This window comes from Rhizobium rosettiformans, assembly GCF_016806065.1.
GTDB lineage: Bacteria > Pseudomonadota > Alphaproteobacteria > Rhizobiales > Rhizobiaceae > Allorhizobium.
Window position 1 is genome coordinate 2,118,053 of the sequence record NZ_CP032405.1, and the last position, 113,660, is coordinate 2,231,712.

A 113,660-nucleotide genomic window follows, 5' to 3' on the forward strand; every position below is an offset into this window, starting at 1 on the left:
CGCACTTCTGGCGCATATCGAGACTTCGACGCTGCCGGTGCTCTGGAGCGCGGAAGAGAAGACGAGCTTCCTGGATGCGTCGGACTTCACGCCCTTTGCGGTCCAGTTGCCAGAGCGCCTGCTACCCTATTCCGGTATCGCTTTTCCGGTGCGTCTCGGTGCTGTCGGGAACGGCTATGTCGTGTTTCCGACGATCGGCGGAGCCGACTTGCCTGGCGAGCTGATCCTTGCTGTGCATAGCCACTGCTACAAGGTGATGACCGATATCCTCTCGCTGGACGAGCGCCGGGCGGCACCATCCGAAACCTTGAGCGAGCGTGAGATCGCCTGCCTGCAGCTTGCAGGCGATGGGCGCATCAGCGAAGAAATCGCAGAACGTCTCGGCCTGTCGGTGCATACCGTCAATGCCTATCTGGGTTCGGCAACCATCAAGCTTGATTCGGTCAACCGCATTCAGGCGATCGCCAAGGCGATCCGCCTCGGCTACATCACCTGAGCCTGTCTCATCCGTAGAGCGGGGACGCTTGCCCCTTGACGAAGCGCGCCTCTTCCAGGCGTTCTTCCAGCATCCGCGTATTGGCGTCCGGATCTCCGGAGGTGTCGTGAAACGCGATATGCTTGATGTCGAGGCCGGCATGCTCGTTGGTCAGCGTGAGCTGCGAATAGATGGTGACGCCGCGCGGCTTGATCTCAAGATCGAGCACGACTTCCGGCGGACCACCCCATTCGAGTCGATAATCGCCACCGGCGCCGAAGACGACGGTACCCGGATGGAAATAGAGTTCGGCTGCGGACGAAACGAGGTCCGAGAGATTTCCGTAAAGTTCAAAGCGCAGAAGTGAAATGAGGTCGGCAGCGTCCAGAAGGCGCAATTCGCTCGCGACAGGGCTGATGGCCTCCGCCACGATGCGTTCACGCTGGTTGGTATAGGAGCACTTCTTCATCGGGCCTAGCGTATCCGTTTCTTGGGGGCCTTGGACGCATAGACCCGGTGCACGAGCTCTGCGACTGCCTTGTAAAATACTGACGGAATGACGCTATCCACCGAGACTTGCGCAAACATGGAGCGGGCGAGCGGCGGATCTTCAAAAATGGGGATGTCGTTTTCACGGGCGATTTCTCGAATCTTCAGCGCCACCAGGTCCTGTCCCTTGGCAACCACCACTGGCGCCTCGTTTTCCTCGCGTACATAGCGCAAGGCGACCGCAAAGTGGGTCGGATTGGTGATCACCAGCGTCGCGCGGGGAACGCTCGCAATCATGCGCTTGCGGGCCCGATCCCGTGCAATGGAGCGCTGGCGGGCCTTGACGATCGGGTCGCCCTGAGCCTGTTTGTACTCTTCCTTCACCTCATGCTTGGTCATGCGCAACTGTTCGTACCAGTGATACCGCGTCCAGAAGATATCGACTGTTGCCAGCAGCGCCGTCGCCATGACGACGATGATCATCATCTTGTTCAGGATCTCGGACATCTTGACGAAAATGACCTGAGGGTCGGAGAACATCGTGTCGATGACGGCGAAGTAGTCGCTGCGCAGCGCAAACACCATGATCGCCGAGAGAACTATGATCTTGAAGATCGATTTGGCGAATTCGACCATGCCCTGAGAGCTGAAGATGCGATTCCAGCCTTTGACGATCGAGATGCGGTTCGCTTGGGGCCTGATTCGTTCCAGGACGAAATAGGGCATGTTCTGGGCGACATTGGCGGTGACCCCGAACAGGATCAGCATGATCAGCATGGGCGCGAGAAAGGCGCCAATCTCCCAACCGAGATGGGTGAAGAGCGAGACGACATCGACGGCCGTTCCGAGATACCACTGGTCTGGGCGCTCGAAGATGTCCTTCAGCGACTGAGCCAGCCGCGTGACCGCGCCGGGGAGAAAGAACACGGCAAAGACATAGAAGCCGAGTGCTGTCGCAAAGATCGGTGCCTCGCGGGAGCTCGGCACGTTTCCCTTCTCCATCGCATCCCGAAGCTTTTTCTCGGTCGGGTCTTCGGTTTTGCTGTCTTTGTCGTCATCTTCGGCCATGGCCGCTGCCATCCTCGGAGGCTGCACCGGGCGGGATTGATGATGCCCCGGTCAATTGCGCCGTTTGCGCCTTGCGCCCACAGCCACCGGAAAGGTGCCGGTATCTGGAACGTAGACACCCGCCGATTGGGGTTCAATCGGCGGGTGATCAAAAGGACCGGGTTTTCAACAGAGGTGACCGCTCACGCCGCCTGCGTATCGCCGCCTTCGGTATCTTTCAGCTGAATCTGACCTGCATTGGCGAGGCGGATGGCTTCCTGCGCCACGGCGCGGCGTGCGATCGCGATCTCCCGCGGGTTGATTCCGGCGGTTCCGGCCTGCAGGTCTGATTCGATCATGCGGCGCGAGCGCGGGCTGATCGAGGCCAGCACGCATTCCTTGATCTCGGCGCTGGCGCCGCGCAGCGCCATTGTCAAGATATCGCCGGAGATGTCGTTCAGCAGCAGCACTCGGCTGCGTTGCGGCATGGCCAGCAAGTCCTCGAAGAGGAAGATCTTCGGACGAACCTTATTGACCGATTCCTTGCTGATCGATTCGAGCGACTGGAGCAGGGTATCGACTTCGGGCTTCTCCAGTTCGTTCATCAGTTCCGCCACCTTGGCCGAGCCGGTGGAGTTCTTCTCGGCTTCGATTTCGGCGATCAGGTCGTGAACGCGGTTTTCGATGATCTGAGCCGCCTTTGGGCTGACGTTCTTGAGGTTCACCGTGCGGTTCATAATGTCTGCGCGACGGCTTTCCGGCAGCTTCAGGAGCACCTTGGCGCCGAACGAAGAGGGCAGCATCGAAAGGATGTAGGCGACAGTCTGGGGATGCTCGCGCATCAGGAAGCGCGCGATGAAATCAGGATCAGCATCCTGCAGACGGTCCCAGATGGACGCTTCATAGGCCTGGAACGCGGTGCGACGTCCGAGAAGTCCATCGACTTCCTCGGGCGTCAGGCCTTCCTCGAGAATGCTCTCGATGGCCTTGGCATTGTCCATGAGGCCCGCGCCTTCGGTGAACAGGTCTTCGAACTCGTTGACGAGCTCGGTCAGTTCATCCGGTGGAATGGTGCGTAGGGTCTGTGCCGATGCGATGATCGTCTGCAGCTCCGCCTGCGTGAAGTATTTGAGCAGCTTGCCGGCAACGCCCTTTCCCATGGCCAGCAGCACGGCGGCTGCCTTATCGGCCTGGGAAAGCGGTTTTCCGGTTAAGGGGCCGCCAAAATCGTCGAAGTCCATCATGGTCTTGTCCTCTCTGGCCCGTCATGGGTCAGGATGTCTTGGTCGCCATCACTTCAATCAGCTTGACACCAAATCGTGTATCGTCGTTCTCGAGAACGGTGATCTCGCCGCGCGCAATGCGACGACCATTCACCATGATCTCGACGGGTTCGCCGATCTTCTTGTCCAGCGCGATAATGGCGCCTTCTTCGAGGTTCATCAGGCCGGAGACCTGCATACGGCTGGAGCCGAGCACGATCTGGACCTCGATCGGGATGTCCATGATCAGGTCGAGATTGGCGGTCAGGCCGCTACCCGGTTCCTGCTGCGTGCCGCTGGCTCCACCGAAGTCGGCGCCGCCGCCAAAATCGCTGCCGCCGCCGAAATCGCTGGAACCGCCAAAGTCGCTCGTTCCGCCAAAATCGCTGCTGCCACCGAGATCGCTGGAGCCACCGAAATCGCCGAGCCCGAAGTCATCGCTCGGGGCCGCTGCAGCGCCGCCGCCGAAATCCGACTCGAACGCCGCGAGCGGGTCGTCCTTGAGGCCAAGGTCCGAACCGAAGTCGCCGAGCCCGCCGTCTGCATCCGCCTTGAGGACGCCGCGCAGGTCATCTACGGCCTGGTCGAAATCGGTGTCGCTCGCGCCCGGCATCGCCAGCGCGTCGTCATCCTTCGGTGGTGTCTTCTTCGTTGCCATGGATTGATTATTCCTCTTGAAACTTGCCTCAAGCTGCCGTGGGGCGAGCCCCGGTAAATTGCTAGTTCATCAAATGCTTTAGAATCTCATCTTCGCTGCTCACATTGTCCTTTACGCGCACGGTGTACCGGTCGCCGGCGCGGCCGAACTCGCAGCGGTAGAGATTCTTGCCGTTGGCGCTGACATCGACCATAACGTCGCCCTTGTCGTGGAACGGAATGACGTCGCCGGCAACGAGGCGCGACACGGTGGCGAGGGTCAGCGAATCGAGCCGGACCCGGGCTTCCAGAGTGACCTGGGAGCGACGAACCTGTTCCGAGATCTGTTCCTGCCATTCCTTCTTTGACTTGCCGGCCTGATTTTTCGATTTCGGTATTGTAACGACAGTCTTGAGCAGCGCCTTCTGCGGAATGATCAGGTAGAACTCCGAGGTGACCGTGCCAAGCGTGATGCCGAGCTTCACCGTCACCGCATATTCGTCAACGTGGTCTTCTTCTAGCTTCTGACGGTCTTCGGCATTGTGAGCCTTTTCGAGCAGCGGCTCGAACCCGCCGGGCGCATTGACGCCGGAGCGCAGAACGTTTGCGATCTTGTCGAAAACCATGACGGCCAGATCAAGTTCGATCAGCGACAGGGGGCGCTCGATCGGCTCCTGGATTGTCTCCGGCAGGGCACCGAGAAGATTCTCCATCAGCGTGATGACGAAGCTGTTGCCGCATGCCAGCACGAAGTTCGGTGACCAATTGCGCAATTGCCCGTCGGCCAGTGAGACATTGTCGCCGAGGTCGGCAATCAGGTCGGTCATCAGGCCGGTTTCGTGGCCGTTATAGTGAACCTGCATGGTGAGCCCGGTCTCGCTGTGGAAGACGTCGGGAAGGAACTCGACATAAAGCTGGCCGAAGTCGCTGCACAGGCGCTGCAGGGTCTTGGAATCGCCCAGCCCGCCGGTGAGTTTGGCGAGAAGCGCGCGGTCCATGCTGGGGGCTGTCTCAGTGATGGTCTCGGTCATGATCAAGCTGCCTTGCTTTCACCGCCGCCGCCGCCCGGATTCATCATCTCCTGCTCGACGGCGTCGATCGACGGACGCTCGTGCGAGGAGATTGTCTTTCGGCCGTATTCGAGGGCGACCTGAGGCACCGAGCCGTTCATGTAGGCGAGCAGGCTCTGCTTTACGATGATGAAGAGACGATGCTGTTTGGTGCGGACGACCTTTATCTGTGCGATCAGCGGGCTAACAAGGCAGTAGGACAAGAAGATGCCGAGCATGGTGCCGACCAGTGCGGCGCCGACCAGGCCGCCGATCACCTCGGGCGACTCGTTGATGTATCCCATGGTCTTGATGATCCCGAGCACGGCCGCGATGATACCGATGGCCGGGAAGGCGTCACCGACCGTGTTCAGCGAATAATAGGGTTTCATCTTGTCGTAGAGGATCGTCTCGATCTCTTCGTCCATCAGCGCTTCGATCTCATGGCTGCGGGCATTGCCGATGATGATCAGGCGGACATAGTCGCAGATGAAGGAGGTCAGCTCCTTGTTCTTCAGCAGGTTCGGTGCTGCCGTGAAGATCGAGGATTCTTCCGGGTTGTCGATATGGGCTTCGATCTCGTTGCGCGACTTCGTGCGAAGGTCACGCATCAGAGAATAGAGCACACCCAGCACGTCCAGATAATCGCGTTCCTTGGGTACCTTGTACTTTATGGCTTCGCCAACAGCCTTTCCGGTATCCTTTATGACCTTCATGGAGTTAGCCATGATGAAGCCGCCGACGCCCGCGCCTCCGATGATGAGCAGCTCGAACGGCTGGTTGAGCACGGCGAGTTTGCCACCCATGGCCATGTAGCCGCCGAGCACGCAGCCCAGAGTGATCACGAATCCGATGATTATGTTCATTTTGCCCGTACCCGAACGTTACTATTCACTTTGAGCGATAAGGCACCTGCCTTGCGTGAGGCTGAATCAGGGTTTCCTTTTGGGTATCCCCGCTTCTTAAGGCCTCGTTCCGTCTCGACAGTTTCGCGCAAGCCTTTTGCCGCAAGAAGAGTGGAATGGAGCGTAGGCTATCCTGCGTTAAATAATGATTTACTGATATTATTCACTTGCGGAGGCGAAGCGGTGCAATCCGGTATCTATGTGTCCCTGTCGTCGCAGATGGCCCTTGAGCGTCGTCTCACCACCATCGCCGACAACATGGCCAATGTGAACACGGTGGGCTTTCGCTCGACGGATGTGAAGTTCGACGAGATGCTGAGCCGAACCGGCAATGAGCTTAATGCGAAAATCGCATTTGTGAGCCAGGGCAACGACTATCTGTCGACCAAGAGCGGCGAACTGAGCGAGACCGGCAATGTGCTGGACTTCGCGATCAAGGGTGACGCTTGGTTTGCGATCGATACACCGGTCGGCCAGGTGCTGACACGCGATGGCCGTTTCACCATGACCGACACCGGCGAACTGATCTCGACCCGCGGCTACCCGGTTCTCGATGCAGGCGGTGCGCCGATCCAGCTCAACCGCGTCGGCGGTCCGCCGGAAGTCGGGGCCAGTGGTCAGATTATGCAGGACGGTCGTGTCGTCGCCACGCTCGGCATCTTCACGGCTGATGTGCGCAACGGCTTCCTTCGATATGAGAACAGCGGCGTGACCACCGTCGACAACCCGCAGCCGGTCGTCGACAATCCGGAAGTCTCGATCCTGCAGGGTTATGTCGAAAACTCAAACGTCAACGGCATCGGTGAAATGACCCAGCTCATCCAGGTCAATCGCGCTTTCGAAGCCATCAGTGCCCTGATCAGCTCGAGCGAGAATACCATGAGCGAGGCAATCAAGGTCCTCGGCGGCGGCAACTAAGCCTGAAAGCGGATAATCATGAGCGCGCCGACATCAGACGAATTTCCGCTGTCACCCAAGCTCGGGCAACTGGCGGCATTGGCGCAGCGTTATTCCCGGCCGACCAATTCCGTAACGCAGGGCGGCCATGTTCGCACCATCGCAGCCGGGCACTACACGGTAACGGGCCTCTCGCGCCATGTCCGCCTCGGTGAATTCGTCGCGCACCGTTCGTCGACGGGCGTGCATCTCGGCGAGGTCGTGCGTGTCGAGCCGGATGTCTGTTACGTCTGCCCGATTGAACCCGGCGAACCCATCGGCATCCACGATGTCGTGATCCGCAAGGGTGCTTTCCGCATCGCACCCGACGACAGCTGGTGTGGCCGCACCATCAACGCGCTCGGCGATCCGATCGACAACGGCCCGGCGCTGGCGCCGGGACCCCAAAGGCGTCCAATCTCGACGACCGCTCCACCATCAATGACACGGCGGCGTGTGGAAACCGGCTTCAAGACCGGTGTTCGTGCAATCGACATTTTTTCTCCGCTTTGCCTGGGTCAGCGTCTCGGCATCTTCGCCGGATCGGGCGTCGGCAAGTCGACGCTTCTGTCCATGCTCGCCCGTGCCGATGCCTTCGACAAGGTTGTCATCGCCCTGGTCGGCGAACGTGGTCGCGAAGTGCGCGAATTCATCGAGGACACGCTCGGCGACAACATGGCGAAATCGATCGCTGTGGTGGCGACCAGCGACGAGAGCCCGATGCTCAGAAAGATGGCGCCGCTGACGGCGATCACCATTGCCGAGCACTTCCGCGACAAGGGCCAGAACGTTCTCTTCATCGTCGACAGTGTCACGCGTTTTGCCCACGCGATCCGCGAGGTGGCCACGGCCGCCGGCGAGCCACCGATCGCTCGCGGTTATCCGGCCTCGGTCTTCACGGAGTTGCCACGCCTTCTTGAGCGCGCCGGTCCGGGCGCGGAAGGGGCGGGAACCATCACGGCGATCATCTCGATCCTCGTCGACGGCGACAACCACAACGACCCGATTGCCGACTCGACACGCGGTATTCTCGACGGTCACATCGTGCTTGATCGCGCGCTTGCCGATGAAGGACGTTATCCGCCCATCAATCCCTTGACATCGATATCCCGTCTGGCCCGCAAGGCCTGGACGCCCGAGCAGGAGAAGCTTGTGTCGCGCCTGAAGGCGCTCATTCATCGCTTCGAGGAAACTCGAGATCTGCGACTGATCGGCGGCTACCGCAATGGTTCTGACCCCGATCTCGACATGGCCATCAAGCAGGTGCCAGTCATCTACGACATTCTGAAGCAGACGCCGGGTGAGAAACCGGCACTGGATGCCTATGCCGATCTGGCCAATGCCCTAAAGGCGGCTGCCGGCGGGCAAGGTATGAGACAAAGGGGATGACCATGACCGATTTCGATGCTGACGAGCCCGTGGCTCCGCTGCGACCGGTCTCGGCGAAGCGCCGTGTTCCGACCGTCGACCGTGTTCTGGCCGTCACCGGCATTGCGCTGGCATGCAGTGCCGCGCTGTTTCCCTGGTACGTTTTCTTCAATGAAGGGAAATTCGGGGTCCGGCTTGCGGAGTGGGGGCCTACGCGTGATCTGCCCGAGGGCCCGGGACGCAACGTCTTCAGCGTGTCGCCGCTTGCTCTCGTGGACAATGATGATGATGATGAAGATAATAGCGCGGGCGAGGTGGAGGCGGTTGACCAGATCGTCACCGCGACCGTTCCGACCTTGGGGCGGGAACAGCCCGAAGCTCTCGATGTGCCGAGCGCGCAACCATTTCCGGGAAAAAGCGGCTTCCGTCTCCTGCATGTCGCCAATGGTCGTGCGCTGATCGAAGACAAGTCCGGCATGTTTCTCGTGCGTGTGGGTTCGATTCTGCCGGACAATAGCCGTGTCGCCACGCTCGAGCAGCGGGACGGGAAATGGGTGATTGTCACGTCGACCGGCGAGATTGTTCGAAACAATTGAGAAGGTGTGGGGCGGGCAAGTCCCACGCAAGATTACTCGCCTAGGCTCCGATCAGTTACAGACGGAGTGATGTGAATGAATCCCATCGAGTTGTTCGAGCTGGCATCCCGACAGGCGGAATGGCTTTCGGTGCGCCAGCAGGTCGTGGCAACCAACATCGCCAATGCCAATACCCCGAAATTTCTGGCCAAGGATATCACGCCCTTCAGTGCAGTTCTGGATCGGACAAGCACCGTGCAGGGCATGGCCGTGACCCAGCCGGGCCACATGGCTGCCAACGACTTCAGCGATCGTAACATTGCCGTCGTGGACGAAGATCTCAACAACGAGATCGGCATCCAGGAGTCAGGCAACACGGTCGCGCTCTCGGACGAACTGAGAAAGACGGGCGAGATCAAGCGGAATCACGAGCTCAACACCTCGCTGATGTCCTCCTTCCATCGCATGATGCTTATGACGGTGAAACGCTGATGACTGATCCTTTGCTGGCAACTCTGCGCGTTGCGGGAAGTGGGCTTGAAGCCCAGTCGACCCGCCTTCGCATCGTATCGGAAAACATCGCCAATGCGCGCACCACGGGCGATACGCCCGGTGCCGACCCCTATCGCCGCAAGACGATTACGTTTGGGGCCGAACTGGATCGCGCAACCGGCGCACAGACCGTCGAGGTCAAGAAGCTCGGCGTCGATCTTGCCGACTTCATCGAAGAATACGATCCGGGCAACCCGGCGGCCAACGAGCGCGGCATCGTCAAGATGCCGAACGTCAACATCCTGATCGAGATGGCCGACATGCGTGAGTCCAATCGGACTTACGAAGCCAATCTGCAGACGATCAAGCAGACTCGAGACATCATTTCCCAGACAATCGCGCTTCTGAAGGCATCGCAATGATCGAATCCATCACCAAGACCAGCGCATTGTCGGGCATCGGCGGCCTGGAGTCACTGTCCAGCTCGTTTTCGTCCAAGGGCCTGACTGCCGAGGGCACGACGCCCGGCACGATGACCGGCGAGACCTTCATGGCAGCGCTGAGCAATGTCGCAGCAGACGCGGCCAACAACCTGAAACAGGCCGAGCAGACTTCGTTCGACGGCCTGATGGGCAAGGCGAACACCCGCGAGGTGGTCGATGCCGTGATGCAGGCAGAACAGTCGCTCCAGACGGCGATCGCGTTCCGCGACAAGATCGTCAACGCCTATCTCGAAATCACAAAGATGCAAATCTAGCAGGGGTACCGAACTATGAGAGCGCTTGCCATCGCAGCCACGGGTATGGACGCCCAGCAGACCAACCTCGAAGTCATCGCGAACAACATCGCGAACATCAACACGACGGGCTTCAAGCGCGCGCGTGCTGAGTTCTCCGACCTCCTCTATCAGACGGAACGCGCCCAGGGCGTGCCGAACCGTGCGAACCAGGCGATCGTGCCGGAAGGCGCGAATATCGGTCTTGGCGTGCAGACGGCAGCCGTCCGGAACATTCACACGCAGGGCCAGCTCACTCAGACCGGCAACGAACTGGACCTCGCGCTCATCGGCCGCGGCTGGTTCCAGATCGAAAGCCCTGATGGTGCAACCCTCTACAGCCGCTCCGGTGCATTCAACATGAATGCCGAAGGCCAGCTGGTCACGATCGACGGTTACCTCGTCACGCCGCAGATCACGATCCCGCAGGATGCCAGCGAAGTGGTGATCAGCCGTACCGGCCAGGTTCAGGCTCGCATCGGCAACGATCCCGACTATACCGACCTCGGACAGTTGACGATCGCCAACTTCGTCAATGAAGCCGGTCTGAAGCCGCTCGGCGACAACTTGTTTGCCGAAACCGCAGCCTCGGGTGCCGCAATCGTGGGTGCGCCGGAAGATCCGGGATTCGGCTACATCAAGCAGTCCTACCTGGAAGCCTCGAACGTCGACTCGGTGAAGGAGATCACGGACATGATCTCGGCCCAGCGCGCCTACGAGATGAATTCCAAGGTCATCACCACTGCCGACGAGATGGCTCAGATCGTCAGCAAGAACCTCAAGTAAGACAACTGGAGGCAAACATGAGGTTTCGCCGGAAATTCGGACACGCCTTGCGCGCGATGGCTCTCGCCGTCGCCGCCATGGCTCTCGGCGCCGGCACTGCCCTGGCGCAGAACACGGCCGTGATCCCCAAGCAGGTGATCTATCCCGGCGAAACCATTGCATCCGAGCAGGTCGATGTGGTTGCCGTGACCAATCCCAATCTGGCCGGAGGCTATGCCCGCACCAGGGAAGAGGTGGTCGGCATGGTGGCCAAGCGTACCTTGCTCCCCGGTCGGACCATTCCGGTCCATGGCCTTCGCGAAGCGTTTGCGGTCAAGCGCGGAAGCAGCGTTCGGCTGACGTTCACGATTGGCACCATGCTCATCAGCGCCAGTGGCACGCCGCTGACCGATGCGTCCGTCGGCGAGGTCGTCAAGGTCCGCAACATTGATTCTGGCTCGATCGTGTCTGGCACGGTCATGGCGGATGGCACGGTACAGGTGATGGCAAAATGAGATTGATTGCTCCCATGCGGATCGCGCTCTGCGCGCTGGCGCTGGTCATGGCTCCCCTCGAGCCGGCCATGAGCGCCAATTCGCGCATCAAGGACATCGCCTCGCTCCAGTCCGGACGAGACAACCAGCTCATCGGCTACGGCCTCGTGGTCGGTCTGCAGGGAACCGGCGACAGCCTGCGCTCGTCGCCGTTTACCGACCAGTCGATGCGCGCGATGCTCCAGAACCTCGGCATTTCAACCCAGGGCGGGCAGTCGAACGCCAAGAACGTCGCGGCCGTCATGGTCACCGCCAATCTGCCGCCTTTCGCGAGCCCCGGAAGCCGCATCGACGTGACCGTGAGCTCGCTGGGTGACGCAACGTCTCTGCGCGGTGGCACCCTGGTCATGACGTCGCTGACCGGCGCCGACGGTCAGATCTACGCCGTTGCGCAGGGGTCTGTCGTCGTCTCCGGCTTCAATGCCCAGGGTGACGCTGCCGCCGTGCAGCAAGGCATCACGACGTCCGGCCGCGTGCCGACGGGTGCGATCATCGAGCGCGAACTGCCGTCCAAGTTCAAGGACAGCGTCAATCTCGTGCTGCAGCTCCGCAACGCCGACTTCACCACGTCGCTTCGCATCGCTGACACGATCAACGCCTATGCGGCTGCCAACTATGGCGCGCCGATCGCCGAGGCACGCGACAGCCAGGAAGTGGTTGTCCAGAAACCCCGCACGGCCGACCTCGCGCGCCTGATGGCGGACATCGAAAACCTGGTCGTTGCAACGGATTCACCGGCCCGTGTCGTCATAAACGAGCGTACCGGTACCATCGTCATCGGCGCCGATGTCCGTGTCTCGCGCGTTGCCGTGAGCTATGGAACGCTGACCGTCCAGGTGCAGGAAACCCCGCAGATCATTCAGCCAGAGGCGTTCTCGCGCGGTGAGACGGCTGTCCAGCCGCAGACAGATATCTCGATCCGGCAGGAAGGCGATCAGATCGCAATCGTCGATGGACCTGATCTCAGAACCCTCGTCAGCGGCCTCAACAGCATCGGGATCAAGCCTGACGGCGTCATCGCCATCCTGCAGGGCATCAAGTCCGCCGGTGCGCTGCAAGCGGAGCTCGTGCTGCAATGATCCATCTCGATTGTCTTCGCCCCTCTGCAAAGTCGCTGCGCAAGGTGGCTCTGGTCGTGGCCATCGCCACATTGCCCGCCTTCGCCCAGAACGCGGTCGGCCAGCAACAGCCGCTTGGCAGTGCGACAGAAGCCGAAATCCGCCAATTCTGCACCGGCATCGCGGATGCAGCACGCGACCAGCGTTACCTCCTGCAGAAGCAGGAACTCGACAAGTTGCAGGCCGACGTGGATAGCCGTATCGCAATCCTCGAGCAGCGTCGCGAAGAATACGAGGACTGGCTGACCCGCCGCAACGAATTCATGAAGCAAGCCGAAGGGCAGCTCGTCGAGATTTACCGAAAGATGGCGCCGGATGCCGCAGCCCCTCAGCTGGAGGAGACCAACGTCATGCTCGCAGCTGCCATCATCATGAAACTCCAGCCGCGCCAGGCGAGCCTCATCCTGACCGAGATGAGCCCGGCCAAGGCTGCCCAGGTCGCTTCGATCATGTCGAGCGCCGGAAACCCCAATACCTCGAAGGACCCATCATGATGAAGCGTTTCCCGGCATTGCTGGCCGTTCTCTTCCTCGCCGGCTGCCAGAGCCAGACGGTTAAGGAGATTGGCAACGCACCGTCGATGAGCCCGATCGGGTCCGGATTGCGTTACAGCCAGACCCCGCAGATGGCGATGTACCCCAAGCAGCAAGCCCAGACGGCCAGTGGCTATTCGCTGTGGAGCGACAGCCAGTCCGCGCTCTTCAAGGATGCGCGTGCCCTGAACGTCGGCGACATCCTGACGGTCAATATCGAGATCAATGATCGGGCCTCGTTCGACAACAAGACAGACCGCAGCCGCACCAATGGGACCGGACTGAGCTGGGGTGCGAACGTCTCCAACTTCCTAGGCTTCTCGACAGATACGGGAACGTCCGGCGATCTCTCGACCGATTCCAACACGAGCTCCAAGGGATCTGGCAAGACAGAGCGTTCGGAGCGCTTGAACCTTCTGGTCGCAGCCGTCGTCACGGGTGTGCTTGAAAACGGCAACCTGCTGATCAGCGGTTCGCAGGAAGTGCGGGTGAACCACGAGCTTCGCATCTTGAACGTCGCCGGTATCGTCAGGCCCCAGGATGTCAATGCAGACAACCAGATCTCCTATGACCGAATCGCCGAAGCCCGCATCTCCTATGGTGGCCGTGGCCGTCTGACCGAGGTCCAGCAGCCGCCGATCGGCCAGCAGGTCGTCGACATCTACTCGCCGTTCTGACGCGGGGGAGGCAAGGCACATGGAAGAAGGTCAGGAAGGCGAAGGCAAGAAGAAGTCGGGGCTCATGGCGCTCGTCATCCCGCTGGTGGTCCTGACCGCTGTCGGTGGCGGTGGCGGGTGGGTGATCGGCAATATGCTCGCACCTCAGGTCAAGCAGGCCGAAGACGCTGCCAAGGCGGCGGAAGCGGCATCCGGTGGACATGGCGGTGATGCCAAGAAGGACGAAGAGGGAATTCCCCCCATCTCCACGGAGGCGAACGGCGTGGTCGCACTCGCGCCGATCACCACAAACCTCGCATACCCCTCGGAAAACTGGATCCGTCTCGAAGTGGCCCTGATGTTCAACGGTCCGCCGGACGTTCAGATCGCCGAGGCAGTGCATCAGGACATCATGGCGTATCTGCGCACTGTGTCACTGCAACAGGTCGAAGGTCCGCGCGGCTTTCAATATCTCAAGGATGACCTTCAGGAGCGAGTTGACCTGCGCTCGGAAGGCCGCGTATCCAAGGTGATGTTCAGAACGCTCGTGATCGAATGATTCGGTTTCTACTCCTCGTCGCTGTCATGATGATGGCGCCGCAACTGGCTGTGGCCCAGCAGTTGCCGACGGATATCTTCAACACCCCGATCGATGGATCGGTGGCGGCGTGGATCATTCGTACCTTCGGGCTGCTGACGGTGCTGTCGATCGCACCCGGCATTCTGATCATGGTCACGAGCTTTCCCCGTTTCTTGATCGCCTTCTCCATTCTGCGCTCCGGCATGGGGCTTGCCACCACGCCATCGAACATGATCCTGACCAGCATGGCGCTGTTCATGACCTTCTATGTCATGGCGCCGACCATGGACCGCTCTTGGCGCGAAGGCGTTCAGCCGCTCATCAACAACCAGATCACCGAGGCCGAAGCGGTCGCCCTCATCGCGGAGCCGTTTCGCGCCTTCATGACCGCGAACACGCGTGACCGGGATCTGGCCCTTTTCGTCGATATTGCGAATGAGCGCGGCCAGGCGACCATCGTCGACGGCCAGGTCGACTACCGTGTCCTCATCCCCGCTTTCATGCTTTCGGAAATCCGACGTGGCTTTGAAATCGGCTTCCTGATCATCCTGCCCTTTCTCGTCATCGACATGGTGGTCGCCACCATTACCATGGCCATGGGTATGATGATGTTGCCGCCCACCTCGATCTCCCTGCCGTTCAAGATCCTGTTCTTCGTCTTGATCGACGGCTGGAACCTGCTCGTCGGCAGTCTCGTCAGATCGTTTGCCTAAGTTAACCATCCCCGCTTACGGTTGATTCACCACGCTCCCTTACGGGCGATTTACCACGTCATCAGCGCCCCTTGAGCTACCTTCAAATGTAAAGAAGTTGGCAAGGATTGGCTGCGAGTTTGGACCTCGCACGACGGGTCTGGTAGCAACGAAAAATACCAAAAGGCATGATGCCGAACGTCCGTGACCGGTAAGCTTTTCAGTCCGGTATGTCCCCTCTTGTATCTCGTTTTTAAGGGACAAATCCTATGGCCAGCATTCTGACCAACTCCAGCGCGATGTCCGCGCTTTCTACCCTGCGCTCGATCGCTTCCAGCATGGAATCGACGCAGAACTCCATCTCGACCGGCATGAAGGTCTCCAAGGCGTCGGACAACGCTGCTTACTGGTCGATCTCGACGACCATGAAGTCTGACAACATGGCCCTATCGGCCGTGACCGACGCTCTGGGCGTTGGCGCAGCGAAGGTCGATACCGCCTATGCCGGTATGGAATCGGCTATTGACGTCGTCAAGGAAATCAAGGTCAAGCTCGTCGCCGCACAGGAACAGGGTGTCGACAAGGAAAAGATTCAGGAAGAAATCACTCAGCTGCAGGAGCAGTTGAAGTCGATCGCTGAATCGGCATCGTTCAACGGCCAGAACTGGCTTGCGAACGAAGACGGCGCCTCTGTGAGCGTCATCACTGGCTTCGTGCGCGCCTCTGACAACACTGTCTCGGTCAAGTCCACCACTGTAACGCTTGACGACACGAACATGCTGTTCCAGGCGGACGCCACGACTGGTGCCATCACCACCACCACCGGGATCCTGGGCGCTAACGGCGCTGCAAGCACGCAGAGCATCTATGGTTTCACGATCGACAACGACACTGATGCGACTGCACTTGGCAACCTGCTGACTGACGTTGAAACGGCTCTCACGTCGATGACCAGCGCTGCGGCAAAGCTCGGCTCGATCTCTTCGCGTATCGAACTGCAGACCGCCTTCTCCGATAAGCTGTCTGACGCCATCGAAAAGGGCGTTGGTCGCCTCGTCGACGCTGACATGAACGAAGAGTCGACCCGCCTCAAGGCTCTGCAGACCCAGCAGCAGCTGGCGATCCAGGCGCTCTCGATCGCCAACAGCGACTCGCAGAACATCCTGTCGCTCTTCCGTTAATCGCAACATCAAGTCGGCCCGTGAGGGCCGGCTAGACTGTCCTGACGCCATTATGCCTTGGTGGCTGACCAGAGGCGCGCGAAGGGAAGGCTTAACCATCCGGAGGCTGAACCGGATCGGAAGCAACACGAGGGCCGCGTTCGGAAACGAGCGCGGCCTTTGCGTTTTATTAATCATGATTTGCTACGCGCGCGTACGCGCGAAGGTTGCAAAAAAAATCGAAAATCCGCCAATGTGTCCGTTCGTTTAGGCCTTCATTAACCTTGATGGTTTTATCTAAGCCTATCGAAGCGGCGAGCTAACTTATACATTTCAGCCAGTTAGCAGGCATGATGCTGTGCGCCGTTACCGGTGAGACCGGAATGTCCCTTCTTAGTCAGCCATTCAAGGGGCAACACTACCATGACGAGCATTCTTACCAATATCGCCGCAATGTCGGCACTCCAGACGCTGCGCACGATCGGCAGCAGCATGGAAGACACCCAGGGCCGCGTTTCCTCCGGCCTGCGCGTCGGCGAAGCTTCCGACAACGCTGCTTATTGGTCGATCGCCACCACCATGCGCTCCGACAACATGGCCCTCTCTGCCGTCTCTGACGCTCTGGGCCTGGGCGCTTCGAAGGTCGATACCGCCTATGCCGGTATGGAATCTGCCATCGAAGTCGTGAAGGAAATCAAGGCAAAGCTGGTCACCGCGACCGAAGAAGGCGTTGACAAGGAAAAGGTTCAGGAAGAGATCACCCAGCTGCAGGCGCAGCTGATGTCGATCGCCGAATCCGCGTCCTTCTCGGGCGAAAACTGGATCGCTGGTGACGCCGCAGACGTGACCGTCGTATCGGGCTTTGTGCGCGACGCCAACAATGCCGTTTCGGTTAAGACGACGACTTACTCGCTGACGGACGCTGCTGACGGCACGCTGCTGTTCGGCGGCGACGGTTCCGGCGGCATCAATGACGCGACGGGCATCCTGGGAACCGCTGGCGGTGCGACCATCGGCGTCTCCGTCTACGAACTGGACATCTCCACCTTTGACGGCACCGAGATGGCAGAAGCCCTGACGCTGGTTGATGAAGCCCTGGCCGCAATGACCAGCGCTGGCGCTGAACTCGGTTCGATTTCCATGCGCATCGAATTGCAGGAAGATTTCGCCAACAAGCTGTCTGACTCGCTCGACTCCGGTATCGGCCGCCTCGTCGACGCCGACATGAACGAAGAATCGACCCGCCTCAAGGCACTGCAGACCCAGCAGCAGCTGGCAGTCCAGTCGCTCTCGATCGCCAATTCTTCTTCGGAAGTCATCCTGTCGCTCTTCCGCTAAGACTGAAGAGATCCAGCATCGAAGCCGCCCTCCGGGGCGGCTTTTTGCGTTTTAACGATTTTATCAGATCTCTTTAACCATGCGTTAACCATAAGCCCGTTACATGGGGTCATGTAACGATGAGTTAACCAAGACGAAGAACTGGTTAAGGGCATTAGGCCGCTTCATCGTTCCCGGACAAGACCGGGATGTCCCCAAATCTAGCCATTTAAGGGACACGACCGTGACCAGCATTTTGACGAACAACGCAGCGATGGCTGCACTTCAGACACTCCGCGCGCTCGATTCCAGCATGCAGGACACCCAGGCACGCGTATCTTCCGGCCTGCGCGTCGGCGGAGCAGCAGATAACGCCGCCTACTGGTCGATCGCAACCACGATGCGCTCCGACAACATGGCCCTCTCAGCGGTCCAGGACGCACTCGGCCTCGGCGCCGCCAAGATCGATACCGCCTACGCAGCAATGGAAAGTGCTGTTGAGGTGGTGAAGGAAATCAAGGCTAAGGTTGTTGCCGCCACCGAAGAAGGCGTCGACAAGAACAAGATTCAGGAAGAAATCGATCAATTGAAAGAGCAGCTTCGGTCAATCGCCGAATCCGCCAGCTTCAGTGGTCAGAACTGGGTCGCAGGTGGCACGGACAGCAATGCCGGAGCCGTGGAAGTCACCGTAGTATCCGGCTTCATTCGAAACTCCAACGGACAAGTCTCTGTCTCGACTACGCCTTACAGTCTGGATGGCGCTACTGTCGGCGAGATGACGGTGCTCTTCGGTGGTGACAATGCCGGGGCGATTGATTATGCGTCCGGCATCCTCGGGACCACGGGCACATTTACCGCCGTAGCGGCCCAGTCGGTCGATACGCTCGACATAACCCAGTATGCGGATCCTGATGTCCAAACCAACATGCAGGAAGCACTGGTACTTGTTGAAGATGCACTCCAGGCGATGACCAGCGCGGCGGCTGCCCTCGGTTCCATCTCCATGCGCATCGGCATGCAGGAAGACTTCGTCGCGGCTCTGACCGACTCGATCGACAGCGGTATTGGCCGTCTCGTTGATGCCGACATGAACGAAGAGTCGACCCGCCTCAAGGCGCTGCAGACCCAGCAGCAGCTGGCCATCCAGTCGCTCTCGATCGCCAACACCTCTTCCGAAAGCATCCTGACACTCTTCCGTCAGTAAGCGGCGCTCTGGCTAGGGGCGACTTCGTCCCGCCCTGACAGTGTCGGATGTTATCGGTGTGAATCCGCGCCTCGCAAGAGGCGCGGATTTTCGTTTGAGCCTTGCGCGAAACTTTTGGCAATTTCGTTTGGACTACAAAAGACAAGCCTGTGCCTTGCCATGTCATTGGTCTGTTTGTTAACTGCCGCTGTTAACGATTTGTTAACAGTGACGGGGACCGCGCGTTCGCGCGTTTTGCATGATGCCCTCCCGTCGTGCCGGCAAGTCGCCGGATGCGCAGTCCGACACGCTTAGGGGCACCAAGCATGACCAGTATTATGACCAATGCGGCCGCCATGGCGGCGCTGCAGACACTTCGTTCGATCGATAACAATCTCGAGATGACCCAGCGGCGCGTTTCGTCGGGTTACCGGGTCGAAACGGCAGCCGACAATGCCGGCTATTGGTCCATTGCCACGACGATGCGCTCCGACAATGCTGCGCTCTCGACAGTTTCCGACGCACTCGGCCTCGGTGCGGCAACCGTTGATACCGCTTACACGGCGCTCGACAATGTCGTCGACGTGATGTCCACGATCAAGGCGAAGCTGGTTGCCGCCCGCGAACCGGGCGTCGACAAGAACAAGATCAACGAGGAAATGACGCAGCTGAAAAACCAGCTGATTTCCTCGGCCCAGTCGGCATCTTTCTCGGGTGAAAACTGGCTTTACAACACCAATGCGCTGGAGCTAGGCACCAAGCAGGTTGTTTCCTCCTTCGTCCGCGGAGCAGACGGCAGCGTTCAGGTCACGACCCTCGATTTCGACACCGCTGAATCCGTGCTGATCGACACCCAGGATGCGTCTCGCGGCTTTCTCACCAAGTCGATTGATGCCGATGCCCTGCGCAACACCGGCACCGGCGCGCGCGAATACTACCTCCTAGACATGGGAGGGCCGACGGGCGGCGACGAGATCGCGATAGAGACCGACACCCCCGATGATGTACTCGACGACATGATTGCTGTCGTTGACAACGTCATCCAGCAGCTGACCGATGCCGCCGCCACACTCGGCGCCATCACCAGCCGTATCGAGATGCAGGACAACTTCGTCTCGAACCTCATGGATGTGATCGACAAGGGCATTGGCCGTCTTGTTGATGCCGACATGAACGAAGAATCGACGCGTCTGAAGGCGTTGCAGACCCAGCAGCAGCTTGGCATCCAGGCACTCTCGATCGCCAACAGCAGCGCCGAAAAACTTCTGACGCTCTTCCAACGATAAGCCTTGAACCGCCAGATGCGCAGGCATCTGGCGGTTCCGTGCCGTTTTGAAGCAGGCCGACCGCAAACCTCATTCATCTTCGCGCAAGTTTGAACCCCTAGCTTCAGGAAGCGCACGTGGCATCAGAAGCCAATCCGCGCCGAATGAGCTTTGATCGATCCTGGAAGATGAGAGAACGCGTACGGATATGCTGATGTTTGATCTTCTTCTCCTGCAAGTGCACGTCAGCCGTGTCCAATCTGTCGCCGATGGAGGCGATCGCCCATGAGCATGCCTTTGGCCCGTTATCTCAAGGACTTCTCGACAACGGTGGCGCCACCTGCGCCGCCGGCGCCGACGTTTGATATGCCGTCGGTGGATGCCTTCGATATGGACTTTCCAGCTCTTCCCGAACCAGAGGCAGTCGACGTCGAGGCCATCAAACGCGAGGCCTATGCCGAGGGCCATGAAGCCGGTGAGAAGGCAGCTGCAGAACGTTTCGAGGTGGACCGGCAGGCGATGGAGATCGCCCACGCCCAGGCGCTGGCCGAGCGTGACCAAAAACTGCGTGACGAGTTTGCAGACCTGCTCGCGACAAAGCTGCCGGACGTTATCGAGAGGCTCTCGCTTGCCGTGAGCGAACAGGCGGCGATTGCGCTCGCTCCGGTGATCGGCGAGGCACTTGCCGAGACGGCCGTAAAAGACCTGGCTGATCTCTTGAAGGCAGCCATCACTGCGGGCGAGGCCGGCACGATCGAGGTCAAGGGGCCTCGTCACCTGTTTGAAAAGCTGCAATCGGAAATGCCGGAGCAGACAAGTTTCCTACGCCATGTCGAGGATCCGGACCTCGATCTCTCGGCTGAATTCGGCGATGCCGCGCTTGTCACCCGCATCTCGGCCTTTACGGCGAGCTTGAAGAAAGTGCTGGCATGAGCGACGAGAACCACCACCACGGCAAGAGCCAGATCATCATCGTCAAGCGCCGCAAGGGTGACCACGATGGCGCGCATGGCGGAGCGTGGAAGATTGCCTTTGCCGACTTCATGACGGCAATGATGGCCTTCTTCCTCGTCATGTGGCTGGTCAATGCTGCCAATGAAGAGACCAAGGCCACGGTGGCCAGCTATTTCAACCCGATCAAGCTCTCCGACGAGAAGCCGACCGAAAAGGGCTTGGAAAAGCCAGTCGAAACCAGCGAGGGCCAGGAGAAGAAGGAACGCTCCCAGGTCGATGAAGACCAGGACAAGGTAGGTTCCGCCGCCGCAACCGGCGATGACCAGACGGCCTCCTCGGGCGACGAAGCCAATTATTCGGAGGCCGACTTCTTCGAAAACCCCTACTCGGTTCTGGCTGAAATTGCCCAGGAAGTAGGGCAGCAGGCCAATGTCAGCGCCAAGGGCGAAGGCGGCGCAGCCGAGTCAGGCCCGTCCACCGGCGCTCAGGGCGGTGAGGCTTATCGCGATCCCTTCGATCCGGATTTCTGGACGCAGCAGGTTCAGACAGCCAACGGTCCCCCGGGCGAGCCGACCGACGCGCAGACACCGGCCGAGCAGGCACAGACCGCCCCGCCATCCGACACGGACACGTCTGAACCTTCGACCGAGCCCGAACAGCAGATCGCCCTTGTGGTGCCTGGTCAGAAGCCGGATCCGGCAGCCACGCCATCAGACGCGATGGCCGCGGACAAGCCTGCCGATGCTGAAGCGTCGGAGATCGGCCAGACCGAACAGCCGCTCAAGGGAGTTGCTGAGAAGCCGGAAACCGCCGAGGCTGTGCTCGAGGCTCAGCTTGCTGCGGCGGACACTCTCAAGGCGGAAATCGCAAATGCCATTGGCGGTGCAGCCGGCAAGCTGGCCGAGGGGCTGATCGTCACGCCGACGGAAGGTGGCTTGCTGGTCACGATCAGCGATCAGAGTGATGCCGCCATGTTCAATCTCGGCTCGGCCGTGCCGCGCCGCGAACTGGTGGTCGCCATGGAGAAACTCGGTCAGATCCTGCAGGAAAAGCCTGGCCGCATCGTGATCCGTGGCCATACGGACGCCCGCCCGTTCCGCGGCACGGAAAATGACAACTGGCGGCTTTCCATGGCCCGCGCCCACAGCGCCTATTTCATGCTGGTCCGCGGCGGTCTTGACGAGGATCGTGTCGAACAGGTTTCCGGCTTTGCCGATCGGCGCCTGCAGGTGCCGGAAGATCCGCTTGCGGACGCTAACCGCCGCATCGAGATCCTGATCGAAGCGGAGCAGGGCTGACCATGCTCATCCGCCGTCTCACCCTCCGCCTGCTGCTGTCCGGTCTGACTGTTCTTTCGGTCGGATCGTTCGGCTATGCGCAGTCGACGGACGAGGCGATCGAGCCCTATCGAATGCTGCGATCGCTGCAATTCGTCCAGGATACCGTCGTGCGCGGCGACCATTCTGCGGCCGACATGCAGCGGTTCGTGCTCAATACGATCGACGAGCGTTTGCGCACTGCCGACCCGAAGATCTTCCAGGATCCTCGCAATGTCGATGCGGCACTGATTTACGCGATGAGCGGAGGAAATCCGGCAACCCTGGAATTCCTCGTCGCCCGCGACATCGAGGGCAACTTCGACAACCGGGTCAGTGATGCCTTGCGCAAGTATCTGAGCGGCAAGGGTACTCTCATTGGCAAGACCCTCGGCGACATGGCCGTCGAATACAAGAATGACAAGATCGGCCCTTATCTAGCGCTGGTCGCCGGCAATGTGACCCTGACGCGTGATCCGGCCGGTGCGCTCAAGTTCTACGACTGGGCCCGTCTTACGGCGCCCGGCACCATCGTCGAGGAAGCGGCCCTGCGACGGTCGCTTGCGGTCGCGATCGATGCCAAGATCGTCGACAAGGCCTCGCTCTACGCCAATGGCTATGCCCGTCGCTTCCTCTATTCTCCCTATGCCAGCCAGTTCGCCGATCTGTTCGTCCGCTTCGTCGTGGAGCATTACGACGCGCTGAAGCCCACCGACATCGAAGCCACGCTCGGCTACATGGATGCGGATCGGCGCCGTGAGGTCTACCTCCGTATTGCCCGTGAGGCGGCCATTGCCGGCCGCAAGCAACTGGCGACCATGGCGGCCGAGCAGGCGAAGCTGCTTTCTGGCACCGAGGAAGGTGCCGACGCTTTGGCGAAACTCTATGGCAGCCTCGTGCGTGTCCCCACCGAGAATGTCGACGACGCCATGGCGGCCCTGATGCAGGTCCCGGAAGACATGTTGTCGCCCCGGGATCGTGCCTTGAGGCGCGCGGCTGAAACCATAGCCAAGGAAGTTCTGCGTAAGCCCGAACCGGCTCAGCGTTCCCAGACTCCTTCGGCCGAGGCCGTGAGCATCGAGAACCCGGCGCAGTCCGCAGTATCGGATCCCGACCTGCAGGACCCGTTTGCCCAGCCCGTGCCGACGCCGGTTGCTCAGACTGAACTGGCGCAGCCGGCTGCCAGCGCCGTAGCGACACTTCCTGCCGAGCAGACGGAAATTGACCCGGAATTGCGTAGCTTCGTCGATTCCGGGCGCTCGAAGCTCGACGCAATTGACGATCTTCTCCAGAAAGAAGGCCCGTAACATGATGGACGCAATCTCAGCCCCCAGAATGCCCGCAACGGATGCCTCGGCGGCTCCGGCCGGTTCGGGCCGCGCAGACAAGGCAGCGGACGACAGCAGCTTCTCCAAGGTGCTCTCCAAATCCGGCGAGCAGGAGGCCGGCGCGTCGAGGCAGGATCGTACGCGCGACGAGACGGATGCTTCTGATGCAGACGTCGATCAGCCAATAGCAAAGACGGGGACACGGGCAGGGGAGCGATCCTTCCCGGCCATCGACGAAGCTTTGCTGGCGCAACTCGATGCGCTGCCGGATGACATCTCCACGGGTGATCTGATCCGGGCTCTCGCCAAGGCGCAGGGCAAGGGCAATGGAAATTCTCAAGGTGACAAGGAGCCTCAGGTCGAGATCGAAGGCCTCGATCCGCAACTGAAGGCGCAATTGGCAAAAGCGATGGCGGCCGTCCGGGATCGCAAGGAAACCGGAGAAGGCGAACCGGCCGCGGCCGAACAGGCTGCAGGCGAGGCGACTGCGCCGGAAACTCCCGTGGCGGATCTCGCCGATGTGCTCCAGCTTCTTGCTGGCGGCAAGATCGATCCGACGGACAAAGGCCAGGAGCCCACCAAGGGCGACAAGGCGGCCAAGGACGAGCAGAAGGTTCTCCCCGGCAACCTCGTCGATGCCAAGGCTCGTGATGCGGCTGATAGCACGGCTTCGGATGACGACAGATCTGACGGCGATCGCGATTTCCGCTTCGTCCGGGCAGACGGCAAGGGCCAGCCACTTGTTCTGCGCGGGGAGGCTGCGTCTTCTCCTGAGCAGGCCGAACAGAAGGCCGTTGAAACGGTCACGGTGGTCGACAGCCGCCGCTACATCGCTCCAGTCTCGACGTCCAACGCTGCGTCCATCACCGCAGCGATGCTGGGTGACAATGACTGGCTCGGCGCCATGGCGCCCGGCTCCGAGCTCGCCAATGCCGCCGCCCAGTCCAGCCAGGGCAAGGTCGTGCATACGTTGAAGCTTCAGATGACGCCGATTGACCTCGGCAGCGTCACCGCAACTCTGCGCCTGTCCGGTGAAGAACTGAGCGTACAGTTGACCGTGGACAACGCGGCGGCCTTCCGTCAGCTCTCCAACGATCAGAGCGACATCTTGAAGGCACTCCGGGCGCAGGGTCTCGTCGTCGACCAGGTCCAGGTGACCATGCAGACCTCATCGGCCGATCGGAGCGCGGACGCCGGACAGAATGGTTCCCAGAACCAGCAGACCGGTCAACAGACCTTCCAGCCCGGAAATCAGGGTGGTGAACGACAGCAGCGCGGTGACGCGCCAGGAAATACCGTGAGGATGGCGGATGAGCGTGTGGCTGATACGACGGATGTTCCCGCTTCCGGCAATCGCGGCGCTCGCCCTGATCAGCTTTACGTCTGAGGCAGAGGCAAGTCGCGGCGCCTGTGAGGGCGCCATCGGCGCGGCCGCAGCCAAATACGGCGTTCCCGAAGGCATCCTCTATTCGGTCGGCCTGACAGAGACTGGCCGCAAAGGGAGCCTTGCGCCCTATGCCATGAACGTCGAGGGCAAAGCCTATTATTTCGACGATCTGGATGCGGCTCTCGATGCTTTCGAGCGGGCAAGAATGGGTGGTGCGAAGCTGATCGACGTCGGATGCATGCAGATCAATCAGCACTTCCACGGAGAGCACTTTACCTCAGTCGAGGCGATGTTCGACCCGAAGCGCAACGTGGAGTATGCCGCACGCTTCCTGAGCAACCTGCACAATCGTCACGAAACCTGGACTATGGCGGTCGCCCGCTATCACGCGGGCCCCAACAATGATCCCGCCCAGAAGCGTTACGTGTGCCGTGTGATCTCCAATCTGGTCGCAACGGGATACGGAAACTGGACGCCTAATGCGCGACAATTTTGCGGTGAATAACAATTCTGGGTTGTTTGACAGCCACGATTGTGCCGATTTGCCAATTGTGGCGACACTGCGGTAGTCGGAGGTCCGGCAAGACCTTGTGCGAAACTTGCGTTAACTTTTCCACTGGAAAATAGTGCCTATTTAGTTAAAAACCTACTAGATCTAGTTCAAATCGGCACCAAAAGGTTAATCAATCGTTAATAACTATGGTTAAGTTCTCCTAGTTGTTCATGAATCCCCCGATTCGTACCCATGGTGCATCGAAACACCACACTGATTCGGAGGCGGCTGAATGATCGTCGTGGTAGATGAGCGCGAGCTCGTGAAAGACGGATACACATCACTATTTGGACGCGAGGGGATTCCCTCGACGGGGTTCGACCCCCGCGAGTTCGGGGAATGGGTCAATACGGCGGCCGATTCCGACATCGCGGCGGTTGAAGCATTCGTGCTCGGCCAAGGCGAGATGACCCTCGAATTGCCGCGTGCAATTCGCGACCGGACCCAGGCACCGGTGATCGCGGTCAGCGATCAGCCATCCCTCGAGGCAACTCTGGCACTTTTTGATTGCGGCGTCGATGACGTCGTTCGCAAGCCTGTGCATCCCCGTGAGATCCTGGCGCGTGCTGCGGCAATCCGCAGGCGTCTGCGGGCAATCACCAATTTCACCGAGATCGGCCCGATCAAGGTCTTCTCCGACGGCCGTGATCCCGAGATCGCCGGTGACGTCTTCGCCCTGCCGCGCCGCGAGCGCCGCATCCTCGAATATTTGGTCGCAAATCGCGGCCGGCGCGTATCGAAGACCCAGATCTTCAACGCGATCTACGGGATCTTCGACGAGGAAGTCGAAGAGAACGTCGTTGAAAGCCACATCTCCAAGCTTCGCAAGAAGCTGCGCAAGAAGCTGGGTTTCGATCCTGTCGATTCCAAACGCTTTCTCGGCTACTGCATCGACTGGAGCTGATCTACCTGCGGCCGCCCTTGAGCGGCCGCATTTTTTTCCCTCGACGCGAGGGAAAAATAGCTGGGCGCTCAAGCCAGACAGCTTCACGCAAGGCCCACCTCATACTCTCCAAATCGACTAGCAAACGAGGATTTTGACATGAGCCTTTACGGAACCATGCGGACAGGTGTCTCCGGCATGAATGCCCAGTCGAACCGGCTGAGCACCGTCGCTGACAACATCGCCAATTCCAGCACTGTCGGCTACAAGAAGGCCTCTGTGCAATTTTCGTCGATGATTTTGCCGACCACGAATGGCGCCTACAATTCCGGTGGTGTCGAGACGCAGGTTCGTTACTCGATCTCGAGCCAGGGCACCTTCAGCTACACCACGTCGACGACGGACCTCGCCATCAATGGCGACGGCTTCTTCATCGTGAAGGGCGACGATGGCACCCCCTACATGACCCGCGCGGGCTCCTTCGTTCTCCAGGACGACGGAACCCTGAAGAACACGGCCGGCTACACGTTGCAGGGTTATCCCTACGATTCCGACGTCGATCCGACGATCGTCGTCAATGGCTTCGATGGCTTGCAGCCGGTGGACCTGTCCGGTTCGGGGATTTCGGCAGTCAGATCAATGACAGGCACGTTGAACGTGAACCTGCCCAACTCGGCCGAGATCGGAGTTGCCTCTGACATCAAGAAGACGTCTCTGACCGTCTTTGACAGTCAGGGATCAAGTCGCTTGATCGACTTTACCTATGAAAAGACCGCCGACAATGAGTGGCTGGTCTCTGCGGTTGAAAGGGATGGCGGCACTCAGGTCCTTGCTCCGGTGCAATTGATTTTTGACGCCGACGGCAAGCTTACATCTCCCGATCCGGCCGAATTGGAGCTTGATCCCTACACTGTAGAAGGCGCAGAGGTCGGCGACCCCCTAGCCACCAACGGCATCGTGATCAACATCGGTGCTACGACCCAGCTTGCCTCTGATTTTTCCGTCCAGCTAGGCAAAGTGGATGGCAACGCTGCCTCGAAGGTAAAGGGTTACGAAATCGATGACAAGGGCATCGTTTCGATTGCCTATGACAACGGTGATCTGGTGCCGACCTTCCGTGTCGCTCTGGCCAGTGTTCAGAGCCCGGACAATCTCAATCCGGTGGCCGGCAACATGTACACCCAGTCGAACAATTCCGGTGTCGTCATCCTGGGATATGCCGGCTCTAGCGGCTTTGGCACGATCCTCTCCGGTGCGCTCGAAGACTCCAACGTGGACGTCGCTGAAGAGCTCACGGCCATGATCGAGTCCCAGCGCAACTACACTGCAAACTCCAAGGTATTCCAGACCGGCTCCGAATTGATGGAAGTCCTGGTCAACCTGAAGAGATAATCGAAAGAGTAGGTTAGTCCTATGTCGCTTGCATCGTCACTGAATACGGCCAATTCGATTTTCCGGAATACGTCCCAGCAGACGTCCGTAATCTCGACGAACATCGCCAACACCGGCAACGAAAACTACGTTCGCCGTGACGCGGTGGTCACACAGACCGTTTACGGTTTCTCGACGGTGCAGAACGAGCGGTCGCAGCAGATGGCTCTGCTGCGCCAGATGTCTTCATCGACAGCGCAGCAGAGTGCGCAGTCGACCCTTCTGGACGGTCTGACCACGCTCTCCAACGCGCTTGGCGGCAACGACAAGGAGTTGTCACCCTCCAACTATCTCGCGAACCTGCAGAGCAGCCTGCAGGCTTTCGCTGCGGCTCCAGGGGAATACGCGCTCGCCTCTACGGTCGTGACGGATGCGATAGACGTCGTCAATTCGCTGAACAACACGACGAAGACGACGCAGAAACTGCGTGAAGATACCGATGCGCAGATGTTTCAGCAGGTCGAGTCGCTGAACAAGCTGCTCGCCGAGTTCAAGATCGTCAACGACACGGTCGTGCGTCAGACGGCGACCGGCGGCAATGCCGACGACTATCTCGACCGGCGCGACACGCTCCTCAAGGAGATCTCGAAGATCGTCGGCGTCACCGTGAACATGCGCGATAACAGCGACATGGTTCTTTACACCTACGATGGCACGACGCTGTTCGAGACGGAACCGCGCGAAGTCAGCTTCGCGCGCACCTTTACCTATGACCCGACAGTCTCCGGCAATGCGATCTACATCGACGGCACTGCAGTTCGTGCTGGCGTCGGCGGCAATACCGACGGTCAGGGTTCGCTGGCTTCCCTCGTGCAGATCCGCGACGTCATTGCGCCAACCTTCCAGACCCAGCTCGATGAAATCGCGCGTGGCCTGATCGAAGCCTTCCAGGAAGCCGACATCGGCGGCGGCGGCGAACTGCCTGGCCTGTTTACTTGGCCGACCGGCACCGTTCCCCTGACCGGAACGGTAGAGCCTGGACTGGCTGCCCTCATTCAAGTCAATCCGGCCGTCCGCTCGGATTCCGGCGGCGATCCCATGCTGATACGTGACGGTGGCATCAATGGCGCTGCCTACGTGCAGAACGTTGATGGATCCTCGGGTTTCACCGCTCTGATCAACAGCTATGTCGACGAACTCGCCGCCAATCGCGACTTCTCCTCCGACGCCGACCTGAAGACCAGTGCAAGTGTGCTGTCCTTCGCCAGCAACTCGATCGGCTGGCTCGAAGAACTGCGCTCGAATGCGACGACGGCGAACGAAAACAAGCAGGCGCTCTACGAGCGTACCTTCCAGACTTACTCCTCCAAGACGGCGGTCAGTCTCGACGAAGAACTCTCAATGCTTCTCGATGTCGAACAGTCCTACAAGGCCGCAGCCAAGCTCGTATCGACCGTCGATGAGATGCTGAAGGCAGTCATGGATATGGTGAGGTAATCCCAATGTCGACAGCTAGCGTCTCCAATCTTTCCACCCAAACATCCATGCGACTGACCATTCGGCAGGCGCAAAATGAGCTCTTGAAGTCGCAGCAGGAAGTCAGCACCGGCTTCTACGCCGACATCGGCGCCGAACTGGGCAGCAGAACCTCGACGGTCGTTGATCTGAACCGGGAAAGCCTGCGGCTGAACTCGATGATCAGCAACAATTCGATCGCGACACAGCGTCTGTCCGCTTCCCAGGAAGCGCTGAAACAGATCGCCACGGCCGCGGAAGAGATGAACAACGCGCTGATCACCATCTCCGGTTCGTCGAACAGCGATACGATCAACACGACCGTGATGACGGTATCGAACTCCCTCTCGACAATGACGAGCATGGCCAACCAGTCGGCCAATGGTGAGTTCCTGTTCGCGGGTATCAACACCGATGTGAAGCCGCTCGCCGATTACACGGACACGTCGCCGGCCAAGACGGCTTTCGACAACGCCTTTACGGCTTATTTCGGCTTTGCCCCGACCGATACGGCGAGCGTCTCAACGATCGTCCCGAGTGGCGGGTTCCCGAGCATGGAGGATTTCATCACCTCCACGCTTGAGCCGATGTACACCGGAGCCGACTGGAACACTGATTGGTCGAACGCGACCGACCAGGCGATGACCAGCCGCATCACGCAGTCTGAAACCGTCCAAACATCGGCCTCGGCCAATGAAGACGGCTTCCGCTACTTCGCGCTCGCGGCCATCGTTACCAAGGAACTCATGACGATCGGTGCGCCGGCCGCTGCTGTGACCGTCGCCATCAATAAGGCGATCGATTACACGGGCCGTGCCATCACCGGCATCAACTCGACGCGTTCTGAACTTGGTCTTTCCGAGAACCGAATTGAGAAGGCGGATGCCTCGCTCAAGGTTCAGGTGGATATTATCGAAACCAGCCTGTCGAGCAAAATTGAAGTAGATGCGTACGAAGCGTCGACTCGCGTTAACTCTCTGCTTGCCATGGTGGAAGCATCCTACACGCTGACGGCGAGGATTCAGTCGCTGAGCCTTGTAAACTACCTTTGATGAGCAAAGGGTGAAATGAACCTGAAGGGCAACTGAATGTACCAGTTCTCATATGCCGAGATTATGGAAGATGGCGTCGCTGACGCCAAGGAGCGCGAACGGCAGGCCCTTGACCGTTGCATCCAGCTTCTGAGCGCGGCCCGTGAAAAAAAGGGCTACTCCCGCGAGGCGATCGAAGCTCTGTTCTATACCCGCCGGGTCTGGATCCGGCTGATCGAAGATCTGCAAAACCCCGAGAACCAGCTCGGCGACGAAGTACGCGCCAATCTGATTTCCATCGCCATCTGGATTTTGAAAGAGTGTGACCGGATCCGCAAGCGAGAGTCCGAGAACTTCCAGGGCATCATCGACGTGACAACCATCATCAGGGATGGACTTAAATGAAGAGCACTTTGCGCATCTCGCTCAAGTCGGGCGAACGTATTTTCATCAATGGAGCGGTTCTGCGCGTCGACCGCAAGGTTGCCCTCGAGTTCCTGAACGATGTCACCTTCCTGCTTGAGAACCACGTTCTGCAGCCGGAACAGGCGACCACGCCGCTGCGTCAGCTCTATTTCATCGCCCAGATGATGCTGATCAATCCGGAAGGCAAGGATCAGTCGCTGGCGATGTTCCGCAAGTCGGTCATCATGCTGCTGTCCTGCTTCGAGAACGAAGAGATCCTCGCTGAGCTGAAGCGCATCGATGGCATGGTCTCCTCCGGTCGCGCTTTCGACGCCCTGAAGGCGATCCGCCAGCTCTATCCGATCGAGGACCGCATCCTGAACAACCAGGAAATGGCGCCGGCAACGATTGAGCAGATCCGTAAGGAGATCGCACCATGGCGGTAGACGGTGTAGCCGCCACTACTGCCGCCACGACGACGTCGTCGGCCACCGGCAGCACGGCAGGCAAGGCTGCCGCGAAGGCATCTGTCGACTACGATAGCTTTCTGAAGCTCTTGATCGCCCAGATGAAGAACCAGGATCCGACCGATCCGATGGATGCCAGCGCGCAGATCGCGCAGCTGGCGACCTTCTCCCAGGTCGAACAGTCGATCCAGATGAACTCGAACCTTGAGACCTTGATCACCGGCAACGCCCTGACCAACGCGTCCTCCTATATCGGCAAGACGATCACCAGTGCCGATGAGAAGACCAGCGGCATCGTGGCCTCCGTCCGCGTCTATACGGACACGATGGTCGCAACGACGACGGAAGGTAAGGAAGTTCCGATCGTGGTCGGCGTTCGCGTCGGAACCAAGCCTACGACAGAGACGAGCGACTCCTGATGTGTTAGTCCTTTCGGCGCGGACGGCATGATTCGCCGCCCCGAAAGGATACCGTCTCATGAATGAGGCAGACGCTCTCGACATTCTCCAGGCCGCGATCTGGACAATCATCGTCGCTTCCGGCCCGGCTGTGGCCGCCGGCATGATCGTGGGTGTGACGATTGCCCTGATCCAGGCGCTGACCCAGGTTCAGGAAATGACACTGACCTTCGTGCCGAAGATCCTGGCCATCATGATCACCATCGGCATCTCCGCGCCCTTTGTCGGCGCCCAGATCAACCTGTTCAGCAACCTGGTTTTCTCTCGGATACAGTCAGGCTTCTAGCCGGGTTCGACCTGACACCCTCGCGCAAGCTTCGCCGTCTATCTCTCCTAGGCAGACTGCCGGAAGCATGGTCTTTCGGATGACTTCTCATGAAGAGATGGAATGGACATGGCGCAACCACCTGCACTCGTAATCCCGAAGGCCAGCCCCAGCGGGCGTGACATCGGTTTCGCGTTCGGGATCGTGATGATCCTGTGCATCCTCTTCCTGCCGATCCCACCCTTCCTGATCGACGTCGGCCTGGCATTCTCCATCGCGCTTTCCGTCCTCATCCTGATGGTCGCGCTCTGGATTCAGCGCCCTCTTGATTTCTCGTCCTTCCCGACGATCCTGCTGATCGCCACCATGATCCGCCTCTCGCTCAACATCGCGACGACGCGCGTCATCCTGACCCATGGTCACGAAGGCCACGGGGCCGCGGGCGGGGTGATCGCCGGCTTCTCCAACCTCGTGATGGGCGGCGACTTCGTCATCGGTCTGATCGTCTTCCTGATCCTGATCACCGTCAACTTCATCGTCATCACCAAGGGTGCCACGCGTATCGCGGAAGTCGGCGCCCGCTTTACCCTCGATGCCATCCCCGGCAAGCAGATGTCGATCGACGCCGACCTTTCTGCCGGTATCATCGATGAAAAGGAAGCGCAGCACAGACGCCGGGAACTGGAGCAGGAAAGCTCGTTCTTCGGTGCCATGGACGGTGCGTCCAAATTTGTACGCGGCGACGCCATCGCCGGCCTGATCATCACCGCCATCAACGTCGCGGGCGGCATCATTATCGGCTACTTCCGCCACGGCATGGAGCTCGGCCAGGCGGCCGACGTCTTCGTCAAGCTCTCCGTCGGTGACGGCATTGTTTCGCAGGTTCCCGCCCTGATCGTCTCGCTGGCCGCCGGCCTTCTGGTGTCGCGCGGCGGCACTCCGGGCTCCACCGACCAGGCTGTCGTCAATCAGCTGAGTGGCTATCCGCGCGCCTTGTCTGTGGCCGCCGCAATGATGGGGGCACTGGCACTCGTTCCCGGCCTTCCGTTGATCCCGTTTACCGTCCTTGGCGGTGTCATGGCCTTCGGCGCCTGGTTCATCCCGCGCCAGCTCGCCGCAGAAACCGAGCTCAAGCGCGAACAGGAAGAGAAAAAGGTCATCCAGAACAAGGAGGCCGAGAAGGACTCGGTCAAGTCTGTCCTGAAGACCTCGGAAATCGAGCTCGCGCTGGGCAAGCTTGTCTCGACCCGTCTCCTCGGTGCCCATCAGGAGCTTGCCTTCCGCGTCGGCAAAATGCGCAAGAAATTCGCCAGCCAGTACGGTTTCGTGGTGCCGGAAATCAAGGTCACCGACGATATCGCCATCCCGGAAAAGGCCTATCAGATCCGCATCCACGGCACGACGGTCGCGTCGAACAACCTCCGCGTCGGCGAAGTTCTTGTCGTCACCGGTTCCGGGCGCAAACCGAATGTTCCCGGCGACGAGATCCGCGAACCCGCCTTCGGCATGCCGGCCGTGTCAGTTTTGGAAACCTTCACCGAAGAATTGAAGCGCGAAGGCTTCCATCCGATCGACAACGTCTCTGTTGTCCTCACCCATGTCTCGGAAGTGATCCGCAACAACCTGCCGCAGCTTCTGTCCTACAAGGACGTCAAGGTGCTGATCGATCGCCTCGACCCCGAATACAAGAAGCTCGCCGACGAAATCTGCTCGTCGCACATGTCCTATTCGGGCCTTCAGGCAGTCTTGAAGTTGCTGCTTGCCGAGCGTGTCTCGATCCGCAACCTGCATCTCATTCTTGAAGCGGTCGCTGAACTCGCGCCGCATGTCCGCAAGACCGAGCAGATCGTCGAGCATGTTCGTGTCCGCATGGCGCAGCAGCTCTGCGGCGACCTCACCGACAACGGCGTCCTGCGCGTCTTGCGCCTCGGCTCCAAGTGGGATCTCGTCTTCCACCAGGCGCTCAAGCGTGATGCCAAGGGCGAGATCGTTGAATTCGACATTGATCCGCGCAGCCTGGAGGAATTCTCCGAACAGGCGAGCCAGGTTATCCGTGAATTCATGGACCGGGGCCTGCCCTTCGTCCTTGTCACGTCGCCCGAAACACGGTCCTATGTGCGCATGATCATCGAACGACTCTTTGCCACCTTGCCGGTCCTTTCGCATGTGGAACTCGCCAAGGGCATCGAGATCAAGATTCTGGGCTCAATTTCATGATTTCTGACCCGCAGGGGAGTGTGCTTGTACTGATCGCGATTTTCTGTCGCATCGGCGCCTGCATCATGACCCTGCCGGGCTTTTCTTCAGCCCGCATCTCGATGACGGTGCGGTTCTTCCTCGCCTTCTCCATCTCACTGGCCATGACGCCCTTGCTCTTCGACACGGTTTATCCTCGGGTATCCGGGGGAGGGGCCTCACTTATCGGCGTGATCGTTGCTGAACTCCTGATCGGCATGATGTACGGATTGGTCCCGCGCTTCTACGTGCTCGGACTGCAGTTCACCGGTTCGGCGATTTCGATGGCGATCGGCCTCAACACGCCGGGCTCGTCGGATGTTCTCGAAGACGCCCCTGATAACCAGATGACCAATCTGATCTCCTTCGGCGGCCTTCTCGTTCTCTTCATGCTGGATTTCCACCATGTCGTCTTTCGCGCGCTGTTCGATTCCTATTCGGTGATGCCCATCGGCGGCATGCCGGACAGCCAGAAAATGCTGATTACGCTCACCGACACCCTGACGCAGACCTTCCTGCTGATGCTGCGTCTGGCGAGCCCATTCCTCATTTTCGGTCTGATGTTCAACGTCGCCGTCGGTCTGGTGAACAAGCTCGCACCCCAAGTGCCGGTTTTCTATATCTCCACGCCCTACCTGCTGCTTGGCGGTCTGTTGCTGGTTTATTTCACTATTGCTGCCATGGTCATGCAGTTCGGTCAGTACTTTCCGATGATCTTCAATTTCTGACGAGGCTGCCTTGGGACCGCAAAAGAAATCCGACAAACTCAAGCGTCTCGTCGCCGTACAGCGTCACATGGAGCGGATGGCCGAAAGCGATCTGGGCATCACCGCACAACGCATCGAGGAAAACGCCCGGTCGATGGACACGGTCATGGATGCCATCGGATCGCTCGATCCGTTGCATCGGCTCTTTGCCCAGAACTATGCGGACCGCTTCGATCGGCTGTCCAACACGGACAAGCAGTTGCACGGTCTGCAGCAGGTTCAGGAAATGAAGCTGATGCGCGAGCGCGCCAAGGGCGACCGGCTGGAAGAAAACATGAAGGATGCGCGCGACCACGAAGAGCGCGAACGCGACGATGATGCCATCTACGATCTGATCGACCTGAAATTTGCCACACCAGCCTCCAGCAAGCTTCAGGAGTGATAGTCGCCTCGAACCGAAATCGAGGATGTCACCGTGGCCATTTCTCCTCCAAGCGATCTGGTGCTGGACGTTGTCCGCGCTGCTGATCCGGCACAAGTTGCCGCTGCTCAGGAACAACTGAAAGCCAACCGGGCGAACTTCATGGCGACCAGTCTCGCCGAGAAGGGTGCAGGTTTTGGCGCAACTGTCGACATCTTGACCCGTACGGCCAATGCCGCACGGGTCGAAGCCACGGCGGAAAAGACCGAGGAAGTCGGCAAGCCTCCGAAGATTTATCGCGATTTCGAAGCCGTCTATCTCACCAACTTCGTCCAGAGCATGCTGCCGGACGAAAGTGAGGAAGTGTACGGCAAGGGCAATTCCGGTGAGATGTGGAAGAGCATGATGGCCGAGCAGCTCGGCACTGTGATCTCCGAAGCCGGTGGTGTCGGCATCGCCCAGCAGATGTATGACCAGGCGCTCCAGCGCATGCGCGGACAGGATAACGTCAATGCCGCCACGGATGAGACGGATCGCGGGCTCGCCATGAGCTGGGTGACCGATCTCGAGCGTCGCACCCTGGGTGCCGGCGCTGACACCGATAACAAGAACTGATCTATTTTTTGAAAGACAGGGCAGAATTCATGGAAGTTGTTTCGAGCGAATATCGGGTGAAGACGGTGCTGAGCCGGCTTGAGCGCATCATCGACAATGAGAACGAGCGGATCGGCAAGGACCCGGAATTCGACTTCAAGGTTTCCAATGCCCATAAGAGCCGCTGCCTTTACGAACTGACCATGCTGTTCCGCGACACCGATCCGCGCGAATTCGCCGTCAATTATGTCGAGCAGCTCCATGTTCTGAAGGAAAAGCTGGCCTTGAATGCCCGCCGTGTCGAGGCGCATCTCGCGGCCGTTCGTGCCGTTGCCGACATCCTGAAAAACGCGGTTCGCGACGCCGACGGTGACGGCACCTATTCTCAGGAACAGTTCCAGTTCAGCGAGTTCTGATGGGCAAGATACTCGGAATCGGCCTTTGGGTCTGCATCGTCACGCTGGGGGCCGTCTACGGCTCGATCTACCTGGCGACAGCCCCTGCCGGCCCGAGCGAGGAAGAGACGAAGAAGGCCGCGCTCGAACTCGTTCGCGGCGAGCCGATCACCATTCCGGTCATCGGCGGTGGAGATGTTACAGGATACTTCCTGACCCGCATCTCCTTCATGATGGACAAGGACAAGGTCAAGGGGCAAACCCTGCCGACGACCGAGCTGATGACCGACCAGTTGTTTACGCTGCTGGTCGGAAACAAGATGGTCGACATCGGCAATGTCTCTGCATTTGACGTCAATTCGTTCCGTGACCAGATCAAGACCGAGATGAATGCAAGGCTCGGGGAAGGCATGATCGATCAGGTCCTGATCGAGCAGCTCGACTACGTCTCGAAGGACGCCGCTCGCAAGGCAGCCGATGGTGGTTCCAAACCGATGGAGAGGACTCAGGTCGTCGAAGGGGAGAAGGTCGAGGAAAAGCCGGCATCGTCGGGCCACTGATTGCCGCAGCGTTTCATGGTAAACGCCGCGTCTATCATTTCAGGAGGATTCTAACGTATTGTTTAACCTGAATTTTAGCGACGACTGATAGGTTCCGGGTATCGATCCTCGGGACCCGCTCTATGCCAGCTTCGTCATCTTCTGCAGTGAGACAGCCTGACGACGCCCTTGCTCGGGCTCCGCAGCCGGTGGCCCCGGTACGCCCGATCCTCGACATGCCCGTCCACGATCTCGGCTGGAAGCCGGCGCTTGCCCTGCTAGAGGAAAAGCTGACCGAGAACCGTGGCCTGACGCATATTGCGTTTCTCAATGCCAACAATGCCAATGTGATGATGCGCGATCCCGACTACCGGGAGGTTCTCGGCCGCTGTCTGGTCCTGCCGGATGGTATCGGTGTAGACATCGCCGCAAGGTTCCTGCATGGCGGTCGCTTTTCGGCCAATCTGAACGGGACGGATTTCGTGCCGGCAGCCCTGACCTTCATCACCAAGCCCCTGCGGGTGGGCCTGCTCGGTGCGACATCCGAGGTGCTCCAGGATGCAGCCAGGAACTTCCGGCGTCATTCGCCCTGGCATGACTTCGTGGAAATCTCGGATGGCTATTTCGACCGGGCCGATCCGACATTCATTTTGAAGCGCATCGAGCAGGCCCGCATCGATCTGCTGCTCGTTGCCATGGGCACGCCTTTGCAGGAAAAATGGGTCGACAAGCACCTGACCGGCGATCACGCCCGGGTCGTGATCAGTGTTGGCGCATTGCTCGACTTCGTCTCGGGACGCGTCCCGCGGGCGCCCGACTGGGTTCGCCAACTGAGATCCGAATGGCTGTTTCGCCTTTGGCTGGAGCCTTCGCGCCTTTGGCGGCGCTATGTTCTCGGCATCCCCGTTTTTCTGGCCCACGTCTTGCGCCATCGGTTTCGTCAGCCCTCAACGCTACCCGGCTGACAGCGGAGTCGCGAAATCCTGCACTTGCAATATGCCGCAATTTGACAGCATAGGACGGCAACAGGCAAATGGCGCCTGCATGTTGGCGCTAGCTTGCTGCGAGTTCTAGACGGGGATTGTGCACAGTGACCACGGTAATCGATGGAAAGGCAGCCGCCGCTTCGGTGATCGAAGCGGTAACCTCAGCAGCGACGACACTCAAGACCTCCGGCCATCGCAAGCCGGGCCTGGCCGTGGTCATCGTCGGCGATGACCCGGCAAGCCACGCTTACGTCGGTGCCAAGAGCCGGATGGCCAAGCAGTGTGGCTTCAACTCGATCCAGCACACCTTGCCCGAGAAGACCTCTCAGGAAGAGCTGATGACGCTGGTCGCTTCGCTCAATGCCGATCCCGAGATCGATGGTATCCTCGTCCAGCTCCCGCTTCCCAAGCATCTCGACAGCGAGCCGGTGATCCAGTCGATCCTGCCGGAAAAGGATGTCGATGGCCTGCACATCGTCAATGCCGGAAAGCTTGCGACTGGCGACCTGAAGACCGGCCTTCTCTCCTGCACACCGGCTGGCGCAATGATCCTCGTGCGCCAGATCCATGGTGGCGACCTGTCCGGCCTGAATGCACTGGTCATCGGCCGTTCGAACCTCTTCGGCAAGCCGATGGCGCAACTGCTGCTCAATGCCAATGCCACCGTCACCATCGGCCATTCGCGCAGCCGCGACCTGCCGGAGCTCGCCCGTCAGGCGGACATCCTGGTCGCAGCTGTCGGCCGCGCCGAGATGGTCAAGGCCGACTGGTTGAAGCCCGGTGCAACCGTCATCGATGTCGGCATCAACCGTGTCGCAGCGCCTGAGAAGGGCGAGGGCAAGTTCAAGCTGGTCGGCGATGTCGCCTTTGCCGAATGCAAGCCGGTAGCCAAGGCGATCTCGCCGGTTCCAGGCGGCGTCGGCCCCATGACGATTGCCATGCTGATGGCCAACACCGTGATCGCCGCCCATCGCCGGGCCGGCATGACTGCGCCGCGCTTCTGACGCCTCAGGCCATTGATCGCAGGGTCAGGGGGGTGCCGGCCCGGTCGAGGCCCGGACCACCAGTTCCACCTTCCACAATTCCTGCTCCGGTGGTGCGGGTGTGGTTTGATTGATCATTGCGATCAGCCGTTCTCCGATCCGCTTGCCGGCAGCGCGAAGCGACGAGCGCGTCGTCGTGAGCGGCGTCGAAAAGTTCTCCGGCTTCAGCAATGGCAGCTCGTCGTCATGCGCGATCAGGGAAACGTCCACGCCAAGCTTGAGGCCAAGCTCGTTCATCGCCCTGACGGCCCCGAGTGCCAGCACGGTACTGGCGCATAACACGGCAGTCGGCCGGTCCGGGCCGGACAGGATCTCCTTCATCCCGCGATAGCCCTGTTCGTCGCCCATGAAGCTGTGCCGTGTATGGCGAGGGTCGAGCAGCAATCCCCGGTCGGCCAGCGCCTTCTCCGTCCCCAGCCGTCGTCGATGGGCAAAGTCCAGATCGGCATGGCCGTTCAGCAAGGCGATCCGCTTGTGGCCGAGTTGCAGCAGGAAGCGGGTCGCATCGTAGAACGCCCCTTCATTGTCGACATCCAGAAACGGATAGTCCAGCTCAAGCCCCGAGGAGCGGCCGTGGACGATGAAAGGAAGCGATAGTGTCTTCGCCATCACGATCCTCGGGTCCTTCTCGCGAACATAGGCGAGATAGTAACCGTCCACGCTACCGCTGGCGGCGAGCCATCGGATCGCTTGTTCTTCGTCTTCGGCTTTGGAAGGCATGATGACGAAGTGGAAGTCTTGGAGGATCGCAGCCTCGGCCAGTCCGCTCTGAAACTCGGCGAAGTGCATGTCCGAACTGTGGTCGGGCGAGATTGGCATGATCAGCCCGATGGACCCGGCTTTTCCGGTGGCGAGCCTTTGCGCTGCGCGATTGGGCCGGTAGCCGGTCTCCTTCGCCGCCTGAAGCACGCGCCTGCGCGTCTCTTCGTTCACTTCGGGATAACCGTTGAGCGCGCGGCTGATCGTCGTCTGCGACAGACCGAGCATCTGCGACAATTCTTTGAGATTCACTGCTGGCATTCCTCTCCCGTGCAAGACCGCAGTTGCCTCCACAGGCGGCCAAAGCGCTTCGACTATGGCGCAGACCAGCGGGCTGCGACAAGAGGAAAATGATACAAATCAATGCAGTTGCTTCTTCACGAACGGGGAGTTGCGCCTAAATGTGGCAGTACCAGAAAAGCGCTTGACTCAGTGTGGACCCCAATGTGATGAAATAGGGGCCAAAGCGCTTTGAGGAAAACGCGCTGACCAAGGACGTTTGGCCGTCCGATGTGATGGGAGGTAAATCACATGAAGAAACTGTTTTTGATGACCGTGGCGACTGCCGCGCTCGTAGCCGGCTCGGTCGGCGCACAGGAATTGAAGTTCGCTCCCGGTGAAGATGCCAAGTTCAACTGGGCAAGTTTCGAAGAGCTGAAGAAGACCCAGCTCAATGGCGAGCAGATCACCATTTTCGGCCCCTGGCTCGGTCCTGACCAGGTCCTCGTCGAAAGCGTTCTGGCCTATTTCGCAGCCGCGACCGGCGCGGATGTACGCTATACCGGCTCTGACAGCTTCGAGCAGCAGATCGTCGTCGATCTGGAAGCCGGCTCCGCTCCCAATATCGCCATCTTCCCGCAGCCGGGCCTCGCGTCCGACATGGCAAAGCGTGGCTTCCTGACCGACCTCGGCGCTGAAAATGCCTCCTGGCTCAAGGACAACTACGCCGCTGGCCAGTCCTGGGTCGACCTCGGCACTTATGCTGGCCAGGACGGCAACACGGCTTTCTACGGCTTCCCCTTCAAGACCGACCTGAAGTCGCTCGTCTGGTATTCGCCTGAGAACTTCGAGGATGCCGGTTACGAAGTCCCTGAGACCATGGAAGAGCTGAAGGCTCTGACCGAGAAGATCGTGGCTGACGGAGGCACGCCCTGGTGCATCGGTCTCGGCTCGGGTGCTGCCACCGGTTGGCCGGCAACCGACTGGGTCGAGGACATGATGCTGCGCACCGCGTCCCCGGAAGACTACGATAAGTGGGTTTCCAACGAGATGAAGTTCGACGACCCGATAGTCGTCAACGCCATCAACGAATTCGGCTGGTTTGCCAAGAACGACAAGTTCGTCGTTGGCGGTGCAGGCGCAGTCGCTTCGACCGACTTCCGCGACAGCCCGAAGGGTCTCTTTGCCTCGCCGCCGCAGTGCTACCTGCACCGCCAGGCTTCGTTCATTCCGTCCTTCTTCCCCGAGGGCACGAGCGTTGGTGAAGATGCAGACTTCTTCTACTTCCCGGCCTATGCCGAGAAGGACCTCGGCAGCCCGGTTCTCGGCGCAGGTACCACCTTCGCCATTACCAAGGACAGTAAGGCTGCTCGCGCCTTCATCGAGTTCCTGAAGTCGCCGATCGCCCATGAAGTCTGGATGGCCCAGAAGGGCTTCCTCACCCCGCACAAGGGCGTGAACCCGGAAGTCTTCACCGATCCGACCGTTCGCAAGATGAACGACATCTTGCTGCAGGCCACCACCTTCCGCTTCGACGGTTCCGACCTGATGCCGGGCGCCATCGGCGCTGGCAGCTTCTGGACCGGCATGGTCGACTTTGTCGGTGGCAAGTCCGCCGAAGATGTTGCAAAGTCGATCCAGACAGCCTGGGACGGCATCAAGTAAGCTGCCGTAGAACAGTATTGCCTAACGAACGTCCGGGCTTCACCGCCCGGGCGCTCGCAAAAAAATCAGAAGGCATGCGGAGGGGAGACCAAGATGAATCCGGCGTTGCAGGCTCTGATCACGATCATCATCGGTGTCGGTGGGTGTATCGGTTATTTCTATCTGTCGAACGTGTTTGTCGACAGGGTGCTGTTCCCCGCCAAGGGAGAGCATGCAGGGCGCAATATCAACCGCGCCAACATGATACGTCCCTGGCTCTTCCTGTTTCCGGCGATCGTGGCACTCGGCCTCTATCTGGTCTATCCGGTCATCGCCTCGCTCTGGTTGTCGGTAACCAGCCGCAACGCGGGCGGCGCCTTCGTTGGTCTGGCCAATTATGAGCGCATGCTCGGCGAAACGAAATTCTGGGAAGCGATCAGTAACAATCTTTTGTGGCTGACCGTCGTCCCGGCCGCATCCACGGCCTTTGGCCTTCTGGCCGCACAGCTGACCGACCGGATTTCCTGGGGCAATATCGCGAAATCGCTGATTTTCATGCCCATGGCGATTTCCTTTGTCGGTGCATCCGTCATCTTCAAGCTGGTCTATGACACGCGCCCGGCAGGGGAAGAGCAGATCGGCCTTCTGAACGCCTTGTGGCTGTCCTTCGATGGGGGATGGGGCACGGTTCTGGTGCTTCGCGTTCTTCCGGCACTCCTGCTTCTCGCCTTCATCGCTTTCGTCGTCTACGGCATCTACCAGCTGTTGCGCCCGCTCTCCGGCGGCATCGGCTATCACGGCGGCAGTTCCAAATTCGGCGTGGTCGTGCGCGTTGCACTCACCCTGGCCGGCCTCTGGCTTTGCTATCGCGGGCTGATTTCCACCTACTCCGTCCTGACCGTCGAATATCCCTATGGCCAGCCGCAGACCTGGTTGACGATCCCCTTCTGGAACAACTTCTTCCTGATGGTGGTGCTGATCTGGATTCAGACCGGTTTCGCCATGGTCATCCTGTCGGCGGCGCTGCGCGGGATCCCGGAAGAAACGATCGAGGCCGCCGTCATCGACGGGGCCAACGACTTCGAGATCTTCTTCAAGATCAAGATCCCGCAGATTATGGGAACCGTCGTCGTCGTCTGGACCACGATCACGCTCGTCGTCCTCAAGGTCTTTGACATCGTCTTTGCCATGACCAACGGCCAGTGGGAAACGCAGGTGCTTGCCAACTACATGTTCGACAAGCTCTTCCGCGCCAATGACTGGGGCGTCGGCTCGGCAAGCGCCATGGTGATCATGCTCCTGGTTCTGCCGATCCTGATCTGGAACGTCTACAACGCTCGAAAAGAAATGCGCTGAGGGGAGGCGGGACCATGGCAAAGATTGCAGGCAAGAAATCCGGACTCGTCTGGGCCGTTCATCTCTCGGTAGCGGCACTGGTCGTCCTTTGGCTTCTGCCGACCGCAGGCCTCTTCATCTCCTCATTCCGCACAGCGGACCAGATCGCCACTAGCGGCTGGTGGAGTTCGCTATTTTCGCAGGAGCAGAACCTCGTCTTGAGAACCGCAGCGCCTTCGACCCAGCGCCAGGAAGGCAATCTCTGGGTCATTGAGGGCAATCTGCTCAGCGAAGGCGGGGCTTCGGCCGAGGCGGAGATCTCGACCTGGGGCACCACGTCGCGCGCCATCAGCGAATACGAACCCGGTGCGACCGCACCCATGGGTGACAGTGCTCGTGTGACCGTCCAGGAGAATGGTGACTATCGTCTGGAAAGCGATGTCGAGCTGACCGGCACCCGTGGCGATCGCATCTTCGTGACGGCGGAGCTGCCGCCGGAATTCACGCTCGACAACTACGAGACGGTGCTCTTCTCCGGCTCCACCACAGATTCTATGGCGAAGGCCTTCTTCAACACGCTGACCGTGACCATTCCCGCCACGGTGATCCCGATCGTGATTGCAGCCTTCGCGGCCTATGCGCTCGCGTGGATGGAATTCCCGGGCCGCGCACTGCTGATTGCGGCCGTGGTCGCACTCCTGGTCGTGCCGCTGCAGCTGGCACTCATCCCGCTCCTGCGCCTTCATTTGTCGATCGGCATCGGCAAGGGTTATCTCGGTGTATGGCTTGCCCATACGGGCTTCGGCCTGCCCCTCGCGATCTACCTATTGCGCAATTACATGGTCGGGCTCCCGCGCGACATCATCGAATGCGCCAAGGTGGACGGTGCGACGGATTTCCAGATCTTCACCCGCATCATCCTTCCCTTGTCCTTCCCGGCGCTCGCCTCCTTCGCCATCTTCCAGTTCCTCTGGACCTGGAACGACCTGCTTGTCGCCAAGGTCTTCCTGATCGATGCGACCGGCGAGACGACCGTGATGACGAACCAGATTGTCGAGCTCTTGGGCACGCGCGGCGGCAACTGGGAAATCCTGGCGACGGCCGCCTTCGTGTCGATCGCAGTCCCGCTCCTCGTCTTCTTCTTCATGCAACGCTACCTCGTGCGTGGCCTCCTTGCCGGATCGGTCAAGGGTGGCTGACGCCGGGTCTTCAGACCAAGCCAACAGGAATATGTGAATGAGTGCAGATGCAAATCCCGTCATGACGCCCGACAAGGACTGGTGGCGCGGCGCGGTGATCTATCAGATCTACCCGCGCTCCTATCAGGACTCCAACGGTGACGGCATCGGTGACCTGAAGGGCATCACAGCCCGTCTCGCCCATATCGCCGATCTCGGCGCCGATGCGATCTGGATCTCGCCCTTCTTCACCTCGCCGATGAAGGACTTCGGCTACGACGTCTCGAACTATGTCGACGTCGATCCGATGTTCGGCTCGCTGACGGATTTCGATGGCCTGATCGCCGAAGCCCACCGTCTCAACATCAAGGTCATGATCGACCTCGTGATGTCGCATTCGTCGGACCAGCACGCCTGGTTCGTCGAAAGCCGCTCCAGCCGGGTCAATCCAAAGGCGGACTGGTATGTCTGGTCTGATCCGAAGCCGGATGGCTCGCCGCCGAACAACTGGTTGTCGATCTTTGGCGGCTCGGCTTGGCAGTGGGATCCGACCCGCATGCAGTATTATCTGCACAACTTCCTGACCTCGCAGCCGGACATGAACCTGCACAATCCGGAAGTGCAGGACGCGTTGCTCGCCGCCACCCGCTTCTGGCTGGAGCGCGGCGTCGACGGCTTCCGCCTCGATACGATCAATTTCTATTTCCACGACAAGGAACTGAGGGATAACCCGGCCCTCGCGCCGGAGCGCCGCAATGCTTCGACGGCGCCTGCGGTTAATCCCTACAACTTCCAGGAACATATCTACGACAAGAACCGCCCCGAAAACATCGCCTTCCTCAAGCGCTTCCGCGCATTGCTCGACGAGTATCCGGCGATTGCAGCCGTCGGCGAAGTCGGCGACAGCCAGCGTGGTCTGGAAATCGTCGGCGAATATACCTCCGGCGACGACAAGATGCAGATGTGCTACGCCTTCGAATTCCTGGCACCGGAGCCGCTCACCCCGGACGTGGTGCGCAACACGCAGAATGCATTCGCAAATGCAGCCCCCGAAGGCTGGGCCTGCTGGGCCTTCTCCAATCATGACGTCGTTCGTCACGTATCCCGCTGGGGGGCGAACGTTCTCGATCGCGACGCCTATGCGAAGATGACCTCGGCGCTGCTTTTGACCCAGCGCGGCTCCGTCTGCATCTACCAGGGCGAAGAACTCGGCCTCACCGAAGCCGAAATCGCCTTCGAGGATCTCCAGGATCCCTACGGCATCCAGTTCTGGCCGGAGTTCAAGGGCCGTGACGGCTGCCGCACGCCGATGGTCTGGGACGACCATGCAATGCAGGCTGGCTTCTCGACGGCGCAGAAGACCTGGCTGCCCATCCCGGTCGAACATAACCTGCGCGCGGTCAACACGCAGTTTGGCAAGCCGGAATCCGTGCTCGAGCACTATCGCCGTTTCCTCGCCTTCCGCCGCCAGCATCCGGCCTTTGCCAAGGGCGACATCGTCTTCCACGACGCCGGCGACAATCAGCTGATCTACACCCGTGCCTTCGGTAACGAGAAGCTGCTCTGCGTCTTCAACATGAATGCTGAAGAGACCGCAATCGCGCTGCCATCCGGCGAATGGATCGGGCTTGAGGGCCACGGCTTCAACAGTGCAGTCAACGATAACAAGGTAGAGTTGCCGGCTTGGGGCGCATATTTCGCGCGCCACGCCTGACAGGGGAGGAAAGCATGACGGGTCTCGTTCTCAAGGACATCCGCAAGGCATACGGGCAGGTCAAGGTCCTGCACGGCATCGATCTGGAGATCAAGGAAGGCGAGTTCGTGGTCTTCGTCGGCCCGTCGGGCTGCGGCAAGTCCACGCTTCTGCGCATGATCGCGGGCCTTGAGGACATCACCGGCGGTGAACTCTATATCGACGGCCAGCTCGTCAACGATGTGCCGCCGTCCAAGCGCGGCATCGCGATGGTGTTCCAGTCCTATGCGCTCTACCCGCATATGACTGTCTACGACAACATGGCCTTCGGCATGCGCATTGCAGGCGAAAGCAAGGAAGAGATCGACCGTCGCGTTCGCTCCGCTGCCGGCATTCTTCAGCTCGATTCCTATCTCGATCGCCTGCCGAAGGCGCTGTCCGGCGGTCAGCGTCAGCGTGTCGCCATCGGTCGCGCCATCTGCCGCGACCCCAAGGTCTTCCTGTTCGACGAGCCGTTGTCCAATCTCGATGCGGCTCTGCGTGTCGCGACCCGCATCGAGATTGCCAAGCTCAACGAGCAGATGGCCGATACCACGATGATCTACGTGACCCACGACCAGGTCGAGGCGATGACGCTCGCAGACCGGATCGTCGTGCTCTCGGCCGGCAAGATTGAACAGGTTGGCCCCCCGCTCGAACTCTATGAGCGTCCGGCCAACCTCTTCGTCGCCCGTTTCATCGGCTCTCCGGCGATGAACATCATGCCGGTGACCGTGATCGGCACGGGCGAGGCGACCCGGATCAAGCTGAAGGATGGCTCGGAAGTCACCGTTGATGTCGCGACCGCCGCATCGGAACAGGGCAAGTCTGCGAGCTTCGGCGTCCGCCCGGAAGATCTGGCAATCGCAACCGGTCCAGAATTCCTGTTTGAAGGCAATGTCGACATCGTCGAGGCCCTCGGCGAAGTTACGCTTCTCTACGTCAAGGGACCGGTCGAAGACGAGGCGATCGTGGTCAAGCTGCCCGGCATTGTCGACGTCAATAAGGGGCAGACCCTGCGCTTTTCCGCAGACCAGACCAAGCTACACCTCTTCGACGCCGACGGTCAGACATACCGCCGCTGAGATTAACTCGATCGAACTGCTTAAAGCCCTGTTATCCTTACCGATGACAGGGCTTTTCCGTAGTCAGGAATGGCCCTCGCGCCAACACCGACTGTTAAGTTGTCACTGCTAGCTTTTTGCCCATAACAACTGACAAAAGACGAGGGCAGAAATGATGAGAGCGGCAAATGGCGGATCTCATTTCCTGAAGAAAGAGGAATCCTTCATGTACGACCGGGAGAACCGGTATCGCATGGAGGACACAATGAATGCGGGACGGCTCGAATACACCGAAAACGGCATGAGCCACATGGCCGCGCGGCGCTGCGACGTCTTGCGTATTTCGCTGAGCGGGGCCGTGATCGGACTGATCACGCAGGTGAACCTGCCCAAACAATTCTACCTCGATATTCCGGACGCCCGCATCAACAAGGTCGGTGCGGTGCTGATGAAGAGCTTTGCCAACAACACGGCCGAAATCCGTTTCCTGCGTCTTTTGACGCAGAAGGAACTGGATCGCATCTTCGTCTTCTCCACCCATCCGGCGCACAAGGACCGCGTGCTCGACGTCCGCAGCTGGTAAGCAGCGCGCCAACGAATTCTCTGAAGGCCGGTGCAGCAGACGCTGCACCGGCCTTCAGCATTTCTGACTGGACATCGCCGGGCTGACCTTTGATCTTCGCTTCCATCAAAGGGAGATACAGACATGTCCAGTCAGAAGGTCGCTATTGTCACGGCAGGGGGAAGCGGTATGGGGGCGGCGGCCGCAAGGCGCCTCGCTGCCGACGGCTTCAAGGTCGCCATCCTCTCGTCTTCCGGCAAGGGGGAGGCACTTGCCGCCGAACTCGAAGGCTTCGGGGTCACAGGGTCGAACCAGTCTCCGGAAGACCTCGCACGCCTCGTCGACGGCACCATGGAACGCTATGGCCGCATTGATGTCCTCGTGAACAGCGCAGGCCATGGGCCCCGTGCCCAGATCCTTGAGATCACCGACGAGCAGTGGGCGAAGGGCATGGATGTCTATTTGCTCAACGTCATCCGCCCGACGCGTCTCGTCACGCCAATCATGCAGCGCCAGAAGGCCGGCGTGATCATCAACATTTCCAACGCCTGGGCCTTCGAGCCATCCTCGATGTTCCCGACCTCGGCCGTCTTCCGCGCAGGCCTTGCATCATTCACCAAGCTCTTTGCCGATATCTATGCCGGTGAGAATATCCGGATGAACAATGTCCTTCCCGGCTGGATCGACAGCCTGCCGGCGACAGAGGAGCGGCGTGACGGTGTGCCGATGAAGCGCTACGGCACGAGCGAGGAAATTGCAGCCACGATCGCCTTCCTGGCCTCCGACGGTGCAGCCTACATCACAGGCCAGAATCTCAAGGTTGACGGTGGTTTAACCCGTCACGTTTGAAACTATCTCGACGTCGCGCCCGGAAATGCGACGATGAAGCGCCGGGCGTAAACCTCTTGGTTACCAAACTTCTTCATTCTTTAGAGCAGTCGACAGGACGCTCTTCGGGTTTTCTGTCCCAGTAAAGCCGGTTTCCGCTGCTAGGCGACCGGTTCTCCGAGTTTTGGTAAGCGAGTTCAGGTATCATGGCGTCCTTGGCCCCTCAGGTCATCGGTGGCAATCGCGCCGCCGTTCAAAAGACAAAGTCGCGCAGAAACAAGCGCGGCTCCAGCCTGCCGACGATCTTGGGCATCTCACTGGCCTGCCTCTTTTGGGGCACCGCGAGCCTTGCCGTTTTCAAGGGGCTGTCATCCTCGACGATCCAGGCACCGAGCATGGCAGGCCACAGCCTGCCGAAGCCGGAACTCGTTTTGTCGAAGCCGCTGGCGCCCCGCGCAGCACTGGCGCAATCGACGGATTTCGCGGCCCTTGAAGAAATGCGCAACCGCTTCGCCGAAGCGATCGCTGCCACTGACCATCTGGGCCTGCTGATGCTGCCTGCTGCCATGCGGCTTGCAGAGGTCGACAAGTCCGATCGTCTTCTGCTGGCCCGCGTCGAGAGCGTGACCGATTCCCAGGCCCTCGCTGTGCTGCGTGATGCGCTTGTGCAGGCGGAGGCAGGACGGCAGCAGGCAGCCCTTGCAACAGCGGCCCATGAACGCCGCAGCGACAGGGACGATGTTGATCCCGTCGTCACCGCCTCGATCCCGACGAATACCGCCGAGGTGGCGCCAGTCGCCCTCGGTTACGCGGCAACGCCAAGGGCAACCGAAACAATGGCCGCGGCCGATCCGCGCGTGGAGCCCTTCGAGGAGCTGCTTTCGGCACCGCAGACAGAAGATCACGGCGCGCTGCCGGATGATGGCCCGGTACCGGGTGCCAAGCCTCAGGCCAAACCGCGCGTTGAGCGCGTACCGGCGCCGGAAGCGCCTGTTGCCGCCGCCGCCACGCCGGAAAAGCCGAAGAGGAAGACGCTGTTCGGCATGCTGGCCTATGCCAAACCGGAAAATCCGATCACCACCGATGACGGGGCAGGGGGCATCTTCAACCGGAAGAACAGCCTGCCCGGTCCAGGCAGCCGCATCGCCGTCTATGTGATTGAGGATTCTGTCGTGCACATGCCCAATGGCGAGAAGCTGCGCGCCCATTCCGGTCGTGGCCACATGCGCGACAACCCAAAATATGTGCATGTGAAAAACATGGGGCCGACGCCGCCCAATGTCTACAAGTTGCGCATGCGCGAAGCCCGCTTCCACGGCGTCGAGGCCATTCGCATGAACCCTGTGGGCGATGCCAAGATGTATAATCGCGATGGCTTCCTGACCCATACCTACCTGCTACGCCGCCGCGGCGACAGCTCCGGCTGTGTGGTCTTTGAAGACTATAACAAGTTCCTCAATGCCTATAAGCGCGGGAACGTGCACACGCTGATCGTCGTGCCGAGCATGCGGGAGCTTCCCAAATATATGGCGATGCTCTGACAAAAAGGCCTCCGCGATGATCTCGCGGAGGCTTTCTCACTTTGGTTGGGCGAAGCCTGTCAATACAAGCTGCTTGTAAGCCCTGGCTTACATCGCCGGGATCACGGTGATCGACTTGATCTGCGCAGGCGCGCCGGTGATGTCACCGGTCTTCGTTGCTGCACCCGTTTCCAGGTTGACCGTGTAGAGCGCGCTGTCGGCAACCAGCCAGGCAGTGTTCATGCCGTCGGCACCTGCCTCGATATCGAAGGCATAGGTCGTCGGCGTGCTCTCGATACCCAGCTTGCCGATTGCCTTCAGCGTTCCGTCATTCGGCTTGGTCTGCTGGATCAATGCCCCGATCGTCGCGTCGATGTTGTACATCGCGGTCGTTTCCGGCTTTCCGACAGAATTCGTATAGGCGGCAGCGACAGTGTTCGGGGTTTCGCCCTTGTGCATGTCGCCTTCCTCGAAGACGAGGCTACCGTCCACGGTCACTTCGCCAGTGTCAGGATGGACACGGTGGTTGGTGGTGCCGGTCATGTAGCGCAGCCGATCGGCCGCCGGATTGAAGTTCACGACCACGGGCGCGTCGCCGATCGTCAGCGGCTTGTCCATCTTGGCAAGTTCCGTGGCGGCGCCGGTTTCCGGATCGATGGTGACGATGACGTTGTCCGCTGTCACGCCAACGATGGTCTGGTTGGCCGGGCGATAATCGATGCCGACGAGGCGATCGACACCGGTGACATCCATGGATTTGCTGATCGCGGGGTTTGCAGTGTCGAACATCACGAGCGTCTTGTCGCCTGCGAGACCGACGACCTGGGCGGCCTGGGCGCCAAAGGCCGTAAGGGCGGTGGCGGCTGCGAGGCTGAGGATACGGATGCTGGTCATGGAAAACTTCTCCCGTTTGCATGGTGGCGACACCGGTCTGGTGCCTCCTGATCTCAAGACACGCGGCAGATGCCGATTGGATGCAGGCGTCAGAAGTTTTTTTCTTCTGCATCCAGAAACCGTCTTTGCGTGTCTCCGAAAAGAAGGAGAAAGTCATGGACGTGGCGATGATGAGCGGCAGTTCTTCGACGGGCGCATCTGGTGCAGGTTGCCAAATCAAGCGGGTGAGCTACTTTCCGCGCAGGTTCTTGGAAGGAAGCTGGATGGAGAATGAGCAAGATAAGCTCGGTGCGGCGCTGAAAGCCTGTGCTGCAGGGGATCGCAAAGGCCTGGCCTTGATCTATGAGAGCGAGGCGCCTCGCATGGTCACGGTGGCTGAGCGTATCCTGCGGCGCCACGATCTGGCGGAAGAGATCGTCCAGGAGGCCTTCCTGCAGATTTGGAACAAGGCCTGGCAGTACGACCCATCCCGCGGCTCGGCACGAGGCTGGATCTTCGCCATCGTTCGATCACGCTCGCTGAATGCGCTCCGGGATGGAGGTCGGGAAGATCTGACCGAGACGGACAGCCTTGAGCGACTGCAGGATGAGAGCGCGGACGCGCTCTATCACGATCTATTCGATCAGCTCGACACCGCAAGTCGCTTGCGCGCCTGTCTCGGACGGCTCGACGGACTGCGTCGGAAGACGGTCATGATGGCTTATGTCTCGGGTTACAGCCACGGCGAGATCGCCGGTCGCTTGAAATTGCCGCTAGGAACCGCCAAGGCCTGGATCCGCCGATCGCTGGTCGCGCTGAGGGAGTGCATGGCATGAGCACATGGCACACACTCGCCGAACGCGCCGACGCCTATGTCCTCGGATTGATGGACGAGGATGAACATCGCGCTACCGAAACCGAGATGGAACGCGACGAAAGCCTCGCCCGTGCCGTCGCCGTTGCGCGTGATCGGTTTCTGGAACTCGACCTGGTCGGCCCGACCGCAAGCGTCTCCCCCGATCTCTGGGCAAGGATAGAACGACAGCTCGGTCCGCAGGAGCGACCGAAGAGTTCCGCGCCACCAGCGGCGGTCAACGACAACAGCCTTTCCTGGTGGCGAGGCTTCGGTCTGTCGGCCGCGGCCGCCTCGCTCCTGCTGGTCGGTGCCTTGTCCTACGCCCTGCTCGGTCGGGCGGAGCCGCAGGTGATTGCCGTCCTGATGAATGAGCAGGGTGAGCCGGTCGTGATGATCGAGGATTTCGGCAATGATACAGCCAGGGTAGTTCCGCTCACGGATGTGACTGTGGCCGAGGACCGGTCCCTGCAGCTCTGGACCTTGCCGTCTAGTGATACCGGGCCCGTATCGCTCGGCGTACTCGATGGCTGGCGGACGGCAACCGTCGCAGGGCCGGATCTTCCCGGGCCGCTCGAGGAGCAGCTTTACGAGATCACGGTGGAGCCTCTGGGCGGATCACCGACGGGCAAGCCGACAGGGCCGATCCTGGGCAAGGGCTTTGCGAAAGTGCCGCGCCCATGAGTGTGGGGTCGCGCCCGGTATGCGGGCGCGACGCTTGTCAGGCTCAGAACTCCTGCCACTCGTCCTGCTTGAGTGCTGCATTTCCATGCGTCTGCGCCGGGCGTGCTGGTGCGCGCCGGGGTGCGGCTGCCGGGCTGGACGGCGTGTGAGCGCGCACAGCGCCATGGGGTGCTGAGGTCGCACCCTGCTGGCCGGTGTAATGCCTGCCGAGGGTAAAGCGGGAGATGAACTGGCGAAGCCGCTGTGTCTCCGTTGCGAGCGTGGCGCTTGCTGCGTTGGACTCTTCCACCATGGCAGCATTCTGCTGGGTGACCTGGTCCATCTGGTTGACCGCCGAGTTCACCTCGGAGAGGCCGGTTGCCTGCTCGCGTGCCGAGCTCGCAATGGCCTGCATGTGGTCGTTGACCGCCACGATATTGTCCTGGATCGTCTTCAACGCCTCACCGGTCTCGCTGACGAGCTTGACGCCGTTCTTCACCTCTTCGGATGAGTTGCGGATCAGCTCCTTGATCTCCTTTGCCGCCTGCGCCGAGCGTTGTGCGAGTTCACGCACTTCCTGTGCCACGACCGCAAAACCCTTGCCGGCTTCGCCTGCGCGCGCCGCTTCGACGCCGGCATTCAGCGCCAGAAGGTTGGTCTGGAAGGCGATTTCGTCGATCACCCCGATGATGTTTGAGATCTGGTTGGACGACTGCTCGATGCGCGCCATGGCCCCCACGGCCTCGGCGACGATCTGGCCGGAGCGGGTTGCGCTCGTATCCGCGGCCTGGGTGGCGTGACGGGCCTCCTCGGCGCGCTTCGAGGCGTTGTTGACGTTGACGGTGATCTGGTCGAGGGCCGCTGCCGTCTCCTCGAGCGAGGCCGCCTGCTGCTCGGTGCGCTTTGAAAGATCTTCCGCGCTTGAGCTGATTTCGCGGCTGCCGCTGTCGATCTGGTCGGTGGATTGGGCCACGGCGCCAAGGGTAGTCGCAAGCTGAAGAACCGCGTCGTTCAGATTGGTTCTAAGCGCTTCGAAATCCGGAGCGAACGCGCGTTCGATCGTGAAACTGACATCACCCTTGGCCATCCGTCCGAGGGCGTCGCCGATCGTGTCCACGGCATGCACACGCTCGGTCACATCAGTGGCGAATTTCACCACCTTGGTCACACGGCCGCGATCATCCATGATCGGATTATAGGACGCGTTGATGACGACTTTCTTGCCGCCCTTGCCGTATCGGGTGAACTCGGCGGCCTGGAACTTGCCGGATCGCAACTGCGTCCAGAATTCCTGGTAATCCGCGCTGCGCGCATACTCGGGGTCGACAAACAGACTGTGCTGCTTGCCCTTGATCTCGTCCATTCGGTAACCGAGGGCTTCAAGGAAGTTCTGATTGGCGGAAACAACTTCGCCTTGCGGCGTGAATTCGATGATAGCCTGCACACGGCTGATGGCCTCCATCTGGTTCTGGAAGTCCAGATTCTGCAACCGTTCCTTGGCATTGGCCCATTCGACGACGAAGCCGGTGGTTTTGGCGCCATTCTTCAACGGCGTGACGATCAGGTCGAAAGCCCGGTGGCCGACCCAGATGGTTGCCTTGTGCTGATTCTTCAGGCTCGACAGCATGTTGCGCTGATGGCTGGGATCTTTGTGGAAGATGTCGATGTTGCTGCCGATAAGCTTGTCGAAGTCGAAGCGCGGCAATTCTTTCTTCAGGTCACTTTCCGCTTCCTTCAACATCGCCTTCGTCGCGGTGTTCATGTAGCGGATGTTGAGCTTTTCGTCCGCGATCATGATATTCGCGGTAATGACTTCAAGCGATTCAAGCTGTGCGCGGTTGTTTGTAGACAGTCCAAACATAGTGCCTTGGTCCTTTGGCCAATTTCCTTCTTCAGAAACCGGACCGCGCATCCAAAAGGTAGACAAAGGGCGAAGGTGCTGCCGCAGAATCGTCGAGTTTGTATAACTTGTTGTTATCGCGTTTGTTTCCGTACCAAGATATACAAAATTAGTAGTATCGAATGTGTTAAAATGAATAATGGCGTTGACGCTGCCGGAAGAGAACTGTCAATCGGAATAGACAAAAGGCCGCGATTACTCGCGGCCCTTGAGCTTAATTCTACGAATTGAGGCGCTTAGAACAGGACGCTTGCGCCCTGGTCGGCAGGTCCGGCGATCCGGCGGAAGCTGGCAAACAGCTCACGGCCCATGCCGAACTCATTGTCGTCGAGATTGGTGGTGGCAAGCGGTCGGGCGTCGAACTCTGCCGCATCGACCAGAACTTCGAGCGTGCCGGCAACAGCATCCAGCCGCACCATGTCGCCGTCCTTGATCCTGGCGATCGCGCCACCGTCGACGGCTTCGGGCGTCAGATGGATCGCTGCCGGTATCTTGCCCGACGCACCGGACATGCGCCCGTCGGTCACGAGTGCGACCTTGAAGCCGCGATCCTGCAACACGCCAAGCGGTGGCGTCAGGCGGTGCAGTTCCGGCATGCCATTCGCCTTCGGTCCCTGGAAGCGGACAACCGCGACGAAGTCGCGCTCCAGCTTGCCGGCCTTGAAGGCGTCCTGCAGTTCCTGCTGATCGTTGAAGACGATTGCGGGGGCCTCGATAACGTGACGCTCCGGCTTGACGGCCGAAATCTTGATGACCGCCTTGCCGAGATTTCCCGTCAGCATCTTCAATCCGCCATTCGCCTGGAAAGGCTTGTCGATCGTTGTCAGCACCTTCGGATCGGCACTCACGTCCGCGGCCGGCTCGCGATGGACGGTGCCGTCGTCGGCGAGCTTCGGGTCGATCGTATAGGCAGCGAGACCCTGACCATAGACGGTTCGCACATCGTCATGCACGTAGCCAGCCTTGAGCAGTTGCTTGATCAGGAAGCCCATGCCACCGGCGGCATGGAAATGGTTCACGTCGGCAAGCCCGTTCGGATAGACGCGCGCGAGCAGCGGCACGATGTCCGAGAGCTCCGAGATGTCCTGCCAGGTGAGCTGGATGCCGCCTGCGCGCGCCATGGCGATCAGGTGGATCGTGTGGTTGGTCGAGCCACCGGTCGCATGCAGGCCGACAACGCCGTTGACGATCGAGCGTTCGTCGATCATCTCGCCAGCCGGCGTGAACTCGTTGCCGAGTGCTGTGATCGCCAGCGCCCTCTTGGTCGCTTCCTTGGTCAGCGCATCGCGCAGCGGTGTGCCGGGATTGATGAAGGAAGCACCGGGCAGATGGAAGCCCATGATCTCCATCAGCATCTGATTGGAATTGGCGGTGCCGTAGAAGGTACAGGTGCCCGGGCCGTGATAGGACTTGGATTCCGCTTCGAGCAGCTCGGCACGCCCGACCTTGCCCTCAGCATAGAGCTGGCGGATGCGCGACTTCTCGTCGTTCGGCAGGCCCGTGGTCATCGGTCCGGCCGGGATGAACACCGAGGGGAGGTGGCCGAAGGTGAGTGCCGCGATCATCAGGCCTGGCACGATCTTGTCGCAGACGCCGAGATAGACGGCCGCATCGAACATGTTGTGAGAAAGGCCGATGCCCGCCGCCATCGCAATCGCGTCGCGGGAGAACAGCGAGAGCTCCATGCCGGGCTGGCCCTGGGTTACGCCGTCGCACATTGCGGGAACACCACCCGCGACCTGTGCCACGCCGCCGGCTTCGGATGCTGCCTGGCGGATCAGTGCCGGATAGGTCTCGAAGGGCTGGTGTGCCGAGAGCATGTCGTTATAGGCGGTAATGATGCCAAGGTTCGGCACCACGTCGCCGGCCAACGCTTCCTTGTCCCTGGGCGAACAGACCGCGAAGCCATGGGCGAGGTTGCCACAGGACAGTGTCGAGCGATGCACGCCCTTGGAGATCGCCCGGCGCGTGCGGTCGAGATAGGCTTCGCGGGTCGGCTTGGAACGCTCGACGATCCGCTTGGTGATGGCTTCGATACGGCTGTCTGCAGTCATCGGATATGGCTCCTCATCTGGCGCGGGCGCTTAAGGGCGCACATCGCGCAAAGGCCTCCTTGGCCGGGAAACTCGTCTTATGCGCATCAACCTGCCGAACACCTCCGGCAGGCAGGGCTCTGCCCTCAGGGCGCCCAATAGATGTCGGGCGTCGTCCGGGCCCGTTCAAGAACGGCCCTGATCGGCATGTCTTTCTCGTCCGTGCCGGCCAATGCCTTGTCCAGTACGGCTTTCTTTTCAGCCCCTTCGATATGCACGACCAGAAGGTCTGCATCGTGAAGCGCGGAAAAGGAGAGCGTCAGGCGGGCTTCGCCAGCGCCCGGCGCTTCCATGGTCATGACGCGGCGCGGTTGTGAGAGATCGAGCGCTGCGTCCAGATGATCGCCGCCCGGAAAGAAGGAGGCTGTGTGCCCGTCGGTCCCCATGCCGAGAATCGCGACGTCGAAGGGCTCGGTCATCCCGGGCACGATACCCGATGCCGTCTTCGCCGCTTCCTCGATGGTCGCTTCCGGGCGATAGAGCGGCACGAACTCGGCGGCTGACGCTTCGTTCTTCAAAAGATGCGTCTTGACCAGCAGATGGTTCGAGCGCGGATTGTCTTCTGGCACAAAACGTTCATCGACCAGGGTGACTTTCACTTTGGTCCAGTCGAGGATGCGTGTCGACAGCGCCTCGAAGAAAGCCTTGGGCGTCGAGCCGCCGGAGACGGCAAGCGTTGCCGCGCCCTTGTTCGCGATCGCACCGGAGAGCGCAGAGGCCACGGCATCGGCAAGCCCGGCTGCAAGCGCCGCGCCTGTCTCGAATGTTTTCATGTGATGCGCCATTGGCCCGGGCCTCAGTCTATTTCGTGCCAGGTGCGGCCGTCACGCTCGATCAGCGCAATGGCCTGGCTCGGCCCCCAGGTGCCGGAGGTGTAGCCTTGAGCCTTCTGGCCGATCTCTTCCCAGGATTTGAGGATCGGATCGCACCAGTTCCATGCTGCCTCGACTTCGTCGCGGCGCATGAACAGCGTCTGGTTCGAACGAATGACGTCCATCAGAAGGCGTTCGTATGCATCCGGATTGCGCACGTCGAAGGCCTGGGCAAAGCTCATGTCGAGCGACACATGGCGCAGGCGCATGCCGCCCGGGCCCGGATCCTTGATCATCAGCCACTGCTTGACGCCTTCGTCCGGCTGCAGGCGGATGACGAGCTTGTTGGCCTCGATGCGGCCAGCCGCGTCGCCGAAGATCGAATGCGGGATCGGCTTGAAGGTGATGACGATCTCCGACATGCGGGTTGCCAGACGCTTGCCGGTTCTGAGGTAGAAGGGCACGCCCGCCCAGCGCCAGTTGTTGATCTCGGCCTTGATCGCGACGAAGGTTTCCGTGTCCGACGTCGCTCCGAGTTCTTCCTGGTATCCGTTGACGGCGCCACCGGCGGAAGCGCCCGCGCGGTACTGGCCGCGCACGGTCAGCTTCTCGACATTGTTCGGCGTGATCGGCTTCAGCGAGCGCAGCACCTTGAGCTTCTCGTCGCGCACGGCTTCCGCGTCGAGCGAGGAGGGAGCTTCCATGGCGACCAAGCAGAGGAGCTGCAGAATATGGTTCTGCACCATGTCACGCAGTGCGCCGGCCTTATCGTAATAGGTCACGCGGCCTTCGAGGCCGACGGATTCGGCGACCGTAATCTGCACATGGTCGATATGGGCGGAATTCCACAACGGCTCGTAGAGCGCATTGGCGAAACGCAACGCCATCAGGTTCTGCACCGTCTCCTTGCCGAGATAGTGATCGATACGGAAAATCTGATCTTCCTTAAACACCTTGCCGATTGTGTCGTTGAGGATCTGCGCCGAGGCGAGGTCGCGACCGATCGGCTTTTCAACGACGATGCGGGTCGATTTGGTGATCAGCTTGTGGTCGCGGATCTTGTCGGCGATATCGCCGAAGATTGACGGCGAAACCGCGAGATAGAAGGCGCGGACAATGTCCTTGCCGGTGTCGAGAAGTTTCTTCAGATCTTCCCAGCCCTGGTCCGACTTGGCATCGACAGAGACGTAGTGGACGCGGTCGAGAAACTTCGCGACTTCGCTCTCTTCCAGCTCCTCGGCCTTCAGGTGCTCATGAAGCGCATCGAGCGTGAACTTGCGATACTCTTCATGCGTCATCGCCGTACGCGAAGCACCGATGATACGGGTCGGCTCCGTCAACTGACCCGCCAACTGGCGGTGGAACAAGGCAGGCAAAAGCTTGCGCTCTGCCAAGTCGCCGGTGCCGCCGAAGACGACGTAGTCAAAGGGTTCAACGGGGATGATCTGGCTGCTCATGCGCATCTCTCGTTCGGCAAATTCGTTGGACAGGTTCTAATCTAATCGATTTAAAAAAGCCACCCTTGCGGCAGCGATTTTGTCTTCACACCGCGTTGAGCCCCTGTGCCACCGCTGTTCTGCGACAATGAATCACACGTCCGGATGACGGCGGCGCGACGCTCAAACCGCAGAGAACGCCGAACAGGAGGATGTAGGCCAACCAGCGGAAGGGACCTCTCCGGCCATCCTGGCCGGGTTCGCCGACTGCGGTCAACAAATGCAGGGCGTCTGTTGCCTGCCGTGCCGGCACCAGAATAGGGCAGCCGCCCAGCGCCGAGGCATAGTGCGAGTAGTTGTTGAGCATGTGGATCGGCTCGGCGGCAATGAGGATGTCATGCGCTGCAAGATACGATCGTGTCACGGCAAAATCGGCGGCATTGAAGACCCTTGCCACCCGCACCAGCGCGTCGTCACGCAGTTCTGCCACGCTTCAGAACCGGTCCCGGAGCGCATACCAGGTGAGCGCGAGGAACAGCAGCGGCTTGCGCAGGCTGGCGCCGCCGGGGAAGGGCGGGATCTTCAGGTCCTTGAGCACGTCGAGCTCTCGGGCATTGCCGGCCACCATGTCGGCATACATCTTGCCGCAGTAGTTCGACAGCATCACGCCATGCCCGGAATAGCCGGCGAGCGATGTCACGCCGGGCATCACGTCCCGGGCAAAAGGTTTGCGCGGCAGGGTAATGCCGACCGAGCCACCCCAGCCATGGGTGATCTCGATGTTCTTGAGATCGGGATAGATCTCGGCGATCTGCCGGCGGATATGGGTCGAGATATCGCGGGGGCTGTCGGCGGTATAGGCCTCGCGCCCGCCGAACAGCAGCCGTCCGTCGCGGCTCTTGCGGAAGTAGCGCACCACGAAGCGACTGTCGGCCACGGCCTCGGAGCCCTTGAGTACCTGCGGGAATTTGCTCAGCGGTTCCGTCGCTCCGATGAAGGAGCGGATCGGCATCACATGCGATGCCGTTACCGGTTCCAGATTGCCGATATAGGCATTGGTCGCGATCAGCAGCCGTTCGGCGGTGATGGTGCCGCGCGCCGTGTCGATCACGGTCTTGCCGCCTTCCTGGCGAATGGCGGTCGCCGGCGTCATTTCGTGTATCCTGGCGCCGGCCTGGTGGGCCACGCGTGCGAGGCCGACCAGCAGCTTCAGCGGATGGATATGACCCGTGCCGGTATCGCGCACCCCGTAATGATACCGCGTCGAACCGACACGCTCATGCGTCTCTTCCCGGTCCATGAAGGAGATATGCGGATAGCCGTAACGCACCGCCATGACCTCGGCATCGTGCCGATAGTCCGATTCCCAGCCGCGCTTGTGCGCTACGTTCAACTGGCCGGGCATGTATTCGATATCGATGCCGTGCTGCTCGGCGAAGTCCAGCAGGTAGTGCTTGGCGTTTTCCGCCATGTCGAAGAGCGCCTTCGACCGTTCGAAACCGAGCTCGGCTTCCAACTCGCCAGGCCAGGCCCTTTGGCCGGTGCCGAGCTGCCCGCCATTGCGCCCCGAAGCGCCGTCCCCGAAGCGGCTGCCTTCGATCAGTACGACCGAGACGCCCAGGCGTGCGAGATTGAAGGCCGCCTGCAGACCTGTGAAGCCGCCACCGATGATGGCGACGTCAGCGGAGACAGAGCCATCGAGGGCCGGATATTCCGGCCGCTCGCCCACACTTGCCTGATACCAGGAGATCCCCGGCGCGATCGGGCTTTGCCATGTCATGGGTTCGCCTCCCTCATACGTTGAGCAGGAGGAATTCGCGTTCCCACGGGCTGATCACCTGCATGAAGGTCTCGAACTCGCCGCGCTTCACACCGGCATAGAGGCCGACAAACTCTGAACCGAAGACCTCGTGGAAGTCGGTTTCACCCTCGAGCAGGGCCACGGCTTCCAGGAGGCCGCGCGGCAGGTCGACGGAGCCTTCATTGGCCGAACCTTCTGCCGCCGCCGTCGGCTCGATTTCCTTGACGATGCCGAGATAGCCGCAGGCAAGCGACGCCGCGAGCGCCAGATACGGATTGGCGTCCGAACTCGGCAGGCGGTTCTCGACGCGCCGTGCCGCGGAATCCGAAACCGGCACGCGGAAGGCCGTCGTGCGGTTGTCGTAACCCCAGGCATTGTTGACGGGCGCGGCCATATCCGGCGTCAGGCGACGGTAGGAATTCACGTAAGGCGCCAGCATCACCAGCGAGCTCGGCACATATTTCTGCATGCCACCGATGAAGTGGAAGAATTCCGGCGAGGCCGAGCCGTCGGGGTTGGAGAAGATGTTCTTGCCTGTCTTGGCGTCGACCACCGACTGGTGGATATGCATCGCCGATCCCGGCTGGCCCTGCATGGGCTTTGCCATGAAGGTCGCATAGATCCCATGCTTGAGCGCCGCTTCGCGGATCGTGCGCTTGAACATGAAGACCTGATCAGCAAGCTCGATCGGATTGCCGTGGCGCAGGTTGATTTCCAGCTGTGCCGGACCCTCCTCGTGGATCAGGGTGTCGATCTCCAGCCCCTGCTTCTCCGAGAAGTGATAGATGTCGTCGATCAACTCGTCGAACTCGTTGATCGCGGCGATCGAATAGCCCTGGCCGCCGATGATCGAACGACCGGAGCGCCCCTTCGGCGGATGCAGCGGATAGTCCGGGTCGTCGTTCATCGCGACGAGATAGAACTCGATTTCCGGCGCAACCACCGGCTTCCAGCCCTTTTCGTCGTAAAGGCGCAGCACGTTCTTCAAGACATTGCGCGGCGTGTAGGAGACGTTCTCCCCGTCCACATTGACGATGTCGCAGATCACCTGTGCGGTCGGATCCGTTTCCCACGGCACGACTGAAAGCGTCGAAAGATCCGGCAAGAGCTTCAGATCGCTGTCGCGCGGCTCGTAGCGAAAATTCGCCGTTTCGTCAGGATATTCGCCGGAGATCGTATGGCGATAGAGCGCCGAGGGGAGCGCCAGCGACGTGTTCGAGGTGAATTTCGACGACGGCATCATCTTGCCGCGCGGAACGCCGGCTAAGTCAGGCGTGATGCATTCGATATCCTCGATGCCGCGGGCTCTCAGCCAGGTGGCCGCTTCCTTCCAGTTCGAGACGCCGCGCTTGGATCCGGGATCCGGCGGGATCACCGCCTTCTTGGAGGGAGCACTGTGGGATCTCATCATGGATTTCTTCGCGGGCATGTCTCACCGGTTGGTTGTTGATGCGGGTCATCATAGCCAGACTTTGGCCTTTGGCCAGCCGGACGCGTTGACTTTGATCATAAGTTTGTCGAGACAGGCGGCAGATCCCCGGGAGCATCAGCATGGCCAGCAACTACGACGTCGCGATCATCGGAGCCGGTGCCGCCGGCATGATGGCGGCTTTCACAGCGGGTCAGCGGGGCAAATCCGTCATCGTTCTCGACCATGCCAAGGCGCCTGGTGAAAAGATCCGCATCTCCGGTGGCGGCCGCTGCAACTTCACCAATCTTCATGCCGGCCCTAAGAATTACATTTCTGAGAATCCGCATTTCGCCAAGTCGGCGCTCGCCCGCTACACACCTTATGATTTCATCGCCATGGTCGACCGCCACAAGATCGCCTGGCACGAAAAGACCCTTGGCCAACTCTTCTGCGATGACAGCGCCAAGGACATCATCCGCATGCTGCTCGAAGAAATGCGCGCGGTGCATGTCGACCTGAAACTCTCCTGCGAAATTTCCGAAGTTGAAAAGGGCCCGGACGGTTTCCGCCTCTCCACGAGTGAAGGACCGATCCGTGCCGCAAGCCTGGTGATGGCATCAGGCGGCAAGTCGATCCCCAAGATGGGCGCGACCGGCTTTGCCTATCGCATCGCCGAGCAGTTCGGCCTGCCCGTCACCGAAACCCGGCCGGCTCTCGTGCCTCTCACGCTCGAGCCTAATCTCCTGGGCGAACTGTCGGAGCTCTCCGGCGTCGCCGTCGATGCCGATGTCGCTTGCGGCAAGACCCGCTTCCATGAGGCGCTCCTCTTTACCCATCGCGGACTGTCCGGCCCTTCCATCCTGCAGATATCAAGCTATTGGCGGGAAGGCGACGAGATCCAGCTCTCGTTAGAGCCTGGCGTCGATATCCTCGAACACCTGAAGACGGCCAAGCGCGAAAACGGCCGACAGCAGGTCCAGACCGTGCTTGCCCAGTATCTGCCCAAGCGCCTCGCTCAATATCTCGCGGAGACCGCCAAGCTGGAACGTCCGCTCGCCGATCTCCCCGACAAGGCCTTGTCATCGCTTTCCGAGCGCATCCGCCGCTGGCCGATCAAGCCTGCGGGATCGGAAGGCTACCGCACGGCCGAAGTGACGCTCGGCGGCGTCGACACCGACGCGCTCGACAGCCGTAGCATGCAGGCGAAAACCGTGCCGGGCCTCTACTTCATCGGTGAGTGCGTCGATGTCACCGGCTGGCTCGGAGGCTATAATTTCCAGTGGGCCTGGGCTTCGGGTCATGCGGCCGGCGAGGCCGTCTGAGCAAAGTCTCACGCTCCGGACAAGCTTATGCGGGTAATTCAGAGCTTGTTAACATGCGTCGGTCATCCTGCCTGAATGCCGGTGTGATATACTCAGATATCGCGACATGAGGTCTGGCCGGCTAAAGGCCCCGCAAGGGCATGACCTTCCCTGGCCGCATCAAGGACCGCGCCCCATGAACCATGAGACCCGCAAGCCCCGTGCCATCGCCATTGCCGTCACGCGCAGCCGTGACGCAGAGCGCGCCCGTTTGCGCCATGTCAGCATCGTCTGCCTTTATGCCGCCAGCGCCCTCGCTGCGCTTGCCTTCGGTCTCCTCGGCTAAGGCACCTCGAAGACCCACCTTTTCAGTGGCAGCCAATCGCTTTTCCGCGGTTTGACAACAGCCACCCTGTCGCCCCCCGAGACTTCGGTGGTGGCCGTTTTTCCTCGATTACCGATCTCTGTCCCGCTTCGGGATGCCTGCCCGTGGCCTTAACTCCGTCTTGAGACTTTTACTGCAACTGTTCCCGCTGGGTAGGAGTGTAGACGGCAAAGACGACAGTTTGCGCCGTCATATTTTAAGGTTTCGGCGCAGGAATAACGCCGTCTTCGTTTGGAGGAACAATGTTGATCGATCAAATACTGTCGCGCTTTTCGATTTCGACCAAGGTCCTGGCCTTTGTGCTGCCCTTCGTCCTGTCGATCACCGCAGTCGGTCTCATGGGCCTCTACGCATCTGGCCTCCTGCAGCAGCGGATGGAAATTTCCAACGGCACGATGCGTTCGCTGAACGGCTTCCGAAACGTCAATGCCGCCATGACCCACTTCCTTGATCAGACCTCTGAGGAAACGCGCAGCGCCGTGCTGGACCAGCTCGCGTCCCAGCAGTCGACGCTCACGCAGAACATCTCCGAAATCGGTGCCGACGGCACGGGTCGCAACTTCCTCGACGAGGCGATCGCTGGCACGGGCGCCGTCAACGAGAAGATCGATGCGCTCTGGCAGCTGCACGAGGCAGAGGTGAAGCTGGCCGCATCGATCCAGGACCACCTGACGGGCCTGATGGCGCAGCAGATCCGCGTGTCGGACGAGGCGCAGAAACTGCAGCGCGCCGTCGTCGGTGGTGAAAACGATGCCAAGGGCGCGCTGAAGGAAGCCGAGCGCCTGTCTTCTGGCGCCAAGCATCTCTCAGAGGTCTTCAAGGGCTTCTTCTCTGCCGGCATTCCGGAAGAGCAATTCCCCTACCTGCAGAAGCAATTGCCTGAACTGGTGAAGACCCAGCGCAAGATCGCCAATGCACTGCCCACTGAAAGCAGGGATATGGGCAAGGCCCTCCTGGCTTCGATCAACGAGATCAAGGCGAGAGTCGCGACCGGCGACATGAGCCTCGAGAACGGCCGCGCCGTTGGCTCGATCATTTCCGGCTTCCGCGGCTTCGAAGCGACGCTCAGCGCCGGTGCCGCCGTCAAATATGCAGAATCCGTTCAGAAATTCGCAGCTGTCGAGACCGGCGCCGTACAGGCGGCCGATGTTCTCGTCGGCAGCCGCACCCTGATCGCTGACGTCTACGATCTGCGCATCATGACCGCCACCTTCCTTAATGTGAAGGACGACAAGACCCGCGAACCGATCCTGCGCCAGATCAAGCTGATCGGCGACAATCTCGCCGTTCTCGGTGGCAGCATCGCCGACAAAGCCTTCTACGACAGCCTGACGGGAGCCATCACGCCGCTGCTTGCCTCGCTCACTGCCGATACCGAAGCCCTCGTGAAGACGAGCGCCGACCGTATCGCGAGCTTCGATCAGGCGAGCCGCACTATGGACGCCATCTGGGCGTCGCTCACCTCCTTTGCTGATCTGCAGAAGGATGTTGCCGGCACCGAGCGCCAGGAAGCAAACCGCCTGTCGATCGGCACCATGATCGCTGGCGTCATGCTCGCCGTCATTGGCGGTATCGCCCTGGTCCTGACCCTGCAGCGTCCGATCACCCGCATCACCACAACCATGCAGCGTCTGGCCGAAGGTGACCTCGAAGCCGGTATTGCCGGCGACAAGCGCGGTGACGAGATCGGCGCCATGGCTCGCGCACTCGCCGTCTTCAAGACGAATGCCCGTACCAAGCTCGAAATCGAATCCGAGCGGCAGCGCGAGCAGATGGAAGCGGAAGCCGAGCGGCGCCGCAACGACGAGGAAAAGCAGGCGCTCGACCGGGAGATCGAGCATGCTGTCGGCAAGCTCGCCCAGGCCCTGGAGCGGCTTGCCAATGGCGACATCTCCTTCGAGATCGAAGGCCGTTTCCACGGACGTTTGGAACAGCTCCGCAACGACTTCAACCTGTCGCTGTCGCGCCTTCGCGATACCATGCACCAGATCTCTGGCAATGTTGACCAGATCCAGAACAACGGCCGTCAGATGGCGCAGTCTGCGCTCGATCTCGCCCGTCGCACCGAGCAGCAGGCAGCCTCGCTTGAGGAGACCGCCGCTGCCGTCGATGAGATCACGGCCGCCGTCCGCTCGTCCTCGGAGCGCGCCGAAATGGTGAACGGCGTCGTCCGCGAAGCGAAGAAGAACGCCGACGAATCCGCCGTCGTCGTCGGCAGCGCGATTTCCGCCATGGGCCGTATCGAGGAGGCCTCGCGGCAAATCTCCAACATCATCGGCGTGATCGACGAGATCGCCTTCCAGACGAACCTGCTCGCCCTCAACGCCGGTGTCGAAGCCGCCCGCGCCGGTGAGGCCGGCAAGGGCTTTGCCGTCGTCGCTCAGGAAGTGCGCGAACTTGCGCAGCGCTCGGCCGGTGCCGCAAAGGAAATCAAGGCGCTCATCAACCGTTCGGCCGAAGAGGTGGCGAGCGGCTCCACCCATGTTCAGCAGACGGGCACCGTGCTCTCGCGCATCGGCGGCCAGATCGCCATGATCAGCGAGCATATCGAGAAGATCGCCGAGACGAGCAGCGAACAGTCTGGCGCGCTGCAGGAGGTCAATGGTGCCGTCGGTCGCATGGACCAGATGACCCAGCAGAATGCCGCGATGGTAGAGGAGGCGACTGCCGCCACCCAGGACCTCTCGGCCCAGACAGATCAGCTGCGGGATCTGCTCCAGCAGTTCCGCATCGAATCCGATCGTCAGCGGTCTGTCGACCGCGCCGCCTGAAGTCCCAGCTTCGACAAACGGAAAAGCCCGGTCACCGTGCCGGGCTTTTTTGCATCAGGCCTCAGCCAGACGACAAGGCCTGCCGCGATCGGTCTTTCGATCGACCGGTTTGTCTGCCCCGCGCGCCAGATTTTCGCGCACTTTTCGAACGAGGCGCCGAAGGCGTGCCCACGGCGCTTCGCCGTACTGCGCATAGAATTCGTCTTCGGACAGCTTGTCTTTCTGCCCTCGTTCCTGTTTCAGCGCGGCGATGGCAAGGGCTGCATAAACTTCGTGCATGACGGATCTCCTGGTGTTGATGCCGTCTTCTCTTTTATCCGTCATTTTTGGAGGCAAACACACTCAGGATCGTGTTATGTATTTCATCTATGAAAGACATCACCTGGGACGCCTATCAATTATTCCTGGCCGTTGCGCGACATGGCGGGCTTTCGGCCGCCGCAGAAGCCACGGGTCTGAGTGCAGCCACGCTCGGCCGGCGCATGGTCGAGCTCGAGCATGCTCTGGGCCGGGAGCTCTTCCTGCGCAGTCAGACCGGTTATCGCCTGACCAGCGATGGCAGCCAGCTTCTCGAACATCTCCTTGAACTCGAAGTCGGCAGCAGACGGGTGGAGGAGTGGCGGCGTGGCAAGGCCGGCCAGTCCCTGGTACGCATCAGTCTCGGCACCTGGATCGCCTGGCTGCTTTGCCAGAACATGGCGGTCATCCGCACCCCGCGCGACGAGTTCCGCATCGACCTGCATGTCGCCGAGCAGCGCGCCAGGCTGTCGCATCGGGAGAGCGACATCGGCATCCGCGCCTTTGAACCTGAAGAGCCGAACCTAGCCGCGATCCCCGCGGGTGAGGTCGCCTATGCGGCTTACAAGGCACGCAACAGGGAATGGATGGGGCCAGAGCCCTGGGTCGCGGTCGATGACGAGAATGCCGTCTCGGCCTATCTGCGCTGGCCGCGCCAGAACGCGCCCGAGCGCATCGTCGCGACGGTCAATCGCCCGCGGTCACTGAGGGATCTGGTCAGGGCAGGGGCCGGTGTCGGCGTGCTTCCCTGCTTCGTTGGGGATCTCGATCCGACGCTTGAGCGGGTTGGCGAGGAAATCCCGGAACTGCGCCATCGCCAGTGGATCGTCATCAACAATGACGATCGTCATCGAAGCGATATCCGCTTGGTGGCCGATCGGCTCGCAAAACTGTTGAAGTCGCATCGGGATGTTCTGGCGGGCAAGCGCCCCAGCACCAGCAGCTGACGTCAAGCCGAAAATGAAAAACCCGCACGACGACCGGCACTCCTCCTCAGAGGCGATCATCGCGCGGGAACCGATCCGGAGGTCAGGGGCCGGACGGGGAATGTCTTCGCGCTCAGGCGGCCTGATGGCTGCCCTGGGTCACGATGACGGGGATCAAGAGATCACCCCAGTTGCCGTCGCCGCCGTGATGGCGGGCCGAGCGGACCAGTTCGACCGAAACGCCGGCATCGACGGCCTTCATGATCGAATGGTTGAGACGGTGCAGGTCGTTGGCCAGCATGCGGATCATCGCCTGCTGATCGGTGCTCATGGCCGAGGACTGTTCTTCGGCGCGTTCCTTGACTCGGGTCTGGGGTGTCATGGCATTTCTCCTCTTGGTGTTGGGGGTTTTTGAAGTCTTGTTGCAGGGATAGCTTGGCCCCTCATCCGGCTGCCGCCACCTTCTCCCCGCAAGCGGGGAGAAGACGCATTCGGAGGCGTTGGCTTTGGGGCTCCCCCTCTCCCCGCTTGCGGGGAGAGGGTAGGGTGAGGGGCAGTCGCCCAGGTTTACTCAGCAGCCGGCTTGAACTGCTCGGTTTCGGTCGATTCCTTCATCGCGGTCGTCGAGGACTGGCCGGCGGTGATGGCGAGCGAGACGGCGTCGAAGTAACCGGTGCCGACTTCGCGCTGGTGCTTGGTCGCGGTGTAACCATTGACCTCAGCCGCGAATTCCGCCTCCTGCAGCTCCGAATAGGCGGCCATCTGGCGATTCTTGTAGCCGCGCGCCAGTTCGAACATGCCGAAGTTCAGCTGGTGGAAGCCGGCAAGCGTGATGAACTGGAACTTGTAGCCCATCGCACCGAGTTCCCGCTGGAACTTCGCGATCGTGGCGTCGTCCAGGTTCTTCTTCCAGTTGAACGAAGGCGAGCAGTTATAGGCGAGCTTCTTGCCCGGATGGACCTTGTGCACGGCCTCTGCGAACTTGCGGGCCTGTTCGAGATCCGGCTTGCCGGTCTCCATCCAGATCATGTCGCAGTAGGGCGCATAGGCGATTGCACGGGCAATGCAGGGTTCGATGCCGTTCTTCACCTGATAGAAACCCTCCGCCGTGCGGCCGGCATCGTAGTCGACGAAGGGCTGGTCGCGCTCATCGATGTCGGAGGTCAGAAGCTTGGCAGCTTCCGCATCAGTACGGGCAACGATCAGCGTCGGAACACCCATGATATCGGCAGCCAGACGGGCAGCCGTCAGGTTGCGGATATGGGCGGCCGTCGGGATCAGAACCTTGCCGCCGAGATGACCGCATTTCTTTTCAGAGGCGAGCTGGTCTTCGAAGTGCACGCCCGCAGCGCCGGCTTCGATAAAGGCCTTCATGATCTCGAAGGCGTTCAACGGTCCGCCGAAACCGGCTTCAGCGTCTGCGACGATCGGGGCGAACCAGGTATCGACCGAAAGGCCCTTGCCTTCCTGCGTTTCGATCTGGTCGGCACGCTGCAGTGTGCGGTTGATGCGCTTGGCAAGCTCCGGTGCTGCATTGGCCGGATAGAGCGACTGGTCCGGATACATGGCCGAAGCCGTGTTGGCGTCGGCAGCAACCTGCCAACCGGAGAGATAGATGGCCTTGAGGCCAGCGCGAACCATCTGCATGGCCTGGTTGCCGGAGAGCGCGCCGAGTGCGTTGATGAAGGGCTCTTCGTTGATCAGCTGCCACAGGCGGTTGGCGCCCATTTCGGCAAGCGTATACTTGATCTCGACCGAGCCGCGCAGGCGCTGTACGTCTGCTGCAGTGTAGGGACGATCGATGCCGTCATAGCGGCCCTTGGGGGCATTCGGAACGAGATTGTAAAATTCAGTCATGTCGGGTCTCCCTGTTCACTGCAGGAAGCGGGGTCAGCCAGATTTCTCGAGGCTGTTTGGCCGCTTCTGATGTGACTAGATTTACACCGCACTGCAAAAGACGACCAGAAAATTCGATAAAACAACGGGATGAAAGAGGTTAGGCTGTCTTGTCTTTGACAGAAGATCCATGTAAATTTGTAAAAGTAGTCAATGCGCCGGCGCGAGCCTGACCCGTCTAATCTTGTAAAGGAGCTGTAAATTGGCAGAGCGCAAGATTTTCGCGGGCCCGCGCGTCCGCCGCATCAGAAACGGCCTTGGCCTCACCCAGACGGCTATGGCCGAGGCGCTGGAAATCTCGCCGTCCTATCTCAATCTGATCGAGCGCAATCAGCGGCCGCTCACGGTCCAGCTGCTCCTCAAGCTCGCCTCGGTCTACAAGGTTGATCTGGACGAGCTGCAGGGTGAGGCCGGTGGATCAACGAGCCAGCTGCGCGAGGTCTTCGCCGACCCCCTTCTGTCGGGCGAACTGCCCGGCGATCAGGAGCTGATCGAAGTGGCAGAAGCGGCCCCCAATGCCGCGAGCGGCATCGTCAAGCTCTACAGGGCTTACCGCGAGCAGGCGGCCCGGCTCTCCGATCTCGCCGATCTTCTGGCCCGCGAGGGGCACGAAACGTCTCTGTCGGGCGCCCGCCTGCCGATCGATGAGGTGAGAGAAGTCTTCGAACGCCGGCCCAACTATTTCGCGCGCCTTGATGAAGCCGCCGAGACCTTCCATGCGGGTCTGAACCTTGCGCCCGGTGATGATCTCGCGGTCGCGCTGAAGGCTTGGCTGCGCTCCACCCATGGCATCGTGGTTCGCGCCTTGCCGGTTCAGACCATGCCGTCGCTGCGCCGCCGTTACGACCGCCATTCCATGCGTCTCTTCCTCTCCGAGCGGCTGTCTCCCTTCGATCAGTTGCGCGAAGTGGCGATGGAGGTCGTGCTTCTGGCGCTGAGCGATGATGTCCAGGCTGAACTGGATGCGCTGGGGCTGTCCTCCGGCGAGGCGCGCCGGATCGCCCGTTTCGAGCTGGCACGTTATACGGCGCATGCCCTGATGATGCCCTACGGCGCCTTTCTCTCGGCCGCGATCCGCGCCCGCTACGACATCGACGTGCTGCGTGCCCGTTTCAATGTCTCCTTCGAGCAGGCCGCCAACCGCCTGACCATGCTTCAGCGCCCGGGTGCTGCGGGCGTGTCCTTCTTCATGATGGAAATCGACAATGCGGGAAACCGTTTCCGCCGCGCCGGTGCGACAGGCTTCCCGCATTCGAAATTCGGTGGCGGCTGTCCAAAGCTGAACGTCCACGCCGCCTTTGCCCAGCCGGGCCAGGTCCTGGTCGAGCAGGTGGAAATGCCGGATGGCAGTGGTTTCGTGACGATTTCACGGACCCTTGAAGGTCCGCAGGCCGGTTTTGGCGAACGTATCAGACGCACGGCACTCCTGGTCGGCTGTGACGCCGCGAGCCGCGAAGAGGTGGCCTATGCCGCCGCTTTGCCCGATCGATCCCAGCCGGCAATTTCGATCGGGCCTGCATGCCGGCTATGCGAACGTTCTGGCTGCCTGGCGCGCGCCGAGCCGCCTCTCACCCGCCCGCTGGGCCTCGACGAGATGGTGACTGGGCTCTCCGCCTTCGATTTCCAATGAAACGAATTAACCCGATAAAGCATTCGCGACTGCGAAGAATTTCGCTTGTCGCCCGTCCAAATCCTTTCTAGTCTCTTAAAAAATAACGGGAATGGCATAGGGGGCTCTCCGCTCCCCAAGGCTGGAACAGGAGAAAAAATGAAGGCTCATTTCATTCGTACGGCGTCAGTGGCCCTGGCGACGATCTTCATCGCATCGGCTGTCCAGGCGCAGGAACGCGTCGTCAACGTCTACAATTGGTCCGACTATATCGACGAGTCCGTCCTTGCTGATTTCACCAAGGAAACCGGCATCAGGGTCGTTTACGACGTTTTCGATTCCAACGAGCTGCTCGAGACCAAACTGCTCGCAGGCGGCTCCGGTTACGATGTCGTCGTGCCGACGGCGCCGTTCCTTGCGCGCCAGATCCAGGCCGGCGTCTTCCAGAAGCTCGACAAGTCCAAGCTCACCAACCTGCAAAACCTCTGGCCGATGGTCTCCGAGCGACTCGCGAAATATGACCCCGGCAACGAATATGCCGTCAATTACATGTGGGGCACGACGGGCATCGGTTACAATGTGGCCAAGGTCAAGGAAGCGCTCGGTGCCGATTTCACCGTCGACAGCTGGGATGCGATCTTCAAGCCTGAGAATGCCGAGAAGCTGAAGTCCTGCGGCGTCAACATCCTCGACGCGTCGGATGAGACCTTCGCGATCGCGATGAACTACATCGGGAAGGACCCGGACAGCAAGGAAACGGCTGACCTTGAAGCCGGCGGCGAAGTCTATATGAATATCCGCCCCTCGGTCCGCACCTTCAATTCCTCCGCCTATATCGATGATCTCGCCAATGGCGACATCTGCGTGACCATCGGCTGGTCGGGCGACATTCTGCAGGCGAAGGCCCGTGCGGAAGAGGCCAATAACGGTGTCGAGATCGACTACGTGATCCCGAAGGAAGGCACCTACATGTGGTTCGACAACATGGCGATCCCGGCAGATGCCAAGAACGTCGCCGAGGCGCATGAATTCATCAACTTCCTGATGCGCCCGGATGTCATCGCCAAGGCCTCCAACTACGTCCAGTATGCCAATGGCAATCTGGCGTCGAAGGAATTGCTCGATCCCGAGGTCAAGGACAATCCGGCTGTCTATCCGCCGGAAGAGGTCATGGCCAAGCTCTTCACGATTTCGCCTTATGGCCCGCGTGAACAACGCGTGCTGAACCGGGTCTGGACACAGATCAAGACCGGTCGCTGATGAAAGACCATTCGCCGGGCGCCACAAACGCCCGGCGAATTGCTTAGGTGTAGGGGCAACAAGCAGACGGCTGGGATCGGGTAATGGCGAAGACACTGGGGCCTGTTAAGCGTAAATTTTCTCCTTGGACCGATCCGGATGCCGTTCCATTCATCCGTTTCGAAAACGTCACGAAGCGCTTTGGCGATTTCGTTGCCGTCGATAATCTGAGCCTCGATATCTACGAGCGCGAATTCTTCTCGCTGCTTGGCCCCTCGGGCTGTGGCAAGACCACGCTGATGCGCATGCTCGCAGGTTTCGAGCAGCCGACCTCCGGTCGAATTCTGCTGCAGGGCCAGGATCTCTCCGGCGTGCCGCCCTACAAGCGCCCGACCAATATGATGTTCCAGTCCTACGCGCTCTTCCCGCATATGACGGTCGAGAAGAACATCGCCTTCGGTCTCGAACAGGACAATCTGCCGAAGGCCGAGATCGACGCACGCGTCCAGGAAATGCTGAAGCTGGTCAAGCTCGATCAGTTCGCCAAGCGCAAGCCCAACCAGCTCTCAGGTGGCCAGCGCCAGCGCGTGGCACTCGCCCGTTCGCTGGCCAAGCGCCCCAAGGTCTTGCTGCTCGATGAACCGCTCGGCGCTCTGGATCGCAAGCTACGCGAAGAAACGCAGTTCGAGCTCATGGACATTCAGACCAAGCTCGGTCTGACCTTTCTGATCGTCACCCATGACCAGGAAGAGGCGATGACCGTCTCGGATCGCATCGCGGTCATGGATAAGGGTATCCTCGTCCAGGTGGCGACACCGGCGGAAATCTACGAGGCGCCCAACTCGCGTTATGTCGCCGACTTCATCGGCGATATCAACATTCTTGAAGCCAAGCTCGAATCCAAGGAGAGCCAGGGGAGCGAAGACCTTGTCCGCATCGACAGCGATGGCGTGAAAATTACCGTCGAGCAGGCTTGTGAGGCGAATAAGGGCGACGCCGTCGCCTTTGCCATCCGACCCGAAAAGGTGCGCATTTCCACCACCCAGCCAGAAGGCGAAGTGGCAAACGCTCTGCATGGCGAGGTCTGGGACATCGGCTATCTCGGCGATTTCTCGGTCTTCATCGTCCGCCTTGACGATGGCCGAATGTTCCGCGCCGCCCAGGCCAATGTCGCGCGCCTCGTCGATCGCCCGATCACCTTCGGCGACATGGTCTGGCTGTCCTGGTCGGCCGATGCCGGCCTTGTCCTGACACGCTGAGGGGGACGAGAATGGCCGAAACCGTCACACCCTCGAAACCCGGATTGGCCAAATGGCTGGTCGTCATCATTCCCTATCTGTGGATGGTGCTCTTCTTCCTGACGCCGTTCCTGATCATCGTGAAGATCTCGCTGTCGGATACGGCGATCGCCATGCCGCCCTACACGCCGGTTCTGGAGGGCTTCTCGGCGATCGGCGACTTCATCAGCGAGCTCGACTTTGAGAATTATATCTTCCTCACGGAAGACTCTCTCTATTTCAACGCCTATGTCTCTTCGCTTCGGATCGCGCTGATCTCGACGTTTCTGCTGCTTCTGATCGGCTATCCCATGGCGCTTGCCATGGCCCGCGCCTCCATCAGCATCCGCCCTACGCTGGTCATGCTGGTCATCCTGCCCTTCTGGACGTCGTTCCTGATCCGCGTCTATGCCTGGATCGGCATTCTGAAGCCGGAGGGCCTGCTGACGGTGCTGTTGCAGTCGCTCGGGCTGATGGACGAGGGCAGCCAGGTGCAGATCTTCCGCACCGAGATCGCGGTCTTTATCGGCATCGTCTATTCCTATTTGCCCTTCATGGTCCTGCCACTCTATGCGGCTTTGGAGAAAATGGATGGTACCCTGCTCGAAGCTGCAAGCGATCTCGGTTGCCCACCCTGGAAAGCCTTCTGGAAGATCACCTTTCCGCTCTCGATCCCGGGCGTGATCGCCGGCTCCATGATCTGCTTCATCCCGATCACCGGTGAGTTCGTCATCCCGGATCTGCTGGGCGGTGCCGATACGCTGATGATCGGCAAGACACTGTGGACCGAATTCTTCGGCAACCGCGACTGGCCGCTGGCTTCCGCCGTCGCAGTCCTGCTCCTGCTCATTCTGGTCGTGCCCATCGCGATCTTCCAGAACCAGCAGCAGAAAGTGTGAGGGCGGACCGATGAGACCTGGAAAATTCGACGCGACCGTTCTGACACTCGGTTTTGCCTTCCTCTACATCCCGATCCTGATCCTGGTCGTCTACTCGTTCAACGAGTCGAAACTGGTGACGGTCTGGGGCGGCTTCTCGCTCAAATGGTATGGCGAGATGTGGCGCAATGCCGGCCTGATGAGCGCCGCCTGGGTGACACTCCAGGTCGGTCTCTTGAGCGCGACCCTCGGCACTGTGCTCGGCACGCTCGCCGCCCTGACGCTCGTTCGCTACACACGCTTCAAGGGACGCCTGCTTTTTTCCGGCATGGTCTATGCACCACTGGTCATGCCCGAGGTGATCACCGGCCTGTCGCTGCTCTTGCTATTCGTTGCGATCGGCGTTGATCGCGGCCTGATGACCGTCGTCATCGCCCACACGACCTTCACCATGTGTTATGTGGCGATCGTTGTGCAGTCGCGCCTCCTGACCTTCGATACGAGCCTGGAAGAGGCGGCGCAGGATCTCGGCTGCCCGCCGGTGAAGACCTTCTTCAAGGTGACCCTGCCGCTGATCCTGCCCGCCGTCATCTCCGGTTGGATGCTCGCCTTCACGCTCTCGCTGGACGATCTCGTCATCGCAAGCTTCACCACCGGTCCAGGTGCCACAACGCTGCCGATCAAGATCTACTCGCAGGTGCGCCTCGGCGTTACGCCCGAGATCAACGCCATCTGCACGATCCTGATCGGGATCGTCACGATCGGCGTCATCATTGCTTCCATCGGGACGAAACAGCGTGAGCTTCAGCGACAACGCGACGAACACGTCGCCGCGCGCGGCACACTGGCCTGAACGTGTAGAGCCTCTTCGTCAGCCCCTTGGCGGCATCAGAATATAGGTGACGAGCCAGATCGGCAGGATGACCACGGCCCCCATCACCATGCGTGGTGCCGCCCAGGCGAAGGCCGAGACCATGCCATTGTGCAACTCCTCGGCCGTCACGCCCAGGAGGTCCATGACCGATCTGGGCGTGATGCCGAAGATGGACAGCAGGCTGCCGGCCAGCAACGATGCCAGAGCCAGTTTCAGAAAACCCGACAGCACTGTGTGCACCAGCCGTCCCCCAACCTGTGATTCGTCCATTCTAGTATTTGAGTTTTCGAATGGAACTGTCAGGCAGCGACGCTTCGGACCTTTATTGTCCTGGGGCGGACCGAGCGGGGATGGGCGAAATGACGGGATCGCTCCAGGCGCCACCAATGAAGAAGCTAAGAGGAGACTGTGTCTGGTCGCCGTTGCTGGCAACTGAAAGCGCACCTGTCAGCGCCAGTGCCTGGCGGCTGTAGGGAACAATGCCTGATAGGTCGAGCTTTTCTCGCTCGCCGATGATTGCAGCCCGTTCGACTTCCGCCGACCCCTCCGAAAAACTGACGGCGATGTCCAGCGTGCGGTAGTCGAAGCCGTCGTTGCCGGTGGCGCTCAGCTGGAAATACGCCCGGTCGGCTGCGAGCCGCCGCAATCCGTTCGCGCTGAAGCCGGAAATGACGCCATTGTCGGAAGCGATCGTCAGCCTCCCGGACATACCCTCGATGTTGCGCTGCCAGCCGGTGCCGACCAATTTCGCATTGAAGCCGACGGATCCTGTCCCCTTGAGTGAAGGTCCCCCATCGAGTGAGAGGCGCGACATCAGGCCTCCGAGATCGACGCGGGTCATGTTGACCGCGACGTCGGCACCTTTGTCGAAACCTTCTCCGGTGCCGCTCAGCCGGGCGGCAATCGTGCCCCCGAGGAAGCGTGTGTCGGCAACCACCAGGTTCAGCGCGTCACCCCGACCGATCAGGCTTGCACCGAGGTCGGTCATGGGAAAGACGCCGAAAGCGGCCGTCGCCGCCGAAAGACGCAGGTCAATGTCGACCCAGCGGGTGAGACCGGGCAGGCGCACATTCGCCCGGTCGCCGACATTGATGGACAGGGCCTGAAGCAGATCGTCCAGTTGAAGATGGTCAATGGCAAGCGTACTGCTCAGCAAGGGCCGGTCGCCGGGACGGTTTCTGAGCGCAAGGATACCGTCCCCGCGGCTACCGTTGATCTCGAAGGCGAGGTTTTCGAAGCGCCACTCGTCTTCCGCATGTGTCACCCGCGCCTTGATGGCGGCGGTCCGCCAACGTTCGGTGCCGGCAAGGCGAAGGCCAAGGGCCGCAGCCGTCTTCGGGACATCGGAGATGCGAAGATTGATGTCGGTGTTTTCGGCGCTCGCCTCGCGCAGGCTGACGGTTCCCCGAACCTCTGCGCTCGACTCGGCAATGGTGGCGGAAGCATCAACCCTGCTCGCCGCTCCGCCGATCAGAACCAGCGGGGTCGGCGTCTGCAGCCTGACCGAAACCGGAGTATCGCCCAGTCGAAAGGTCCCCTGGCCGGACAGAGGTGCTGCAAGCCCCGGCCAATCGATGTTCGCATTGACGCCGCTTGCAATGAAAGATGCGCCGCTGGCGACATCGGTCAGCGTGACCTCGCCGTCGATAATGTCGACCGTTCCGATTTCTGCCTTGTCGGCGGCAATGTTCGTCTGCCCGCCCGACTTGGCGGCTACTGCCGCGCGGACGGCATCGCTCAATACGCCTTGATCGCTCCAGTCGAGCCCGCCATCGACGCCGCGCCAGACCTGGATACGCGGGCGCTCCAGGCGAAATGCGCTGAAGTCTGGCCGGCCGGCAAGCGCCGAGATAAGGCCGAAGCGCGCAGACAGTCGGTCAACCTGTCCGAGCGTCTCCGTCTCACCGTCGGTGACGCGCGTCACCTTGATGCCAGTCAAAGTGATTTCGGGCTGCGGCCAGAAGCCGATATCGGCAACATCGTCGATCGTGACCTCGTGTCCGACCCAGGCTGCGATCGACGAGGCGATGGCCGACCGCACCACGGCACTCGACACGAGATAGGGGGCGCTCAGCCGAAGGACGATCGATACCGTCAGGATGCCGGCGGCGATCAGCAAGGCGAGCTTGATCATGCCTCTGCGGCGGCCAGGTGGCCAGCGGGAGGAGGGGCGTGAAGAATGATCGCCACGTCCTGGATTGCGCATACCCTGTTGAAGGTCCTGAGGTTTCGTGAACTCCTGCGCGGATATAGGAATTTGCCCTCTGGTGCAAATGTCAGACCATATTCCAAGCCGCTCGCGTCTGTATATTGCATTGCCGCATGCTATAGAAAGACCATGCTTGCGAGGAGGATCAGCATGACCGGACAAAAAGCCCTTTGGACACCGTCTGAAGACTTCAAGGCGAAACAGCCGCTCACCCTGTTCATGCAGTGGTGCGCCGAACGCCTTGGCAGGAGCTTTGCGGATTATGATGATTTCCATCGCTGGTCCGTCGAGGACCGCGCCGCATTCTGGTCTGCTGTCTGGGACTATTGCGGCGTCATCGGCGACAAGGGCGATGTGGCACTGTCTAACGGTGATGACATGCTCAAGGCCAGCTTCTTTCCGGATGCACGACTGAATTTCGCCGAGAACCTGCTCGCCCATGCAGGCGAGGGCGATGCCCTGATCTTCCGGGGCGAGAACAAGGTCGCTGATCGGTGGTCCTGGTCGCGACTGGCTGCCACGGTGTCCCGTCTGCAACAGGCGCTTGTCGCCATGGGCATCGGTGAAGGTGACCGTGTGGCGGCCATGATGCCGAACATGCCGGAGACGGTGGCCCTGATGCTGGCTGTCACCTCACTCGGTGCAATCTGGTCCTCCTGCTCCCCCGACTTCGGTGATCAGGGCGTGCTCGATCGTTTCGGCCAGATCGAGCCGAAACTTTTCGTTGCCTGTGACGGCTATTGGTATAACGGCAAACGCCAGGACGTCTCCGACAAGATTGTCGCCGTCGCTGCCAAGCTCGATGTGCCGGTGCTCGTTGTGCCCTATGCAGGGGACACGGCAACGTTGATTGAGCGTTTGCCGGATGGCCGCAGCTTCGAACAGTTCATCACCGAGTTCTCGGTCAAGGACATCGAGTATCGCCGTCTGCCCTTCTCTCATCCCATCTACATCCTCTTCTCCTCCGGCACGACCGGCGTGCCAAAATGCATCGTTCATTCGGCCGGCGGCACGCTGCTGCAGCATCTGAAAGAGCATCGTTTCCATTGCGGGCTTGAGGCCGGTGAGCGGCTTTTCTACTTCACCACCTGCGGCTGGATGATGTGGAACTGGCTCGTCTCGGGCCTGGCATGCGGCGCGACCCTCTGCCTCTATGACGGCTCGCCCTTCTATCCCGATGGCAATGTCCTCTTCGACTATGCCGCGACCGAGAAATTCGCAATCTTCGGCACATCGGCCAAATACATCGATGCAGTCCGCAAGGGCGGCCTCGTGCCGAAGTCCTCGCATGATCTGTCGAGCCTGAGGCTGATGACTTCGACCGGCTCGCCGCTGTCGCCGGAGGGCTTCTCCTTTGTCTATGAGGGCATCAAGTATGACATCCAGCTTGCCTCCATTTCCGGCGGCACCGATATCGTGTCCTGCTTCGTGCTCGGCAATCCGCTGAAGCCCGTCTGGCGCGGCGAAATCCAGGGGCCGGGTCTCGGCCTTGCGGTCGAAGTCTGGGATGACGACGGCAAACCAGTGCGCGGTGAGAAGGGCGAACTCATCTGTGCCAAGGCCTTCCCGTCCATGCCGGTGATGTTCTGGAACGATCCCGACGGCGCCAAGTATCGCGCCGCTTACTTCGAACGCTTCGAGAACACCTGGTGCCATGGCGACTTTGCCGAATGGACCGAGCATGACGGGATCGTCATCCACGGGCGTTCGGACGCGACGCTGAACCCCGGCGGGGTCCGTATCGGCACGGCCGAAATCTACAACCAGGTCGAAAAGCTCGACGAAGTGGTCGAGGCGATCTGCATCGGCCAGGACTGGGATGACGATGTCCGCGTCATCCTGTTCGTGCGCCTCGCGCCGGGCCTGTCTCTCACCGAGGAACTCGACAAGAAGATCAAGACGCAGATCCGCACCGGCGCCTCGCCGCGTCATGTCCCGGCCAAGATCATTCAGGTGGACGATATTCCCCGCACCAAGTCCGGCAAGATCGTCGAGCTTGCCGTGCGCGAGGTGGTCCATGGACGTCCCGTCAAGAACAAGGAAGCGCTCGCCAATCCGGAAGCGCTCGCCCTCTTCGCTGATCTGCCGCAACTACGGTCATGACGAAAAAGTGTCCTGAAACGCAGCAAAATCAGAGCAATACCTCAAATGTGGGGTAGCTCACGGCGCTGCCGGGTAAGGATCTCTTAACTGGCATTCGGCAAGACTAGGGGCAACTTGGAGATGCGCGATCAGACGCAGTGGGGCCTTGATTTAAGCCTCCGACAAAATGTCGATCGTTCGAGTACTCCGGTTCGACAGCATTGACTCAAGGGCGGCTTCGGCCGCCCTTTTTTTGTTGCGGGATGCCGGTTCAACGCCTGTCGTCGAGCGATCGGGAAACCAGGATCACCGGGATCAGGCCGGCAGCAATAATGATGATCGCAGCCACCGAGGCATCCTGCGCCATGCCACGAGAGGCATCTTCATAGACGAGCGTTGCTAGGGTGTTGAAGTTGAATGGCCTCAGCAGGATCGTGGCAGAGAGTTCCTTGAGCGTCTCGATAAAGACGAGCAGGGCAGCCGTCAGAACGGCGGGTCTGAGATTGGGAAGCAGTACCTGGCGCAATGTCTGCAGGCCCGAGCGGCCAAGCGTTCGCGCTGCCATATCAAGATGCGGCGAAAGCTTCTGGAAGCCCGCATCAACAGTCCCTTCCGCCATGGTCAGGAAGCGAACGGTATAGGCATAGACGATGGCAAAGCCGGTGCCCGACAGCATAAGGCCGGTCGATATGCCAAGGTTTACGCGCAGCCAGCCGTCCAGGGCGTTGTCGAAGCTCGCAAGCGGGATCAGGACGCCAATACCCAGCACCGTGCCGGGAATGCCATAACCGAGCGATGCCAGTCGGCCCGCACCCTTCGCCAGACGCGAACGGTCTGTCCGCGCGGCATAGGAGAGCACGAAGGCCAGGAAGACCGTGATCAGCGCAGCAGCCGAAGACACGAGCGTCGAGTTCCAGAGGGCATCAAGCAGACGGGGTTCGAGGAAATCGTCGAGACGACGGAGCGCAAACCTGCCGAGCACGAGGACCGGCACGGCAAAGCCGATAAGGATTGGGAGAAGGCAGAAGACCGTTGCGAGCCATGCCTTCAGGCCTTTGAGCCTGAGCCGTATGGCATCGGGAACGATGGCCGTGGTCTTGTGGCTGGTAAAGCGCTGCTGCCGGCGCGCCATCCGCTCGATGATCAGAAGACCCGCCACGATTACCAGCATGAAGCAGGCGATTTGCGCCGCGCCGGCGAGACTGCCGCGGTTGAGCCAGGTGTCGTAGACCGAGAAGGTCAGTGTCTGCACGCCGAGATATTCCACCGCGCCGATGTCGTTGAGCGTTTCCATCATGACAAGCGTCAGGCCGATCATGATCGCTGGGCGCGCCATCGGGACCTGGATGCGGGCAAACACCCTGAAGGGGCTGGAGCCAAGCGTGCGGGCGACATCGGCTGCCGCGCGCCCCTGCATCAGGAACATCGATCGGCAGGCGAGGTAGACGTAAGGGTAGAGCACTGCCGACATGACCAGCACGGCGCCCGACAGCGATTTCACATCGAAGAAACTGTATTCGCGCGACGACGTGAAGCCGAAGATTGCCCTGTAGGTCGTCTGCACTGGCCCCGTGAAATCCAGAAACTCCCCGAAGGCATAGGCAGCCAGATAGGAGGGAATGGCGAGCGGCAGAACAAGGGCCGGAGAGAGGAGGCGCCGCAGCGGGAACTCGCATGCCGTGACCAGCCAGGCCGTGCCGACCCCGACCACAGCTGTTACGAGGCCGGTAAACAGCAGTAGCCAGAAGGTCCGGACGCCGGCACGCGGGATGACATTGGTCATCATGTGCTGCCAGTTGTCGGGCTCGGCCGAAAAGCCGATGACGAAGATCGCCACGATCGGCATGAAGACGACCGCAGCCGCAATCAGGGCTGCAAAGGTCGCGGAGCCCATGCGTTTCCTGGCATACACACCGGTTGGCTGGGCGGGAGGGGCTGTGCCCGTGCTCGGGAGTGTGGACAAGCGTTGAACCCTTGCGAATGCGGCAATGGTTCTGCTCTAGCCGAAAGCGAGGGCGATGAAAACCGGCCCGACTGTCGCGGTGCAGTCAGCGCCGCAGATGTGTCAGACTTTCGCCGATCAATCGCAGCCCCAGTGCACCGATAACGGCGCCGGCGAGCCGGTCGACCCAGAGTTTTGCACTCAGATAAGCGCGTTGCGAGCGCGGCACCGAAAAGGCGATCGCAACGACGGCATACCACCCGGCTTCGATCAGAAAGATCACCGGCGGCAGCGCAAGAACGACCATCAGTGGCGGGTTCTGCGGCATCAGGGCTGCAAAGATGCTGGCATAGACCACGGCAGTCTTCGGATTGCTGATCTGCGTAATAAAGCCGAGCGCCAGTGAGCGCGGCAGCGAAAGCATGCTCCGCCCGTCTGCCGATCCGACCGAGATCTGCGCAGCTGCGCCGCGCCAAATCATCACGCCGAGATAAACGAGATAGAGCCCGCCCGCGACCTTCAGAACGAGGTAAAGCCATTCCACCCGTTCGAGCAAAGCAATCAGGCCAGCCAGCGCCAGAACCGCAAACAAAGCTCCGCCAAGCCCCATCCCGATCGCTGCCGCAAGTCCATGCAATCGCGTATTGGCAACCGAGATCCGCGACACAAGCACGAAGCTCGGCCCGGGGCTCATGGCGCCGACCGCAATGGCGACGGCAATGCCGAGGAGAATACCGAATGCCGTCATGCCGTTCTCCCCGAATTCGCGGTCACTTCACGATGTCAGTCCGCCAAGACCCTCGGCGAGGGAAAGGTCACCTCGACCAGCGTGCCTTCGTTCGGCGTCGACGAGATCGCAAACTGGGCCCGGTTGGCATCGACCATGGCCTTGGTCAGCGGCAGGCCGAGACCGGTGCCGTCGCCGCGATTACGCGGCGTGCCGGTGGAAACCTGGCGGAAGGGCTTCATCGCCTGCTCGAGCTCACTGCGCGACATGCCGATCCCGGTGTCCCGGATCCGAAGCACGACGCTGCCATTCGCCTCATAGGCTGTCGACACGATGATCTGCCCGCCGGACGGCGTGAAGCGGATGGCATTCGCCAGGATGTTGAGCACGATCTGCTTGATCGAGCGTCCGTCGGCCACGACATTCGGCACGGCCTGAGACAGAGCGGTACGGATGATCACCCGCTGGCCATTCGCCTGTGGCTGCACGATCGATACCGCCGCCTGCACGGCCTCGTTCAGACCCACAGAGGAGAAGTCGAGCTCCATCTCGCCCGCCTCGATCTTGGAAATGTCGAGGAGGTCGTTGACGATGTCGAGCACGTGCCGGCCTGAGCGCACGATGTCATGGGCATATTCGCCGTAGCGCGGATGACCGACGGGACCGAAATGCTCGTTGGCCATCATGTCGGCAAAGCCGATGATAGCGTTGAGCGGCGTGCGGATCTCGTGGCTGACGCGGGCCAAGAAGTCGGTCTTGTGGGCGTTGGCCGTCTCAGCTGCGCGTTTAGCATTGCGCAGCTCTTCCTCAGTCCGCTTCCATTGCGTGATGTCCCGAATGACCGCGCAATAACCGTTTGACGAGTTGAGCTTCCCGATCGTCATGAACAGCGGCAGGAAGCCGCCGGAGGCCTCGCGGCCAATCACTTCGCGCCCGTCATTCAACACGCTTGCGACGCCGTGGCCGGAAAGCCCGCTCAGATAGTCGAGGATGGACTTCTGGCTCTCATGCGCAAACAGCATGACAAAGGGTTTCCCGCGCGTCTCCATGTCGTCGAAGTTGAAGAGCGCGCTTGCTGCCCGGTTCATCGAACGGATGTCACCGTCGGAATCGAGGATCACCACGCCGTCGGTCGCGGTTTCCAGGATCGAACGCAGCTCGTCGACCTCGACCTTCAGGCGCGCGACTTCGCCCGCCTGCGCCGGTGTCGCGACAGGGGCAACAGTCTCCACCTCAGGCTCGACCGGGGCTTCGGGCCGGACCTGTTCCTCCGGCTGGGCGATCAATGCCAGCATCAGGGCGGTGGTTTCCTCGAAGCGCACGGACTGCAGCCGTGCGGTGACCGGCAGCAGGCGATCGTCGGCGCAGAGTGCCACAACCTGGCCTGCCTCGTCACCAGGCTCTTCCAGATCACGACGCTGGATCAGCGTGTCGAGACCGCCGGCCTCGTCGAGTTCGTCGAGCGTCTTGTAGCCCGTCAGCGCGAAAAATTCCGGATTGGCGTGGATCAGCCGATCGCCGACATGCACCAGAAGCGCGACCGGCATCAGGTCAATGATATCTGCGGTCAGGCTGCGCTCGCGTTTCCCGGCCGGCCGATCCGTTGCGAAAGCTGGCAAGCTCGCTTCGGCAGGAGGTTCGGAAACGGGTGCGCTCGGCTCGGTCGGCGTGGCCGCGCTTGCAGGCTCCGGCTGGCTGGGCTCCGGCGTTTTCGGTGACGGCGTGGACGGCTGCTCCCGCAATACAGGCGGTTCGGAAGGTGCAAGCGACTGCTCTACCTTCGCCCTGAGGCTCAGCGGATCGAGCTTGCGGGCGATCTCCTGAAACGCGGCCTGTTCGCCAGGCGTCAGGCTGTCGCGCTGACGGACACGATGATCCTGCAGCTGCACGACCTTGTCCGGCAGACTGGGTTTGCGCGGCTCCATGATCCGCAGCACCGGTGGTTCGAATTCGACAGGGCGTGAGGGCGCAGGATCTTCGGTGCTTTCGGCTTCCACGCTCGGCTCGGCGTCATCGACAACGTCGTTGTCATCATCCGCATCGATAAGAGCGTCGAGGGTCTGCTCACCAGCCTCGGCGATCTGGTCTTCGACATAGTCTTCGGGCGGATGGATTTCGCCTTCGCTGAGTTCATGCAGAAACTCCGCGAGCTCCTCGTCCCGGTCGCTATGCATACCGGTCGGCAGTTCTTCGGGCGCATCGACGGTAGGCTGCTGCTCGACAAAGGTCATGCCGATCGCGTCCGGATCGTCCTGTGCGTCGGCAACCCTGACGATTCCGAAGCCGCGGAAACCGTCGAATTCGCGGTTCCGTGTATAGGTCGGCAGGGCTGCCAGATCGACCGGCACGACCAGCCGGGTTCCTTCGACGGGCCAGTAGATCGTCTTGCCGGACCATGTGTCGCGCTTCTTGAGAAGCTCGCCGATCTTGCCGTCCGGATCGAGGTTGAACAGGGCTGCGAGATCGGAGAAGGCCACGCCTTCGATATCGGCCGCACGCGGACCGACCGCCTGGGCGAATTCCACCGAAACTTCGCTGAAGCGGCCCTCGGCATCGATCTTCCAGACGAAGCGTGTAGCACGCCGATCCTGACGAAACGCGAAGCCTTCGCCGTCGAGGTGTTCATCCGCGAGTTTGGTCGTCGGGGCGACGGTCGCCGCAGCGACGGTCTCAACGGGCTCAACAATTTCATTGGTCGCTGACATGTCCGCTGCCGCGATCACAGACAGTTCGTCCGACTGTTCGGTCGTCTCAGACGGAGCCTGATCCGGCTCGCTTGCGAGCGCCTCTTCGGTCTCATCCGTGAGCGCGTCGACATCCGCGTCCACCGTTTCGTCCGGCGCGTCGAAGGCGTCGGTTTCCGGCTCGATTTCTTCGATATCTCCAAGGGCTGCAATGACGCTCTCGAAGGGAACCGCAGGCGAGGGGAGTTCGGCCGCTTCTGCCATTGACTGATCAGCGGAGATTGCGAAGTCTTCGGTCTCGGTCTCGGTCTCGGTCTCGGTCTCGGTCTCGGTCTCGGTCTCGGTCTCGGTCTCGGTCTCGGTCTCGGTCTCGGTCTCGTCTTCGACCGTGTCGTCGGCCCGGACAGGCTCAGCGATCGCGGTCGGCAGATCCTGTTCCTCGTCCTCCGCAAAATCGTCGCTCGGGTCCATCTGGCCGAGGATCGTCTCGACTGCGAACAGAAGATGCAGGGCCGGCGCGTCGGAGATCTTGCCGATGGCAGCCGGGAGATATCCCCGGCCCGTCGGGATCGGCCGTTTGACGAGCCTGTCTGCATCCGCCTCTACCAGGTTGATCAGCATGCGCGCCGTCTGCGGCGTGATGCCGAGGCCTGCGAAGCCGTCGGAGCTTGCAACGAGGCCGCCATCGCCATCGAGCACCGCCATATGCGTATCCGGATCGTCGAAGCCGCTCATCAGTTCCTGGGCGAGCTGCTTGTCCCCGGTCGCGCGCTTGAGGGCCGGCAGCGAGAGCAGGATCACCGGCTCACCCTTGCGGATCTCGATGCAGTCGGCAGAGGCCGTGATCGGCAGCTTCTGGAAGCCCGAGGTGATGCGCAGCATCAGGCTGCGGCTGTCGCCCGGCGCTGACAGCTGGCGGGCAACCGTTTCGAGCTGCCGGAAGGTGATGTCGGAACGGTAAGGGCCTTCCTCGAGAAAGTCGTAGATCGAGTCGGCGCCGAAGAAGCGCGCGCCGGCGCCGTTGCACCAGAGAACCCGCTCCAGTGCCGGCGCAAACAGCACGAGCGCCTCGCCCCGCGCCAGGCGCGGTCGGATGAGGTCGTGCACGGCGACATCGATGAATGGGTATTGAGCGGGCATTTCGGGACCTGTCGCTTCATGACCTGCAAGCAAATTAACAGATTTTTAATAGCTAGGCAGTGCCTTTGGGTCCAGAAAGTCGGCACCCTTTCGATTGATAAGGTTAATCCGCCGCGGTTTTCAACATGCAGAAAATCTAATTGTGCGCCGCACAATGATATTGCAATGCACAATATGAGGTGCTATATAGGGTTCATGAACGAAACGAAGGGGTCGCCGAGATCCCGCGACAAGAGGAAATGCATCATGAACACCAAGGATATCTTCTCTTTCTCCTCCTTCGACCCTTCGAAGATGCAGGAAAGCTTCCGTGACTTCGCCGAAAAGGGCGCCTTCCAGTCGAAGGAAGCCTATGCCAAGATGAAGTCTGCCACGGAAGAAGCCACGAAGACCGTGGAAGCGACTGTCCAGACGGCCCAGGCCGGCACCGTCGAACTCGGCCTCAAGGCCATCGACGCGATGCGCACCAATGCTGATCTCTCGCTCTCGCACATGGAAGCGCTGCTTGGCGTGAAGTCCATGGCTGAACTGGTCGAACTCCAGACCGCCTTCATCCGCAAGCAGGCTGAAGTGACGATCGAACAGGCCAAGTCGATCCAGGAAACCGCCAAGAAGGTTGCCGAAACGATGACCAAGCCGGGCAAGGAAGCTGCCGAAAAGGTCATGTCCTCGCTCAAGGTCGCCTGATCGACCGCGATTGCTGAAAATCCTCCCAAGGATCTTGAGGCCGGGCACAGCGCCCGGCCTTTTTCATTTCCAGAGCCTTTTCACGCAATGCGCAGAAAGGGCTTGAAAAAAAATCCATCTGCTCGTATGTGACCCCTCGACGGCGTCAGCGACGCGGTCATGTGCGGTTGTAGCTCAGTTGGTTAGAGCGCAGGTTTGTGGCACCTGAGGTCGGAGGTTCGAGACCCCCCAACCGTACCATTTTCTCCACATCTCGATCTGGTATCTGCTCCTGAGAGACGCATTGCGTCTTGGCGCGATCCAGCATCGCTCAAATGCGATCGATTCCGTTTACCCGAATGAAAGGCCTCTGACACTTGGTCCTTTCGCCGGCCGCGACTTCCTGCTCTGGTCCTCTGTGTCTGAATGGAGGTCCTTGATGGAACGACGGAATGAGATGCGGCGGTGCTGCGAACTGAGTTCGCTGGTGCTGATGTTCGGCTGCCACTTCCGCGCCTTCATTTCCGACTGGAGCCCAAAGGGGCTGAGACTGGAGCTGAAAGACGGACTGATGCTCGGCGATCACGAGGCCTTCGTCCTGCATTCCGAGCGCTTCGGCGTGTTGCACGCGCAGGTGATCTGGCGGCGGGACGAGGAGGTCGGGGCTCGTATCCGCAACTGGCGAACGGCGGCGGTGGCCGACCGGCATCATTTCATGGGCCTTCACGACTGGGCCGCTCTGCCTGTCCATCCGCATTGATCCGGTCATGAAAAACCCCGCCCATGCTGGCATGACGAGGTTTCCGAAGATGCGCAGGCGCTCTCAGGGCTCAGACGCGCGTGACTTCCTTCACCCAGCCATGCGCATCGGCGACCGAGCCGCGCTGGATGCCGGTCAGCTGGTTGCGCAGCTTCTCGGTTTCGATGCCGGTGCCGGCATTGCCGATGACGAACTCGCCGCCGGGATGACGCACTGTGCCGATCGCAGCAACGACGGCAGCCGTGCCGCAGGCAAAGGCCTCGCGCAGCTTGCCGCTGCGGGCATCCGCCATCCATTCATCGAAGGAATAGGGACGTTCCACAACCTTCAAACCATTCTCGTTGGCGAGCTTGATGATCGAGGCGCGCGTAATGCCCGGCAGGATCGTGCCCGAGAGCGGTGGCGTGACGACGGTGTTGTCGTCCATGACGAAGAAGACGTTCATGCCGCCCAGTTCCTCGATCCACTTGTGTTCGGCGGCATCGAGGAAGACGACCTGGTCGCAGCCACGGCTTGCGGCTTCCTTCTGGGCGAGAAGGCTGGCCGCATAATTGCCGCCGCACTTGGCAGCACCCGTGCCGCCGGGCGCTGCGCGTGTGTAATGCTCGCTGACCCAGAGCGTGACCGGCTTGCTGCCGCCCTTGAAATAGGGGCCGACGGGCGAAGCGATGACGCAGAAGATGTATTCGCGCGAAGGGCGAACGCCGAGGAAGGCTTCGCTGGCAAACATGAAGGGGCGCAGATAGAGGCTGCCTTCGCCTTCCGGAACCCATTTGGCATCGATCTTCACCAGTTCTTCGACCGCCTTCAGGAAAAGCTCTTCCGGCACGTCGGGCATCGCCATGCGCTCGGCGGACTTGTTGAAGCGGCGGGCATTCTCTTCCGGACGGAAGAGCGTGATGCGGCCATCCGCACCCTTATAGGCTTTCATGCCTTCGAAGATTTCCTGCGCATAGTGCAGAACGCTTGCCGCCGGATCGATCTGGAACGGCTTGCGGGCCGAAACCTCCGGGCTGTGCCAGCCCTTGTCGACATGCCAGTGCACCACCGCCATGTGGTCGGTGAACAGTGTTCCAAAGCCAAGGTTTTCGAAAGCCGCGAGCCGCTCGGCTTCCGGCATGGGCGAGGCATTCGGAACGATCTTGAAGTCGAGAAGTGCGGGATTCGTGGTCATGGAGAGCCTGTGCCTGAGCTGTTCACGGTTGCGCTGGCCACGCCGACGGAGCGGTCGCAGCCGGTGCCGTCGTTTGTGCGGTTTGATCCCGGTTTGTCAACAGAAACCGTGCTATCGCGATGCAGCAAAACGCTTGGTCTGCAGGGCCAAAGGCGGTTCAGCCCGTCACGAGCCCGAACAGGAACCAGAAGCCCGCAAGCGAGATGGCGGCTCCCAGCGCCTGCACCAGCCGCCCGCCGCCGATCGGCTTTAAGGCGGCTCCAATCGCAATACCGATTACATGGATCACGCCGGTTGAAACCACGAAGCCGACGGTGAAGGCCGCGGGATCGCTGGCGCGGGGTGCCAGCACCCCATGCGGGTAGCCATGCATCAGCGCAAAGGCTGCAATCAGCGCCAGCGCCACCCATTCCGGCGCCCGCCAGGCGGCTGCGATCGCGCCGCCAAGCACAATGACCGACAAGGCGATCCCGTATTCGATCGGTTGGCCGGGCAAAATGCCGGTCATGCCGATCAGTCCGCCGATGCACATGATCATCGGGAAGGTCGCCGGCAGCGTCCAGACCGATCGCCCGCCCATCTGCGCGCCCCAGAGGCCAACGGCCAGCATGGCAAGCAGATGGTCGAAACCGGCCAGCGGATGGCCGAAGCCCGATCCGAAACCGTCGAGCGGTCCGTCCATGACATGGGCGCTTGCCGGCAGTGCCGAAAGGAGTGCAAACAGAAAGACGGGAAGGCCGAGATGAAGCAAGGGCTGGCGCATGTCAGTATCCATGGGTGATCAGATCGGCGCAGTCTAGCTGCGTCGTTCATGACGGAAAAGCGTCCTCAAAACGCACACCGTTCATCGGCCTACCGCGTCAGCTAAAGATCGCGCGATCTTCGTCCACGGCATCCTGCAGGAATTGCACCACCGCCCGAACGCGCACGAGTTCCCGCGCACTTTCGTGGAACGTCGTCCAATAGGCTCGGCGGATGGTGACCTCGGGCAGCACGCGAACGAGGTTGTCATGCTGCCGGGCTATGTAGCTGTGAAGGATACCGATGCCCGCACCCGCCAGCACCGCTTCGGTCTGGCCGATCGCCGAGGAGATCTCGAAGCCGGCATTCCAGTCGCGCATCACCTCGCCGGTGAAATTCAGCGACGGGGTGAAGATCAAATCCTCGACATAGCCGATGCGTCGATGCGCCTTGAGGTCTTCGGCAGATGCCGGCAGGCCGTTCGATTCGGCATAGCGCTTCGAGGCATAGAGGCCGAGCGTGTAATCCACGAGCTTGGACGAGACGAGGCGCCCCTGATCCGGGCGCTCCAGGGTGACCGCGATATCCGCCTCGCGCTGGGAAAGCGAAAAGGAGCGGGGCACAGGCACGAGCTGGATTTTCAGTTCGGGATGGCGCTCGATGAGCGTGCCGAGCCGCGAGGCAAGGAAGAAGACGCCAAAACCGTCCGGTGCGCCGATACGGACCGTGCCAGCAACTTGCGTATCGGTGCGCCCAAGCCGTGCCTGCACCTCCAGCATTTCGGTTTCCATGCGCTCGGCGGAGGAAAGAAACGCCTCGCCTTCGGCGGTCAGTTCGCAGCCATTCGTGCGGCGGATGAAGAGCCGCGTCTTGAGCGCAGTTTCCAATGACGTAAGCCGCCGTGAGAGCGTGGCGTGGTTCAGGCCCAGCCGTCGGGAGGCCGCGAGGATCTGGCCGGTTCTGGCGACGGCCAGAAAGATGCGAACGTCATCCCAGTTCATGCCCGGGCCTTCTCGGCTTGAAGTCGAGGCATCATGTTTCTAAACCTTGTGCGCCGCTGCTCAAGCCCAGCATCTCTAACCGCCGGTCGAAGTTATCAGCGATGTCCGAGAGCTTGAGCGTTGCAAACCGGGAAAGCAACAGCGCCTCGGCCTCCCGCCGTGCATCTTCAAGCGCTTCATTGACCGATATCTCGACGAGACAACCCGCGTGGTCCGACGCGCTGACGAGGCAGAACAGTTCTGGCCGCTCGAGCGCTTCATAAACATCGAGCAGGCTGATCTGGTCCAGGCTCTTGCTGAGCGTCCACCCGCCGCCATGTCCTTTCTCGGATTGCACATAGCCGCGTTCGCGCAAGCCCGCCATCGTGCGGCGCACGACCACCGGATTGGTGTTCAGCATCCTGGCGATCAGTTCGGAGGTCGCAGGCTCGCTGCGCCGTCCGAGATGGATCAGCACATGCAGCATGCGGGACAGGCGGCTATCCCCGCGCATCGGTCTCCCCTTGGTTTTCTCTCCAACACCGGTAACCCATGCCACTTCTTGCAACAAGTCGAGTTACATCACTTGACAGGGCTTCATCACGTAACTTAAAAAGATACATAACTTTAAAGGTTACATGATGGAGTGTCCGATGAAGTATGATGCAGTTGTTGTGGGTGGGAGTTTCGCGGGTCTCTCGGCCGCCATGCAGCTCACCCGGGCGCGCCGGCGCGTCTTGCTGGTCGATGCCGGCAAGCCGCGCAACCGTTTTGCAGAAGCCTCCCATGGCTTTCTGGGGCAGGATGGCGTCGCTCCCGCAGACATTTTTCAGATCGGCCTACAGCAGCTTGCGCGCTATCCCAACTTCACTTTGCTGGAAGGGCAGGCGGCCTTCGCCGAGCGATGCCTGGGCGGCTTCAGGCTGGCTATGGCTGACGGCGCAGTGATCGAGGCATCCGTCCTTGTCTTGGCCCTTGGCGTGACCGACACCCTGCCATCCATTCCCGGACTTGCCGAACGTTGGGGCCGCACGGTCCTGCATTGCCCCTATTGCCACGGCTACGAGATCGGTGGCGGTCCGATCGGCATCCTCGCCTCGTCGCCGCTTGCAGCCCATCAGGGAAGCATGCTGCCGGATTGGGGCCGGACGACCATGTTCGTTGAACCCGGCATTACCTTCGACGAGGAGCATCATGCCATGCTGCTCGCCCGAGGCGTGTTGCTGGAGACCGAGCGCGTTGTGGAGCTGATCGGTGAAGGAAAGCGGCTGGAGGCTGTTCGTCTGGCAGACGGCAGAGTGGTTGAGATCCATGCCCTCTTTGCCCAATCAAAAGTGTCCATCGCCTCGCCACTGGCATCACAGCTCGGCCTGGAATTGGAAGAAGGGCCGCAAGGTTTCCACATCAAGGTCCAGATGGGCACCACAAGCGAACCCGGTGTCTTTGCAGCCGGCGACGCGGCCAGTCCCATGCACAATGCAACGCTCGCCAGCGCATCAGGCGTCATGGCTGGAATCTCGGCCCATCGTGCCCTCATCGAGACCTCCCTGTGGAAGTAAAGAAACGACCTTACTTCAATCTGCGCACAACAGATGCGTAAATCATCGCGTTGAATTGTGCAATTTAAAGCGCATACTGCCTCCATACAATCTAGGAGGAAACCCATGTATCAGGTAGGTCATTTCATCGGCGGCAAGCATGTCGCCGGCACCTCGGGCCGTAAGCAGCCGATCTACAATCCGGCCACCGGCGAAGTGCAGGGCGAGGTTTCGCTCGCCAGCGCCGAGGAACTGAACGCTGCGGTCGAGAACGCCAAGGCCGCCCAGGCCAAGTGGGCCGCCACGAACCCGCAGCGCCGCGCCCGCGTCTTCATGAAGTTCGTTCAGCTCCTGAACGACAACATGGACAGCTTGGCCGAGACCCTGTCGCGCGAACACGGCAAGACCATCGAAGACGCCAAGGGCGACATCGTTCGCGGCCTCGAAGTCTGCGAATTCGTCATCGGCATCCCGCATCTCTCGAAGAGCGAGTTCACCGAAGGCGCCGGCCCGAACATCGACATGTATTCGATCCGCCAGGCTGTCGGCATCGGCGCGGGCATCACGCCGTTCAACTTCCCGGCGATGATCCCGATGTGGATGTTTGCGCCTGCCATCGCCTGCGGCAACGCCTTCATCCTGAAGCCTTCGGAGCGCGACCCGTCCGTTCCGATCCGCCTCGCTGAACTGATGATCGAGGCAGGTCTCCCGGCCGGCATCCTCAACGTCGTCAACGGCGACAAGTCGGCCGTCGATGGTATCCTCACCCATCCCGATATCTCCGCCGTCTCCTTCGTCGGCTCGACCCCGATCGCCCGCTACGTCTATGGAACGGCTGCGATGAACGGCAAGCGCGCCCAGTGCTTCGGCGGCGCCAAGAACCACATGATCATCATGCCGGATGCCGATCTCGACCAGGCAGCCCAGGCGCTGATGGGCGCCGGCTACGGCTCGGCCGGCGAGCGCTGCATGGCGATCTCGGTTGCCGTTCCGGTCGGCGAAGAAACCGCCAACCGCCTGATCGAAAAGCTGACCCCGATGGTGGAAAGCCTGCGCATCGGCCCTTACACCGATGATAAGGCCGATCTCGGCCCCGTCGTCACCAAGGAAGCCCAGGCCCGCATCAAGGGCCTGATCGACAGCGGCGTCGAAGCCGGCGCCAAGCTCGTGGTCGATGGCCGCGACTTCAAGCTCCAGGGCTACGAGAACGGCTATTTCGTTGGCGGCTGCCTCTTCGACCACGTGACGCCTGATATGGACATCTACAAGACCGAAATCTTCGGACCTGTCCTCTCGGTCGTGCGCGCAAAGACTTATGAGGAAGCCCTCGATCTGCCGATGAAGCATGAATATGGCAATGGTGTCGCGATCTACACTCGCGACGGCGACGCTGCCCGCGACTTCGCCTCGCGCATCAACATCGGCATGGTCGGCATCAACGTGCCGATCCCGGTTCCGCTCGCCTATCACTCCTTCGGTGGCTGGAAGTCGTCATCCTTCGGTGATTTGAACCAGCACGGCACGGACTCGATCAAGTTCTGGACCCGCACCAAGACGGTCACCAGCCGCTGGCCGTCCGGCATCAAGGACGGCGCCGAATTCGTCATGCCGACGATGAAGTAAGCGAACCACCAGCTCCATCAAATTTCCGCCACTCCGTCGCAAGACGGGGTGGCGTTCTCTTGTCAGTCTGTCTCCAATTGTTAGCTTCTCGTTCGGGAGGGCTGATCATGCCGAAAAAGAAGATCCACACGGGAGGCTGCCTCTGCGGCGCGATCCGCTTTGAAGCCGATGCGCCGGCCGCCAAACCCCACACCTGCTCCTGCAAGATGTGCCAGCGCCACACGGGCAGTCTCACCGCCACCTGGGTCGAATTCCCGCGTGAGGCCGTGCGCTGGATCGGGCCTTCAGGCAGTCCTTCCACGTGGCGCTCATCCGAGATCTCGTCGCGCGCCTTCTGCGGCACCTGCGGCTCTTCGATCGGTGCGATCGACGATCAGCCGACGGTGGCGCTCCTGCTCGGAGCCTTCGATCGCACCAGCGCCGCCGATCTCAGGCCCGCCTATCATTCCTACAAGGGTGGCCGGCCGAAATGGTGGTGCATCGAGATCCGCGAGACGTGAACCGTGCAACGGGTGTACGGAGTGTCCGAGCGCACTTGAGTGCGTGTTCCTCTCATGATCAATGTTCAGGCGCGCGTCGCGGGGGATAGCGACGTGCGGGTTTTGATTTAATGAGGGACATTTTATGCAAGAGGCAGTCTTCGGCCGCGCCGACGCTTTGCGCCGCGGCGAGTTTCGCGGCAGCGCCGGTGAGTATTTCGGGATCTGGATCGTCAACATCCTGCTGACCATCGTGACGCTCGGGATCTACTCCGCCTGGGCCAAGGTTCGGCGCAACCGCTATTTCTACGGCAACTCGTTCATTGACGGTCACTCCTTCGACTACCACGCCAAGGGGCTACAGATCTTCATCGGCCGTGCCATCGTTTTCGGCTACATCGTTGGCTACAACATTCTCCTGACCTTCAGCCCGATCGCCGGCGGCATCCTGGCGTTGCTGATGTTCGTGCTGCTTCCCTGGATCGTCATGCGCAGCCTCCGCTTCAATGCGCGCGTTACGAGCTATCGCAACATTCGCTTCGACTTTGTCGGCAAGACCTGGGGCGCCTTCGTCGCGATCATCTTCGGCGGCCTCATCGCCTTCTTTTCGCTCGGCATTCTCGCGCCCTTCGCCAGTCGCTGGCTCTATCGTTACATCTTCAACAACCTGCGCTACGGCGACCGGGCCTTCGAGACAGATCCGAAGATCGGTGCCCTCTATCGCGTCTGGCTGCCGGCCTTCCTGCTGATGCTGGTCGGTGCTGCGATCGGCGGCGGGATCGCCATTTTCGGCTATTACAGCGCCGTCGAAGGAGCAAGTGAGGCCTTCAACGATCTCGAAATGCAGATCATCATGGCCATTTACGGCGCCCTGATCCCGCTCTTGGTGCTTTGGGGGATCGCCGCGATCTTCTACCGCATCGGGGTTCGCAACGTGGTGATGAATGCTGCCCGTTTTGACGGACGTCACCATCTGTTTTCCGACCTCGGTCGCCTGCGCTATTTCTGGATCGTGGTTTCCAACCTCGTGGTCACAGTCCTCACGCTCAGCCTGATGCGGCCCTGGGCAGCGGTCCGCGAGCATCGCTATGTGATCGAGCATTCCGGCATCGTGGTCGATGGCGAACTCGGTGATGTGGTATCCTCGATGCAGGCGTCCGGCTCCGCCGTGACGGCGGAATATCTCGATCTCGAAGGGTTCGATTTTGGCTTCTGACGACAAGCGCATCGCCTCCGGTCGCTGGCATCCTCGGGGCTCAAGCCGGTCGGAGCCGGCGGTCCTCCTTGCGGAGGGCAAGACCCTCTTTGTCCGGCTCGACGCCGGAGGCGATCCGGTGTCTCTGGGAGACCTGGCGCGGACGGAGATATCCGCCCGCGTCGGTCGCATTCCCCGCAGGATCACTTTCTCAGACGGCTCGCTCTTCGAGACCGATGACAACGACGCCGTTGATCTCTGGCTAAGCAAGCATGGCAAGAAGGGGGGCGTTCATGAAATGGAGCGGTTTCACCCGCGTCTGGTTGCCTTCGTCATCGCCGTCGTTGTGCTTGCCGGCCTGATCTACCGTTATGCGGTCCCCGCTCTCGTCGAAGTGGCCGTTCTGGTGACACCGCCGGCGGTCACTGAGTGGATGGCAAGCGGTACGCTTCTGTCGCTCGACCAGGCGGTGTTCAGCGAAAGCCGATTGCCCGAAGCCCGTCAGACGGAGATCCAAGAGGCCTTCAATCAGGTCGCAGTCCTCTCGTCCCGGGGTGTTGCCGGCTACAATCTCAATTTCCGTCAGGGTGGCCCGATTGGCCCGAACGCGTTTGCCCTTCCCGATGGAACGCTTGTCATCACCGACGAACTGATCGAACTGGCCGACGGCGACATGGACATGATCATCGGGGTCCTCGCCCACGAAATCGGCCATGTCGAGGAAGAGCACTCGCTCCGCCAGCTCTATCGCGCAGCCGGAATGGCGGGTCTCATCATGCTAATTGCTGGTGACATCGGAGCGGCCGGCGAGGACATTCTGACCAATGGCGCTGCCCTGATGTCACTCTCCCATTCGCGTGACGCGGAAAACGAGGCCGACCGTATCTCGGTGGAGCTGATGGCCAAGGCCGGCCGTGATCCGCGCGCCATCGGCCGTTTCTTCGCACGGCTGGAGGAAAAGCTCGGTCTCGATGGAGATTCCTCCTTCCTGTCCACCCATCCGGGCACCAGCGAGCGGCGCGAGGCGATCGACAATCACGCGAAAACTGTCGAGGCCGGCGGCTCCTGAGGCGGAGGCCAAGCGGCAGGCGGCTGATGATATATGCCGAAATGCAAGAAGGGGCGGTCCGAGACCGCCCCTTTTGTTTTGACCAGTCTGCCGAAGCTTACTGCGTTGCGCCGTCGTTCAGGCCGACCTTGTCGACCAGTTCGGAAGCGATCTTGCGGTTGGCAGCGATGTCGGCGAGCGGCAGCGGATCAGCCTTGATCGCGCCGAAGCTGGCAACCATCTCGGAAACCTTGGCATTCGGACCGACAGGATATTCGAAGACCTGCTCTGCATAGATGGTCTGCGCTTCGTCGGAAGCCAGGAATTCCATCAGCTTGACGGCATTGTCCTTGTTCGGTGCGTTCTTTGTCAGCGCCATGCCGGAAATGTTGACATGCGTGCCGCGGTCAGCTGCATTGGGGAAGAGAACCTTGACCGAAGCGGCCCAATCCTTTTCTTCCGGATCCTTCTCGTTGGTCTTCATCAGGCCGAGGTAGTAGGTGTTGGCAAGGCCGAGGTCGCATTCGCCGGCATGGATTGCCTTTGCCTGGGCGCGGTCGTTGCCGTCAGGCTTCTTGACCAGGTTCTGCTTCAGGCCTGCGAGCCATGTTTCCGTGTATTCGGCGCCATGGTGGGCGACCATTGAGGCGAACAGGCCGACATTGTAGGCGTGCTGACCGTCGCGCATGCAAATGCGGCCCTTCCACTTGGGATCGGCGAGTTCCTCATAGGTGATCGCATCTTCGGAGACGCGGTCCTTGGAAGCGTAGAGCACGCGGCCACGGGTCGTCAGGCCGAACCAGTTGCCTTCCGGATCACGATACTGCGCCGGGATCTGGCTGTTGATGTTCTCGTCGACGAGCGGCTGGGTCACGCCGCCTTCCTTGGCTTCCGTGAGGCGCGCGATGTCGACCGTCAGGATGACGTCGGCCGGCGAGTTTGCACCTTCTGCCGTGATGCGCTCGACAAGACCCTTGTCGAGGAAGAGCACGTTTGTCTTGATGCCGGTCTCTTTCGTGAAGGCATCCGTCAGCGGCTTGATCAGCTCCGGCTGACGATAGGAATAGATGTTGACTTCGCCGTCTGCCAGTGCCGAGCCGGCCGAAAGGGCCAGCACAGAAACTGCGCCGAGTGCGATGGTACGGATGGATGTCATGGTAGGCCTCCCTCTTTGCGGATTGTTGAGGCGCATATTCATGAAATAGGATAAGCTGTCAATTGCAGTCTAGTTTAATCACCAACACGTGAGTCTAGAACTTGAGTATTTTGGAATTGTTCAAAACTGCAAAAGGCGCTATATAAGCCGCAAGAAAACAGAGGAATCGTGCATGCGTTTGACAAAACAGACAAATTACGCCGTGCGCATGCTGATGTATTGCGCGGCCAACAGCGATCAGTTGAGCCGGATCCCGGAGATCGCCAAGGCCTATGGCGTGTCGGAACTCTTCCTGTTCAAGATCCTCCAGCCGCTGAACAAGGCTGGTCTGGTCGAGACGGTCCGCGGTCGCAACGGTGGCGTGCGCCTTGGCCGCCCGGCCGAGAAGATCACGCTGTTCGATGTTGTGAAGGTGACGGAAGACAGCTTCGCCATGGCAGAATGCTTTGAGGACGACGGTGACGTCGAATGCCCGCTGATCGACAGCTGCGGCCTGAACTCGGCTCTGCGCAAGGCGCTGAACGCCTTCTTTGACGTGCTTTCCGAATACACGATCGATGACCTCGTCAAGGCACGCCCACAGATCAACTTTCTGCTCGGCATCGACGACCTGGAGCCGCGCCGTGTGGCCGCCGCTCCAGCTGCCGCGCCGGCCGCCTGAAAGTCTTCGAATATTTACTTGATCAAACCCGCCGAAAGGCGGGTTTTTTCGTTGCAGGGAAGGGCCTTTGCACCCGCCTTGCTTCCTTCCGGTACTCTGCTACGTTTACGTTCACGGCAATTAAGATCTGCCGGTGGGGGCGACTTGAAACGGGTTGCTGGTGCAAGTCTCTGGGGGGAGCATGTACGACTATGTCATCATCGGTGGCGGATCGGCCGGCTCTGTCCTTGCGGCGCGGCTGAGCGAGGACCCGTCGGTTACCGTCTGCCTGCTGGAAGCCGGCGGTCGGGGTGACGGCATCTTCTCACGCGTGCCGATGGCCGCCGCAGCGATGGTCCCCGGCCATGTGAAAAGTGCCAATTGGCGTTTCTCCACCGTGCCGCAAGCAGGACTGAACGGTCGCCAAGGCTACCAGCCCCGGGGCAGGGGGCTCGGCGGATCGAGCCTGATCAATGCCATGCTCTATGTGCGCGGCCATGCGCGAGATTATGACGAATGGGCCGCACTCGGCTGTGACGGCTGGTCCTGGGCCGATGTTCTCCCCTGGTTCAAGAAGTCGGAAGACAACATTCGTGGCGCTGATGATCTGCATGGCCGCGGCGGCCCGCTGCAGGTCTGCGACCAGAACTGGACGCGCCCGATCAACCAGGCCTTCCTGAAGGCCTGCGAGCAGAAGGGGCATCGGCAGAACGACGATTTCAACGGGCCGCAGCAAGAGGGGGCCGGCGTCTATCAGGCCACCCAGTTCTGGAACGGTCCGAAGCGCGGCGAACGCTGCTCGGCGGCGGCGGCTTATCTCCACGACGTGATGGCGCGGCGCAATCTGACTGTCATCACCGAGGCCCATGTGTCGCGCATCCTGGTCGAGCAGGGCAGGGCAATTGGCGTCGCCTATCGCTTCGGCAAGGAAGAGCGGACCGTCCGTGCGGGACGCGAAGTGCTCTTGTCGGCAGGGGCGCTGCAATCACCGCAGATACTGATGTTGTCCGGGATCGGGCCGGCCGATCATCTGACCTCTCTCGGCATTCCCGTGGTTCTCGAGCGGCCGCAGGTTGGCGCCAATCTCCAGGATCACCTCGACTACACCATGATCTTCCGCTCGCCGGATACCGACATGTTCGGCATGGGAGTCATGGCGACGCGCGATCTGATGCGGGCGGCCAATGAATGGCGCACGGAGCGCATGGGCCATTTGCGATCGACCTGCGCGGAATCAGGCGCTTTTCTGAAGACCGACCCGTCGCTCGATCGGCCTGATATCCAGCTGCATTTCCTTGTTGCGATGGTCGACGACCACGTGCGCAAAATGCACTGGGGCCATGGCTATTCCTGCCATGTCTGCGTGCTGCGCCCGCATTCGCGTGGGACCGTTCGGCTTGCAAGTGCCGATCCGTCCGCCGCGCCGCTGATCGATCCCGCTTTTCTCTCCGATCCGCGCGACCTGGAAACCTTGCGCAAGGGCGCCCGTATGATGGCCGAGATCATGGCATCCCCCGCATTCGATCGCTATCGCGGACCGGAGCTCTATCCAGCCGGAACATCGGATGCGGAGCTGGACGCGGCCATCCGCGCCCGGGCCGATACGATCTATCACCCCGTCGGCACATGTCGCATGGGCTCGGATGCCGATGCGGTGGTCGATCCCGATCTCAGGCTGAAGGGCATAGTGGGGCTGCGCGTCGTCGATGCCTCGGTCATGCCGCGCCTGATCGGTGGCAACACCAACGCTCCTGTCATCATGATGGCGGAGAAGATTGCCGCATCCATCCGGTCCGAACTCCGTGCCACCAGGGAGCGACGCTCGGCCAATGCGGCGGCCAGCAAGAGCGGATTGCATTTCGCCTGAACCTTCCTATTGTCGCGACCCTTGGATGAGGGTTAGGCAAGAGGAAGAACATGCCGCAGGACAACAAGTCGACCGCCCCGCAGGCGGTGATCGTCATGGGCGTCAGCGGCTGCGGAAAGTCGTCGGTCGGCGAGGCGCTCGCGGCCCGTCTCGGGCTTCCCTTCATCGAGGGAGATGTGCTCCATCCTGAAAGCAATGTCGCGAAGATGGCCGCCGGAACGCCGCTCACAGATGAGGATCGCTGGCCCTGGTTGACCGTGATCGGCGAGCGCATGGCCGACGCCTTGGCGCGCGGCGAGGGGATCATCGTTTCCTGCTCGGCGCTGAAGACGATCTACCGCGAGCACCTGCGCGCCGCGACCGGCGGTCGCCTCTCATTCGTCTATCTCGAAGGATCAAGGGACTTGCTCGCCCGACGCATGGGCGCCCGCACCGGCCATTTCATGCCGCTTGGTTTGCTCGACAGTCAGCTCGCCACGCTGGAAGTGCCGACCGGTGAGCCCAGTGTGGTCACTGTCTCCATCGATCAGCCGGTCGAGGGTATCGTTGCCGAAGCCCTCAAGGGTCTTGGTGTCTAAGGGCCAGCCTCAGCCCTCGTAACCCAATAGCGGACCGTAAAGCTCCGGCCGGCGATCTCGGAACAGGCCCCAGCTGGCGCGTTGCCTTGCAATGCCGTCGAGATCGAAGGTCGCGGTCAACACCGTCTCGGTTTCACGATCAGCGGTCGCCACCATCGCGCCGGTCTGATCGCAGATGAAGGACGAGCCGTAGAAAGTGAGCGAAGTGCCCTTGCGGCCGTCTTCCTTGCCAATGCGGTTGGAGGCGATGACCGGCATGATGTTCGCAGCCGCATGACCCTGCATCACCCGCTGCCAGTGGCCGGAGCTGTCGAGGCTTGCATCCTGCGGCTCCGAGCCGATCGCGGTCGGATAGAGCAAGAGTTCGGCGCCCTGCAGTGCCATGGCGCGCGCCGCCTCCGGGAACCACTGGTCCCAGCAGATGCCGACGCCGATCGTTGCGTGCCGCGTCTCCCATACCTCGAAACCGGTATCGCCGGGCGAGAAGTAGAATTTCTCGGTATAGCCGGGCCCATCGGGAATATGGCTCTTGCGATAGATGCCGAGTACGTCGCCGGTGGCATCGACGATGGCGATGCTGTTGAAGAAGGTCTGCCCGGCTTTTTCGAAGAAACTGACGGGAATGACCACGTTGAGCTCTTCTGCCAGTGCTGAGAAGTGCTCGATCAGCGGATTGTCATGGGCGGGTTGTGCGAGATCGAAGAACTCCGCGATCTGGTCCTGGCAGAAATAGGGCGCCTCGAACAGCTCTTGGATCAGGACGATCTGCGCCCCCTTGGATGCTGCTTCGCGCGCGAGCTTTTCCGCCCGTGCGATATTGCCGGGCAGATCCCAGCTGCAGGCCATCTGGGTGGCGGCGACGGTAACGGTGCGGGTCATCTCTTCTCTCCTTAGACGCCAAGCCGGTCGCGCATGCCGTAATACCAGGCGCCGAGCGCGGTAAACGGCACGCGGAACATACGGCCGCCCGGGAAGGGATAGGCCTGCAGTGATGACCAGACATCGAAGCGGCTCATCTGGCCATGCACGGCTTCGCCAAGGATCTTGCCCAGCAGATGCGTCGTCGTCACCCCATGGCCGCTGTCGCCATGCGAAAAATAGACCGTGTCCGACAGCTTGCCCATATGCGGGATGCGCGTCAGCGTCAGCGCGAAGTTGCCGCTCCAGGCATAGTCGATCTTCACGTCTTTCAGCTGCGGGAAGGTCTTCAGCATGTTCGGCCGGATGACGCCGGTCAGGTTCTGCGGATCCTGGCCGCCATAACCGATGCCGCCACCATAAAGCAGGCGGTTGTCGGCGGTGCGGCGGTAGTAGTCGAGCACGTAATTGGCGTCCTCGACGCAGTAATTCGACGGCAGCAGTTCCTCTATCAGACCAGGATCGAGCGGCTCGGTTGCCATCACCTGGCTGGAAACCGGCATCATCTTCTCGGTCACCTTCGGCGCGATCCCAGCCATATAGGCATTGCCGCAGACGAGGATATGCTTGGCCCTGACGATGCCGCCCTCGGTGCAGACGAAAGGTTGCGGGCCGGTATCGAGATGCACGACCTTGGAGTTCTCGAAAATCTTGGCGCCGAGGCTTTCGGCCGCTGCCGCCTCGCCGAGCACCAGATCGAGCGGATGGATATGTCCGCCGTGCCGGTCTATCATGCCACCGACATAGCGGTCGGTCTTGGCATATTTCGCGACCTCGGCCTTGGAAACCATCTCCAGCCCGTCATGGCCATGCTTCATCCAGTGCGCCCGGACATCAGCCATCTCCTTCACCTGTTTGTCGGTGAAGGCTGCGAAGAACCCGCCGTCGACGAGATCGCATTCGATCCCGTATTTCGCTACGCGCTCACGAATGATCCGCCCGCCTTCTAGCGACATCTCGCCGAGCCGATCGGCCTTCTCCTGGCCGTAGCGCTTGGCAATGGTTTCGAGATCGCGGCTATAGCCGTTGACGATCTGGCCGCCATTGCGACCCGAAGCGCCGAAGCCGATGCGATCGCCCTCGAGCACGATGACGGCATAGCCCTTTTCCGAGAGCTCAAGCGCCGCCGAAATGCCGGTAAAGCCGGCGCCTATGATGCAGATATCCGCCGTGTGCTGGCCGTCCAGCTTCGGGCGCACGCGCTTGTCGCGCGCAGAGGCTGCATAATAGGTGGCCGCATGGCCGGGATTGGGTCCGATCGACTTCGTCATGGCTTCACCTCACACGGTCCGGATATAGGCGTCGTATTCGACGTCGGTCACTCGCAGCGAGAACTCCGAGAGTTCCTGCTGCTTGCAGGCGGTATAAAGGCTTCGATATTTCGGCCCGAGCGCCGCATAGGCAAAGCTCGACTTGCCAAAGCGCTGAAGCGCATAGTCCCAGTTGGTCGGCAGGGGCTCGTGGTTGACGGCATGGTCGTCGCCGGAGATCGCGCCACCCGGCGAAAGCTTCTCCTTCATGCCGGCGAGCGCCGCCGACAGGATCATGGCGAGAACCAGATAGGGATTGGTGTCGGATCCCGCGACGCGATGCTCGATGCGGGTCGCAGGCTTCGACGCGGTGATCACGCGCACGGCAGCCGAGCGGTTGTCGAAGCCCCAGGATGCATAGGTCGGCGCATGTTCGGAGGGGCGCAGGCGGCGATAGGAGTTCTGGTGCGGCGCAAAGATCGCCATGCTCTCGCCCATGCTTTCCAGGAGCCCACCGACCGAATGGAAGAGGGCATCCGAGGGGCCATCCTCGCCGACATAAATGTTCTCGCCCTTTTCGTTCAGGATCGAGAAATGCACATGCATGCCGCTGCCGGCCTGGGTGCCATAGGGCTTGGCCATGAAGGTGGCGTCGAGGTCGCTGGCGCGCGCCACGCCCTTGACGATGCGCTTGAGCAATACCGCGTAGTCCGCAGCCGCCAGTGCATCCGGCACGTGGTTGAGGTTGATCTCGTACTGACCGGGACCGTTTTCGCGCAACGTCGTATCGGCCGGCACCTTCTGGGCGCGGGCGGCCGTCGAAATGCCGTGGAAGACCTCTTCGAAGTCCTGCAATTCGGAGATCGACAGCACCTGCGTCTGGCCCGTATGCCAGCGGCCGTCTCTTGTGTTCGGCGGACGCACTGGATCGAGCGCCGAGCGCACAGGATCGATGAGGTAGAATTCGAGTTCTGTGGCAACGACGGGCGTGAGCTTGGCCGCCGTGAAGCGTTTCAGCACATTGCCGAGCACCTGACGCGGATCGGCGTAGAAGCTCTCGCCTTCCTGTGTATGCATCTGCAGGAGAACCTGCGCCGTCGGGCGCGACAGCCAGGTCACGCGCGACAGCGTGCCGGGCACCGGGAAGCAGATGCCATCCGGATCGCCGGTTCCCTCGGCAAGGCCCGCTGCATTCACGTCACGGCCCCAGACGTCGAGTGCATAGACCGAGCGCGGCATGGCCATGCCCTTGGTCAACACATCGATCGCGCGTTCCCGCGGGATCCACTTGCCGCGAGGCACGCCGTTCACGTCAATGACGAAGGCTTCAAGTACTTCAATATCGGGATTTGCCGCGAAGAATTCGCGTGCCTCTTCGGCCATGTCCATGGATCACCGTGTGGCTGATGTCGATCGGGTTCGAAACGCGCGATAGTGCGCGAACGGATGCTGGTCCGCTAACGATAGACGCTTTTCGCGTTATGGATCAAACACCGGCGCATGCCACTGTCCGTCTTTTCCTGATCCCCTCGACCGGCGGCGTTCTTGCGACGCTTGCTGCGTTCCGGCCTGTTTCCACCGGGAAACAATTTGATCAAATTATGCGGAATGACTACCACCTTGGCGCCAAAAAGGCTAGCCCCCTGAGAAGGGGGCTAGAAAAGCGTTGTTTTTCAGGGGTGAAAACGCTCCGGGCTCCAGGCCCTTGCATCGAGGAATGGCCTCTCCCCATCCATCATTTCGGCGATCAGACGGCCCGTGACTGGCCCGAGCGTCAGGCCGTGATGCGCATGGCCGAAGGCGAACCACATGCCCTCGTGGCGCGGCGCCTTGCCGATAACAGGCATCATGTCCGGCGTGCAGGGGCGGGCACCCATCCAGGGTTCTGCATCGAGCCGATCGGCGAGCGGGAAGATCTCGCGCGCCACCTTTTCCGCCCGGGCCAACTGCACCGGAGATTTCGGCGCATCGCGATTGGCGAATTCCGCACCCGTCGTCAGGCGAATGCCCTTTTCCATTGGCGCCAGGAAATAACCGCGCTCAGCATCCATGGTCCAGTTGTTGAGGACGGCATTGCCCTCAGGCGCATAATGCATGTGATAGCCGCGCTTGACGCCGAGCAGGAAGCGATAGCCGAACTTGCGGGTCACTTCCTCCGACCACGGGCCAAGTGCCAGCACCACATCGTCGCCCTCGACCATGCCGTCATCGGTCTTCACTTTCCAGCCGCGGCCGGAGGCACCGGTGTCAAGCGTCGTCGCATCGCCCTTGACGAAACGACCGCCAAGCGACTGGAAATAGGCGAGGTAGGCCATCGTCAGCCCATGCGGACTGGTGACCGACCAGGGATCGTTCCACTTCAACCCGCCAACGAAATCACCCCGGATATGCGGCTCTTCCTTGGCCAGTTCTTCGCGATTCAGCGCCCGGTAGCTGACGCCATATTCGCGCGCCAGCCGCTCGGCCTCGGCGAGTTCCGCATCCTGCTTGGCCTTGGTGCGGAAGATCTCCATCCAGCCATCCTTGCGGATCAGATGGTCGGCCTTGGCCGCCTGGATCAGGTCCTGATGTTCGGTGATCGAGTTCTCGATCAGCGGCGCATAGGCGCGTGCAATCGCCTGATGGCGGCTCTTGTTCGAATGCCACCAGTAGCGGGACAGGAACGGCACGAGCTTCAGCATCGCGCTTGCATGATAATGCGCGTCGATCCGGTTGTTAAAACCGTAGCGGATCAGCATCCCGAGCTCCTGCGGGAAGCCATAGGGCACGACCCCCTCGCGCTGGATCAGACCGGCATTGCCGAAGGAGGTTTCCTCGCCAGCGCCGCGGCGGTCCACCAGCACCACCGAGCGCCCGCGACGGGCGAGATGGATGGCTGTGGAAACGCCGATAATGCCGGCGCCGAGCACGAGGGTAACCTTGGACATGTCAGTTGAATTCCTGAAGGTGGGATTGCCGGGCAAGGATGCATTTCAGCCTGTTGCGGCGCAAACGAAAAATCGCCGCATTTGCCGCAATCCTCAAAATCCTTGTCGATCCCGAATCATGCCATATCTCCAGTCGAAGCGAAGGCAGCCAACGAAGGGGACTTGATGCGCCTGCTCATTCTTGGCTGCGCCTGGCTGATGGTCGGGATCGGTGTGATCGGCATCTTCCTGCCGGTTTTGCCCACGACGCCTTTCATGATCCTCGCCGCGGGCCTCTTCGCGCGCTCCTCCCCGCGCTTCGAGCAATGGTTGCTCGATCACCCCCGCTATGGTCAGCCCCTCATCGACTGGCGTCGTGAAGGCGCGATTTCGCAAAGGGCCAAGATTGCCTCGGTGTCGTTGATGGCGCTGAGCTACGGTATTGTCCTGGTCTTCGGACCACCGCAGCTATGGCTGAAGGCACTGATCGGCGTCATCCTGCTTTGCTCTGCCGCTTTCGTGCTCACCCGGCCTGCGCCAGGGCGCCAAGGCTGACGTCATGGCCGCCGGAAAGCAGCGAATGGGCGGCCGACAGAGCCTGGATCTGGCGTGCCGACTGCGGTCGGCCGAAGAGATAGCCTTGTCCCTCTTCGCAGCCCATGGCCGCGAGCATCTCTGCCTGCAGCGCATTTTCGATGCCCTCGCCAACCACCTTGAGGCTAAGACCATGGGCAAGCGTCATGACCGCTTGAACGATGCTCTGGGTCGCGGAATCGCTGACCATCTCGCGGACGAAGGACTGATCGATCTTCAGCTTGTCGAGCGGCAGGCTGGAGATGTAGCTAAGCGATGAATAGCCAGTTCCAAAGTCGTCGAGCGCAATCGTCACGCCGAGATCGCGCAGCGCATCCAGTTTGGAGAAGAGCTCCTCGGAGCGCTCGACGAAGATGGATTCGGTGATCTCGACATGCAGCCGGTGCGGCTGAAGACCGCTGGCGTCGAGCGCCGCACGGATGTCGGAAATCAGATCGCCGCGCAGAAACTGAACCGGGGAAATGTTGACGGCAACGCTGACATGTGAGGGCCAACTGGTAGCGGCCTTGCAGGCCTCGCGGAACATGAACTGGCCCAGATCGCAGATGAAGCCGTTTGCTTCCGAGATGCTGATGAATTCCGCCGGCGAGATCGTGCCGAGTGTCGGATGCTGCCACCGCAAAAGCGCCTCGGCGCCCGCGAGCCGCCCAGAGGTAAGGGCGACCTGCGGCTGAAAGAGCAGGAAAAACTGTCCCTGATCGAGCCCGGTGCGCAACTCCGCTTCCAAAAGCCTTGAGCGAGCCCTGCGCAGCGTCGAGGCCGGGTCATACGCCCGCCAGCCACTTCCTCCGACCCGTTTGGCATCGATGAGCGCCAGTTCCGCCGCTTCCACCCATTTCCCCGGATGGCCGAGATTGTCCGAGCCGCTGCAGGCGCCGATGCGGGCGTTGAGTTCGATCTTGATCCCGTCGATGCCGAAGGGCGTGTCGAAGAGCGCGAGCAAGTCAGCCGCACTTTCGGCAAGCGCGTCCTCACCCTCGATGCCGGGGGTGGCAAAACAGAGAACGTCGCCCGCGAGCCGGGCGGTCAGCCCATCGATGCCCGCATGGCGCCGAAGGCGGCCCCCTACGGCCTGCAGGACGCTGTCGCCCTTTTCCCGGCCGAGCATTTCATTGAGATGACCGAAGCGATGCAGGTCGATGGCAAAGACGGAAAAGCCGCGCCCGGTGGCCGCCATAGCGTCGATCAGGCCACGTCGGGTCAAAAGCCCTGTAAGATCGTCGATCCGTGACATCTCTTCGAGCTTGGTCTCGTAGAGGCGGCGCGCCGTCACGTCGCGCAGGCTGATACAGGTCACGTGCGAGCCCACCGATGACAGCCCCTGGCCGCCAAGGCTTTCGAAGGGGGAGATCGTGATGACGGCTTCGATATGCCGTCGGCCTTTTCGGCCTGGAATGTCGAGTGCAAGGGTCTGGCTGTGAACCTGCTGGGGATCTGTAAGGTGGATCGCTTCGAGCGCGATCAGCGCATCGGTCAGGGCAGGGGGCGCGAATACACTCAGATTGCTACCACGCGCGACAGCTTGGTCGAGTTCGAGCAAGCCGCTCATGGTCTGGCTGGCATCGAGCAGGTTGCGCTTCTGATCAAGCACGATCACCGGGTCGATGCTGTCATTGATGACGCGCTTCAGGACACGGCGAATGTCGCGGTTTTCCGTTACCGCGAGCTCCGCCAGCCATCCGCTGAGCCCCACTTTTTCGGCCATCAGCATGAAAAAGCCGAAGGCGAACATCAGCCAAAGGCTGGCGGTGTGGAAGACCAGGGCCTCGTGCTTGTAGATGAGAAAGGAGACCGCCTCGGCAATCGTCAGCAAGGCTGCGGACACTGCGAGCGGCACGCCCATCGACTGGCGATGGAATGTCAGGGTATAGGCGATGATCAAGGCCGCGAGCAGCAGGCCGATCGGCTCGGTGCGCAATGGCCGGAGTATTCGGTCTTGGACCAGTGTCTCCGTCGCCAGCACATGCAGCATCGGCCCGCTGAGGATGCCATAGGCGGGCACGGCAAAGAGGTCCTTCAGTTCCGTCGCATAAGCGCCGACCACCACCGACTTGCCATTGATGGCATCGCGTCCGACAGCGCCGGAGAGGATATCGGTGACCGAATAGGTGGGAACTGTTTCAGGCCGAATGGAGAAGTCGATCTCGAGCCTGCTGGTCCGTGCATCACTGTAGCCGGCGAGCACGGCGGGCGCCGACTGCGTCGGAATACCGTCGATGAGTTCCGTCACCGGGAATGACCGCATCAAGCCATCGTCATCCAGCGCAACATCGACCAAAGCCGGCCAGGAATGCTCGGCAAAGATCGGCAGCGGCGAAGTCACGGTCAGCGGATCGGCCGAATGCGCACCGAACTGCTGGCGGAATATCGGCAGGATGACACCGCCACCGGCCTCTTCGAGCGCGCGTGCAAGCCGCGCATCGTTTTCCGGCTGAGAAGGGGTGCTGAAGTCGATATCCAGAAAGATGTCCTGAACACCGGCCGCCACCAGCCTGTCGATCAGCTCGGCATGTACGGCGCGCGGCCAGGGCCAGGTGCCAACCTCGATCAGGCTTTTCTTGTCGATCGCGACGAATACGAAGTCGCCGCTGGCAGCCCTGGGAGCCGCAGCGGCACGATATGCCATCAGATCGTTGTCGAGATGCTGCACGACCGACAAGGAGGGCAAGAACAGCGGAAGCGCCATGATCACGGCGATCATGGCGAGCCGAAGCGATACCAGCCGTGCCAGGAAACCGGATGCTGGGCGAATGCTATCCGTCATGCGCGCATCCTGGCGGTGTGGCGAACGCTCTCATCATCAGTCGCCGTTTCTGCCGCGGCCATTCCCGCCAGCGTTGCCGTTACCACCGCCGTTGCCGTTGCCGTTGCCGCCGGCATTGCCGTTTCCGCCAGCGTTGCCGTTACCGCCCCCGTTGCCATTGCCGCCACCGTTGCCGTTTCCGCCAGAGTTGCCATTGCCGCCAGAGTTGCCATTTCCGCCAGCGTTGCTGTTGCCGGCAGCATTGCTCTTGCCAGCGCCCTGACCACCGGCATTGCCCTTGGATTTGCTCGCGCCCATCGCCCCCTTGGCTTCTTCGGCTGTCGATGTCGCCTTGTTCACGGCGCCGGCGGCCGGGACCTTGGCGTTCGAGGGCGCCACACGCGTAATCTGCGGCTTTCCGGAAAGGCCGGCGACCGTCATCCCGGATGAGGTTACCTGGGCACCCTGGCCGGCACCCAAGTCGCTACGTTCACCGGTACTGAAACTGGTCACCTGCACCAGACCTCGATCGACAGCGACGGCCGCGTTGGTTTTGCCGACCATGACGGTGAATTGCGTACCTTTGACCACGGCTGCCAGAAACGGCGTCTGCACCGTCGTATGCGGTCGCTGCCGCTTTTCGATTTCGAGGCTGATCTCGCCCACCTGCTGGACCACTTCGGTCTTGCGGCTCATGTCCTGGCCCCGGGTGATGATCGCGGCCAGCGTATTGGGCTGAAAGGCGATGCTTTCCTGACCGCGCACCAGCTGCAGTCGCCCCCGCGGCCCGGTCGAGATCCAGGCCTTGTTGGGCACCTCCATGCCTTCCTGCAGCGGAATCCAGGTCTTCTTGTCGACGGTGTAGGCGACCTGTGACGTCGCTTTCGCGGCCGTCCATGCCTCGCCCGCGGCCGATGCCACGCCGGCAAGGCAGGTCAGGAAAAGACAGAGGATGGTTGAAACGATAAAGCGCATGATAGGTGCTCCCTTGAGCACCTAATTCAGCACGCGTTCCTTAAGATTCTTCTGAATTTGCTGTACCGGTTTTATCAAACGCCTGTTTATTCGATGGAAAACGCGCGAAGCCTGACGTGCCCGGGTTGGCATGACCAGTCCAGATTGCACCGCCTGTGTGGCTACCCGCCGCTCAGCGGCCGCAGTGAAAGCTTGATCGGCGGTCGCCCGGTTCTAGTTAGCGTAGGGCAAGTGTTGTCGGCGCTTGCATCAACCGAACCCGAAAGGTCTTCCCGTGCACACCGGAAAACAGGTTTCAGCCGCCAGAATGCTGCTCGGCATGACGCGAGAGCAGCTCGCCGAGCGCGCTAGCCTTTCTGTGTCAACAGTCGAGCGACTGGAGAACTCGGCTCCGGGCGGCGAGGATGAAGCCGGTGTGCTCGCCGGGGTGAGGGCGGTGCTGGAGGCGGCGGGCGTCACCTTCATCGATGAAAGGGTCACAAGCGCTGCCGGCGGATTTGGTGTGCGCCTGTCCGTCCCCGCCTCCCAATCGGTCGATACCGACGACGACAAAACCGTCCAATATCCAGAGATGGCGAAGAACGGTCCATTCGGTGCCGGAGGCTGAAACGATCGTCCGTTAGCCGGGAGACCGGCCAGTTGCGCGGATTGCCAAGCCCTCCGTGCCTGACCGCCGTCGTTGGATCCTCCTTCTCCCGATTTGATTTTGCTCAAAGAAGCGGTGCACAGCTCAGCATAAGTCTTCGGCAAGGGAATGCTGACGTTCCCGATTCAAGGAGACAGACAATGACACGCCGCTTCACGAAACTTGCCGCTATCGCTGCGCTTGCTCTTGCCCTTCCCGGTTTTGCCGCAGCGGCCGATTTCGAGGTCAAGATGCTCAACAAGGGTGCGGAAGGCGCCATGGTCTTCGAACCGGCCGGCCTGAAGATCGCCCCCGGCGATACCGTCACCTTCATCCCCACCGACAAAGGCCACAATGCCGAAGCCATCAAGGGCATGATCCCGGAGGGTGCGGCCGAGTTCAAGGGCAAGATGAACGAGGAGATCAAGGTGACTTTCGACGTGCCGGGTCTCTACGGCATCAAATGCGCGCCGCATCTCGGAATGGGCATGGTCGCCGCCATCCTCGTCGGTGATGGTCCGGCCGCCAATCTCGACGCCTTCAACGCCGCCAAGCTGCCGAAGAAGGCACGCGAGCGCATCGACGCTGCGGTCGCTGCCGCGCAGTGAGAAGGCCCTCTGCCTGTGACGGGGGTCGAGATCGACCGCATCACAGGGGCGACATTATGGGGAGTGGGCGGCATGGATTGGCGCCCGCTTCCCGAGATCTCTCATCCCGGACGCACTGCGCAATCCGCGGCGGCTCTCAGCTCTCTTTCTCCCAATACCAGGCAACGTATTGCTTCCGGCGGTCGCGACCTTTTTGCGCGAGATGCCGCTTGATGGTCCGCACATCCGCCTTTTCGCCCGCAAACCAGACGAAGGTTTCGGCGTTCACATCCTCGAGTGCTGCCTTCACCTTGTCCACCAAAGGATGGGCATCGGTGCCCGTATGGGATGACCGGTGCAGCCATTCGACATGGATCGGAGCCTGACCGCGCAAGGCCTGCTCCTCGTTGGCATCTTCGACCTCGATGATCGCTCGCATCGCGACGCCAGGCGGCGCTTCCTCGACCATCCGGGCGATGGCTGGCAGTGCACTTTCGTCGCCGGCAAAGAAGATGTTCTGCGCATCGGGCAAGCCGCCGCCGCCCGGTCCCATGATCGCCACCTGCTGGCCGATCTCAGCGTCCCGTGCGAAATCCGCGCCGGGTGTCGCCACGCCCTCGGCCGGGTGTTGCAGGATATCGAGGGCAATGTGGCGTGCTTGCGCATCGACGCAGCGGATCGTGTAGATCCGCACGAGCAACTCGTCGGGCCAGCCGATACGTCCGTTCTCCTGCAGGTGAGGCCAGACCGGTGTCTGACCCTGCGGCGGCACCAGCAGCCGCACATGCATGTTGCGCACGAGAAAGGGCGAGACGTCGGCGACGGAGAGCGTCACCCGCCGCATCCTTGGGGTGACATCCTCGACGCCGACAACGGTCGCCTCGTGGAAACCGGGCGGCTTCACCTTCGCGGCCGGCTTCGACCACTCGAGCGAGAAGGGCTCATCCCCGGCGAAATAGAAGAGATGTTCGGCGAACATGGTGCGCGTAACGGCGAGCGCCTCTTCACCTAAGGTGCTGATCTCGATCTGCAGCACATCCTCGGCCGTCACGATGTTGATCGTCCAATCCTCCGATTTCAGCGTGGCAACGCCATCGGCGTGAACCACGTCGGAGTGCTCGACGAAGTGTTCGCAGATTTCGGCGAGCATGGCGCCGACATCAGCAGGACGAGCGATGCCTGAAAGTTTGGTGGGTTGAAGATCGGTCATGAATGCGCCAGTCGAGTGAGGGAGGACGAGGATTGCATGTGGTGCCGCCCGATCGGGAGCATCATCGGTCGGCCGGAGGTCGGATCGGTGAGAATCCGGGCTTCGAGGTTGAACACCCGGCGCACCATGTCTTCGGTCAAGACGGTTTCCGGGCTGCCGCTTTTGAAGGGGCTTCCGCCCAGCATCGCGACCAGATGATCGCCATAACGAGCTGCGAGGTTCAGGTCGTGCAAGACCATCACGATGGTCGTGCCGCGGCTGCGGTTGAGGTCCGTCAGGAGATCGAGGACGTCGATCTGGTGGCTGATGTCGAGAAAGGTCGTCGGCTCGTCGAGCAGCAGGAATTCGGTCTCCTGGGCGAGCGCCATCGCGATCCAGACCCGCTGCCGCTGGCCACCCGACAGCTCGTCCACCGGCCGGTCTGCAAGTTCGGCGGTCTGCGTGGCCGCCAAGGCATCGGCAACCGCCTGGTCGTCCCTTTTAGTCCAGGATTGAAACAGGCCATGATGCGGATGGCGGCCGCGGCTCACTAGATCCATCACCGTGATCCCATCCGGCGCGATCGGGGATTGTGGCAAGAGCCCAAGCCGGCGCGCGAGTTCGCGGGTCGGGACCTTGTGGATTGCCTTCCCGTCGAGCAGCACCTCGCCGGCCTTGGGCTCGATCAGTCGCGACAGTGCCTTGAGTAAGGTGGATTTGCCGCAGGCATTGGCGCCGACGATGGCGGTGATCTGGCCGGATGGAAGGCGGAGGTCCATGTCGCTAAGGACGAGGCTGTCACCGTAGCCGGCCGAAAGGGTCTTCGCTTCGAGACGGTGATCGGTCATGTCGCGGCTCCCCGCCGGTTGCTCCTGATGATCAGGGTGATGAGGTAGGGTGCTCCCAGCGCTCCGGTCACCACGCCGACCGGGTATCGGCTGGGCAAGAGAAACTGGCCGACGAAATCTGCGGTGAGCACCAGCAAGGCGCCGACCACGGCGGCCGGCAGGAGGATGGAGCTGCGTCGTCCGAAGACGCCGCTCGCGATCGGGCCTGCGAGAAAGGCGACGAAGGCAATCGGTCCTGTGACCGCGGTCGCGGTCGCAATCAGCCCGACGGCGCAGACGATAACCATGAGCTTGGTCGAGTAGACATGCACCCCGAGCGCGGTCGCCGTCTCGTCGCCCGCCCGCATGACATCGAGATCGCGCGCCTTGGCCAAAAGCAGGCTACCCAGCGCAACGAGAGCAACGATCAGGGGAAGGGCCTGATCGAGCTTGGCGCCGTTAAGACTGCCGGTCAGCCAGCGCATGGCTTCCTGCAGCGTGAAGGCGGGCGCGCGCGACAGGATGTAGGCAATCATGCTTTCGAGCATCGCAGAGACGCCGATCCCGACAAGGATCAGCCGCGGTCCGGCAACCCCGTTCTTCGAGGCGAGTCCATGCACCAGAAGCGCGATCGCAAGACCGGCACCGACGGCCAGAAGAGAGACAACAGGTCCGCTGAGAGAGAGCACGACGATGGCAAAAACCGCTGCCGCGCTGGCGCCCGAGGTGATGCCGATGATGTCGGGGCTGGCGAGCGGATTGCGCAACAGCGTCTGGAAAGCAGCTCCCCCAAGGCCGAAACTCATGCCGGCCGCAATGGCCAGCACGGCGCGCGGCAGGCGCAGCTGCCCCACCGTGAAATCCGCGCCGGCAACCGATTCTCCGATGAGGACGCGGATGACGTCTCCCAAAGGCGTGAAGGTTCGACCGGCCATCAGCGTCAACGTGAAGCCGGCGAGGATGAGGACAAGAATAAGTGCCAGCATGACCAGCCGC

General features: G+C 60.9%; 110 protein-coding genes and 1 tRNA gene (2 of these 111 running past the window's edge). 74 read left to right on the forward strand and 37 right to left on the reverse strand.

Translation table 11 applies throughout. The features are described from left to right. Positions 1 to 496 carry the 3' portion of a transcriptional regulator VisR gene (gene visR, locus D4A92_RS10185; RefSeq protein WP_203019670.1) on the forward strand. It extends 254 nt beyond the left edge of the window, so the window shows 496 of its 750 coding nt (coding positions 255-750); its start codon lies beyond the left edge, outside the window; it ends in the stop codon at positions 494 to 496. A gap of 7 nt (positions 497 to 503) precedes the next feature. Here visR and D4A92_RS10190 read toward each other — a convergent pair whose 3' ends face one another. From D4A92_RS10190 to motA, 6 genes are all read right to left on the reverse strand, one after another. Continuing rightward, entirely contained in the window at positions 504 to 944 is a 441-nt protein-coding gene (locus D4A92_RS10190; RefSeq protein WP_203019671.1) for a hypothetical protein, read from the reverse strand. A 5-nt stretch (positions 945 to 949) separates the two neighbouring features. Next, entirely contained in the window at positions 950 to 2,032 is a 1,083-nt protein-coding gene (flhB, locus tag D4A92_RS10195) for a flagellar biosynthesis protein FlhB (RefSeq protein ID WP_203019673.1), read from the reverse strand. Positions 2,033 to 2,214: 182 nt separating this feature from the next. Next, positions 2,215 to 3,255: a flagellar motor switch protein FliG gene (gene fliG / locus D4A92_RS10200; RefSeq protein WP_203019674.1), complete on the reverse strand. Its 1,041-nt coding sequence runs from the start codon at positions 3,253 to 3,255 to the stop codon at positions 2,215 to 2,217. Between the two features lie 28 nt (positions 3,256 to 3,283). Next, positions 3,284 to 3,931 carry a flagellar motor switch protein FliN gene (fliN, locus tag D4A92_RS10205; protein WP_203019675.1) on the reverse strand — a complete coding sequence of 216 codons (648 nt, stop codon included), beginning with the start codon at positions 3,929 to 3,931 and terminating at the stop codon, positions 3,284 to 3,286. 61 nt (positions 3,932 to 3,992) lie between these two features. Further along, the gene (locus D4A92_RS10210) at positions 3,993 to 4,940 is read right to left on the reverse strand and encodes a FliM/FliN family flagellar motor switch protein (RefSeq protein WP_203019676.1); all 948 of its coding nucleotides are present in this window, start codon (positions 4,938 to 4,940) and stop codon (positions 3,993 to 3,995) included. A 2-nt stretch (positions 4,941 to 4,942) separates the two neighbouring features. Further along, the gene (motA, locus tag D4A92_RS10215) at positions 4,943 to 5,824 is read right to left on the reverse strand and encodes a flagellar motor stator protein MotA (protein WP_203019677.1); all 882 of its coding nucleotides are present in this window, start codon (positions 5,822 to 5,824) and stop codon (positions 4,943 to 4,945) included. 222 nt (positions 5,825 to 6,046) lie between these two features. Here motA and flgF point away from each other — a divergent pair, with 222 nt between their 5' ends. The 38 genes from flgF to folD all read left to right on the forward strand — a co-directional run bounded on the left by flgF (position 6,047) and on the right by folD (position 38,646). Continuing rightward, positions 6,047 to 6,781 carry a flagellar basal-body rod protein FlgF gene (gene flgF / locus D4A92_RS10220; RefSeq protein ID WP_203019678.1) on the forward strand — a complete coding sequence of 245 codons (735 nt, stop codon included), beginning with the start codon at positions 6,047 to 6,049 and terminating at the stop codon, positions 6,779 to 6,781. A gap of 18 nt (positions 6,782 to 6,799) precedes the next feature. After that, positions 6,800 to 8,188, forward strand: a complete 1,389-nt coding sequence (fliI, locus tag D4A92_RS10225) for a flagellar protein export ATPase FliI (RefSeq protein ID WP_203019679.1) — start codon at positions 6,800 to 6,802, stop codon at positions 8,186 to 8,188. Between the two features lie 2 nt (positions 8,189 to 8,190). Continuing rightward, positions 8,191 to 8,763 (forward strand): flagellar protein, encoded by a 573-nt coding sequence (locus tag D4A92_RS10230; protein WP_203019681.1) that lies wholly within the window; start codon positions 8,191 to 8,193, stop codon positions 8,761 to 8,763. 75 nt (positions 8,764 to 8,838) lie between these two features. Then, complete coding sequence (flgB, locus tag D4A92_RS10235; RefSeq protein WP_203019682.1) at positions 8,839 to 9,234, forward strand: flagellar basal body rod protein FlgB; 396 nt, start codon at positions 8,839 to 8,841, stop codon at positions 9,232 to 9,234. Continuing rightward, positions 9,234 to 9,656, forward strand: coding sequence for a flagellar basal body rod protein FlgC (gene flgC / locus D4A92_RS10240; RefSeq protein WP_203019683.1), 423 nt, complete (start codon positions 9,234 to 9,236; stop codon positions 9,654 to 9,656). The genes flgB and flgC overlap by 1 nt, the downstream gene beginning before the upstream one ends. Further along, positions 9,653 to 9,991, forward strand: coding sequence for a flagellar hook-basal body complex protein FliE (locus D4A92_RS10245; RefSeq protein WP_203019684.1), 339 nt, complete (start codon positions 9,653 to 9,655; stop codon positions 9,989 to 9,991). The genes flgC and D4A92_RS10245 overlap by 4 nt, the downstream gene beginning before the upstream one ends. A 15-nt stretch (positions 9,992 to 10,006) precedes the next feature. Further along, entirely contained in the window at positions 10,007 to 10,795 is a 789-nt protein-coding gene (gene flgG, locus D4A92_RS10250; protein WP_203019685.1) for a flagellar basal-body rod protein FlgG, read from the forward strand. Positions 10,796 to 10,812: 17 nt separating this feature from the next. Further along, a complete protein-coding gene (gene flgA, locus D4A92_RS10255; RefSeq protein ID WP_203019686.1) occupies positions 10,813 to 11,289 on the forward strand; it encodes a flagellar basal body P-ring formation chaperone FlgA in 477 nt (158 codons plus the stop codon). A gap of 14 nt (positions 11,290 to 11,303) precedes the next feature. Next, positions 11,304 to 12,407, forward strand: coding sequence for a flagellar basal body P-ring protein FlgI (locus D4A92_RS10260; RefSeq protein ID WP_377278629.1), 1,104 nt, complete (start codon positions 11,304 to 11,306; stop codon positions 12,405 to 12,407). Next, positions 12,404 to 12,940 (forward strand): MotE family protein, encoded by a 537-nt coding sequence (locus D4A92_RS10265; RefSeq protein ID WP_203019687.1) that lies wholly within the window; start codon positions 12,404 to 12,406, stop codon positions 12,938 to 12,940. The genes D4A92_RS10260 and D4A92_RS10265 overlap by 4 nt, the downstream gene beginning before the upstream one ends. Beyond that, positions 12,937 to 13,656, forward strand: coding sequence for a flagellar basal body L-ring protein FlgH (gene flgH / locus D4A92_RS10270; protein WP_203019688.1), 720 nt, complete (start codon positions 12,937 to 12,939; stop codon positions 13,654 to 13,656). The genes D4A92_RS10265 and flgH overlap by 4 nt, the downstream gene beginning before the upstream one ends. Before the next feature lie 19 nt (positions 13,657 to 13,675). Beyond that, a complete protein-coding gene (locus D4A92_RS10275) occupies positions 13,676 to 14,194 on the forward strand; it encodes a flagellar basal body-associated FliL family protein (protein ID WP_203019689.1) in 519 nt (172 codons plus the stop codon). After that, positions 14,191 to 14,928 (forward strand): flagellar type III secretion system pore protein FliP, encoded by a 738-nt coding sequence (gene fliP, locus D4A92_RS10280; protein ID WP_203019690.1) that lies wholly within the window; start codon positions 14,191 to 14,193, stop codon positions 14,926 to 14,928. The genes D4A92_RS10275 and fliP overlap by 4 nt, the downstream gene beginning before the upstream one ends. Positions 14,929 to 15,176: 248 nt before the next feature. Beyond that, a complete protein-coding gene (locus D4A92_RS10285; RefSeq protein WP_203019692.1) occupies positions 15,177 to 16,088 on the forward strand; it encodes a flagellin in 912 nt (303 codons plus the stop codon). 402 nt (positions 16,089 to 16,490) lie between these two features. Next, positions 16,491 to 17,405 carry a flagellin gene (locus D4A92_RS10290; protein WP_203019693.1) on the forward strand — a complete coding sequence of 305 codons (915 nt, stop codon included), beginning with the start codon at positions 16,491 to 16,493 and terminating at the stop codon, positions 17,403 to 17,405. A 223-nt stretch (positions 17,406 to 17,628) separates the two neighbouring features. Continuing rightward, positions 17,629 to 18,588, forward strand: coding sequence for a flagellin (locus tag D4A92_RS10295; protein WP_203019694.1), 960 nt, complete (start codon positions 17,629 to 17,631; stop codon positions 18,586 to 18,588). Between the two features lie 305 nt (positions 18,589 to 18,893). Next, the gene (locus D4A92_RS10300) at positions 18,894 to 19,853 is read left to right on the forward strand and encodes a flagellin (protein ID WP_203019695.1); all 960 of its coding nucleotides are present in this window, start codon (positions 18,894 to 18,896) and stop codon (positions 19,851 to 19,853) included. 264 nt (positions 19,854 to 20,117) lie between these two features. Then, positions 20,118 to 20,765, forward strand: coding sequence for a GTPase (locus D4A92_RS10305; protein ID WP_203019697.1), 648 nt, complete (start codon positions 20,118 to 20,120; stop codon positions 20,763 to 20,765). Beyond that, on the forward strand, positions 20,762 to 22,084 hold the full coding sequence (locus tag D4A92_RS10310; protein WP_203019699.1) for a MotB family protein: 1,323 nt from the start codon (positions 20,762 to 20,764) through the stop codon (positions 22,082 to 22,084). Before D4A92_RS10305 ends, D4A92_RS10310 begins: the two co-directional genes overlap by 4 nt. A gap of 2 nt (positions 22,085 to 22,086) precedes the next feature. Next, complete coding sequence (motC, locus tag D4A92_RS10315; RefSeq protein ID WP_203019701.1) at positions 22,087 to 23,409, forward strand: chemotaxis protein MotC; 1,323 nt, start codon at positions 22,087 to 22,089, stop codon at positions 23,407 to 23,409. A 1-nt stretch (position 23,410) separates the two neighbouring features. Further along, on the forward strand, positions 23,411 to 24,817 hold the full coding sequence (locus tag D4A92_RS10320; protein WP_203019703.1) for a flagellar hook-length control protein FliK: 1,407 nt from the start codon (positions 23,411 to 23,413) through the stop codon (positions 24,815 to 24,817). Beyond that, a complete protein-coding gene (locus tag D4A92_RS10325) occupies positions 24,765 to 25,322 on the forward strand; it encodes a transglycosylase SLT domain-containing protein (protein ID WP_203019707.1) in 558 nt (185 codons plus the stop codon). Before D4A92_RS10320 ends, D4A92_RS10325 begins: the two co-directional genes overlap by 53 nt. 280 nt (positions 25,323 to 25,602) lie before the next feature. Further along, on the forward strand, positions 25,603 to 26,274 hold the full coding sequence (rem, locus tag D4A92_RS10330) for a transcriptional activator Rem (RefSeq protein ID WP_203019709.1): 672 nt from the start codon (positions 25,603 to 25,605) through the stop codon (positions 26,272 to 26,274). A 138-nt stretch (positions 26,275 to 26,412) separates the two neighbouring features. Beyond that, on the forward strand, positions 26,413 to 27,645 hold the full coding sequence (locus D4A92_RS10335; RefSeq protein ID WP_203019710.1) for a flagellar hook protein FlgE: 1,233 nt from the start codon (positions 26,413 to 26,415) through the stop codon (positions 27,643 to 27,645). Between the two features lie 21 nt (positions 27,646 to 27,666). Continuing rightward, positions 27,667 to 29,121 (forward strand): flagellar hook-associated protein FlgK, encoded by a 1,455-nt coding sequence (flgK, locus tag D4A92_RS10340; RefSeq protein ID WP_203019711.1) that lies wholly within the window; start codon positions 27,667 to 27,669, stop codon positions 29,119 to 29,121. A gap of 47 nt (positions 29,122 to 29,168) precedes the next feature. Beyond that, entirely contained in the window at positions 29,169 to 30,191 is a 1,023-nt protein-coding gene (locus tag D4A92_RS10345) for a flagellar hook-associated family protein (RefSeq protein ID WP_246754105.1), read from the forward strand. 36 nt (positions 30,192 to 30,227) lie between these two features. After that, positions 30,228 to 30,575 carry a flagellar biosynthesis regulator FlaF gene (gene flaF, locus D4A92_RS10350; protein ID WP_006726381.1) on the forward strand — a complete coding sequence of 116 codons (348 nt, stop codon included), beginning with the start codon at positions 30,228 to 30,230 and terminating at the stop codon, positions 30,573 to 30,575. Next, entirely contained in the window at positions 30,572 to 31,021 is a 450-nt protein-coding gene (flbT, locus tag D4A92_RS10355; RefSeq protein ID WP_006726382.1) for a flagellar biosynthesis repressor FlbT, read from the forward strand. Before flaF ends, flbT begins: the two co-directional genes overlap by 4 nt. Next, positions 31,012 to 31,461, forward strand: coding sequence for a flagellar hook assembly protein FlgD (gene flgD, locus D4A92_RS10360; RefSeq protein ID WP_203019713.1), 450 nt, complete (start codon positions 31,012 to 31,014; stop codon positions 31,459 to 31,461). Before flbT ends, flgD begins: the two co-directional genes overlap by 10 nt. A 58-nt stretch (positions 31,462 to 31,519) precedes the next feature. Beyond that, positions 31,520 to 31,786, forward strand: a complete 267-nt coding sequence (locus tag D4A92_RS10365; RefSeq protein WP_203019714.1) for a flagellar biosynthetic protein FliQ — start codon at positions 31,520 to 31,522, stop codon at positions 31,784 to 31,786. A 108-nt stretch (positions 31,787 to 31,894) separates the two neighbouring features. Next, positions 31,895 to 33,982 (forward strand): flagellar biosynthesis protein FlhA, encoded by a 2,088-nt coding sequence (gene flhA, locus D4A92_RS10370; RefSeq protein WP_203019715.1) that lies wholly within the window; start codon positions 31,895 to 31,897, stop codon positions 33,980 to 33,982. Further along, positions 33,979 to 34,728 carry a flagellar biosynthetic protein FliR gene (locus tag D4A92_RS10375; protein WP_040300090.1) on the forward strand — a complete coding sequence of 250 codons (750 nt, stop codon included), beginning with the start codon at positions 33,979 to 33,981 and terminating at the stop codon, positions 34,726 to 34,728. Before flhA ends, D4A92_RS10375 begins: the two co-directional genes overlap by 4 nt. Before the next feature lie 67 nt (positions 34,729 to 34,795). Then, positions 34,796 to 35,149 (forward strand): hypothetical protein, encoded by a 354-nt coding sequence (locus D4A92_RS10380; RefSeq protein ID WP_052018175.1) that lies wholly within the window; start codon positions 34,796 to 34,798, stop codon positions 35,147 to 35,149. Between the two features lie 33 nt (positions 35,150 to 35,182). Then, on the forward strand, positions 35,183 to 35,743 hold the full coding sequence (locus D4A92_RS10385; protein WP_203019717.1) for a rod-binding protein: 561 nt from the start codon (positions 35,183 to 35,185) through the stop codon (positions 35,741 to 35,743). A 29-nt stretch (positions 35,744 to 35,772) separates the two neighbouring features. Beyond that, complete coding sequence (locus tag D4A92_RS10390; RefSeq protein WP_006726389.1) at positions 35,773 to 36,138, forward strand: hypothetical protein; 366 nt, start codon at positions 35,773 to 35,775, stop codon at positions 36,136 to 36,138. Further along, positions 36,138 to 36,677, forward strand: a complete 540-nt coding sequence (locus D4A92_RS10395; RefSeq protein WP_203019718.1) for a flagellar basal body-associated FliL family protein — start codon at positions 36,138 to 36,140, stop codon at positions 36,675 to 36,677. Before D4A92_RS10390 ends, D4A92_RS10395 begins: the two co-directional genes overlap by 1 nt. A 188-nt stretch (positions 36,678 to 36,865) precedes the next feature. Beyond that, entirely contained in the window at positions 36,866 to 37,621 is a 756-nt protein-coding gene (locus tag D4A92_RS10400) for a WecB/TagA/CpsF family glycosyltransferase (protein WP_246754064.1), read from the forward strand. A 125-nt stretch (positions 37,622 to 37,746) separates the two neighbouring features. Beyond that, the gene (gene folD / locus D4A92_RS10405; RefSeq protein ID WP_203019719.1) at positions 37,747 to 38,646 is read left to right on the forward strand and encodes a bifunctional methylenetetrahydrofolate dehydrogenase/methenyltetrahydrofolate cyclohydrolase FolD; all 900 of its coding nucleotides are present in this window, start codon (positions 37,747 to 37,749) and stop codon (positions 38,644 to 38,646) included. 24 nt (positions 38,647 to 38,670) lie between these two features. On the opposite strand, the gene D4A92_RS10410 is transcribed toward folD, so the two are convergent. After that, entirely contained in the window at positions 38,671 to 39,696 is a 1,026-nt protein-coding gene (locus D4A92_RS10410) for a LacI family DNA-binding transcriptional regulator (RefSeq protein WP_203019720.1), read from the reverse strand. 279 nt (positions 39,697 to 39,975) lie between these two features. On the opposite strand from D4A92_RS10410, the gene D4A92_RS10415 reads away from it, so the two are divergent. The 8 genes from D4A92_RS10415 (at position 39,976) to D4A92_RS10450 (ending at position 49,547) form a co-directional block, all read left to right on the forward strand. Further along, positions 39,976 to 41,328, forward strand: a complete 1,353-nt coding sequence (locus D4A92_RS10415; protein ID WP_006726394.1) for an ABC transporter substrate-binding protein — start codon at positions 39,976 to 39,978, stop codon at positions 41,326 to 41,328. Positions 41,329 to 41,421: 93 nt separating this feature from the next. Continuing rightward, positions 41,422 to 42,663, forward strand: a complete 1,242-nt coding sequence (locus D4A92_RS10420) for a carbohydrate ABC transporter permease (protein ID WP_203019721.1) — start codon at positions 41,422 to 41,424, stop codon at positions 42,661 to 42,663. 14 nt (positions 42,664 to 42,677) lie between these two features. Next, entirely contained in the window at positions 42,678 to 43,841 is a 1,164-nt protein-coding gene (locus D4A92_RS10425; RefSeq protein WP_006726396.1) for a carbohydrate ABC transporter permease, read from the forward strand. A 37-nt stretch (positions 43,842 to 43,878) separates the two neighbouring features. Further along, the gene (locus tag D4A92_RS10430; RefSeq protein ID WP_203019722.1) at positions 43,879 to 45,534 is read left to right on the forward strand and encodes an alpha-glucosidase; all 1,656 of its coding nucleotides are present in this window, start codon (positions 43,879 to 43,881) and stop codon (positions 45,532 to 45,534) included. A gap of 14 nt (positions 45,535 to 45,548) precedes the next feature. After that, on the forward strand, positions 45,549 to 46,637 hold the full coding sequence (locus tag D4A92_RS10435) for an ABC transporter ATP-binding protein (protein WP_203019723.1): 1,089 nt from the start codon (positions 45,549 to 45,551) through the stop codon (positions 46,635 to 46,637). A gap of 151 nt (positions 46,638 to 46,788) precedes the next feature. Continuing rightward, positions 46,789 to 47,199, forward strand: a complete 411-nt coding sequence (locus D4A92_RS10440) for a hypothetical protein (protein WP_425958171.1) — start codon at positions 46,789 to 46,791, stop codon at positions 47,197 to 47,199. Positions 47,200 to 47,322: 123 nt separating this feature from the next. Further along, positions 47,323 to 48,027 carry an SDR family oxidoreductase gene (locus D4A92_RS10445; RefSeq protein WP_203019724.1) on the forward strand — a complete coding sequence of 235 codons (705 nt, stop codon included), beginning with the start codon at positions 47,323 to 47,325 and terminating at the stop codon, positions 48,025 to 48,027. Between the two features lie 185 nt (positions 48,028 to 48,212). Further along, a complete protein-coding gene (locus D4A92_RS10450) occupies positions 48,213 to 49,547 on the forward strand; it encodes a DUF2778 domain-containing protein (RefSeq protein ID WP_203019726.1) in 1,335 nt (444 codons plus the stop codon). An 87-nt stretch (positions 49,548 to 49,634) separates the two neighbouring features. Here D4A92_RS10450 and D4A92_RS10455 read toward each other — a convergent pair whose 3' ends face one another. After that, positions 49,635 to 50,420, reverse strand: coding sequence for a DUF4394 domain-containing protein (locus D4A92_RS10455; RefSeq protein WP_203019728.1), 786 nt, complete (start codon positions 50,418 to 50,420; stop codon positions 49,635 to 49,637). On the opposite strand from D4A92_RS10455, the gene D4A92_RS10460 reads away from it, so the two are divergent. From D4A92_RS10460 to D4A92_RS10470, 3 genes are read left to right on the forward strand one after another with little or no spacing between them, the layout of a single operon-like run. Next, positions 50,419 to 50,694, forward strand: a complete 276-nt coding sequence (locus D4A92_RS10460) for a hypothetical protein (protein ID WP_203019730.1) — start codon at positions 50,419 to 50,421, stop codon at positions 50,692 to 50,694. The two genes, D4A92_RS10455 and D4A92_RS10460, sit on opposite strands and share 2 nt — an antisense overlap. Beyond that, positions 50,684 to 51,235 carry a sigma-70 family RNA polymerase sigma factor gene (locus D4A92_RS10465; protein ID WP_203019732.1) on the forward strand — a complete coding sequence of 184 codons (552 nt, stop codon included), beginning with the start codon at positions 50,684 to 50,686 and terminating at the stop codon, positions 51,233 to 51,235. The genes D4A92_RS10460 and D4A92_RS10465 overlap by 11 nt, the downstream gene beginning before the upstream one ends. Continuing rightward, positions 51,232 to 51,936, forward strand: coding sequence for an anti-sigma factor (locus D4A92_RS10470; RefSeq protein WP_203019734.1), 705 nt, complete (start codon positions 51,232 to 51,234; stop codon positions 51,934 to 51,936). Before D4A92_RS10465 ends, D4A92_RS10470 begins: the two co-directional genes overlap by 4 nt. A gap of 43 nt (positions 51,937 to 51,979) precedes the next feature. Here the strand turns inward: D4A92_RS10470 and D4A92_RS10475 are convergent, their stop codons facing one another. From D4A92_RS10475 to D4A92_RS10505, 7 genes are all read right to left on the reverse strand, one after another. Next, positions 51,980 to 53,776 (reverse strand): methyl-accepting chemotaxis protein, encoded by a 1,797-nt coding sequence (locus D4A92_RS10475; protein WP_203019736.1) that lies wholly within the window; start codon positions 53,774 to 53,776, stop codon positions 51,980 to 51,982. A 275-nt stretch (positions 53,777 to 54,051) separates the two neighbouring features. Then, entirely contained in the window at positions 54,052 to 55,869 is a 1,818-nt protein-coding gene (gene edd / locus D4A92_RS10480; protein ID WP_203019738.1) for a phosphogluconate dehydratase, read from the reverse strand. 125 nt (positions 55,870 to 55,994) lie between these two features. Continuing rightward, complete coding sequence (gene pgl, locus D4A92_RS10485; RefSeq protein ID WP_203019741.1) at positions 55,995 to 56,693, reverse strand: 6-phosphogluconolactonase; 699 nt, start codon at positions 56,691 to 56,693, stop codon at positions 55,995 to 55,997. Between the two features lie 11 nt (positions 56,694 to 56,704). Next, complete coding sequence (zwf, locus tag D4A92_RS10490) at positions 56,705 to 58,177, reverse strand: glucose-6-phosphate dehydrogenase (protein WP_203019743.1); 1,473 nt, start codon at positions 58,175 to 58,177, stop codon at positions 56,705 to 56,707. 85 nt (positions 58,178 to 58,262) lie between these two features. Further along, complete coding sequence (locus tag D4A92_RS10495) at positions 58,263 to 58,646, reverse strand: hypothetical protein (RefSeq protein WP_203019745.1); 384 nt, start codon at positions 58,644 to 58,646, stop codon at positions 58,263 to 58,265. 3 nt (positions 58,647 to 58,649) lie between these two features. Further along, positions 58,650 to 59,936: an NAD(P)/FAD-dependent oxidoreductase gene (locus tag D4A92_RS10500; RefSeq protein ID WP_203019747.1), complete on the reverse strand. Its 1,287-nt coding sequence runs from the start codon at positions 59,934 to 59,936 to the stop codon at positions 58,650 to 58,652. A 13-nt stretch (positions 59,937 to 59,949) separates the two neighbouring features. Continuing rightward, positions 59,950 to 61,386 carry a glutamine synthetase family protein gene (locus D4A92_RS10505; protein ID WP_040300092.1) on the reverse strand — a complete coding sequence of 479 codons (1,437 nt, stop codon included), beginning with the start codon at positions 61,384 to 61,386 and terminating at the stop codon, positions 59,950 to 59,952. A 122-nt stretch (positions 61,387 to 61,508) separates the two neighbouring features. Between D4A92_RS10505 and D4A92_RS10510 the strand changes: the two genes are divergently transcribed. From D4A92_RS10510 to D4A92_RS10520, 3 genes are all read left to right on the forward strand, one after another. Then, positions 61,509 to 62,690: an NAD(P)/FAD-dependent oxidoreductase gene (locus tag D4A92_RS10510; protein WP_203019749.1), complete on the forward strand. Its 1,182-nt coding sequence runs from the start codon at positions 61,509 to 61,511 to the stop codon at positions 62,688 to 62,690. A gap of 175 nt (positions 62,691 to 62,865) precedes the next feature. Further along, entirely contained in the window at positions 62,866 to 63,015 is a 150-nt protein-coding gene (locus D4A92_RS10515; RefSeq protein ID WP_203019751.1) for a hypothetical protein, read from the forward strand. Positions 63,016 to 63,296: 281 nt separating this feature from the next. Continuing rightward, positions 63,297 to 65,825: a methyl-accepting chemotaxis protein gene (locus D4A92_RS10520; protein WP_203019753.1), complete on the forward strand. Its 2,529-nt coding sequence runs from the start codon at positions 63,297 to 63,299 to the stop codon at positions 65,823 to 65,825. A gap of 54 nt (positions 65,826 to 65,879) precedes the next feature. Here the strand turns inward: D4A92_RS10520 and D4A92_RS10525 are convergent, their stop codons facing one another. Next, positions 65,880 to 66,104, reverse strand: coding sequence for a hypothetical protein (locus D4A92_RS10525; protein WP_203019755.1), 225 nt, complete (start codon positions 66,102 to 66,104; stop codon positions 65,880 to 65,882). An 89-nt stretch (positions 66,105 to 66,193) separates the two neighbouring features. On the opposite strand from D4A92_RS10525, the gene D4A92_RS10530 reads away from it, so the two are divergent. Then, a complete protein-coding gene (locus tag D4A92_RS10530) occupies positions 66,194 to 67,069 on the forward strand; it encodes a LysR family transcriptional regulator (RefSeq protein ID WP_203019756.1) in 876 nt (291 codons plus the stop codon). A gap of 112 nt (positions 67,070 to 67,181) precedes the next feature. Here the strand turns inward: D4A92_RS10530 and D4A92_RS10535 are convergent, their stop codons facing one another. After that, positions 67,182 to 67,430, reverse strand: a complete 249-nt coding sequence (locus tag D4A92_RS10535; protein WP_203019758.1) for an SMc00767 family acetate metabolism repressor — start codon at positions 67,428 to 67,430, stop codon at positions 67,182 to 67,184. A gap of 185 nt (positions 67,431 to 67,615) precedes the next feature. Beyond that, positions 67,616 to 68,905 (reverse strand): isocitrate lyase, encoded by a 1,290-nt coding sequence (aceA, locus tag D4A92_RS10540; protein ID WP_203019759.1) that lies wholly within the window; start codon positions 68,903 to 68,905, stop codon positions 67,616 to 67,618. A 241-nt stretch (positions 68,906 to 69,146) separates the two neighbouring features. Between aceA and D4A92_RS10545 the strand changes: the two genes are divergently transcribed. The 5 genes from D4A92_RS10545 to D4A92_RS10565 all read left to right on the forward strand — a co-directional run bounded on the left by D4A92_RS10545 (position 69,147) and on the right by D4A92_RS10565 (position 74,800). After that, positions 69,147 to 70,574, forward strand: coding sequence for a helix-turn-helix domain-containing protein (locus tag D4A92_RS10545; protein WP_203019760.1), 1,428 nt, complete (start codon positions 69,147 to 69,149; stop codon positions 70,572 to 70,574). Between the two features lie 138 nt (positions 70,575 to 70,712). After that, on the forward strand, positions 70,713 to 71,813 hold the full coding sequence (locus tag D4A92_RS10550) for a polyamine ABC transporter substrate-binding protein (protein WP_203019761.1): 1,101 nt from the start codon (positions 70,713 to 70,715) through the stop codon (positions 71,811 to 71,813). Positions 71,814 to 71,896: 83 nt separating this feature from the next. After that, entirely contained in the window at positions 71,897 to 73,051 is a 1,155-nt protein-coding gene (locus D4A92_RS10555) for an ABC transporter ATP-binding protein (RefSeq protein WP_203019762.1), read from the forward strand. An 11-nt stretch (positions 73,052 to 73,062) separates the two neighbouring features. Then, a complete protein-coding gene (locus D4A92_RS10560) occupies positions 73,063 to 73,968 on the forward strand; it encodes an ABC transporter permease subunit (protein WP_203019763.1) in 906 nt (301 codons plus the stop codon). A gap of 10 nt (positions 73,969 to 73,978) precedes the next feature. Then, positions 73,979 to 74,800: an ABC transporter permease gene (locus tag D4A92_RS10565; protein ID WP_203019764.1), complete on the forward strand. Its 822-nt coding sequence runs from the start codon at positions 73,979 to 73,981 to the stop codon at positions 74,798 to 74,800. Positions 74,801 to 74,818: 18 nt separating this feature from the next. Here D4A92_RS10565 and D4A92_RS10570 read toward each other — a convergent pair whose 3' ends face one another. Together D4A92_RS10570 and D4A92_RS10575 are read right to left on the reverse strand one after the other, a co-directional pair. Next, entirely contained in the window at positions 74,819 to 75,091 is a 273-nt protein-coding gene (locus D4A92_RS10570; RefSeq protein ID WP_246754065.1) for a DUF6460 domain-containing protein, read from the reverse strand. Between the two features lie 52 nt (positions 75,092 to 75,143). Continuing rightward, complete coding sequence (locus tag D4A92_RS10575; RefSeq protein ID WP_203019765.1) at positions 75,144 to 76,955, reverse strand: AsmA family protein; 1,812 nt, start codon at positions 76,953 to 76,955, stop codon at positions 75,144 to 75,146. A 294-nt stretch (positions 76,956 to 77,249) separates the two neighbouring features. Here D4A92_RS10575 and D4A92_RS10580 point away from each other — a divergent pair, with 294 nt between their 5' ends. Beyond that, positions 77,250 to 79,133: an acetoacetate--CoA ligase gene (locus tag D4A92_RS10580; protein WP_425958345.1), complete on the forward strand. Its 1,884-nt coding sequence runs from the start codon at positions 77,250 to 77,252 to the stop codon at positions 79,131 to 79,133. Between the two features lie 250 nt (positions 79,134 to 79,383). Here D4A92_RS10580 and D4A92_RS10585 read toward each other — a convergent pair whose 3' ends face one another. The 3 genes from D4A92_RS10585 to D4A92_RS10595 all read right to left on the reverse strand — a co-directional run bounded on the left by D4A92_RS10585 (position 79,384) and on the right by D4A92_RS10595 (position 85,605). Next, positions 79,384 to 81,006: an ABC transporter permease gene (locus D4A92_RS10585; RefSeq protein WP_203012804.1), complete on the reverse strand. Its 1,623-nt coding sequence runs from the start codon at positions 81,004 to 81,006 to the stop codon at positions 79,384 to 79,386. A 154-nt stretch (positions 81,007 to 81,160) separates the two neighbouring features. After that, positions 81,161 to 81,802, reverse strand: coding sequence for a LysE family translocator (locus D4A92_RS10590; RefSeq protein WP_203012805.1), 642 nt, complete (start codon positions 81,800 to 81,802; stop codon positions 81,161 to 81,163). Between the two features lie 35 nt (positions 81,803 to 81,837). After that, positions 81,838 to 85,605: an ATP-binding protein gene (locus tag D4A92_RS10595; protein ID WP_203012806.1), complete on the reverse strand. Its 3,768-nt coding sequence runs from the start codon at positions 85,603 to 85,605 to the stop codon at positions 81,838 to 81,840. A gap of 246 nt (positions 85,606 to 85,851) precedes the next feature. On the opposite strand from D4A92_RS10595, the gene D4A92_RS10600 reads away from it, so the two are divergent. The 3 genes from D4A92_RS10600 (at position 85,852) to D4A92_RS10610 (ending at position 87,031) form a co-directional block, all read left to right on the forward strand. Then, positions 85,852 to 86,292, forward strand: coding sequence for a phasin (locus D4A92_RS10600; RefSeq protein WP_203012807.1), 441 nt, complete (start codon positions 85,852 to 85,854; stop codon positions 86,290 to 86,292). Between the two features lie 163 nt (positions 86,293 to 86,455). Then, positions 86,456 to 86,532 (forward strand) — tRNA-His (locus D4A92_RS10605). Positions 86,533 to 86,710: 178 nt separating this feature from the next. After that, the gene (locus D4A92_RS10610) at positions 86,711 to 87,031 is read left to right on the forward strand and encodes a PilZ domain-containing protein (RefSeq protein WP_203012808.1); all 321 of its coding nucleotides are present in this window, start codon (positions 86,711 to 86,713) and stop codon (positions 87,029 to 87,031) included. A 70-nt stretch (positions 87,032 to 87,101) separates the two neighbouring features. Here the strand turns inward: D4A92_RS10610 and D4A92_RS10615 are convergent, their stop codons facing one another. The 4 genes from D4A92_RS10615 to D4A92_RS10630 all read right to left on the reverse strand — a co-directional run bounded on the left by D4A92_RS10615 (position 87,102) and on the right by D4A92_RS10630 (position 90,440). Next, entirely contained in the window at positions 87,102 to 88,205 is a 1,104-nt protein-coding gene (locus tag D4A92_RS10615) for a branched-chain amino acid aminotransferase (protein WP_203012809.1), read from the reverse strand. Between the two features lie 157 nt (positions 88,206 to 88,362). Then, entirely contained in the window at positions 88,363 to 88,968 is a 606-nt protein-coding gene (locus D4A92_RS10620) for a HupE/UreJ family protein (protein WP_203012810.1), read from the reverse strand. A gap of 97 nt (positions 88,969 to 89,065) precedes the next feature. Further along, a complete protein-coding gene (locus tag D4A92_RS10625; RefSeq protein ID WP_203012811.1) occupies positions 89,066 to 89,947 on the reverse strand; it encodes a LysR family transcriptional regulator in 882 nt (293 codons plus the stop codon). Between the two features lie 31 nt (positions 89,948 to 89,978). Then, positions 89,979 to 90,440, reverse strand: a complete 462-nt coding sequence (locus D4A92_RS10630; protein WP_203012813.1) for an Rrf2 family transcriptional regulator — start codon at positions 90,438 to 90,440, stop codon at positions 89,979 to 89,981. Positions 90,441 to 90,579: 139 nt separating this feature from the next. Here D4A92_RS10630 and D4A92_RS10635 point away from each other — a divergent pair, with 139 nt between their 5' ends. From D4A92_RS10635 to D4A92_RS10655, 5 genes are all read left to right on the forward strand, one after another. Beyond that, entirely contained in the window at positions 90,580 to 91,485 is a 906-nt protein-coding gene (locus tag D4A92_RS10635; RefSeq protein ID WP_203012815.1) for an NAD(P)/FAD-dependent oxidoreductase, read from the forward strand. 105 nt (positions 91,486 to 91,590) lie between these two features. Beyond that, positions 91,591 to 93,087, forward strand: a complete 1,497-nt coding sequence (locus D4A92_RS10640) for a CoA-acylating methylmalonate-semialdehyde dehydrogenase (RefSeq protein WP_102019221.1) — start codon at positions 91,591 to 91,593, stop codon at positions 93,085 to 93,087. 107 nt (positions 93,088 to 93,194) lie between these two features. Next, complete coding sequence (locus tag D4A92_RS10645) at positions 93,195 to 93,587, forward strand: GFA family protein (protein ID WP_203012816.1); 393 nt, start codon at positions 93,195 to 93,197, stop codon at positions 93,585 to 93,587. A gap of 124 nt (positions 93,588 to 93,711) precedes the next feature. Beyond that, entirely contained in the window at positions 93,712 to 94,782 is a 1,071-nt protein-coding gene (locus D4A92_RS10650; protein ID WP_203012818.1) for a YjgN family protein, read from the forward strand. Next, positions 94,772 to 95,830 (forward strand): M48 family metallopeptidase, encoded by a 1,059-nt coding sequence (locus tag D4A92_RS10655; protein WP_203012820.1) that lies wholly within the window; start codon positions 94,772 to 94,774, stop codon positions 95,828 to 95,830. Before D4A92_RS10650 ends, D4A92_RS10655 begins: the two co-directional genes overlap by 11 nt. Before the next feature lie 97 nt (positions 95,831 to 95,927). Here the strand turns inward: D4A92_RS10655 and D4A92_RS10660 are convergent, their stop codons facing one another. Continuing rightward, positions 95,928 to 96,965 (reverse strand): Fe(3+) ABC transporter substrate-binding protein, encoded by a 1,038-nt coding sequence (locus D4A92_RS10660; protein ID WP_203012823.1) that lies wholly within the window; start codon positions 96,963 to 96,965, stop codon positions 95,928 to 95,930. 172 nt (positions 96,966 to 97,137) lie between these two features. On the opposite strand from D4A92_RS10660, the gene rirA reads away from it, so the two are divergent. The 3 genes from rirA to D4A92_RS10675 all read left to right on the forward strand — a co-directional run bounded on the left by rirA (position 97,138) and on the right by D4A92_RS10675 (position 100,050). Then, on the forward strand, positions 97,138 to 97,626 hold the full coding sequence (gene rirA / locus D4A92_RS10665) for an iron-responsive transcriptional regulator RirA (protein ID WP_203012826.1): 489 nt from the start codon (positions 97,138 to 97,140) through the stop codon (positions 97,624 to 97,626). A gap of 181 nt (positions 97,627 to 97,807) precedes the next feature. Next, positions 97,808 to 99,472, forward strand: a complete 1,665-nt coding sequence (locus tag D4A92_RS10670; RefSeq protein ID WP_203012829.1) for a GMC family oxidoreductase — start codon at positions 97,808 to 97,810, stop codon at positions 99,470 to 99,472. Between the two features lie 50 nt (positions 99,473 to 99,522). Beyond that, the gene (locus tag D4A92_RS10675; protein WP_203012832.1) at positions 99,523 to 100,050 is read left to right on the forward strand and encodes a gluconokinase; all 528 of its coding nucleotides are present in this window, start codon (positions 99,523 to 99,525) and stop codon (positions 100,048 to 100,050) included. A gap of 9 nt (positions 100,051 to 100,059) precedes the next feature. Here D4A92_RS10675 and aguB read toward each other — a convergent pair whose 3' ends face one another. The 4 genes from aguB to D4A92_RS10695 form a co-directional block, all read right to left on the reverse strand. Further along, complete coding sequence (gene aguB / locus D4A92_RS10680; RefSeq protein WP_203012835.1) at positions 100,060 to 100,929, reverse strand: N-carbamoylputrescine amidase; 870 nt, start codon at positions 100,927 to 100,929, stop codon at positions 100,060 to 100,062. An 11-nt stretch (positions 100,930 to 100,940) separates the two neighbouring features. Beyond that, a complete protein-coding gene (locus tag D4A92_RS10685) occupies positions 100,941 to 102,239 on the reverse strand; it encodes an NAD(P)/FAD-dependent oxidoreductase (protein WP_203012838.1) in 1,299 nt (432 codons plus the stop codon). 9 nt (positions 102,240 to 102,248) lie between these two features. After that, on the reverse strand, positions 102,249 to 103,607 hold the full coding sequence (locus tag D4A92_RS10690; RefSeq protein ID WP_203012840.1) for a glutamine synthetase family protein: 1,359 nt from the start codon (positions 103,605 to 103,607) through the stop codon (positions 102,249 to 102,251). Between the two features lie 284 nt (positions 103,608 to 103,891). Then, positions 103,892 to 105,145, reverse strand: a complete 1,254-nt coding sequence (locus D4A92_RS10695) for an NAD(P)/FAD-dependent oxidoreductase (protein ID WP_203012842.1) — start codon at positions 105,143 to 105,145, stop codon at positions 103,892 to 103,894. 165 nt (positions 105,146 to 105,310) lie between these two features. Here D4A92_RS10695 and D4A92_RS10700 point away from each other — a divergent pair, with 165 nt between their 5' ends. Further along, positions 105,311 to 105,679, forward strand: a complete 369-nt coding sequence (locus D4A92_RS10700) for a YbaN family protein (RefSeq protein WP_203012844.1) — start codon at positions 105,311 to 105,313, stop codon at positions 105,677 to 105,679. On the opposite strand, the gene D4A92_RS10705 is transcribed toward D4A92_RS10700, so the two are convergent. Then, on the reverse strand, positions 105,648 to 108,482 hold the full coding sequence (locus tag D4A92_RS10705; RefSeq protein ID WP_203012846.1) for an EAL domain-containing protein: 2,835 nt from the start codon (positions 108,480 to 108,482) through the stop codon (positions 105,648 to 105,650). The genes D4A92_RS10700 and D4A92_RS10705 overlap by 32 nt on opposite strands. Before the next feature lie 36 nt (positions 108,483 to 108,518). Beyond that, on the reverse strand, positions 108,519 to 109,436 hold the full coding sequence (locus D4A92_RS10710; RefSeq protein WP_203012848.1) for a FecR domain-containing protein: 918 nt from the start codon (positions 109,434 to 109,436) through the stop codon (positions 108,519 to 108,521). 319 nt (positions 109,437 to 109,755) lie between these two features. On the opposite strand from D4A92_RS10710, the gene D4A92_RS10715 reads away from it, so the two are divergent. Continuing rightward, on the forward strand, positions 109,756 to 110,043 hold the full coding sequence (locus D4A92_RS10715) for a helix-turn-helix domain-containing protein (RefSeq protein ID WP_203012850.1): 288 nt from the start codon (positions 109,756 to 109,758) through the stop codon (positions 110,041 to 110,043). 179 nt (positions 110,044 to 110,222) lie between these two features. After that, a complete protein-coding gene (locus D4A92_RS10720; protein WP_203012851.1) occupies positions 110,223 to 110,669 on the forward strand; it encodes a pseudoazurin in 447 nt (148 codons plus the stop codon). A gap of 136 nt (positions 110,670 to 110,805) precedes the next feature. Here D4A92_RS10720 and D4A92_RS10725 read toward each other — a convergent pair whose 3' ends face one another. The 3 genes in view from D4A92_RS10725 to D4A92_RS10735 are tightly spaced (each overlapping or abutting the next) and all read right to left on the reverse strand, a layout consistent with a single transcriptional unit that may run on beyond the window. After that, positions 110,806 to 111,858 (reverse strand): DUF2218 domain-containing protein, encoded by a 1,053-nt coding sequence (locus D4A92_RS10725; RefSeq protein ID WP_203012853.1) that lies wholly within the window; start codon positions 111,856 to 111,858, stop codon positions 110,806 to 110,808. Beyond that, the gene (locus D4A92_RS10730; protein WP_203012856.1) at positions 111,855 to 112,685 is read right to left on the reverse strand and encodes an ABC transporter ATP-binding protein; all 831 of its coding nucleotides are present in this window, start codon (positions 112,683 to 112,685) and stop codon (positions 111,855 to 111,857) included. Before D4A92_RS10730 ends, D4A92_RS10725 begins: the two co-directional genes overlap by 4 nt. Continuing rightward, positions 112,682 to 113,660, reverse strand: partial view of a FecCD family ABC transporter permease gene (locus D4A92_RS10735; RefSeq protein WP_203019919.1) — the 3' portion only. The gene runs 35 nt beyond the window's last position; 979 of the gene's 1,014 nt are visible here — the last part of the coding sequence; its start codon lies off the right edge, out of view; its stop codon occupies positions 112,682 to 112,684. Before D4A92_RS10735 ends, D4A92_RS10730 begins: the two co-directional genes overlap by 4 nt.

Coding starts and splice junctions, on each gene's coding strand:
- D4A92_RS10555 (WP_203019762.1), top strand. CDS start 71,897: ATGGCGAAGACACTGGGGCCTGTTAAGCGTAAATTTTCTCCTTGGACC.
- D4A92_RS10635 (WP_203012815.1), top strand. CDS start 90,580: ATGAAGTATGATGCAGTTGTTGTGGGTGGGAGTTTCGCGGGTCTCTCG.
- D4A92_RS10520 (WP_203019753.1), top strand. CDS start 63,297: ATGTTGATCGATCAAATACTGTCGCGCTTTTCGATTTCGACCAAGGTC.
- D4A92_RS10190 (WP_203019671.1), bottom strand. CDS start 944: ATGAAGAAGTGCTCCTATACCAACCAGCGTGAACGCATCGTGGCGGAG.
- D4A92_RS10245 (WP_203019684.1), top strand. CDS start 9,653: ATGATCGAATCCATCACCAAGACCAGCGCATTGTCGGGCATCGGCGGC.
- D4A92_RS10310 (WP_203019699.1), top strand. CDS start 20,762: ATGAGCGACGAGAACCACCACCACGGCAAGAGCCAGATCATCATCGTC.
- D4A92_RS10390 (WP_006726389.1), top strand. CDS start 35,773: ATGGAAGTTGTTTCGAGCGAATATCGGGTGAAGACGGTGCTGAGCCGG.
- flgB (WP_203019682.1), top strand. CDS start 8,839: ATGAATCCCATCGAGTTGTTCGAGCTGGCATCCCGACAGGCGGAATGG.
- flgD (WP_203019713.1), top strand. CDS start 31,012: ATGGCGGTAGACGGTGTAGCCGCCACTACTGCCGCCACGACGACGTCG.
- D4A92_RS10620 (WP_203012810.1), bottom strand. CDS start 88,968: ATGCGCCAGCCCTTGCTTCATCTCGGCCTTCCCGTCTTTCTGTTTGCA.
- D4A92_RS10230 (WP_203019681.1), top strand. CDS start 8,191: ATGACCGATTTCGATGCTGACGAGCCCGTGGCTCCGCTGCGACCGGTC.
- D4A92_RS10455 (WP_203019728.1), bottom strand. CDS start 50,420: ATGACCAGCATCCGTATCCTCAGCCTCGCAGCCGCCACCGCCCTTACG.
- D4A92_RS10690 (WP_203012840.1), bottom strand. CDS start 103,607: ATGGACATGGCCGAAGAGGCACGCGAATTCTTCGCGGCAAATCCCGAT.
- fliI (WP_203019679.1), top strand. CDS start 6,800: ATGAGCGCGCCGACATCAGACGAATTTCCGCTGTCACCCAAGCTCGGG.
- D4A92_RS10460 (WP_203019730.1), top strand. CDS start 50,419: ATGGAAAACTTCTCCCGTTTGCATGGTGGCGACACCGGTCTGGTGCCT.
- D4A92_RS10715 (WP_203012850.1), top strand. CDS start 109,756: ATGACGCGAGAGCAGCTCGCCGAGCGCGCTAGCCTTTCTGTGTCAACA.
- D4A92_RS10265 (WP_203019687.1), top strand. CDS start 12,404: ATGATCCATCTCGATTGTCTTCGCCCCTCTGCAAAGTCGCTGCGCAAG.
- flgG (WP_203019685.1), top strand. CDS start 10,007: ATGAGAGCGCTTGCCATCGCAGCCACGGGTATGGACGCCCAGCAGACC.
- D4A92_RS10375 (WP_040300090.1), top strand. CDS start 33,979: ATGATTTCTGACCCGCAGGGGAGTGTGCTTGTACTGATCGCGATTTTC.
- D4A92_RS10685 (WP_203012838.1), bottom strand. CDS start 102,239: ATGACGAAGTCGATCGGACCCAATCCCGGCCATGCGGCCACCTATTAT.
- D4A92_RS10640 (WP_102019221.1), top strand. CDS start 91,591: ATGTATCAGGTAGGTCATTTCATCGGCGGCAAGCATGTCGCCGGCACC.
- D4A92_RS10560 (WP_203019763.1), top strand. CDS start 73,063: ATGGCCGAAACCGTCACACCCTCGAAACCCGGATTGGCCAAATGGCTG.
- D4A92_RS10345 (WP_246754105.1), top strand. CDS start 29,169: ATGCGACTGACCATTCGGCAGGCGCAAAATGAGCTCTTGAAGTCGCAG.
- D4A92_RS10325 (WP_203019707.1), top strand. CDS start 24,765: ATGTTCCCGCTTCCGGCAATCGCGGCGCTCGCCCTGATCAGCTTTACG.
- D4A92_RS10610 (WP_203012808.1), top strand. CDS start 86,711: ATGGAACGACGGAATGAGATGCGGCGGTGCTGCGAACTGAGTTCGCTG.
- D4A92_RS10515 (WP_203019751.1), top strand. CDS start 62,866: ATGAACCATGAGACCCGCAAGCCCCGTGCCATCGCCATTGCCGTCACG.
- aguB (WP_203012835.1), bottom strand. CDS start 100,929: ATGACCCGCACCGTTACCGTCGCCGCCACCCAGATGGCCTGCAGCTGG.
- D4A92_RS10595 (WP_203012806.1), bottom strand. CDS start 85,605: ATGCCCGCTCAATACCCATTCATCGATGTCGCCGTGCACGACCTCATC.
- D4A92_RS10210 (WP_203019676.1), bottom strand. CDS start 4,940: ATGACCGAGACCATCACTGAGACAGCCCCCAGCATGGACCGCGCGCTT.
- fliN (WP_203019675.1), bottom strand. CDS start 3,931: ATGGCAACGAAGAAGACACCACCGAAGGATGACGACGCGCTGGCGATG.
- D4A92_RS10615 (WP_203012809.1), bottom strand. CDS start 88,205: ATGACCACGAATCCCGCACTTCTCGACTTCAAGATCGTTCCGAATGCC.
- flhB (WP_203019673.1), bottom strand. CDS start 2,032: ATGGCCGAAGATGACGACAAAGACAGCAAAACCGAAGACCCGACCGAG.
- D4A92_RS10300 (WP_203019695.1), top strand. CDS start 18,894: ATGACCAGTATTATGACCAATGCGGCCGCCATGGCGGCGCTGCAGACA.
- D4A92_RS10660 (WP_203012823.1), bottom strand. CDS start 96,965: ATGACATCCATCCGTACCATCGCACTCGGCGCAGTTTCTGTGCTGGCC.
- flgH (WP_203019688.1), top strand. CDS start 12,937: ATGATGAAGCGTTTCCCGGCATTGCTGGCCGTTCTCTTCCTCGCCGGC.
- D4A92_RS10525 (WP_203019755.1), bottom strand. CDS start 66,104: ATGCACGAAGTTTATGCAGCCCTTGCCATCGCCGCGCTGAAACAGGAA.
- edd (WP_203019738.1), bottom strand. CDS start 55,869: ATGACTGCAGACAGCCGTATCGAAGCCATCACCAAGCGGATCGTCGAG.
- motC (WP_203019701.1), top strand. CDS start 22,087: ATGCTCATCCGCCGTCTCACCCTCCGCCTGCTGCTGTCCGGTCTGACT.
- D4A92_RS10675 (WP_203012832.1), top strand. CDS start 99,523: ATGCCGCAGGACAACAAGTCGACCGCCCCGCAGGCGGTGATCGTCATG.
- D4A92_RS10700 (WP_203012844.1), top strand. CDS start 105,311: ATGCGCCTGCTCATTCTTGGCTGCGCCTGGCTGATGGTCGGGATCGGT.
- D4A92_RS10705 (WP_203012846.1), bottom strand. CDS start 108,482: ATGACGGATAGCATTCGCCCAGCATCCGGTTTCCTGGCACGGCTGGTA.
- D4A92_RS10365 (WP_203019714.1), top strand. CDS start 31,520: ATGAATGAGGCAGACGCTCTCGACATTCTCCAGGCCGCGATCTGGACA.
- D4A92_RS10630 (WP_203012813.1), bottom strand. CDS start 90,440: ATGCGCGGGGATAGCCGCCTGTCCCGCATGCTGCATGTGCTGATCCAT.
- D4A92_RS10600 (WP_203012807.1), top strand. CDS start 85,852: ATGAACACCAAGGATATCTTCTCTTTCTCCTCCTTCGACCCTTCGAAG.
- D4A92_RS10530 (WP_203019756.1), top strand. CDS start 66,194: ATGAAAGACATCACCTGGGACGCCTATCAATTATTCCTGGCCGTTGCG.
- D4A92_RS10465 (WP_203019732.1), top strand. CDS start 50,684: ATGGAGAATGAGCAAGATAAGCTCGGTGCGGCGCTGAAAGCCTGTGCT.
- D4A92_RS10290 (WP_203019693.1), top strand. CDS start 16,491: ATGACGAGCATTCTTACCAATATCGCCGCAATGTCGGCACTCCAGACG.
- D4A92_RS10730 (WP_203012856.1), bottom strand. CDS start 112,685: ATGACCGATCACCGTCTCGAAGCGAAGACCCTTTCGGCCGGCTACGGT.
- fliP (WP_203019690.1), top strand. CDS start 14,191: ATGATTCGGTTTCTACTCCTCGTCGCTGTCATGATGATGGCGCCGCAA.
- D4A92_RS10695 (WP_203012842.1), bottom strand. CDS start 105,145: ATGTCCAAGGTTACCCTCGTGCTCGGCGCCGGCATTATCGGCGTTTCC.
- D4A92_RS10535 (WP_203019758.1), bottom strand. CDS start 67,430: ATGACACCCCAGACCCGAGTCAAGGAACGCGCCGAAGAACAGTCCTCG.
- D4A92_RS10650 (WP_203012818.1), top strand. CDS start 93,712: ATGCAAGAGGCAGTCTTCGGCCGCGCCGACGCTTTGCGCCGCGGCGAG.
- D4A92_RS10320 (WP_203019703.1), top strand. CDS start 23,411: ATGATGGACGCAATCTCAGCCCCCAGAATGCCCGCAACGGATGCCTCG.
- flgA (WP_203019686.1), top strand. CDS start 10,813: ATGAGGTTTCGCCGGAAATTCGGACACGCCTTGCGCGCGATGGCTCTC.
- D4A92_RS10395 (WP_203019718.1), top strand. CDS start 36,138: ATGGGCAAGATACTCGGAATCGGCCTTTGGGTCTGCATCGTCACGCTG.
- D4A92_RS10335 (WP_203019710.1), top strand. CDS start 26,413: ATGAGCCTTTACGGAACCATGCGGACAGGTGTCTCCGGCATGAATGCC.
- D4A92_RS10445 (WP_203019724.1), top strand. CDS start 47,323: ATGTCCAGTCAGAAGGTCGCTATTGTCACGGCAGGGGGAAGCGGTATG.
- D4A92_RS10575 (WP_203019765.1), bottom strand. CDS start 76,955: ATGATCAAGCTCGCCTTGCTGATCGCCGCCGGCATCCTGACGGTATCG.
- D4A92_RS10570 (WP_246754065.1), bottom strand. CDS start 75,091: ATGGACGAATCACAGGTTGGGGGACGGCTGGTGCACACAGTGCTGTCG.
- motA (WP_203019677.1), bottom strand. CDS start 5,824: ATGAACATAATCATCGGATTCGTGATCACTCTGGGCTGCGTGCTCGGC.
- rirA (WP_203012826.1), top strand. CDS start 97,138: ATGCGTTTGACAAAACAGACAAATTACGCCGTGCGCATGCTGATGTAT.
- D4A92_RS10305 (WP_203019697.1), top strand. CDS start 20,118: ATGAGCATGCCTTTGGCCCGTTATCTCAAGGACTTCTCGACAACGGTG.
- D4A92_RS10260 (WP_377278629.1), top strand. CDS start 11,304: ATGCGGATCGCGCTCTGCGCGCTGGCGCTGGTCATGGCTCCCCTCGAG.
- flgK (WP_203019711.1), top strand. CDS start 27,667: ATGTCGCTTGCATCGTCACTGAATACGGCCAATTCGATTTTCCGGAAT.
- flhA (WP_203019715.1), top strand. CDS start 31,895: ATGGCGCAACCACCTGCACTCGTAATCCCGAAGGCCAGCCCCAGCGGG.
- D4A92_RS10580 (WP_425958345.1), top strand. CDS start 77,250: ATGCAGTGGTGCGCCGAACGCCTTGGCAGGAGCTTTGCGGATTATGAT.
- D4A92_RS10285 (WP_203019692.1), top strand. CDS start 15,177: ATGGCCAGCATTCTGACCAACTCCAGCGCGATGTCCGCGCTTTCTACC.
- D4A92_RS10380 (WP_052018175.1), top strand. CDS start 34,796: ATGGAGCGGATGGCCGAAAGCGATCTGGGCATCACCGCACAACGCATC.
- D4A92_RS10475 (WP_203019736.1), bottom strand. CDS start 53,776: ATGTTTGGACTGTCTACAAACAACCGCGCACAGCTTGAATCGCTTGAA.
- D4A92_RS10565 (WP_203019764.1), top strand. CDS start 73,979: ATGAGACCTGGAAAATTCGACGCGACCGTTCTGACACTCGGTTTTGCC.
- pgl (WP_203019741.1), bottom strand. CDS start 56,693: ATGGCGCATCACATGAAAACATTCGAGACAGGCGCGGCGCTTGCAGCC.
- flbT (WP_006726382.1), top strand. CDS start 30,572: ATGAAGAGCACTTTGCGCATCTCGCTCAAGTCGGGCGAACGTATTTTC.
- D4A92_RS10275 (WP_203019689.1), top strand. CDS start 13,676: ATGGAAGAAGGTCAGGAAGGCGAAGGCAAGAAGAAGTCGGGGCTCATG.
- aceA (WP_203019759.1), bottom strand. CDS start 68,905: ATGACTGAATTTTACAATCTCGTTCCGAATGCCCCCAAGGGCCGCTAT.
- D4A92_RS10725 (WP_203012853.1), bottom strand. CDS start 111,858: ATGACCGATCTTCAACCCACCAAACTTTCAGGCATCGCTCGTCCTGCT.
- D4A92_RS10510 (WP_203019749.1), top strand. CDS start 61,509: ATGGCCAGCAACTACGACGTCGCGATCATCGGAGCCGGTGCCGCCGGC.
- rem (WP_203019709.1), top strand. CDS start 25,603: ATGATCGTCGTGGTAGATGAGCGCGAGCTCGTGAAAGACGGATACACA.
- D4A92_RS10710 (WP_203012848.1), bottom strand. CDS start 109,436: ATGCGCTTTATCGTTTCAACCATCCTCTGTCTTTTCCTGACCTGCCTT.
- zwf (WP_203019743.1), bottom strand. CDS start 58,177: ATGAGCAGCCAGATCATCCCCGTTGAACCCTTTGACTACGTCGTCTTC.
- D4A92_RS10440 (WP_425958171.1), top strand. CDS start 46,789: ATGATGAGAGCGGCAAATGGCGGATCTCATTTCCTGAAGAAAGAGGAA.
- fliG (WP_203019674.1), bottom strand. CDS start 3,255: ATGATGGACTTCGACGATTTTGGCGGCCCCTTAACCGGAAAACCGCTT.
- D4A92_RS10500 (WP_203019747.1), bottom strand. CDS start 59,936: ATGACATGGCAAAGCCCGATCGCGCCGGGGATCTCCTGGTATCAGGCA.
- D4A92_RS10450 (WP_203019726.1), top strand. CDS start 48,213: ATGGCGTCCTTGGCCCCTCAGGTCATCGGTGGCAATCGCGCCGCCGTT.
- D4A92_RS10625 (WP_203012811.1), bottom strand. CDS start 89,947: ATGAACTGGGATGACGTTCGCATCTTTCTGGCCGTCGCCAGAACCGGC.
- D4A92_RS10720 (WP_203012851.1), top strand. CDS start 110,223: ATGACACGCCGCTTCACGAAACTTGCCGCTATCGCTGCGCTTGCTCTT.
- flgC (WP_203019683.1), top strand. CDS start 9,234: ATGACTGATCCTTTGCTGGCAACTCTGCGCGTTGCGGGAAGTGGGCTT.
- D4A92_RS10550 (WP_203019761.1), top strand. CDS start 70,713: ATGAAGGCTCATTTCATTCGTACGGCGTCAGTGGCCCTGGCGACGATC.
- D4A92_RS10585 (WP_203012804.1), bottom strand. CDS start 81,006: ATGGGCTCCGCGACCTTTGCAGCCCTGATTGCGGCTGCGGTCGTCTTC.
- D4A92_RS10430 (WP_203019722.1), top strand. CDS start 43,879: ATGAGTGCAGATGCAAATCCCGTCATGACGCCCGACAAGGACTGGTGG.
- D4A92_RS10505 (WP_040300092.1), bottom strand. CDS start 61,386: ATGCCCGCGAAGAAATCCATGATGAGATCCCACAGTGCTCCCTCCAAG.
- flaF (WP_006726381.1), top strand. CDS start 30,228: ATGTACCAGTTCTCATATGCCGAGATTATGGAAGATGGCGTCGCTGAC.
- D4A92_RS10435 (WP_203019723.1), top strand. CDS start 45,549: ATGACGGGTCTCGTTCTCAAGGACATCCGCAAGGCATACGGGCAGGTC.
- D4A92_RS10420 (WP_203019721.1), top strand. CDS start 41,422: ATGAATCCGGCGTTGCAGGCTCTGATCACGATCATCATCGGTGTCGGT.
- D4A92_RS10470 (WP_203019734.1), top strand. CDS start 51,232: ATGAGCACATGGCACACACTCGCCGAACGCGCCGACGCCTATGTCCTC.
- D4A92_RS10590 (WP_203012805.1), bottom strand. CDS start 81,802: ATGACGGCATTCGGTATTCTCCTCGGCATTGCCGTCGCCATTGCGGTC.
- D4A92_RS10670 (WP_203012829.1), top strand. CDS start 97,808: ATGTACGACTATGTCATCATCGGTGGCGGATCGGCCGGCTCTGTCCTT.
- D4A92_RS10645 (WP_203012816.1), top strand. CDS start 93,195: ATGCCGAAAAAGAAGATCCACACGGGAGGCTGCCTCTGCGGCGCGATC.
- D4A92_RS10425 (WP_006726396.1), top strand. CDS start 42,678: ATGGCAAAGATTGCAGGCAAGAAATCCGGACTCGTCTGGGCCGTTCAT.
- D4A92_RS10415 (WP_006726394.1), top strand. CDS start 39,976: ATGAAGAAACTGTTTTTGATGACCGTGGCGACTGCCGCGCTCGTAGCC.